A 110,887-nucleotide genomic window follows, 5' to 3' on the forward strand; every position below is an offset into this window, starting at 1 on the left:
GCCGATATGGCGCATAAGGAGATCTTCGGCCCAGTGGCGCCCATCACCCGCTTCGAGAGCGAGGCGCAGGCCATCTTCCACGCCAACAACACCGAATACGGCCTCGCCGCCTATCTCTACACCCGCGATGTGGCGCGCGGCATGCGGGTGGCCGCCGAGATCGAGGCCGGCATGATCGGCCTCAACCGCGGCCTGATGTCGGATCCCGCCGCGCCCTTCGGCGGAGTCAAACAGAGTGGCCTCGGGCGGGAAGGGGGCCAGCATCACGGCATCGCCGAGTTCATGGAGGCCAAATACATCGCTGTGACCTTCTGAGCCGGCTCCATGTCGAAGGACCCTTTTCGCACCCGCGACCACGTTGCCGATTTCGATGACATCGTGGCCGACATCGTCGCCCGCAGCGCCGTCACGCGGGCTTCGCTGCCGATGCTGGCGGACATCGCCTATGGTCCGCAAGAGGCCGAACGCCTCGACCTGTTCTTTCCGGACGGAGCGCGCAGGGATGTCCCGGTGCACATCTTCATCCATGGCGGCTATTGGCGCATGTTCGCCAAAAGCGACTATTCCTACATCGCCGAGACGGTGACGAGCGCCGGGGCAATCGCGGTCGTGATCGACTATGCGCTGATGCCTGCCGTCAGGATGGCGACAATCGTCGACCAGGTCCGGCGCGCGAGGCAATGGGTGCTGGATCATATCGCCAGCCATGGCGGCGATGCCGGTCGGCTAAGCGTCAGCGGTCATTCCGCCGGGGCGCATTTGGCGACCTTTTTGTTCGACGAGGGGTCGGCACATCCCCCGTCGGCGGCACTTCTGCTCGGCGGGCTCTACGATTTGAAGCCCCTCCAGCAATCCTTCCTGGAGCCTTTGATAGGCCTGACCGACACGGAAGTTGAGGCGTATTCGCCGATGAGCAAATCCCACTCGTCGCGGACAAAGGTCACGCTGCTGGTCGGCGAGCGGGAGACGGAACCGTTTCACCTGCAGGCCAAATTGTTTGCCGATCGCCTGACGGAGCAGGGCCTGACGGCTTCGAGCAGCATCGTCGAGGGACGCAATCACATGGACAGCGTCCGGGATTTGGGTGTCGGGCACACAAAAGGGGGCACTTGGCTGTACGACCTGATCCGAGCCGCTTGATCGGTCCTGTCTCAGCCTAACCTTTCCCGTTAAGCCTTGCGCAACTCATGGCGCGTAATCTGTCCGCCAGATTGCGAGGTACCATGAAGCGCCAACCACTAGTGCTTTTCGCCTTTCCTGCCTGTGTCCTGCTGATCCTCGCGACCGAGCGAATGGCGACGCTCCTGCTCGGAACCTACCCCGCAAGCCCCGATATGTGGAAGATCTGGCTCGCCTTGCATCCCTCGTCGGGCATGGTCTGGCAGCAGGTCGATGTCTATCTGGGAGGGTCGATGGTCCTGGATCTCGCCTTGTTGGGCGCGGCCCTGGGGATCTGCTGGATGGCAAGCCGGGCCAGAAGGTCGGCCGCTTTCTTTCTCGCCAACCATGGCATCTTGATCCTGGCGGCGTCGATGATCTTCATCGGCGGCCGCTCGCAGACCGCCAGCACCATCGCCGCGTTCACGGCACCGAGTGGCTTTCGGTTCTCGCTGATGATGGACTTCACCTGGCTGAACTGCCTGCTGGCGGTCATCGGGGTCACCGCCTGCGCCTATTGCCACCTTGCCTATGTCCGTGAACTCGGCATGCGCGTTGAATCGCGGCGCGTCCGGATCATGGCACTGCAGCGGGATTTCTAGCGCAGCTACGCGGCCATGCCCAAGTCCGACCTAGTTTATCCCGACCTAGTTTATCTTGTGATAGGTGACCTTGCCTTCCGGTGACACGCTCCGCTGGTAGTTGGAGCTCGGCGCGGGAGGCGCCGCCGGAGCCGATCGCCGTCGCGTTACCCGCGGCATTTCCTCGATCGCGGGCTCCGCGTCGGCGGCGCTGGCGACCGCCGCCGTATCTTCGGCGGGTGAGGCCAGTTCGACGACGCGCGGCTCGTCGCCACCGTGATTTCCCGACATCTCCGGTGGCTGCCGGGCGATGTTGGCGTTGACCTCGCCGAAGCTCGCCCGCAGCCGGTCGTCCAGCGCCTCGAACCGGCTTTGAAATCCATTGTTGACGGTGTCGAGCCGCGCGCTCATCCGCTGCTCGAACTGGCCGAGGTCCTCCAGCCGCGCCTCGATCGCGCGCAGATCGTTGATGCCGTGGTAGAGATAGACGGCCGCGGTGGCGTTCAGGAGGGCAAACAGCGCCAGGCCGACTGAGACGGCAATGGCGAGCCTGGACCGGCTCTTCTCCCTGTCGATCAACAGTGGTTCGACCGCTATCACAAGGTCGTCGGGATCGCTGATCGTCGTCATTGGACCACCACCTTGGTGCCGACAGGCACGCGCCTGAAAAGATCGATGACATCGGTATTGGTCAGGCGAAAACAGCCCGACGTGCCGTCGAAACCCACGCCCGAAGGGTCGTTGGTGCCATGGATGCGATAGAGCGTGTCGCGGCCATCCCGAAGCAGATAGAGCGCCCTTGCGCCGAGCGGATTGTACGGCCCCGAGGGCACCATGTCGGGCAATTCCGGCTGGCGGGCGCGCATTTCCCTGGGCGGTCGCCACGCCGGCCACTCGGTCTTGGCTCCGACCTGGACCGTACCCGTCCAGCCAAATCCATCGCGTCCGACACTGATCCGGTAGCGCAGGGCCTCGCCATTGCCGGTCACCAGATAGAGCGCTTTTTCCTGCTTGCGGATGATGATGGTTCCAGCCTTCTCGGCGGTGGAAAACGCCACCGTCTTGCGCAGGCTGGGGCCCATGGCCGGCAGAGGCGGGCGGCTGTCCGCCCACGCGGTCTGCCCGGCCGCGGGCGCCAGCGCCAGGCCGAGGAGGCAGGCGGCTGTCAGCCGCAAGCGATGGCCGCTAGCGGCCCGCATCGTTGAGCCGCTCGCGGAACATCTTCTTCAGATCCTTGCTGAAGCGCGCCCGCCCATCCACTTCGGAAGGCAGCATGGCGCGGTTCAGCGCGTCGGCCAGCAGGGCATTGTCGAGCCCGACCGACTTGATGTGCGGCGCCTTGAAGATCTTCTCCAGCTCGCTGCGCGAGAAGTGGTTGCCGAACCATTTGCGCTTGTGCTTGTTGGCGACCAGCGTGATTGAGACGGCATTGCCGCGCAGCTCGCGGATCTTCTTGTAGAGCCGTTTGCCTTGCCGCAGCGATGCCACATTGAGCTCGAAGACGATGAAGATCTCGTCGCTCGTCGACAGCACGGAATTGTGCCAGGGCGTTTCGATGTTGGGCAAATCAATGACGATGTCGTCGAACCGGTAGGCGACGAGGTCGAGCAGCCGGAAGACGAAATCGGCGCCCTGCGGCTCGAACGGCAGCTGCGGCCGCTCGAAGGCGTAGAGCGTCAGGCCGGAAGGCCGCGACAGCTTGATGACATCCATCAGTTCGACATCGAGCCGTTCCGGCTGGCCGATGATGCCGGCAAGGTCGAACTGGTTGAACAGGTTGAGATAGGCGCCGCAATTGGCGCTCTGGAAGTCGAGGTCGACCAGGCAGGTCGAGGCCGCGCGCTCGGTCGATTTCGAGGCCAGGAATTCAGCCGCCGACAGCGCCAGCGTCGTGGCGCCGGCGCCGCCGCTGGCGCTGATGAAGGTGATGATGCGGCTCTTGGCGCCCTGGTTGCCGCTGTCGTGGAAGGTGACGGCGTTGAGCAGTTCCTTGCCGTCGAGCGGCTTGTGCAGCCAGTCCGAGGCATTCATGCGCACCAGGACGCGCGTCTGCTCCGACGTCAACTCGTCGGAAACCGCGATCAGCGGCACACTTGCCCACAGCGCGCGCGCCTCAACGATGCCTGGATTGCCAAGCAATTCGCCATTGCCGAGATCGAGGATGACGATGCCCGGGCGCGTGTCGGCCGGCGGACCTTTGAGGAAGTCGCCGGTCTCGGCAACCCGCACATCATAGATCGCCAGCGCATCGAGCCGCGTCGCCACATCGCGCTTGAAATTCGGATCGGAGGAAAACAGCGCGACCTGCTTCCGCTTGGTGGGGGTAACCTTGGTGCTGATGGCGTTCATGGCGATGTACTCTTCAAATCTTCGCCCGTAACCGTGCTGAGCATGGAGGGCATGGCCATATTGTCTAGCCCGATCAGTCCGCCCAGGAAAAAAAAGTGGTAATTCACGTTCTGCAGGCTGACGGAGATGGTCGGCACCGGGCCTCCCAAACGGGTCTGATATCCAAGGCCGGTGGCGGTGTATCGGATGACGACGTTCGCGGGCAGCAAAAATGGGAAGAAATGGCACATGCCCGGCCGTTGTCCCGCGGCAAGACCAGGACAGGTACCCGCGCCGGTCGCATCACCTCGAAAAATTCGATTGAAATTCGCTGCCGTCCAGACGCCAGCAACACAATTCGCTCCGCTGCAGCTGCAAGTCGAATTAGCGCCGTTGCAGATATAGTCAAACGAATTGGCCACCACAGGAGCCCCTGGCGTCGTGGTTGCACCAGCCGTCGAAATCTGCGGCGCGACCGGGTCGGAAATGGAAGCTAACCGTGCTCCCGCCTGCACTGCCTTGGTCGCGCCGTTCCACTGGTAAAGCGCGAAACCGAAATCGACGAAGCCGAGGGTGAGAGTAAGGAGCAGCGTCATTGCGATGGCCATCTCGACCATCGTCGTGCCGTCCTCTGATATTATGAACCGTCTAAACATCATCAAAATCGGATCAACCGCTCCTGATGACTGCCGCCGATCGTGATTGATCCGACGCCGACGAGCGACAGCATGCCTAAGTCGCTGTAATGGAAGCTTGTGGACGCCGTGACGATGCATACCTGCGACGTAGTGGAAAGATATAGAACAGTGCCGTTGGCGGCGATCGTATTCTGGCACATAGCGGGATCAGCGATGTTTACCGTCACATCGGACTTCCGCCAGCCGTCGACTCGCCCGAGATCAGTTGGTTGCCCGTTTATCTTGCCATATACAGCTATGCTTGCTGCAATATCGGCGCAGTCGATCGCCGCCAGGCCCGCATCGGTATACAACTGACTGTTGCAGCGGGCGGCGAAGCGGGCTGCGTCAGTGAGACCGGCCTCCACGAGAAATTTGTCATGGATGAACCGGCCGAATTCGAACACGCCCGCCGAGAGCAGCACCATTAGCGGGGCGACGAGAGCCATCTCGATCAGCACGGTGCCGCGCTGTTCCAGGCAAAATCGTCTTAGATAGCGGGAAAGCCTTTTCATTGCCATCACCGGTACAGCTGCGCTTCGTCGCGCAGGAAATTGTCCAGCGTGCTTTGCCCGCCACGGCCTGTGATGTCGACGAGCTCTACAAAGACCGATCCTCCGCTTGCCGCGCCCGGAACCGGCTCTGTCATGAAGAAACTTGCAAAGGCTTCGACCGGAAGGTTGGTGCTATTCCCGCTTAGGTTGTTGCCGGCAGCCTGCAGCGCATTGCAGTTGAGGATCGCTCCATAAAGCAACCGGCGATCCACTGAGGTGACCGGCGGCTGGCATGCGTTGGGAGGTGTCCCCACCTCGCCGCCCACGGAAGCTGTTCCGACCAGATTGTTCGCGTTTTCGTATTTATAGACCTGATAGCGGGTCGGCTTGGTGGTGTTCCAGGAAGCTGGATAGCCGGCCGCACCGAAATTGGCACTCCAATAACTAGATAAATTCCAATTTCCGTCACCCATCCGGCCGCCCATATACGGTGTAGTCGCATCGCGGGGCAGGCCCATGTTGGGCGCGCCGAACGTCAGTTGGTTATAGGAAGGGCACTGGTTGCTATTGCCATTGCCGTTGCCGTTGCCCCCTGCGATAGCTCCCTTTCGGACATTCGACGCCGGACCATATTCGGCACTGTTAAAGGCATTCCCGCTGGCCTGGATGCCAAAGCGGACGTTAAATGCGTCCTGTACCGGACCGTTGTTCTGGCCGGTCTTCGTGCTTACGCCCTGCGCCGAGTAGCAGCCGCGAGGGGTCGACGTGGCTATCGTTTGCGCAAGCGCCTGCGCGCCGTTGCCGACATCATCCGGCGGTTGCAGGAAGCCGAAATTGCCAGGCCCGTAGGCGGCATTGTTGCCCACCAGCCGAAGTTCGATTAGCCGGCGATGGATCGCTGGATCCGTCACTGCCTGTTCGAGCGTCACGCCACCCGCCGAATTGGTGCCGTTTACCATCTCGTATGGGTTGCACATGAAGACTGGTGTGTAATTGCAGACGCCGGATGTGAAGCCCGCTACCGAAACAGCTCCGAAAGTGAAGCCATTGGCAGCCGTGTTCCCCGCAATAAAAGAGATCGGGAAGATGGTTGTTAAGGTTTCGGGCTGGGATCCCACCATGATGAAGCGAGTCACGGATGCCGAGGCTGCATAGTTCGCCGAGGTAATCAGGTCGGAATCGTTTGCAGGGATGCTCGCTAGGAAACACCACGATATTTGGCCTCTCGAGCGGCAGGCCGAGTACGTCGCGTCGACAGTGGTCGTTCCGCTGCCAGGCAGGGTGACAATTCCTGCGTCCGAGAATGTGGTGTCGTTCGAAATCAGATTTCCGAGGGCGTTCTCGGCGCGAGTCCATGCATCGGTTCTGCCGTTCAACTCGGCCGCGGCGGCAAGCGCCAACGCGTCAGTGCCCTTTTGTATATCATTGTGCAGGTTGTTGATCCGGCTCATGTCAATCGCCAGCAGGGAAAAGCCGATGATCGCCGGCAGCATGACGCTGAACAAAATCAGCGCTATTCCCCTCTGATCGTGCCAGAACGCGCGAACAATCCGCAACATGGCCCTACCCTTTACTTCCCCTGGCGCCAAGATCCTCGTGTTGCTTAGCGCTGAAGTCGCATCCTTCCATTCAATTCGACGGTGTGCTCACACCCGACCCGCCGACATTGACCGTGATCGCCGGCGGCGGCGGCGGCGGCGGTGGAAATTTGTAGTTATGCGCAACAAGCGCGGCGCGCGTACCGTCGCCTTCGATATGCGTATTCCTCGAGGCCGGATTGAGCGGGTCGACCGTCTGCAGCAGCGAATTGTATTTCTGCGTGTCGCCGGCGGCCAAGGTCACCGTGTCGTAGTGGTTCAAATAGTCTGCGGCACAGCCCGAAAGCGATCCGGCGCACAGAATGAGGAGCAAGGCGCTATTTCTTGACATAGAGCATCTTGTCCTTCGATTTGAAGTCCAGCATGTGGCCATAGGGGCCGGTGACGCCGTCGCCTGTTTCATATTTGCGGATCATGTCCTTGTTCACTTCGAGCTGCCCGAGCACGAAGAACTCCGGGTCGTTCGCGGGCCGCGTCTTATCGAGGGGGGTTGCCAGCTGTTCGCCGGGTTTCACCGGCCGCACGATATGCGGCGTGACGATGACGACGAGTTCGGTTTCTTCCTTCTGGCTGCTCGAATTGCGAAACAGCGTGCCGATGACCGGCACCTGGCCGAGCCACGGCACCTGGTTCTGCAGCTTGGTGGTCTTGCTGGACAGGAGCCCACCGACCGCGAAGCTCTGGCCGTCGCGCAGTTCAACGACGGTTTCCAGCTTGCGGTTGGTGAAGATCGGGTCGCCGGCTGTCGTGAAGCCGGTCAGGTCGCTGACCTCCGGCGCCAGCTGGATGTGGATCTTGTCGTCGGCGAGCACCACCGGCGTGAACAGAAGATTGACGCCGAATTGCTTGTACTCGATCTGGACCAGCCCATTCTTGTCGACGCTGCGGATAGGCACCTGCCCGCCGGCGTTGAAACTGGCGGGTTCGCCGGAAAGCGTGGTGAGGTTGGGCTCGGCAAGCGTGCGCACCACGCCCTTGGCCTCCAGGGCTTCGATGTACAGATCGACCTTGATGTTGCTGTCAATGACGCGAGTGAGGAGTGCGCCGAACGGAGTGGATTTGGACAGGAGGCCACTGAGCACGCCAGCCGCCCCCAGCACCTCGCCGTCTTTGTCGACGGCGGCGATGCCGGTTCCGGTGAGCGTCGTGCCTCTGCTGTTGGTGCTGGCGATCGACACACCGAGGTCGCGCCCCGCGTTGCGCTTGGCTTCCAGCACGCGCACTTCAAGATTGACCTGCTGGCTGTCGTCGACGGTGACGGCATTGATGATGGCATCGGGACCATATTGCTGCGCCACTTCCATGATGGCCGCCAGCGTGGCGCCATCCTTAACATGACCGCCAAGCCGCACCCTGCCATTCACCGAGCCGATCTCGATACGCGACCTTGGCGAAACCTGGCGGATCGCCGCCGCCATGTCGCTGACATCGACGCCGACCTCGATCTGGATGACGCCGAGCGATCGCTTGTCGGGTGAGAACAGATTGACCGTGGTGGTGCCGGCGCCCTTGCCGATGACGTAGAGCGTGCGGTCGGTCATTGGCTGCGCATCGGCGATCTTCTCGTCGCCGACGACGATATCGCCGAGATTGGCATTCACCTGGAGCGTCACCGATTGCGACATCGGCAGGAAAACGCGATGGACGCTGGGGTTCGACACGTCGATGAAGCGGTCGGCGGCATCGGCCGCAACGCTCGACAGCAGCGCCGCCAACGCGGCCGTCGCCATCCCTAACCAAAACCCCCTCATTCCCGTCTCCCCAAATGCTGCCGGTGGCAACCCGAATTCACTCGCGCACTTTTGCTATGGCTGTCGCGGCACGTCATAGGTTTCGAGCTTCACGCCCCGGAAAACTCCGACGGTGGCGCGTGCCGGTGGCTCCGGCTGCACATATTTGATCACTTCCTTGACGACTTCCTTGGCCGCGGGCGCAGGGGCAGCCACAGGAACCGGCTTAGCCTTGCCCAACTCGTCAAGCCGGCTTCCAACGCGCTCCACGGCCTGGGCGAGCCCCGCAATCTTGTCGTCGGCACGCTTGCGCTCAGCTTCCGCCATGGCGTCCGCCGCCGCTTTCTTGTCGAGTTCGGCCTGTCGCTTGGCAACGTCTTCGGGCGTTTCACCAGTCAAATCCGACAGCGTCACCCGTTCGGTCGTCTCGCCTTTGCTGGCGGCGGCTTGGCGAAGCGCCAGCGAGAGCTGGCCGGCGCCGGCGGCGAGCGTGAGCTTCTGGGCATCCTTGGTGCTGGCCTCGAGCGTTACCGCCTTCACCACAGTCGGACTGTCTTTGCTTTCATCGGCGACCTGGTCGACGGCAAGCACCTTCATGCTCTGCAACAGCACATCGACAAAGCTCTTGTCGCCACCATCAGTGTCCCGCACCGTGCGAGTCAGCAAAACATCGACGCGGTCGCCCGGGAAGACGAAGCCGGCGACGCCGAGCACATCGTTGACCCGTATGGAAACAGCTTTCATGCCTTCGCCGATTACCGCCGAAAGCGTGGCGCGCTGACCGGGACCTGTGATCTTGGTGGCGAGTATCGGTTCGTTGACGCCGATTGTTTGGAGGGCCTGTCTTGCACCTTCGCCAGCCAGTGCTTCCTTCGTTGTCTTGAAGGCGCCTGTTGGAATCGCGCCTGCCGGCCATGCGATTTCGCGCAGCTTGTCTGCCGAAAGCGCGTCACCGAATTTCAGCGGCACGGCTGCAACCACCACAGTGTCGCGCTGGGTACCATTTGCTTCCGCCATTGCGCTGCGTTGGCCGGCCAACCATATGTTGGCAAGCACCACCGCCAGCACGCCGAACACGCCGGCGAGGACGATCATAATAAGCGTGTTGGCGCGCATGGACCCAAGCCCCAAATCATAATGCGGGAGTTTACCCGCTAACGCTGATCTCAGGCCCGGTTCGAACGACCCGGGCCTGAGATTCACAAGTTAACCGGCGGCGGCGGCGGCGCAGGCTGTGTTGCCAGCAGCACCGTGGCCATTGAGCGCAGTACAAAGGCCGGTGAACTGACCGGTTACCCATATGCCAATTCCAATGATGATCAGGATCGACGCAGCGGCGATAATGCCGATGAGGATGGAATATTCGACCATAGCAGCGCCGTTTTCGTCGTCGCGGAACTGCCGGGTCATCGTCATGAGCTTCTTCATGTCAATTTCTCCCTTTGGAGGTTGAACCCGACGAGACAGAGCCAAGGATGAACTCCATACCCAAGCATCCCCCGTCATCTCGATCCTAGGTCCCGAGAAATTGCGGAGTCAAACGGGATTAACGGTTCCTTAACTTCCCAATACACCAAATTCGGAGTGGAGTGTGGCTTTAAATTTCAGCAAGAGCTTGATTCGTCTAATTTTTCAAGCGTCCTTAACCATTCGTTCACAATTATGTCCAACGACTAATGAAGTAGAAGCTACTTTAGCGATATGGCATATCCCTTTATATCTAAGGGGTTATAGCCAGATATGGAGCGGAATCCGATGTGGCGGTACACGAGGCGCGCGCAGCGCGTTCTAAAGCTTACTCACTCACCCGTGTTTGGCGACGGGGCCTAAAATAAAAACGATATTTTCAGGCGCGCTCCTTAACTATGTTGAAAGTAATGTCCGTACGTTACGCGCCCCGGCGCTTGTGCGTCGCTTGGTTAACGTTTAGTTTCCACTAATATGCGCTAGAGGGGTATAACCGATTATGCTGGGGCGGTTTATTAAGGGAACAAGCGAGCAGCAGGCCGCGACAAAGGCCGAGGCGCTGACTGTGCTGCCCGTTGTTCCGGCCGTTTCTCCAGCTGCTGATGTTGAACCCCATGGCGAGGACTTCCTCACGCTGAAAGTCGAGCTTCATCGCCATCTCATTGACCGTTTCAACCTGACTGCGCTGGAAACCGCATCCAAGGACGAGATACTGAACGAGATTCGCCCGATCGTTCGGGAATTCGTGCGCAGCCACAATGTGCCCCTGAACGCGCGCGAGCTAGACCAGCTAACCAGCGATACCGCCGACGAGATGCTCGGGCTCGGGCCGATCGAGCCGCTGCTCAAGGACGATTCGATCGCCGACATCTTGATCAACACGCACAAGCGCGTCTTCATCGAGCGCCGCGGTGTGATCGAGGAAACCTCGATACGCTTCCGTGACGAGGCGCACCTGCTGCGTATCATCAACAAAATCGTTTCCGCTATCGGCCGACGTGTCGACGAATCGGCGCCGATGGCCGATGCCCGCCTCGCGGATGGCTCGCGCGTGAATATCGCGGTGCGACCGATCTCCGTGGACGGCCCGCTAGTGTCGATCCGCAAATTCTCCAAGAATCCCTATTCGCTCGAACGGCTGATGGCTTTCAATTCGATCCGCCAGCCGATGGTCGATCTGCTGCGCATCGCGGTGCAGGCGCGCAAATCGATCCTCGTTTCGGGCGGCACCGGCAGCGGCAAGACCACGCTGCTCAACGCGTTGTCGAGCTACATTCCAGCCACCGAGCGCCTGATCACCATCGAGGATGCGGCGGAACTGCAACTGCAGCAGCCTCATGTCGGCCGGCTCGAGACCCGCCCGCCAAATGTCGAGGGCAAGGGAGAGGTTCGTCAGCGCGAACTGCTGAAGAATGCGCTGCGCATGCGGCCCGACCGCATCATCGTCGGCGAGGTTCGCGGCGAGGAAGCCTTTGACATGTTGCAAGCAATGAACACCGGCCATGAAGGCTCGATGACCACCATCCATGCCAACACGCCGCGGGACGCCATATCGCGTCTGGAGCAGATGGTCGGCATGGCGGGGATGCCGATGACCAATGACTCGATCCGAGCGCAGATAGCATCGGCCATCGACATCATTGTACAGACGCAGCGTCTTTCCGACGGCGGCAGGCGGGTTATTTCAATATCGGAATTGACCGGCATGGAAGGCAATGTCGTCCAACTCCAGGAAATTTATCACTTCGTTCGGCGCGAGGTGACGCCGGAAGGCAAGATCGTGGGAGAATTCCGTGCCACCGGCATCCGCCCACGTTTTGCCCAGGAAGTGGCGACGCTTGGCTTCCACTTTTCCAAAGATGCCTTCAATCCTCAGGCGCCACTTTAATGCCCACCGGTCAGACGCTCCTCTACTTCATCTATGTACTGGCAGCGGCATCAGTGATCCTCGCCGCCGAATCGCTCTATATGTCCTACGCTGGGCGGCGGCTCAGAGCGGGCACGATCAATCGGCGGCTCAAACGACTGGGCGAGGAGGCGCCGGCGGAAAAGAGTCTGCAGGGCCTGTTGCGGGAACGTGGATTGACGGACACCGGCGACTTTATTTTTCGCGCGATCGGGTTAAACCGGCTCTATACACAATCGGGTATCACTGGCAGTCCGATAGCGTTTGCCGGCATGTTCGCTCTGGCCGGCCTCGTTTTGGCCTTGGCATCGTCGTTGTTGTTGGATCTCTCCATCGTCATCGCGTTGATCATCTTTTTCGTCATCGCCTTGGTGCTGCCATTGCTCGTTCTCCGGCGTGCCCGTAATAAGCGCATTCAGAAATTCGCCAAGCAACTGCCGGACGCACTCGACATGATCGTGCGTTCATTGCGTGCCGGACACCCGACATCGGTGGCAATTGCCCTTGTCGCCCGGGAAATGCCCGATCCGCTCGGCACAGAATTCGGGATAGTCTCCGACGAAATCACTTTCGGCCTCAGTCTTGAAAATGCAGTTCGGAAACTCTCGCAGCGCGTAGGCTTCGAAGGCCTGCATCTGCTTTCAGTGTCACTCTCGATTCAGGCCAAGACAGGCGGAAACTTGACCGAAATTCTGCACAACTTGTCGTCGGTTTTGCGCGAAAGACAGAAGTTGCGGATGAAGATCCGGGCGCTTTCAGCCGAGGGCCGTGTATCGGCGTGGATCATTTCGCTGTTTCCGGTCGTGATGTTCCTAATTCTTCAGATCCTTGCCCCGGCTTATTACGGCGGCATCTCGAAAGATCCCGCCGTTTTTCCAGCTTTTGTGGGTTTCGGGATATGGGCGCTCTTGGGCGACTTCATCATGTATCGAATGGTCAATTTCGACTTTTGACGGGGGCGAGCCATCAATCTGCTTTCGAACATCCAGGACGTAAGCCTTCTGATCTCGATTGCCGTTTTTCTTGCGGCGGTGGCGCTTTTCCTTTTTGGGGCCCTTATCCTGTTACCGGTATTGCAGACTCGAAGGCTGGTCACCCAGAGCCTGATGGTAGAAGGAATCGCCGACCGTCGTTCGCTTGCCGGTCAGGAACAGCTCGCCCGGATATCGGCACAGCGGCCGGTTGACGCCTATTTCCGAACGGTCGAGAAGGAGCGGGGGGAGCCAAATGCGCTCGAGGCCAAACTCTTTCGTGCCGGTTTCTATCAGTCAAGTGCCCCTCTTATTTACACCTTGTCACGCATCGGCGCTGTCGGAATTGGCTTTTTAGGCCTCTATGCGCTCCTGTCGCGCATACTGCCCCCGTACTTGCCTGGCTTTGTCGCACTTGCCGCAGCTGCCTTGTTCGGGCTAGCGTGCCTAGTCGTGCCGAGCGTCATGCTCGATCGATTCGAGAATGCTCAGAAACATATCTATCGTCGCAGTTTCCCAGATTTCATGGATATGATGATCACTTGCGCTGATGCCGGCATGAGCCTAGAGGCAGCAGTCGAGCGAGTCAGCGCCGAAATGGCTGGTACCCACAAATGGCTCGGTATCCAGCTTGCGATCATGAGTCTCCAATTGCGCGCAGGCAAGCCGCTACGGGAGGCGTTACGCGAACTCGCTGACCGCGTCGGACTTGAGGAGGCGAGGGCCTTGGCGGTGCTATTCCGTCAATCGGAAGAACTTGGCACCAGCCTGACGGAAGCGCTGCGTGTCTATAGCGACGAAATGCGCAGCCAGAGGATCCTGCACGCCGAGGAGCGAGCAAATGCTCTGCCAGTCAAAATGATGGTTCCATTGGGGCTGTGCATCTTTCCCGTTGTGCTCATGGTCATCATGTTGCCAGTGATCATTCGCATGAAAGGCGTTTTCTTCTAAATAGGTATATGCTTTGATCCTAAAATAGAGTCGCAGGACTCCTGGGGGATAAAATGACAGGGCCAATGCGCCTCGCAACCGTCGTCGCTGCCAGTATGCTGATGGCGGCGCTTGCCGGCTGCCAGACAAACGGTGTGGACACCACTGGCGGTGTCGTGCGCACCAACGAATCCTCGAAAGGCGACGTCACGTCCTTTGGCGACGCCTTTGACGGGCTGAAGACCGTCAGCGACGTCGAATATTACGCCTCGGACCAGGCCGTGGCGGAAGCCAAGAATCAGTTCCGCGCGGAAAATTACGGCAACTCCGGCGCCTTGTTCTTCAAGGCGACGCAGTTGGCGCCCAATGACGGCGGCGCCTGGATGGGCTTGGCCGCTTCCTGCGACCGCATCCACCGCTTTGACCTTGCCGACCGCGCCTATGGCCGCGCTTTCAAGCTGATGGGGCCGTCGCCCCAATATTACAACAATGTCGGCTACTCCTATCTGCTGCGGGGCAAGCTGCAGGACGCACGCGGCAATTTTCTCAAGGCCTATGAACTGGCGCCCAACGATCCGACGGTGGCCAATAATCTGAAACTGCTGTCGTCTAGCGTGCAGAACATCGAGCGCTAGCATGCTGCTTGTCGAAGCACTGTTGTTGAAGGCCCTCGCCATCCCTCTACTCGCCAGGATTGCGTGGCTCGATTTTACCACCCAGAAGATAGCCAATCGCGATGTGCTGTTGCTCCTGTGCTTGGGAGGGGGACCGCTGTTGCTGCTGTCGCTCCAGTCCGGATCGTGGTGGGATATGGGGCTGAGCGCTGTGGCGGGGCTTCTGTTGTTTGTCGCTCTATTCCCGTTCTGGACTCTGCGCAAGATCGGCGCCGGCGATGTCAAGCTGATGGCGGTCGTGCCTCTTCTGATCGGCGGGCAGGGCCTCATCCTGTTTTCCGTTCTGCTGCTGGTTTTTGCTGTCGCCACGGCCGCAGTCGTGAAAATTCCATTCATGCTGCCGCAGGGCGCTTTCCGTCTGTATGTTCAATATCTGGATCGCAAGGGGGTTGTGCCGTTTGGGGTGCCCATTTCTTTGGCGACGATATGCACGATAATCTTCGAAATCTACAAAACCGTGGTGATTGCGACCAGTTCGGGAATCCTGAATCAGGTCAATTGAACTGAGGCTGTCCGCTCCGCTGTGTGAGGCGCCGACCATCCAGCCGCATTCACAGGCAACGCCAACCAAAACGCAAACGTTGCGCTGTGTGGATTGAGCGCGATCATCGCTATGGGTCCAATCAGAATTGAGATCGGCGCCAGGAAACGAAGCACGGAAAGAAGGTTTGGCATTTCGTCACGATAAATCGGACAGATTAATCAAAAGTTGAGGACCCATGGCGTTAACTCTTTGGAAACCATCTTCTTGTCGGGGAGCGGAAGTGATGTTTCAATGAATCCTTAGGAGGGAACGAAATGTTCAATGAGGATTTTATTGGCCGTATTGCCATCGTCTTTGCAATGACGGTTTTGGCGACGTCCGGCGCGATACCTCTGTTCCTCTATTTCCGTCAGGATACCTCAGCAAGTTCGCTCGCAGTCGTCACTCAGCTGGCATCGACAGTGTTTCTGTTGTTGCAACTTGTGATGACAGTCGCCCGCCTTCCGCCTAAGGGAACTGCGCAAGGAATTGAGCCGAGAGTAACTTCGGTAGCTGGAACATTCATGATCCTGCTCGCATTGAGCCTGACGCCGGCGTTGCAAAATGAGGCGGCTCAAGTCACGGCTCTCTGCTTGGTCTTGATCGGTACGGCCAGTTCGACCTTGTGTCTTTACTGGCTGGGTCGTTCTTTCTCTCTCATGGCGACAGCTCGTCGCCTTGTTACCACTGGCCCGTACTCAATCGTCCGGCATCCATTGTACATCTGCGAGGCGGTGTTCGTTGCCGGGATGATCCTTTCGCATTTTTCATTGCTGATGGTGGCCCTGGGTGCGCTTCAGTTTCTTCTTCAGTATCGACGTGCACGGAACGAGGAAGGTATCCTTCGACAGACCTTCCCCGAATATGAGGCATATGCCCAACGCGTCCCAATGCTGCTCCCGCGTTTCCGTCGAGCGGCACCTGCGCCCGGCCAGTGATGTTCGGTCCTCCTGAACGGAGCGGAATAGCGCATTAAGGCGCAATCAGGCGCTTGATCCGCGAGGCGATCAAGTGGCTATCGCCGACCCCCGGAAGCAAGCCCAGGCGCGTCGAAAGCGTCCGCATCGGCACCACAATCCCAGCCGGCAAGAATTTCGCTGAAGAGCGTTTCATTCGGAACATATCCGGGAAAGACAGGTTTGGTGAAGGCAGTACACAACCAAAGGAGATGCTCCAATGATCACCAAACTTCTCTCCGCAACCGTGCTTACGGTCGCTCTGGCCACGTCGGCAATGGCACAGTCGAACGGCACCGGATCCAGCAATGGTTCAGGCTCGACCTCCGGCGCCACCAGTGGCGGCAATGGGATTACGACCGGCACCGGCGTCGGCACAGGCTCCGGTGCGACGACCACGCCCGCCGACCCGAGCACGACAAATTCGACAAACTCGACAACCAAGTCGAACGGCATGGCCGACCGCTGCAAGGATGCGGCGGGCAACGACATCGACAACAACACCGCCACCGGCAACACGACGTCGAATGTGCAGAACTGCAACAAATGAGCCAGAGGCTCGGAGCGCCGCCCGAAGTCGCTCTTCTCCCTGGGGCGACTTATCGGGCGGTGTTCTTGCTGCAAGGGGTCGACGAGCCGACATCGCCGACAGAGTATACGCGCGACATCACCGCCTATCTCTATGGGCGCACATGAGCTGAGCGCAGGCGCTTTGCCAGCAAAGTAAGCAGACCAAGCAGCAATACGGCGCCACTGGCCGCCAGCGCCTGTCCCGCCAGGATCATGACCGTCCGCCGTGCCGACGTGCCTGCCCGCATCTGGCGCACGTCGGCCGCCGTAACGCGCGCGTCTGGATTTCCGAAATGCGCGGTCACATGATTTGCAAGTATCGCCACCTGGCCATCGTCCAGCCAGCCGCCGAAAGCCGCCATCGATTTGCGTCCCGCGACGTCACCAGCCTTGACGCCTTCAAGGATCGTCATGACGACATTGTCGGGCATGGCAGCGCCCGGGGAGGTGTTGTGGGTCAGTGATGGAGCGGAGCCGTCCGCTGATCCGCCTCCATTCGCCCCGTGGCATCCCGAACAGAGCGACCGATAGAGATCGCCGCCGGCCGCCGCCCCGCTGCCGTGCGCCGCCCCGTTGCTTCCAGCATTGTCCGCGACCCCCGGCGTATTGCCCCACGAAAAGCGCGGCTGCTTTTCGTCTCCGGATTGGGCAGGAACGTCCCTGAGATAGGCGGCCATGGCATGGATGTCGTCATCCGAAAGATGCTGCAGGCTGTTCATGACCGTTTCCGCCATCGGACCGCTTGCATACGCCTTTCCTGGCACCGCGCCGGTCTTGAGAAAGCGAAACAGCTCTTCATCGCTCCAGCCGCCCACGCCTGCGATCTTGTCGCTGGTGATGTTGAAGGCTTGCCAGATGCCGGCATTGCCGCCGGCAAATTTGCGATTTTCATCCATGCCGAATGTCGCATTTCGCGGCGTGTGGCAGGCACCGCAGTGGCCGAGCACCTCGACGAGATAGGCCCCTCTGGTCCATGCCGCGGTTCGGCTCCGATCCGGTGCGAAGCCGCCGCTGTGCAAGTTCGCGAGCTTCCACAGCACCAGTGTCCAGCGCTGGTTGAACGGAAAAGGCAGGATGTTTGCCGGGCGCGGCTGGAAGATCGGTGGCTGCGCCAGAAGATAGGCCCGAATCGCCAGCACGTCCTCGCGGCTCATGGCGGCGAAGCTGTCATAAGGCATGGCGGGATAAAGATTGGCTCCATCGCGCCTCACCCCTTTCTGCACGGCCCGCACGAACTCGTCCGCGGAATAACGCCCGATGCCGGTGTCGAGATCCGGTGTGATGTTGGTGGAATAGACGTCGCCAAACGGCGTCGGCACGCGATAGCCTCCGGCGAACGGGCGGCTCGGGTTGGATGTGTGGCAGCCGATGCAGTCGGCCGCCCGGGCAAGATATTCACCCTTCCGGATTTCGTCCGCCCGCGGTTGCGTGCAAAGCGCCAACGATGCCAGCAAGGCCGCGATCGACCGGGAGATGACGGCCGGGGCTGGAGCAACCGCCGCAAGCCAGAGCGCACGCCTGCTACGGCGCATAGCCGATCGCAGGCTCCGCAGCATCCTCACAGCTCGCACCCGCTGAACGTCAGCCCGGCCAACGTCTGTGCCAGCAGGACCAGGGTGAACAGCGCGCCAACGCCAACCGAAGTCCTGGCCAGGAACGCGCGCGTGCGCGCCTTCGAGGGCGGGCTCGTGCCATGGCTTCGGTCGCGAACGGCGCGCCACGACAGCACCGCGCCTGCCACGGCGACAGCGGCACCCGTCAGCGAGAACAAGGCAGTGGGAGGAAATTCGGCGTGGCATTGCCAGAATGCAATGGAATAATCGAGCTGCAGCGTTATCGCCCACGCGGCTGGTCCGCTGACCAGGCCTGCCCAGGAAACGCCGGTGCGGGTCGCCTGCATGTCACATCCTCGGAACCCAGTAGATGACGAGATAGAGCACAACCCATGAGACAACCACGAAGTCCCAGTAGAAGGCGTTGTCCGAGACGTCGCTGAAGCGGCGGCCCGCCTTGCCTTTTGGCGTGAACATGAGAACCGCAAGGACGATCGTGTCCCCGACATCGGTGAGAAGATGCGTCGTATGCAGCCCGAGCAGGAACCAGACGATCGACCCGTAAGCGTTCTGATCCCAGGAAATCCGCAGCGCCGGAAATTCCCAAATGCGAACGATCAGCGGAAGAATTCCGACGATCGACATGACGACCATGCCAAGGCGAACCTTCGCGACGTCCTGACGGCGCGCCCAAAGGTCGACCATATGGTTGGGTACGATGCTCGCGAGCAGAATAGCCAATACTGCCGAGCCCGGCAGCAGATCCGGCGCTGGCGCCCCGATCGGCCAGTGCGGGGCCAGCACGGCCAGATAGAAATAAGAGCCGATCGCCAGCACAAAACCTGTCGCCTCGAGGGCGACGAAGGCAAGGGTTCCCCACCACATAGGGCTCGCCACCCCGAAATCATATGTGGGCAGGTGGCTGACATCGGCGACAGAACGATGCCTCATTCCTCGTCCTCCGGTTCGCCTTTCGGCCAGAACCAACAGATGAAGCCGACCGAAGCTGGTATCGTCCCCCAGACCACCGCCCATGGCGTGAAGATCGAGGCCAGAAATGCGCCGCCAACCGCGATGGCCGACAGCAACGGCCAAATCGAATTGTCGGCCGATGGCACCCTCAGCTGCGGCACCGCGTCGGCGACCGTGCTGGCCAGCACCTCGCGGGCATCGACGCGCAAGCCTTCGACGACGGGGAGGGTGTCGGGCTCCGCCCAGAGCGGTTCGCGATGGGTTACCACCGGCAGCCGCGAAAAGTCGTAGGAAGGCGGCGGCGAGGTCGTCGCCCATTCGAGCGTGCTCGCTTGCCAGGGATTGTCTCCGGCAATGCGGCCGTTGCGAAGGCTGAGCAGGATGTTCAGGAAGAAAAGAGCAAAGCCGGCGAACGCCACCAGCGACGAGAGGCTGATGAACAGGTTCATCCCGCCCCAGCCGCTCGCCGGCGGATAGGTGTAGACGCGGCGCGGCATGCCTTGCAGACCCAGAATGTGCATGGGGAAGAAGGTGAGATTGAAGCCGAGGAAGACCAGCCAGAAATTCCAGCGGCCGAGCCTCTCGGACAGCATGCGGCCGGTGATCTTGGGAAACCAGTAATAGACGGCGCCGAGCAGGGGAAAGACGGCGCCGCCGACCAGCACGTAGTGGAAATGGGCAACCACGAAATAGGTATCGTGCACCTGCAGGTCGAGCGGCACCGAGGCGACCATGACCCCGGTCAGGCCGCCGATCACGAAAGTGAAGATGAAGCCGAGCACGAAGAGCATGGGCGTGGCCAAGATTGGCCGGCCGCCCCAGATCGTCGCAATCCAGCAGAAGATCTGAATACCGCTCGGAATGGCGATCATCATCGAGGACGCGGTGAAGAAACTCTCGCCGAGCTGCGGCAGACCGGTGGCGAACATGTGGTGTACCCACAGGCCAAAGGAGAGGAAGCCTATCGCGACCAGCGACAGCACGATCCCAAGATAGCCGAACACCGGGCGCCGGACGAAGGTCGGCAGGATCGCGGAGACAAAACCTGTCGCCGGAATGAAGATGATGTAGACCTCGGGATGGCCGAAGAACCAGAACAGATGCTGCCACAGAAGTGCATCGCCCCCTGCGGCGGGGTCGAAGAACTTCGTGCCGACCAACCGGTCGAGGATCAGCATCGTGCTCGACACCATCACCGCGGGCATGGCGAACAGAATGACGAAAGCGGTGACGAGGACCGACCAGACATAGAGCGGAATGCGGTCCAGCGACATGCCCGGCGCGCGTTGTTTGAACACTGTCGCAATGATCTCGATGGCGATCGCGAGCGCGGATACTTCCGTATAAGCGACCATCTGCGCCCAGAAATCGGGGCGCTTGCCGATGCCGTATTCAGGCCCGGCGAGCGGAACGTAGGAGAACCAGCCGGCGTCGGCGCCGGTTTCGAAGGCAAAAGCGATCCAGATCATCAGCCCGCCGGAAAGATAAACCCAGTAGCTGAAGGCATTGAGGCGCGGGAAGGCGACATTGCGGGTGCCGATCATCAACGGCACCAGATAGATGGCGAACGCCTCCATCACCGGCACGGCGAACAGAAACATCATCGTCGTGCCATGCATGGTGAACAGCTGGTTGTAGAGATCGGGACCGATGTAGCCGGCCTCGGGTTGGGCAAGCTGGAACCGCATCGCAAGGGCGGACAGACCTGCAAGGATGAGGAAGAAGAAAGCCGTCACGATATAGCGTCGGGCAATCAGCTTGTGGTCGACGGTGACCAGCCAGCCGTGGAGGCCTCCCGGCGTTCTCCAGGCATGCGCCAGAAAGGCGCGCAGCCTCGCCTCTTCCAGGCCGGTGTCCCGTACGCCTTTCACGGCCTGCTGTTTATGCTCGGCCGGGTTTCCCGCAATGCCGCTCATTCCAGGGTTCCAAGATAGGTGACGACGGCATTGAGATCATCGGCGCTGAGGGCAATGCGCGGCATCTTGGCCCCCGGCTTCATGGACTGTGGATCGGCTATCCAGGCAGCAAGCGCCCCGGGGGTCATGGCCAGAGTATCCGCGGCCAGAGCGTGTCGGCTTGCAAGATGGGTAAGATCAGGTCCGAGCGTTCCGCTGGCCGGTGTGCCTCTTATCGTGTGACAGAGGGCGCAGCCGGTGGAAAGAAAAGCCCGTTGGCCGCGGTGTTCTTCGTCACCGGCGGGCGCCGGCGCGGCGGCCCCTTGCCCGGATCGCCACGCATCGAACGCTTTGCGGCTTTCGGCGACGACCGTGATGGCCATATGGGCGTGCTGGTAGCCACAGAACTCGGCGCATTGGCCGCGATAGAGTCCGGGTTTATCGGCAATAAGCGTGAGCTCGCTTGGCCGGCCCGGGATGAGATCCCGTTTGCCGGCAAGGCTTGGCACCCAGAAGCTATGAATGACATCGAGCGAATCGAGCTCGACCTTGACCGGCTCTCCAACCGGGATGTGGATTTCGTTTGCCGTGACGATCGCTTGCCACGGTTCATCCTGGGGGTAACGGACCTCCCACCACCATTGATGCCCGGTGACCCGAACGGTAAGCGTTTCCGTTCCGCTGAGCGACGCAATGGATTTGCCCGCGAAAAAGCTCATTGTCGTCAGTATGGCGAGCACCAGAACGGTCAACGCGATGGCGCTTGCGACAACGCCCGTAAACCGACGTTCCTGTCGGGAATCGATCTCAAATGGCAAGCGCGTCGTCTCGACCAGTCGGCGACGCAGAAGCGCTGCCGCCAAGGCCAGCATGACAAGCAGCCATGTGCCCGCCGCAACGGCACTGAAGGACCAGATCAGGTCGAATATCCTTCGGGCATTCGCACCCTGCGGATGGAGCGTGGACTGCCAGTCGCTGCATCCGCCCAGGACCAGCATGGGCGCCGTCCCGGCCAACTGTTTCGGCCGTGGGAAGGGGAGCGGCATCAGCGGTCGTTTCCGCTTACGAAGGCGGGTAAACGGACGCGCGCAACCTGCCATGAAGGATCCACCATCGTTGCCAAGGCCACAACGCGGTTGGTTGCAAAAGGATGCTTGGCAACACTGCTGCACCCGAGAAAGGCGAACTGGAAGATGTGGGACGGCCATTCTTCAGCACACCCACGGGAGCGGGGCCTAGCCGATGGGCAGGTGCGAAGCCCGCCGCCGCCCGCTTGTTCTGATCCAGAACGCGGCCAGGAGCAGTGCGGCTCGGCCATAGATCAGGCCGGCCGGATTCACATCAGCGGGGCTGCAAGTTGAACGCAAGACTGCTTCGCACTTTCACTGGAATTGCTCTAGGCCTCCATCATCGACTTCGCCGGCTCCCGGGCGATATTTTCTTCGATGCGTTCGTGCCCCGGCGTCTGTGGCAAGGCCTGGCGGAAGTTCTTGGCGTAGTCCGACGGCATCTTGGGCGGCATCAGTGGCTCATAGGCATCGACCAGTGCTTCGATCACAACCGGACCTTCGGCCGCGAAGGCCTCGTCGAGAACGGTTTCGATCTGATCGGCCCGCTCGATGCGAAAACCGCTCGCGCCCATCGCTTCCGCGGCCATGGCAAAATCGATCGGCTGCAGTTCGCAACCGAATTGCGGGTTACCCAGAAACATCATCTGCTCCCAGGCGATCTGATTGAGCATGTTGTTCTTGATGACTAGCGTCTTCAGCGGAATTTTGTAGCGCACAGCCGTCGAGAATTCGCCGAGTTGCATGGCAAAACCACCATCGCCCACGATAGCTGCGATCGGTCGACCGGGAAATGCTATGCCGGCGGCGATGGCGTAGGCAAGGCCGCTGGCCATGGATGCCAGCGCTCCGGACACGCCAAACGCCTGGCCGCTCCGCAGATCGACATGGCGGGCGGCAAGCTCCGTGTTCTGACCGGAGTCGGTGGCCAACACCGTGTCGTCGGCCAGTCTTTGTCCGAACGCACGGGCAATGGTTTGCGGCTTCAACGGTTGCGCCTGCGCGTCCTCCGACTGCCTCATCATCTCGCGCCATCTTCTCATGGTTTCCTGGGAGCGCTGCAGGAATTCACCGGAAGGCTTCTGCGTCAGACGTTGATTGAGCGCGCGCAATGTCTCGGCGGCGTCTCCGACAAGACCGGCCTCGACCGGAAAGCGCAGGCCAATCCGCTGCGCGTCGCAGTCGATCTGGACACCACGGGCGTGCCCGGGCTTCGGATAATATTCGATGTAGGGGAAGCTCGAGCCGACGATCAGCACCGCGTCGCAGGTTTCCATCGCCTCCTGCGAAGCCAGGGTTCCCAGGATGCCGATCCCGCCGGTCGTGTGAGGATGGTTGTCCGGAAGGACCGCCTTGCCCAATAAGGCCTTCGCGACAGGCGCCTGCAGCAGATGCGCGGTATGTTCAAGTTCCGCGGCCGCGCCGAGCGCGCCGCGCCCGGCCAGGATCGTCACCCGCGTGGCTTCGTTCAGAATGGCGGCAGCTTTGTCGAGTTCGGCGTCCAGCGGCATGCTGTGGCCGGAAAACATTTGCTGCGGCGTGTGCGCCGGACGATTGCGCTTGCTGCGCTTGGCGGGGTCGGCCTCTTGCTCCTGGATGTCGCTGGCAATTGATAGATGGGCGACGCCTTTGCGCGCCAGCGCGGTTCGGCAGGCGAGGCTAGCAACGTTTTCCATATGCGCGGCATCGGCGACTTGGGCATTATAGACGGAGACATCGTTGAACACGCGCGTCAGATCGACATCCTGCTGGGTGAACGTCTCGATCAGGTCGTGGAACTGCATGCCTGTGATCGCGAGCACCGGAGCCTGATCGAGCTTGGCGTCATAAAGGCCGGTCAGAAGATGCGTTCCGCCCGGCCCTGATGTGGCTAGGCAGACGCCTAGCTTTCCCGTCCATTTGGCATAGGCGCATGCCATGAAGGCGGCCGACTCTTCGTGCCGGACCTGCACGAAGGCTATCTTGTCCTGCCGGGTGCGCAGTGCCTCCATGACGCCGTTTATGCCGTCTCCCGGCAAGCCGAACACCACCTCGACGTTCCAGGCGATGAGTGTATCGACGAGAATTTCTGCTGCATTTGCCATGTCAGGATTGCTCCGGTGGATGAGGTCCGAACCGGTCAATCCCGAGTTGGTTCCTTCATCACAAGAAATCGTGACATGTTGGAAGCGTCGTCGGGCCCCTTGCAGGAGAACCGGCTTCTCATGACCAGTCACGCAGATAATGGACTGCTCCAGAGGGCGGCAAGCTGGTTCCGGTAGGTCGCTGGACATCAAGTATGTTCAGGCGTGGTGGAACATCGGCGATCAACTGTCGTTGACACGCTCGTGAGAGAAAGGACACCGTCCATGTCAAAATTCCAGGCTGCCACTCCGGATCGTCTGCGACAACTCAGGCTTGAAGCGTCGGCTTACTTCACCCCGATGATGCTGCACGAGGCATTGCTGCGCCTTTCCCACGCCTGCGGCGGTGAAAGCCTTGGGCGGTTCGAGAAGGCCATGGTCGACCAGATAGAGGCGACGCAGGACGATCGGTCCGATTTCGAAACGATCAAGGAATTCGCGATCGAGCAGCTTTATGCCTTGATCCGGGAAGCCAATGAGTCGCCAAAGAAGAAACAGTCGCTGGAGAAGATAGATACACGCAGGACGCCCGGCCGCTCCGAAGAACCACAGACGCTCGAGGATCAACTGCAGGCAGGGTTGGAGGATTCTTTTCCGGCAAGCGACCCGCCCGCGGTGGTGTCCACGGCAATTCCAGGCGGAGCAAAGAAGCTGGTCGGGACCGACGAGGTCCTGAAACGGCAGCGAGAACAGGCCGCCAGAGAGGCCCGCCAACCGTAGGGCCTGGGCATGGCTGCATACCGGGCCTTGCAGCCATGCGCCGGTGTGACAACGCATAGCTCTGCGCATCAAAGCTTGACGGCGGTCTCCCGTGCCCACAGCCGCAGTTTGCGGCACGCCTCTATAAACGTCTTCACGGAACCTGCGGTATCAAGGTCGATCAGCCCCTCATCGGCATCGGGAGCTACGCCCGCCTTTGCCAGGAGAGGTTGGGCTGCCGCTGTGAAGCCGATGAATTTGCAATGGGCGAACGCATCTGACACGAAGTCCCTCGCGGCCGCCTCGTCGAGCAGCATCTCGGCACCCTCCTCGGAGAGAAGCAGTACCACGGCGTCGAACAACACGGACGGGCCGCCGTCGATCATGTGCCTAGCCTCGATGTGGCTGCCGTCAGCCGCGTCGACGCCGCCTACCTTGGGCGCGATCACCTCCATCACCGCGCCTTCCGTTTCGATGGCGGAACGGAGCTCTTCGAACAGCCCGGTGTCGGTTCCATTGCTAAGCAAGACGCCGACTTTGCGGCCCTTGAAACTGTCAGGCCCGTTCTCGATGATGCTGAGCGCCGGCGAAGGCGGCAGGTCGTCGCGCGTCGGAACGGCTGCCTCCGCAGGGTCGGGCATATTCCGAATGCCGAGCTTGTCGGCGACGGTGGTCGCCAGGGTTTCGTCAATGTTGAGCAGATGCGAAACCATGCGTTCGCGGATCGCCGGTGCCTGGACCTTGCTCAATTCGAAGGTCAGCGCCATGGCGATGTGGCGCTGCTCCGGCGGTGTCTGGCTGTTGAAGAATTGCCGGGCCTGGCTGTAGTGATCGGCGAAGCTTTCCGCGCGCAGACGCACCTTCTGCCCTTCCTCGGCATCGGCGAAGGAACGAAAGCCGCGTTGCGGATCCTCGCGCGGTCCCAGCCCCCATGAATTCGGTTCATAGTTGGCGCGACCGACCGGATTGCGCATAGCCATGTGTCCGTCCTGTTGGAAATGGACGAACGGGCATTTCGGCGCATTGATCGGGAGATGGGTAAAGTTCGGGCTGCCCAGCCGTTTCAACTGGGTATCGAGATAGGAGAAGTTGCGGCCCTGCAGAAGCGGATCGTTGGAGAAGTCAATTCCGGGCGGCACATTCTGCGTCATGAAGGCAACCTGCTCGGTCTCCGCGAAGAAATTATCCGGCATCCGGTCAAGCACCAGCCGCCCGACCGGGATCGGTTCGAGCACCTCTTCAGGAATAATTTTGGTTGCGTCCAGAATGTCGAAGTCGAAGCTGTCGGCAAACGCCTGATCGAACAATTGCACCGTCAACTCCCATTCCGGGAAATTGCCGGACTGGATGGCCTCCCATAGATCGCGACGGTGAAAGTCTGGATCGGCGCCATTGATCTTGACCGCCTCATTCCAGACCACCGATTGCATGCCGAGCTTTGGCTTCCAGATGAATTTGACGAAGGTGGACTCGTCTTTCGCGTTGAGCAAGCGGAACGTGTGCACGCCAAAGCCCTGCATGAAGCGGAAGGAGCGCGGGATCGCGCGATCCGACATGATCCACATCACCATGTGCATCGATTCCGGCATCAGGCTGATGAAGTCCCAGAAATTATCGTGAGCGGTCTGGGCTTGAGGAAAGGCCCGGTCCGGCTCTTGTTTGGCGGCATGGATCAGATCGGGAAACTTAATCGCGTCCTGGATGAAGAAGACCGGGATATTGTTGCCGACCAGATCCCAATTGCCTTCCCTGGTGTATAGCTTGACCGCGAAGCCGCGGACGTCGCGGGCGAGATCGAACGAGCCTTTGTTGCCGGCAACCGTCGAGAAGCGCACGAAGGCCGGTGTCTTTTCGCCGGCCCTCTGGAAAATATCGGCACGTGTGTATTTGGCCAGAGACTCGTAGGTTTCGAAGTAACCATGCGCGCCGTAGCCGCGAGCATGAACGACCCTTTCGGGAATGCGTTCGTGGTCGAAGTGGAAAATCTTCTCCCGAAAATGAGAGTCCTCGATCAGCGCTGGTCCGCGTTCGCCGATCCGCAATGTGTTTTGATCGTCGCAGACGGGTGTTCCCAGCGCCGTGGTCAGAGTGGGCGTCTCACCCCCGGCGATCTGGTGCAATTCCCCGCCGTTTCCGCGCGCGCTATCCGGTTCCTGTCCACTTGCCGATTGGCGAGCGGAACGACGGGCGGATTTGGCCATGACATACCTCGTTTGATGCCGGAGGGGGTGGAAGTACTCAGGACGTCAAACTGCCGGTGCGCGGCTTTGTTCCCGTGAAGAACCGGTGCGCCTCGCGTGCATCGCCAAGGCGGCATCCTTATCTCGGCGACGGCATAGACCGATTGGGTGAGATGTCGCGCTGCGCCGAATTTCTGAAGAGTTGTCTTCAGCGCGAGGAACGAACCAAACTTCCATGCATTTAGCAGGGGCTGCGTTCATACACTCTTCTTCTGGGAGCTGGACCATTGTCATCCGGAGGCTACATTTTGGCCGACCAAGAAACCAATGAAGTTTCCATCGTTGAGCTCATACCCGCCATGCGGGCTTTCGCGCGAACCTTCTGCCGCGTCCCCGACGATGCCGACGATCTGGTACAGGAGACACTGACCAAGGGTCTCGCCAACATCGACAAGTTCGAACCCGGCACACGCATGAAGTCGTGGCTCTTCACCATCATGCGCAACACCTACTACACCCGGGTCAAGATCGCTGCCCGGGAAGCGCCAGGCCTGCTCGACTGCGCGTCGTCGCGACCGATTTCGGAAGCCACCCAGGAATGGAGCGTTCAGAGCAAGGAAGTCCACGCCGCCATTCAAAGGCTACCGGAACACCAACGCGAGGTCCTGATGCTGATTGGCGTTCTGGGAGTGAGTTATGAAGAAACGGCCGAGATATGCGGCTGCGCGGTGGGGACGGTAAAAAGTCGGCTGAACCGTGCCCGCGCCAATATTCTCGAATTGCTTGGGGAGACTTCGTTGCAGACATTGATTGAGAGACGAAATCATCTATCGGATGGTCAACTCGATATGGAGGGTGACAGCCGCAGATAGTCAGTTCTGCACCTCACGTCGACGTTTCTCGACCAGCGCGTTTTGCAACTCCATGGCCAGCCTGGTCAGACGATCCGGGATTTTTTCCTGCTCTATGGCGTCCAGGAGAGAAGTGATCTCCTGATCCATGGCCAGACCGAATTGCGGGTCCGCGGTATCGTCGCTCGAATGAGACATCCATATTCTCTTGATAACCAGCAGTCCCTGACTTTAGTGTGGTGACAAATGCCGGACATTACAAGGCGATGTCCGCCGCCGGCAGGGTTGCCGGCCATCCTTGCACAGCTTTATTTCCTTGGCCCTCCGTACTGCAGGCCAAGCACATGGAGCGACCGCGTTCAGTCCTTCGGCGCCTGGTCGGTGGCGTGATCCTGATATTGATCGGACTTGATGCGATCGCCGTCCAGCCCGCGGTCATCGCCATGCTGCTTCCCGCGGCCGATGTTTCTTGCCGCCGGGTGCCATGCTTTCCTCCTTCGGGTCGGTGCCGCTCTTCGGCGCCTCTGGTTCGACGTCCGAACTGGCGGCGCGCAGTAATGTTCCGCCGCCTCGAGCAAGTAGGAAAACCTCGCCATCCCATGACCGAAACGGCTTCTCGCCATTGATGACGACCCGCATTTGGTGAGCTTCGCGCCAGGCGGCCGATGTCGGCGCGGTCCCACGAAAGCGATCCGCGATAGGAATAGTTCAGCAAGGCGAGCCAGCCAGGCCGTTTCAGAACGCGTGCGATCTCATCGAAATGCCCCTCAGCCATGCCGGCCAGAACCAGATAAGGAAAGCTGTCAACCGCGAGCACGCAATCGAAACTGCCGTCGTCGAATTCGCTCAAATCGAGACCGGAGGTTTGTCGCAACTCGACATTGCCCAGCGCGGCGCACCGCTCGGAGGCGATGGAGATCATCCGCGAGGATATGTCGATGCCGATCATGCGGTTGAAGGAGTTGGAAAGCGCATGCTCGAAACGGCCGATGCCACAACCAATGTCCAGAATATCCCGGTGGGTTCCGGAGAAGTCCTGCTGCTTGAGCCAGGCGACGACTTCGTCGGTCGTGGCTGAGAGCCTTTCCTCATCCCCTAGGGATGCGAGCTGGACACTTGCTGTCTCCGAAATCGCTGCCGCCGCATCGAAGCTCGAGGCCAGCCGCGTGACGACGGCGGCACCGGTCTCCCCCTCGTCGCGTGTGTGCCGAACAGCAGCTCCCGTCGCTCGCAATGTGGCAAAGACATCTGGCTTGCGGCGAAGCAACCCGGCTATCTCTTGCAGCCGTTCCGCGTCTCGCGCATTCGCCGGGATGATTTCCAGCACGATCTTTGCCAGTTCCGCCGCTCTGATCCCCGTCTGCAGGTGAAGCGCCAGCCTGGCGACGACTGCTTCGGCGCAGACACCATCCGCCATGCAGTCTTCAACAGCCGATCTGATCGTTGTGCGGCGCGGAGCGGATTTTGGCTTGGTCGCAGGCATGGTATCAACTCCGCGTCCAGACCCGGCGCATCGTCCACCTGTCGATGGCGCCCCAGCCATATTTGTAGGCTTCCTGGCCGCGCAGGAAATCGAACTCGCGCGCACCTTCGCGGATCGATTCCGCGATCGCGTGGCCGATCAGGATCGCCCCTGGGCTCTCTTCGGCATAGACGGGGTCGAAGCCCCCGAGATAGGCATAGGCACGACCGCGATGGTGGAAGCCGTAATAGGCCCCGACCGTCCTGCCATCGATTGCCAAAAGCCAGCATCGGACCAGGCCGCGAGCGTCGAGCAAGGGAAGTGAGCGCCTGTGGAATTCCTCTACAGCCGCGTCGGCCAACACGCCACCTCCGTGTCCGGCCCAGCGCGCGTCGTGCAGGCGGATCAACTGATCGAGGAAGGTTTGAGGATCGCCTCGTGCCGACGACAACGCGATCCGGCCGCGTCTGGATGCGGCCTGTTGCGCCCGTCGCAACTGGCGCCGGCGTCGGGAGGGTACGCAGCCTGCAAGGGTATCGTCTCCGGAGATGGCCAGCACGGGGCAAGCACCATGGGTGGCTGGCCGCCCCGCCTTCAGATCGGGATGCGCAATCGCAAGAGCGGCGCTGCCCTCCGGTAAATCCGACAGGATCCACTGCGACCAGCCGACCGAGAGGATCTTTTCGGCAACAATGGCCGCGACCTGGTTCTCGATGCCGGGAACACACAGGATATCCAGATAGTCGCTGAGCGAAATGCCGACCGGAAGAAGTTTCGAGCCGGCGGTTCCGTGCTCTAGATAAAGGGGCGCCAGACCTATCAGGTCGCCTCCGCGCCAGACCGCGACCGTCGCCAGGTCGCCGGGCCCGAATGTGCGCCACCATGGCACCAGCCACGCGGGAGATTGAAACGGCGTCGCCGAGGAACTCTGCTCCCACAATCCCCACCAATCCGGCGCAAGCGTATCGAGTTGCGCCGGATCATCGATGATCTCGCCGCGCAACACAGGCTTGCTCACGGCGTGACGGCGAGGCGCCCGGCATCGGTGCCAAGTCCTGCCAGCGCTTGATAGGCATCCATGTAAGACGAGATCATTCCCTCCAGCGAGAACCGCCGTCGCGCCTCGGCCCGGCATGTCCCGGCGTCCAGGCTTGACGTCGCAACGATGGCTTGTGCCATCTCGTCGACCGTATTGACGAGAAAGCCGGTCTTGCCGTGCTCGATCACGTCCGGAAGCGCACCATTCGGAAAGGCGATCACCGGTGTGCCGCAGGCCAGCGCCTCCATGGCGACGAGGGAGCTGGTCTCGGCGGCGAGGCTCGGTATGACCAGACAGCGAGCTGCGTTGAGAAAGCGCCGCTTGGCGGTGAAACCGAGCGGACCAAGAAAGCGGCGGCGGCCATCGAGGCGAGCTTGGACCTCGTCGCGAAAGTACCGCGTGTGCGTTTCATAGGGATAGACCTTGCCGCCAACAACCAGCGGCACACCTGCTTGCTTGGCCGCGTCCAGCGCCAGGTGGATGCCCTTTTCCGGGCAGATACGGCTCAGAACCAGTGCGAAGTCGCGCTTAGGCTGCAGCAGGCCGAGCGCCTCTATGTCTACTCCATTCGGAATTGGCGGCGCCAGTCTGGCGCCGGGTGGCGCGGTTTTCTGCTGAGCGGCCGAGACTGCATGAAGCCACAGGTCGTCGCGCGTCGGGCGCAGTACCCCGGCCGGATACCAGTCCAGCGGCAGGTGAAGGGTCACTAAGGTCGGGCCATCGTCGGGCAGATAGGCATCGAAATCGATGCCATGCAGATGGACCACATCGATTGGCCACCTGGCGCGGGCAGCGGCGATCGCGGTTCGATGAGCCTGCTGCGCGCGGCTCTTTGCCGCCTCGTCGAGCACGCCGCCTTCCGCCGGAGTTTCCACAAGCGTGCCGCTCGCGCTGGAGCCCCGGCAGCCGACGACGATGGACCGATGACCCGCGCCAACCAGTGCACGATCGAGCATCGTCAGGACCTGTTCGGCACCCCCGACCGCATCCGGTCCGACAGGCGCGAGGGGATAGGCGACATTGAGGACGGTGAGCGTCATGGCCGGCCCGGCCGTTGTGCCGGAGGCAGCGAATTGGCGGCGGAGCAGGCGGCCTCGACTTCGGTCAGGATATGCAACGATCGCGGATCGGGTCGCATGAGCGCCTCACGCAGCCGAGGCCCGCTGCGTCGGGAGCGAGGCGGACGTCATGCCGGGCGCGTAGCGGCGGATCATCGTCGCGCAGAACTCGGCGAATTCCTCAGGTACCAGCGGGGGGCTGGTGTGGTGAGGCATCATTCCGCGATGCTCCGGCGTGAAGCAGAAGGTGACCGTGACGTCGAAAGCGGCGAGTGCTTCCATCTGTCGGTCGAACCAGTCCAACGCATTCGGCCTGAAGCTGTCGGCCCAGGAAAGCCCCGTGCGCATATTGGTCACGCCGAGCCGCTTCATCCAGGCGACGGCATCGTCCAGCCGCGGGTCCTCGAAATGAAACCACTGCACCAGGCCCATTGCGGGTGTGTAGCGCAGGAACTCTTCCAGCGCCGGCTTCGGCGTACCGTCCTGGCGCAGCAGCCCCATGTGGAAATGACGGTAGTAGGAGGATCCCTCCGCTTCGCGATGCCGCGTCGTTGCTTCCCATTCACGCGGAAGGTCATAGAGGCTGTACCACTGGATCCGCGGTGCGTTGCCGAGCAGCAATTCGGCGGTGCGCTTGAGCCCCCAGACCTGTATTTCCTCGGCTCCGAAGGTCGACACGCCGACTTCGCTGACCCAGATAGGGAGGTCGGTGACGGTCGCGATCTCACCGATCTTCTGCGGCCATTCCTGAATTTGCCACAGGTTCCAGTCGAGGGGAAAGCCGTGAACCGCGACGGCGTCGACATGGTCCAGCACGCCGAATTCCTTCATGCGCGTGATAAAGCCGGGGTCTATCGGCGAGATGCCGCCAAGCACTTTTGTCAAAGCAGGGTTCTCGGACGCGATCGCGTCCGCCGACAGGACTGCCATCCTGGCAAAGCGGCTCCAATCGGGGTCGAGCTCGGGGTCCCAATGCGATTTGTTGTTGGGCTCGTTCCAGATCATCGCGGCTTCAATCATGGAGCTTTCCTTTCGACGGATATATCGCGCCGCCGCCGGCCGGTTCGCCGGCAGCGCGGCAGAAATAGACCTCCTGCTCGGGATGCAGAACGATTTCGAAACCGGCGCTGCGCAGCATCGCTTCGGTGCAGGCCCGGTTCGGTATCCACCAGTTGGTCGGATCGTCGGCATAGCGGTGTTCGATGAAATGCAGCTTGGGAAATTGAGGCTGGTCGAACAACTCATGCGTCCAGAAATGATAGTTCTCTTCCAACTCGGGCAGGTCCTTGCTGCCGCGCTGCATGGACTGAAAGATCATCAGGTCGCCGGCGACGTGCTCACGGATCAGGTCGAGCGCGAGCAAGGGGTGGCGCAGATGGTAAAGCACTCCCATGAAGAGCACGACATCGAATGTCTCGCGCAGGGCACCGACGTCGTAGACCGACAGCTTCTGGAATTCGATATCACAGTCCGCGATCTCGGCGGCAAAGCGGGCCTGCGCCAGATAGGCCTCGTCGAAATCGATCCCGAGGACACGGGCGGCGCCTCGCCGTTTCATCTCGATCGAGTAGAAGCCGGCATTGCAGCCAATATCCAGCACGGTCTTGCCGGTCAGATCAGCGGGTATGGCATCGGCGAATTTGCGCCATTTGATCAGCGGGTAGTTGCCGAGAAAGTGGTCGGGCGCGGTTTCGACGCCGGCGAGTTCCATATTGTGGAACCACGGGCCTAGCGCGTCGATGCGCCGGCGAATTTCGGCATGGGAATGCAACATGGTCAGGCTCCTTCGCCCGGAACGACAGGCACATGCGAATGCGCGCCGGGCATGATCGTTGCGGGCTGGTGATGAGCTGACGGGACACCGCTTTCAAGCAACCGCAGAGCTGTGCGATAACCATTGAAGGTACCGACATCGACATAAGCGGACCCTGCCTTGACACCATAGGCCACACCTCCGCCCGCAAGGTAGGCGTTGATCAACGTGCCGATATATTCGTCACGACCATCCCGCTCGCGCCAGAGTGCCGCAAGCCGATGCAGGATATGGCCGGGCATCTTGAACGCGCCCCACACCCAGTTCGTGGCGGCGTCCTGCCGCTTGACCTGGACTTCGATCACCCGCTCGTCATCATCGGTAACGACGGCGTCGAAGAATTCCGGGCTATCCACCGGGAAGAGCAAAAATGAAAGCTGATCGTCAGGCAAGTGACAGAAACCGTCCTCGGGAAACCAGATCGTATCTGGAAGCCCGACGAGGACGACCTCGTCGGGCGCGACGAGGGGCGCTGCCCGGAAAATCGCATCGCAGAGACCAACGGGTTGGGGCTGCACCACGAAGAGCGCTGCCGCCTCACCGTAGCCGGCGGCATAATATTCGAGGATGTCGGATTTGCCCGATCCGATGATGAAGCAAATCTTGTCGACGCCTGCCTGGACCATGCGTCGTACCAGATACTCGCTCACGGCGCAGGGGCGTTCGGTCTGTCCGTCGATCCGGCTGCCGACCGGCAGCAACTCCTTCGAGAAGCCGAGCGGTTGAATGCGGCTGCCGCGTCCGGCAGCGGGCACGATGCCCAACATCAGACTGCTTCCTTCATCGGTTCGCCGACTGGGTTTCGCAAGGCATCGGCCAGGATTTTGTCCAGTTCCGCTGCGCGCTTGGCGGAAGTGTGCTCTCCCAAGACCCGCTCGCGGGCTCGCCTTCGAATGCCGTCGAGTTCGAACTCCGGCAATTGCAGTGCCGCGACAACATCATCCGTGTCGCGCGCCAACAGCACTTCGCGGCCGGGTTCGAAGAATTCCACAAGCCCTGGCCATGCGTCGGTGATGATGGCAGCTCCGCACGCGGCCGCTTCGAAGAGCCGTCCCGACGGGCACCAGCCCTTTTGCGCCATCGCTTCGCGGGTGACGTTCAGTGTCAGTCGCGACGAGGAGAAGAACGCCGGATGGTCGGCGGGCGGCAGATGTCTGACAAAGAAGATGTTGTCGCTCCATGGGAATTCCTGCGGATATTGGGCGCCGCCGATGATGAAGCGCTGGTCGGGCAGGCGCGCGGCCGGGCGGACCAGAAGCATTTCGACGCCGGCCTGGCGATCCGCCGCGTAGGTCCCGAGATAGGACAGATCACCGGCGAATTCGGCCCGCTTCTCTGCCGGCCGGTGCTGGTCCGGATCGACATGCCCGTAGAGCGGCATCACGCGGCGCGCGCCCAGCACCGTCTTCAGCGCCTCGATCGCCGGGCCGCCGGTGTAGCTCAGGACGAGGTCGTAGTCGGCAAGGCCTTCAGGTCCGAAATAGGGCGGACGCTCACCTTGTTCGACGCGGGCAAGCGTGACTGGAGTATCGAGATCGTAAAAGACACGCAGTCCGCGGCTTGCCTGCTGCGCGAGGCGCGAAGCCTCGACGGCGTCGGGACAGTAAGAGGTGACGACCATGACATCCGCTTGCTTCATCGCCCGTTCCGCGACGCGGCGGATGTCCTCCCAGTCCGGATAGATGACGACGTTGCCTCCGTCGAGCTGATCCAGATCGCGGGTCCCGGCATAATAAGGAGTGTCGCGTTCGAAAAAGGTGATCGACCAGCCCAGCCGGGCGAGGGCGCGGATCAGCCCACGCCACAACGTGGCATGGCCGTTTCCCCATGAAGACGTGACGGTGAGACCGAAAATGACCATCCGCATCGGGAATTTCCTCGTCAGGCAGCTTCGTTCAATCGCAGAAGCTTCGAGCCCCAGTCGCCCGATACGATCGTCGTGATCGAGGCGGGATCGATGTCGAAGCGAAAGCAGTCGCCCACCGGCAAGCCAAGCACCTTGCAGACGGCGGCCTTGATCACATCGGCGTGGCTGATCAGGGCGACACATTGGTTCTGATGCAGCTCGCGGACGCCGTTCATCAGCGAGACGATGCGCTGCTGGACATCCAGCATGGTTTCGCCGCTCGGAGTCCTGGCCTCTTGCCGCTGATCGTTCCACGCGCGCCAACTGGCATCGCCGTTCAATTCGTCGAAAGTCTTCCCCGACCAGTCGCCGAAGTCGATCTCATCGAGTTCGGCGCAGATCGCAATTTCGCCGACACCGCAAGCGAGAGCGATCGGCACCGCCGTCTCCTGCGTGCGCTCGCGCGGGCTGCATAGAATGGCTGCAATGGTCTCACGGGCCATGCGGCCGCCAAGCTGCTCGGCTTGAGCCTTGCCGGCCTCGCCGAGACATACGCCGGCCATGCGCCCCGCGAGGTAGGAGCCGACATTGTCGTGCGCCGCATGGCGGATCAAGAAGAAGGTCGTCGTCATTCCGCGGCATCCAGCAATGGCTCGTCCTTGCCAGCGATGAAAGCGAGCGTGCGCTGGCGCGCTTCGGCGTCGGTGAACTGTTCGGGAGGCGATTTCATGAAATAGCTGCAAGGACCCGTCAGCGCCCCGGCAATGCCGCGATCGAGCGCAAGCTTGGCGCAGCGCACCGCATCGATCACCACGCCGGCTGAATTGGGCGAATCCCACACCTCCAGCTTGAGCTCGGCATTCAGCGGCACGCCGCCGAAGGTTGTCCCTTCGACGCGGATGTAGGCCCATTTGCGATCGGTGAGCCAAGGCACATGATCGCTGGGTCCGACATGGATGTTGCCCGGTTCCAGGGGAACATCCAGCTGGCTGGTTACCGATTGCGTCTTGGAGATCTTCTTCGATTCCAGCCGCTCGCGTTCGAGCATGTTGAGAAAATCGGTGTTGCCGCCGAAATTCAGCTGATAGGTGCGATCGATGCGCACGCCGCGCTCGCGAAAGAGATTGGCCAGCAACCGGTGCACGATGGTGGCGCCGACCTGGCTCTTGATGTCGTCGCCGACCAGCGGCAGCCCGCGCTGCTCGAAGCGCCGGCGCCATTCCGGACGCGAGGCGATGAAAACCGGTATGCAATTGACGAAGGCACAGCCGGCCTCGAGCGCGCATTCAGCATAGAAGTGCGTCGCCTCCTCCGAACCCACCGGCAGGTAGGAGACCAGCACATCGGCTCCGCTGTCGCGCAGGATCTCGCTGACATTGGCAACCGGTTCGGACGCTTCTTCGATTTCGTCGCGCAGATATTTGCCGATCCCGTCCAAGCGTCGGCCCGCGTTCGACGCGAACGCCGGTCGTTGGCGCGTCGGCAAAGCGGAACGTGTTGTTGGGGGGAGCGTAGATCGCATCCGCGACGTCACGGCCGACCTTGCTTCTTGCGACATCGAACGCACAGACAATTTCGATGTCGTCGACGTGATAGCCACCGAGATCGGCATGCATCAGCCCCGGGATCGGTTCGTTGCTTTTAGCATGACGATAATAGGAAAGGCCCTGCACCAGGGAGGATGCGCAATTACCCACTCCAACGATACCAACACGAACTTTTTTCGATCCCACGAAACTGCCGCCCTATGCTGTTCAAAGGTAAGTTCCTTGCGCCGAACCGCCACCGTGCCGGAATGTTCCTTGGCTTGGTCAAAAATTGCGCGAAGCAGCATGGATCGAAGCTGCACGCGCCGCGTTGCCCGCACGGCAAGCATCGGAAATCGACCAATGATCGTCTACGGCGACCACAAGCGCCCCAAGAACGCACGACAGCTTCAGGAGGCGGCGATCGAAATGGCGCAAGGCCTCGATCGCTTGCCTTGCGGCATCCGGCGCCATGCCGCATTGGTCGGGCTGTTCGTCAGCGTGTCGGAACTGGTCCAGGGGCTCGCCGATGTCGACTTCAAGGCCCGGGGTGTCGACACCAATTCGCCTTCGCAACAGCAAGGCGCCAGGCTACTGGTCGGGCTTGCGGCGGAGGTGGCGAGGTCGTGGCGAAACGGGTTCGCCGTGGATGGTGGCATCGACCCGCGACTTCTCCAAATGCTGGCCGGGCTCGATTGCAAGGCAGAGGTTTTGACCGGTTCGGCCGAGGGCTACGCGCACTATGCGCTTTATCCAGAGAGTTATCTCGGCGCGGCGCGGATATCAGGTCTCGATGCGAACACATGCGTGATCGGCATCCGCAGCATCGGCCTGGGGCTCGCGGCCGTGGTGGCGGCCGCGATCGGTGCGCCGGCGCCCATTAGCGTGCGCCCGATTGGGCATCCTTTCGATCGGTGCCTCAATGCCGATCCGCGTTTGGTCGCGGCCTGGAGGAACGAGCCGTCGGCTCGCTTCGCCGTCGTCGACGAAGGTCCTGGCCTGTCGGGAAGTTCGGTCCATGCCGTCGTCGCGTGGCTGAGAAGACAGGGCATCGGTACGGACCGCATTCACCTGTTCCCCAGCCATTCGGGCGATCCGGGCGCCGAAGCGTCGCCGGAGGTTCGGGAGACATGGGTGCGCTGCCGCAAGCATGTGGCGATGACGTTCGAACGCACCTTTCCCGAAAGCTCGCAAAGTCCAACACTGCGCGATTGGGTAGCCGAGGCGGTCGGCAGTCCGAAATTGCGCTTGACCGAAATATCCGGCGGCGCGTGGCGACCCCTTCACTATACCGACGAAAAGCGCTGGCCACCGAGCACACGTGGCACCGAACGGCGAAAGTTCCTGGCCTCCGCGGGTCAAGATCGCTGGCTTGTCAAATTTGTCGGCCTCGGCGAAACCGGGCTGCGCAAGACACAAGCCGCCAAGATGTTGCATCAAGCCGGATTCGGGCCGCACGTCATCGGGTTCTGCCACGGTTTTCTGGTCGAACGGTGGGCCGATGGCACGACGATGGATCAGCTACCGCTGTCCAGGCAGGGACTTATCACGGCGTTCACACGCTATCTGGTCTGGCGCGCGACCAATCTGCGAACCTGCGAAGCCGGTGCATCATTGCTCGCCCTCGCGGAAATGGCCGTTCACAATGCTTCCGAAGCTTTGGGCGAAAGCCGGGCGGCGAGACTGCGGACCTGGTTCTCGAAGCACACGCCCACAGAGGTGTTGGAACGGGCCGAGATCGACGGCAGGCTGCATCCCTGGGAGTTTCTGGTCGGTTCCGATGGCACGCTGATCAAGACGGATGCTGTCGACCATTGCCGAGGACACGATCTGATCGGCTGCCAACCGATAGAATGGGATATTGCAGGCGCCTGCGTAGAATATGACTTGTCCGAAGCCGAGGCGGCGACGTTGATCGGCGGCATGGATAGCCGCATCGAGACCGGGCTCATCGATTATTTCAAACCTTGCTATTTGGCGTTTCAGCTCGGGCTGTGGAGCATGGCCGCTCAATCCGAGAATGGCCGGGAAAAAGCAAGGCTCGAGGAGACGGCAAACCGATATGCGGCAGGGCTGACACGGTTCCTGGGCAAGGCCAGGGGGGGATAGCCGCCGTCAGTCCAGCCTTCGCAACATGTCTGCTTCCTGCTCGAGAATACTAGCCACCTCCTCCCGCTGCAGATGCGTCATCATCAGGCTGACACAGCATTCCAGATAGGTGATAGAGGCTCGCCGCAAATACGCGGCCGTCTCTCGTTCCGCCATCTTGTCGATATCGGTCCGAGATCGCTTGGGGTGCATGAGGAGGTCCTCCATATCTGGTCTTCTCGTCAAACCACAAGCTTGCGCCGATGTTCCGCGCGAATCCGTGCGAAGATGTGGCTGCGGTCCGGCATCAGGCAGGGAGGTTCTGCAGCCCACCTGACGTGGGTCTCGCTCTTGTGGAGCGTTCTGCCATTTGATCCCCGATCGAGCCGCCTTCAAGCGCGACGAAATAGCTGATCGTTCGGGCGAGCCCCTCGTTGAGAGGCACTCTTGGCGTCCAGCCGAGCAGCGCTTTTGCGCGCGAGATGTCGGGCTGCCGGCGTCGAGGATCATCCTGCGGCAGCGGCAGGAACGTCATATCCGATTTGGTGCCGGTCATAGCCTTGATCATTGCCGCCAGTCGCACAATGGTGAATTCGCCGGGATTGCCCAAATTGACCGGCTTGCCCGGATTAGGATTGATATCCATAAGACCCATCAACCCGTCGATCAGATCGGAGACGTAGCAGAAAGATCGCGTCTGCATGCCGTCGCCGAAAATCGTCAACGGGCGCTTCTCGAGCGCCTGCATGATCAGGTTCGAGACGATGCGGCCGTCCGCCGGATCCATTCTCGGCCCGTAGGTGTTGAAGATACGCGCGACACGAACATCGGCCTTGCCGGCTCGCAGATAATCGAAGCAAAGTGTCTCGGCCGTGCGCTTACCCTCGTCGTAACAGGCGCGTGGGCCGGTGCAGTTCACATGGCCGACATAATCCTCCCTCTGCGGATGTTGCTCCGGATCGCCATACACTTCACTGGTGGAGGCCTGCAGCAATCGCGCGTCGTTGCGGGCCGCGAGTTCGAGCAGGTTCAACGTTCCGATGACACAGGTTCGCGTGGTGTGGATCGGATCGGCCTGGTAACGCGGCGGTGAGGCGGCGCATGCCAGGTTGAAAATGCGATCCACCGGCTCGCCAAGGTCCAATGGACGGCAGATATCCTGCTCGATCAACCGGAAACCCGGCTGGTCCATGATCGCGTTGATGTTCTCCATGCGACCGGTAAGAAAATTGTCGGCGCAGATCACACGCCAGCCATCGCGTAACAATGCTTCGCAAAGATGCGAACCGAGGAAGCCCGCGCCACCGGCGACGAGCACCGTCTTTGCCCTTTGCGCTTTTTTTGTTTGTCGCATCGCGATTTTCTCCTGTCTGCCAGTCATGCTGCACTTCCGATATCGAGATCGAGGACCACCGCCCCCTTTTGCGTAAGCGCCGTGAGGAATTCGCGAGCCCTGGCCACACCGGTGTGGGAGGCAAGAACGAGTTCGCGTGCCCGGTCGGCCATGGCGAGACGTGTACGAGTCGATTCCCGGGACAGGATCGCGACGATCTCGTCCGCCTTCTTGGCTGTGTGGATCGTCGATGCGGGGAAGAAGCTGTCGAGGCCTGGCCAGCGGTCGCTGATGATCGGCGTGCCGCAAGCAGCGGCTTCGAAAAGCCGCACGCTGGGCGACCATCCCGCGGCAATCATGGAACTGCGTGTGACGTTCAGCGTGTAGCGCTGACGGCTGTAGAATGCGGCATGATCGGCCGGCGGCAAGTGTTCGATGCGCTCGACGTTGTCGGGCCAGTCGATATCGGACGGATATTGCGAGCCGGCCACGACGAAACGCCGATCCGGCATGCGCCGTGCAGGCTCCAGCAGAAGCGCATTGAGCGTGGCTTGCCGGTCGGCGCTGTAGGTGCCGAGATAACCGAGGTCCCAGCCGATCGGATCGGCGGTGCGGTGATGTCGTTCCGGGTCGACCGAACAGTAGAGCGGCTCGGCGCGGCGTGCGCCGAAGGTCTGTGTCAGATCGGCAAGCATCGGCCCGCCGGCAAAAGAGAAATAGATGTCGAAGTAGGGGATCTGGCGCCAGCTCAGATAGTCGCAATCGTCCGCCGACAGCTTCGCCAGGGTCACCGGAGTGTCGATGTCGTAAAAGCAGAGTTGTCCTTTGCTAAGAGAAGCGACGGTGTCGATCACCGCGCGCCCTTCCGGCACGAAGGAGCCGATCACCACGACATCGGCCTGGTGCAGACACCGTGCGTAGTCGCTTTGCAGTTCGGGGACGGTTTCATAGTAGCGCAAGGCGCAGAAATCCGGATCGCGCAAATCGCGGTGATTGGCGTACCACGGCACATCGCGCTCCAGAAAAGTCACGCGATGGCCGAGTTGGTGGAGGCCTTTCAGCAGACCTCGAAAAGTGGTGGCATGGCCGTTTCCCCAGGACGAGGAAAGCGACAGGCCGAGAAAGACGATGTCCAACTGCCTGGTCATTCGGCCGCCTCCACGGTCCCCTGAGTCAAATGCCGTTTGAAGACCGCATCAGCCACGGCCGCCCGCAATGCGTAGGTATGATCGGCGAGAACGCGCCGAAGTGCGGCCTGGCCGATCGCCTTTGCCCGGGCGGGGGTCAGCGCCTCCATGATTTCGGCGACATCGCCGCCGTCGCGCGCCACAAGGATCTCCTCGTCGGGTTTCAGGAACAGCTCGACGCCGAGCCAAGCATCGGTGATCAGGCAAGCGCCGGCGCCAGCCGCCTCGAAGACACGCGTGGCGGGTGAAAAACCGTTCGCGGCCATGCTGTCGCGGCTGATGTTCAGCACCGCCTTTGGCGTGACATTGAAGGCGTTGTGATCGCGGGTCCCGACATGGCCGAGCCAGCCGACATTGGCGGGGAGCGGCTTGTCGCCCCACCCAGATCCGCCGAGCAGAAACCGTTGTTGCGGCAGCTGGCCTGCAGGATCGAGGAAGAACGATCCCACACGCGCTTCACGGTCCGGCAGCCTGTTTCCGAGGAACGCCAGATCGCAGGCAAAACGCGCATTGCTGGCGACCGGGTGGTGCGTTTCGGGATCGAGCGCATTGTAGATGGGCACGCACTCATTCGCGCCCATGGCACGGTAGGCCCAGACCACGGGATCGCCACCGCCATAGGTCAACACAAGGTCGATTTCTTGCAGCGCACGATGCAGCGGGTGGTCCGGCTCGTCGCGCAGCTGGGCGAGCGTCGCCGGCGCGTCGACGTCCCAGAATACGATGAGCGCGTCGCTGCGGGCGTGGTCGAGCACGGCGCGCAGCAGCGCCTCGTCCTCGAAGCCGACGCCACTCGCCTTGACGACGATATCGGCCTCGGCGGCACGCGCCGCCACCTGCATCAGGGCATGGTGGGTTGCCTCGTAGACGACGACCGAGCACCAGTCAGGCGCCTCGATGTCGCGGTTCTTTTGCCGGTCATATACGTCAGGCTCATAGAAGGTGATTTCGTAGCCCAGTTGCGAAAGCGCCTTCAGCAAACCTCGGTAATAGGTCGCGGCGCCGTTCCAGTAGGACGACAAAAGGCTCGATCCATAGAATGCGATCTTCATGCTGCGGCTTCCTTTGCGGAGGTCAGCTCGGCGGTGTGCAGGGTCGTGCATTGCCTGAGCACGTCGACCAACTCGTCGACGCGGTGGCGGCAGGTGTGCCGTGAGCGGATGGTCTCAAGACCCGAGGTCACCAGGGAGGCCGCAAAATCCGGATCGGCCAACACCGCCTGGAGGTGTTGCCGCATTTGCGATCCATCCTCGGCAAACAGGAAGTCGACGCCGGGCCTGAAAAGCTGCTCGACATCGGACCAAGGCGCTGAAATCAGCGGGATGCCGCAGGCAAGTGCCTCGAACATGCGGATTGTCGGAATTCCAGGCAAGCCTTCACGATAAGGACGCCGCGGGATGTGCACGGTGACACGATGCGCGGCGAACGCCTTCGGCACGTCGGCATTGGCGATCCACCCTTCGTAACGCAGACCGGCGGCGGCCAGATCGGCAAGTGCCGGCTCGGGATAGCGGACACCGTGAACAGTGGCCCGAAGACCGAGATCGCGCACTGGTTCGATCAGGAACTCCTGGATCTCGGCCGTCCGCTCGTCGTCGCCCCAGTTTCCGATCCAGACCAGGTCGGACGTCGCGTGGATTTCGGGGTGCGGCTTGAATAGGCGATCGTCCGCCGCTTCATGCCAGGTGAAGACACGCTTGCCCCAGCCGGCGCGCAGATAGCTCTCCCGCAGCGCTTCGCCAAACGCGAGAACGCCATCATAATGTTCCAGGCGGAGCGCCGAGATTGCCTCGGTGGCCGACACGGCGCGGTGATGGGTGTCGTGAAACAGCAAGGTGAATTCGCCGCCATCGGCCCGGGCACGGCCGATGCGAGCGACAAGCTTCGGGTCGGTCCATTCGTGGACGATCACCACGTCGGCCTCGGCGATCCAGGCTTCATGGTCGAACCCGGCATCATAGGTCACCGGCATCAGTTCGGGGAAATCCTTGCGAAAACGTTCGATCGCGAAGGATCCCTTCTCGGCCAGCAGGTTCGATCGGCTCCAGCCGTCCGCCGGCTCCAGAGCGATGGCCTGATGCCGGCGCGCCACCAGTTCGCGCATGACGCCTCGAAGGAAATGGGCATTGCCGTGGTTCCAGTCGGAGACGAGCGAGTGGGTGTAGAACAAGAAGCGCATGATCAGCGCTCCGCAACGGCCAGCGCCGCCTTTTCGTAGACATCGCGCATGGCCGCTGCCTGCCTCGCCAGCGTGTACCCGCGGCTTCGGCGGAGGGCGGCGTGGCCGAGCTCTCGCCTATGCCCGGCATCGCTGGAAAGACGATTGATGCAGGCAGCGAGATCATGCGGGTCGCGCCCGTCAAAGAACATCGCGGCCCCATCCCATAACTCGCGATAGGTCTGGATGTCCGAGAGCACCAGGGGCGTTGCCGACATGGCCGCTTCCAGCGCCGCCAGACCGAACGGTTCGTAGAGCGACGGAGACACGAAAATACCGGCGCGGGCCATCAAGGAGCGCACCTCGTCATGCGGCAGTGCTCCGAGAGGAACGGCATGCTTGACGATGGCGCGCTCGCCGTTCGGGCCGTGAAGCGAACCGGCTGTAAAGAGTGGCCATTGCGTCAACGAGGCGGCCTGGTCGACCACCGCCACATTCTTTCCCTCGTCCCACCAGCGGGCGGCGGCGAAGACGAGCGGCTGGCGGGCTTCTGCTGTCGGGACCGGGTGTGCGGCATTTCCGACGACGTGAAGGCGTGCGATCGGGCCATAGCAGGTCTCGAGCAGCTCGGCATGGCTGCGGCTTGGGGCGATGACTGCGTCTGCCCTGTCGAAGCCGTGCCTGTTGCGCTCTTTCTGCCAGCTCCATGCGCCATCCAACGCCTGGCCCTTGACGGAATGGAACCATGTCGTCACGCATGAATGCGAGACCGCTATAACTGGGCAAGGCGCGTCCAACCCCACGGCCTGCGTCGGTCCGTTGAGATGGACAAGGTCTATGGCGTAGTCGCGTATGGGCGCACGCAATTCCAGCGGCAGACCGTCGAGGTCGCCGGCGCTGCGGGTCATCCAGTCCAGAGGCGTATTCAGCCAGATGAGCGTCGCGAAAGACCGTGCCTCTTCGGCCTGTTGCTTGGATGGTTGCGGCCCCAGACCGGCGAACACAACGCTGTCGCCGCCATTGACCAGTTCCCGGCCGAGATCAAGCGCGTAGCGCCATACTCCGCCCATGGCGTCGACGGTCATCAGGATGCGGCGCTTGCGTGGCGTCAGTGTCCGCAACATGCCGCCTCCAGTTCCGCCAGCGGGCGCGGGCGCTTTTCCTGGATGTCGCTGAACTTCTGGAACGATGCGAGGTAATGGTCATGGGCGCGCTCCCAGGCAAGGTCGTCGGGTTCGCCCCAAAGCTCGCGATAGCTGGGCGAACTCGGATATGGATAAAGCGGTACGGGTTCATTGGCCCACACGCCATTGTCGATCAGGTGGGCGCGCCAGTGATCGACAAGGGCAGGATCGTCCTCGACGACGCCGATCAGATTGGCCTGGACGAAGGGAACGTGGCGTCTGGCCTTGACCAGTAGCGCGGCAAGCTCCTCGGTGCCCAGCCGGCAACGCTTCGCCAGCATGGCCCGCCCTTCCACCGTCAGGCTTTCGAGGCCGGCTTCGATGGACACGCAGCCTGCCGCGCCCAGCAGTTCCAGCAGCTCGGGTTTCCACAGATCGATGCGGGTCTGGACGCCGAATTTCACATCGCGGCCGACCAACGCCTCCAGCAACGCTTTTTGCGGAAGGAAGATTTCGTCGATGAAGTAGATGTAGCCGACACCTTGGGCGATCAGCCGATCGATTTCAGTTACCACCGCTTCGTGGTTGCGGCGGCGATAGGCATCGCGGAAATCGATCTTGGCGCAGAAGCTGCAATTGTAGGGACAGCCGCGCGAGGCCTCGACCTCGGCGCCGAATCCAAGCTGTTGGTTATCGAACCGGTGATGGTGGTGTGAATGGGCCGCAATCCAGTCGGATGGCCATTCCAGCGGCGGGTGATCGACAAAAGAACTGGCATGGACGCCGCCGTTGGACACCAGCTTGGCGTCCCGCAGATAGGCGGTCGAGGGTACCGCGCTCCAATCGTCGCGTCGTGCAAGTTCCGCGACGACTTCCTCGCATTCGCCCCGCACGACAATGTCGACGCCCAGCTTGCGCAAGGTCGGCGCCGGCGTCGCCGAACCATGTGGGCCGACCGCGACCGTGCGTCCGCCACGCCCGGCCAAACGATTGAGGAAGTCGGCCGGCACCCGCAATTCGGGCGGTGCGCAGCGCCAGAACAGATAGGTCGGCGCGGTGCTGACGACCGTCATTGCCGGTGCGAAATCAACCACGCGTTCGCAGAGCCCGGAATTATCGAGCTTCTGCAATTGCCCATCCAGCATCAGCACCTCATGGCCGGCCGCTTCGAGCAGGGCTTTCGAATAGCCGAGTTCCAGCGGCAGATGCGGTTGGCGGCAGCCGAAATAGATGCTGTCGTCATATGTCCAGGACGGGTTGACCAGGGCTATTCTCATGCGACGTACCTCACGGCTTCGGGGCGGGGCTCGAGCCGGTGGCGCTGCAGCCAGTCGGCGAGATCGCGAATGCCCTCGCGCCACGCAACCTGGGCCTTCCATCCAAGCGCGGTCTCGATCTTGCGGGTATCGGCGACGAAGAAGGGCTGGTCGCCGGTCCGTTCCCCATCGTGGCGGACCGAGAGTTCGCGGCCGGTCAGGCTGCCGATCTCGCTCAACAGCATACGCAGGCTGAGCGCATTTTCTGGTCCGCCGCCAAGATTGAATGCCTGGCCCGTGGTGATCTCGATCCGGTCCAGCACGGCCTTGTAGGCGGCGACCGCATCGGAAACGTGCAGGATGTCGCGCACCTGCCTGCCATCGCCATAGATGGTGATTTCCCGTCCCGTCAGGGCGCTGAGCAGAAAGTGCGCTACCCAACCCTGGTCCTCGGTTCCAAACTGGCGCGGTCCGTAGATGCAGCTCATCCGCAGCACCGCCGTGGGCATGCCGTAGGATTTGGCGTAGTCGAGCACATACTGGTCCGCCGCGCCCTTGGAGCAGCCATAGGGTGTGCAGAAATCCAGACCGCGGGCCTCATTGATCCCGCCGGCCTGGATCGCGCTATCGCAAGGTATGTAGCGGTCGTCGTCCGCGCGAACCGCGATGTCGGGGAGGCTGCCGTAAACCTTGTTGGTGCTGGCGAAAATCACCGGGATGCGCTCGCCGCTCAGCCGCGCCGCTTCCAGCACGTTGAACGTGCCGCGAAGGTTGATGTCGAAATCCTCGTCCGGCCGGACCAGGCTCGTGGTGACGGCTGTCTGCGCGGCCAGATGGAAAATCGCCTTGGATCTCATCAGAACTGGCGCCAGGGCATTGGCGTCCCGCACATCGGTGGTCTCGACTGTTAAACGGCCACCGTGTTTCTGGGCAAGCCATTGCAGGTTCTGTTCGACGCCGGGACGGCTGAGATTATCGACCACCAGCACCGGCTCGCCATCCGACAACAGGCTGTCGGCCAGGTTTGATCCAATGAAGCCGCTGCCGCCGATGATGGCGACCGGCGCTTCGCGTCGGTTGCGTGCGCCCGGGCTCATGACACCAACCCGCGCTCTTCGAGTTCGCGCTTCATTTCGGCGCCGCGGTCGACGGCGGCCGTGTTGCGCACCCAGGAAACGAAATCCCCGAGAGAGTTCTCCAATCGCAGGCCGGGTTCGAAACCGAGCAACTCACGTGCCTTGGAGATATCGGCGAAGCAGTTGCGAATGTCGCCGGAGCGCGCCTTGCCGAGCAGGTCGGGCGAACGGTTCGGGGCTCCCATGGCTTCCGCCAGTAATCGCGCGACTTCGCTGATCGCATAGGCGCGGCCGCTGCCGATGTTGATGACGTGGCCCTTTGCCTGACGTTGCTGCAGGGCAAGGCGAAAGGCGCGGGCGACGTCATGCACATGCACGAAATCGCGCTTCTGTTCGCCATCCTCGAAGATCATCGGCCGTTGGCCATTGGCGAGACGTGAAGCGAAATTGGCCAGCACGCCGGTATAGGGATTTGATAGCGCCTGGCCGGCACCGAAGACATTGAACAGGCGCAACGCGACCGCATCGATGCCGTAGGCTTCGCCGAAGATCAGCACGGCGCGTTCCTGGGCGTATTTCGTCAGCGCGTAGATCGAGGCGAGATCGACCGGTTTTTCTTCATCCGTAGGCAGCGGCGAAAGGGGTTCGCCTTCCGGCGACAGCGGATTCCACTGTCCGCTTTTGATGTCGCTCGTCTTGCGCCTTGCGTTGTCGATGCGCTGGCCCTCGGGCGTGGCATAGAGGCCCTCGCCATAGACGCTCATCGAGGAGGCGACGACAATCCTTTCGACCGGATGCTTGATCAGCGCTTCAAGCAGTGTCGCCGTGCCCAAATCGTTGGTGCCGACATAGCGCGCGATCTCGTACATTGATTGTCCGACGCCGACTTCCGACGCCAGATGAATGACAGCGTCAACGCCTTCCAGCGCCTCGGCAACGGCCTCGCGGTCGCGAATGTCGCCCTTGATCAGTTCGGCACCGGCGGGAAGCGCGACTGCTTCGCCTGCATGCACCTGCTCCAGCAGGGCGTCGAGAATACGAACTGAATAATCCTGAGCGATGAGTTCTTGTGTGACGTGGCGGCCGATGAAGCCGCAGCCTCCTGTAACCAATATGCGTTTCACGACGACTCCTCGGACAAGTGACCTCGGCGCCCCGAACTTTTCGGCAAAAGGTTTGTTCCCTGTGCTTCAACAAAGTTCCCTTCGCGGGCTTCGTCTGAAAGCAAGCGCAACGCCATCGGGCCGCAATGCGGGAACATTGCCGCCGGTATGCTGTTAGGGCGCTCGACAGCCGCCGTGACGCCGAAAGGCGAAGCCGATGATCAAGGGAGATTTCAATGTCGCAGTCCCAGACGACCACCAATCACGACGAAATTCGCAAATGGGCCGAGGAGCGACAAGGTCGTCCGGCGGTGGTCCGCACCAAGGGGGAGGGCGGCATCTTGCGGATCGACTTTGGCGAGCCCGAGGAAGCATTCGACCCTATCGATTGGGACGAGTTCTTCCGGATATTCGACGAGAATGATCTGGCCTTCCTCTATCAGGCCAAGACCAGCGACGGAAAATCCAGCCGTTTCAACAAATTCGTCGAGCGTGATCGCAAGAGTTGAGAAAGGCTGCCCTACGGCCGGTGCCGCGGGCCCCAGAAAATCTCGAAATTCGCTGGAACAATCGACGGCCCCATTGCTTCGGGCCCTGAGCCAGAAAAGCGATCCAGCAATCCCCCAGGGAAGCGCCTTGGCTTCGGCCCAGGAGAATTCAATGCATCAGCTTTGCGCCGCGGGCTTTTGCCACTTCTCGCATGACGTCGTTGAGCCAGTTTTCGGTGGACTGGCCAAGCTGCCGGTGGTCCACGTCCCGGATCGCTTGCTCGAGTGTCCTCTCGACCAGCCGGTCCGATGCGTTGACGTCCCCCAGCAGAAGACGCGCCGCGAGGCGCAGTTTGGGCAAAAGAGTGAAAACGTCGTCTGGCGGGGAGGGCACGGAAATGTCCGCTTGTTCGGACCCCTGCGGCGGAAAAAGGGCATTGAACACAGCCTTGCTGCCCGAGGATTTCCGCAAATTGCTGGCGTAACGGAGATGCTCGGGGATGGCGATGTCGTTGTCGCCGCTGAAGAATACGAACGGGATACCGCGGCGCATCAACTTGTCGGCGATCGGAAACACGCGTCGGCCGTTAAGATTGACGTCCAGGATCGCAGCTTCGGCTTGATCGGTATGTTCAGACGCCTGCTCGACGGTAGCCGCGGGCCCGAGGATGATAGCACCCATGTTGCTGAAAAACCTCGCAAGATCTCCCGCCATCGACCATTCGTCTTCAACAATCAGAATATGCAACCCCCGCAGATCGCGCACGTCGTCATCCTTTCTTCGAACGGAGTTTAGGATGCAAAGAAGCCACTTCCGCTTTCCTGTCATCCAGCGCCGCCTGCAATCGTTTCGCAAGCGCCAGCATGCGATCCGGGACGGGCCCATCGAGACCTTCGATTAATTCAGGCGCCCCCGGCACCATTGGCGCCAGGAGTTTCAGGCCAGCAGAGCGTTTTGTCATTGAACCACCATGGATATCGGGTTCAACGTCATGCATGCTGACTTGTTCCATCCTCCCTGCGCGCTATATGGTTGTGTCCTGTCCGATCCGACCTTGAGAGACTTCATGTCGGTCGGGCGAAAGGGGGGACATGCCGTGACAACCCGATCAATCAAGTTCCCCATCGTCGGCATTGGTGCGTCCGCGGGTGGCATTCCCGCAATGGAAGGGTTTTTCAAGGGCATCACCGATCGGCCCGGCATGGCGTTCGTGATCATCACGCATCTCAGTCCCAAGCGCAACAGCCTGCTGCACGAGGTCATCGACCGCTACACCGAGATGCCTGTCGTGGTGGTCGAGGACGGCGTGGCTGTTGAACCCGACCATGTCTATGTGATGCCGGAAAACGTCACTCTGGTCATCGAGAATGGCGTGCTGCACCTGCGGCGGCCCAATGGGCTTACCCAGGAGCGCAAACCCATCGACATCTTCTTCAGCGCACTCGCCGAAGACCAGGGTGAATACGCGGTCGGCGTCGTACTGTCGGGAGGTGATTCCGATGGAACCTTGGGTGCAAAGGCCATCAAGGAGCGGGGCGGGCTCACCGTGGCGCAAGCGCCGGACGGCTACGGTCCGCGCAATCCCGACATGCCGCAGAGCGCTATTGCCAGCGGGCTCATCGATGTTGCCGTGCCCGCCGAGGAGATTGGGGCGAAGCTCGAGGCTTACGCCCGCGGCTTCGACACGCTGGACGGCCTGACGAACGAAGAAGACGACCATACGGCCGACATAGATAAAGTCCGCGAACAGATATACGGCATTCTACGCAGCCACTCCGGCCACGACTTTTCAGGCTATAAAACCAAGACGTTCCTACGCCGGATCAAGCGGCGCATGCAGATCGCCCAGATTCAGTCCATCAGCGCCTATATCGACTGGCTGAAGAAGGACCCTCGCGAGGTGATGAACCTGTTTCGCGATCTGCTGATCAATGTCACTAACTTCTTTCGCGATCCCGATGCCTTCGAATTGCTGGAACGAAAGATTATCCCGAGGCTGTTCGAGGGCAAGACCGCGACCGACACGGTTAGGGTCTGGGTTCCCGGCTGCGCCACCGGCGAGGAGGTGTTCTCCATCGGCATCCTGCTGCGTGAACACATGGAAACGCTTTCTGCCGTTCCGCGCGTCCAGATATTCGCCACCGACATAGACGAGCCGGCCCTGGCGGTGGCGCGCGCGGCACGCTATCCCGAAGCCTTGATGCAGGGTCTTTCCCCGGAGCGCAAACAGCGGTTTTTCAACGGCGATGGCGAGAGCTACGTCATCAGCAACGAGATCCGGGAACTGTGCATCTTCTCGCCGCATAGCGTCATCCGCGATCCGCCCTTTTCGCGCATGGATCTGGTTTCGTGCCGCAACCTGCTGATCTATTTCGGCCCGGCCATTCAAAGCCGCGTTCTTCCTGTCTTCCACTATTCGCTGAAGCCGGGTGGCTATCTTTTCCTCGGCACGTCCGAAAGCGTCGGGCAGCACGAAAATCTGTTTGCCACCGTCGACAAGAAACATCGCCTCTTCCAGGCACGGGAGCATGCCTCGCCACATATCAGGCTGCCGGCCCTTATTGGGGATGTCCCTTCCGGCGTCTTTCCCGCCGAAACCGCTGGCTTGAAGAAGGGCACGATCGGATATCCGCTGCGCCAAGCTGTCGAGGCGCAGGTGCTGGAGCGGTTCGCGCCGCCGCATGTCCTCGTCAACGCCGAAGGCGACGTCGTCTACTATTCGGCGAGGACCGGCAGATACCTCGAAGCGCCGCAAGGCATCCCCAGCCGGCAGTTGCTGACGATGGCGCGCCGCGGGCTTCGGTTGGACCTGCGCGCCGCATTGAGGGAGGCGACGACGACACGCCGCACTGTTGTGCGGGACAACCTCGCCGTCGAGGAAGACGACGAACGCGTCCAACCGATCAGGCTGACGATCGAACCGCTCGCCGAGAGGGGCAATGGTGAGCCGCTTTACCTTGTCCTCTTCGAGCCGTCTGGCCCGACCATGGCCCGGTCCGATGAGGACGATGGCAGCCGTGACAGCGACAGCACCGCCGATCTCGAGCGGGAACTGCGAGACACAAGAGAGCGTCTTCAATCCACCATAGAGGAATACGAGACGGCCCTCGAAGAGGTGAAATCGTCGAACGAGGAACTCGTCTCCGTCAACGAAGAGGCGCAATCCACCAACGAGGAGCTTGAAGCGTCCAAGGAAGAGATGCAGTCGCTGAACGAAGAACTCAACACGATCAACGCGGAGTTGACCAGCAAGATAGAAGAGCTCGATCACGCCAACAGCGATCTGCGCAATCTGTTCGAAAGCACCGACATCGCGACCATTTTTCTCGATCGCAGTCTTGTGGTGCGGACCTTCACGCCGGCGGCCTCATCCTTCTTCAGTCTGCGCCCCTCCGACGTCGGCCGGCCGCTGACGGATCTGTCGAGCCAACTCGACTATCCTGAGTTGAAGCAGCACATCGACAAGGTTTTCGAGACAGGCGAGATCCTGAACCACCATCTTGCGCGCGATTCCAGGGGTCTGTTTCACATGGTCCGAATCAATCCCTATCGGGACAAGGGCAACAGGATACAGGGCGTCGTGGTGACACTTGTCGACGTTACCACCCTGGCGCGGGCGGAAGAGCATCAGCAGGTGCTCATCTCGGAGCTCAACCATCGCGTCAAGAACATGCTGGCGGTGATCGCCAGCATCGCCAACCGGACGCGGGACAGTTCGGATACAAAGGAAGAGTTCGCGGAGGCCTTGATCGGCCGGCTGCATGCCATGTCCCGGGCCTACGGACTGCTGACCCGCGAGAGGTGGAAAGAAGCTTCGGTCAAGGAACTGCTCCACCAGGAACTCGAGCCGTTCGGCATCGAACGGATCGAACTCGATGGCGACGACGTAAGACTCGGCCCGCAACAGGGACTTTCCCTCAGCATGGCCATCCATGAACTGGCAACCAATGCGGCCAAGTATGGCGCCCTGTCCAAGCCTCGAGGCAGGATCGGCGTCAGATGGGCGATGGATGGCGATAATTTCACGCTTGGCTGGCGCGAAAAGGACGGCCCTCCAGTCAAGGAGCCGTTGAACAACGGCTTCGGCCTGAACCTGTTGAAGGGGGAAATCGGCTACAGGCTCGGCGGCCAGGTCGACACCTCCTTCCGCAAGGACGGCCTCGATGTCCAGATCGCTTTTTCGGCAAACCACAAGGACGCGCCGTGAGCGACAGACCTCGCGTTCTTGTGGTGGAGGACGAGTGGCTGATCGCGGAGGACGTCGCGTCTGACTTGCGTGCAGCGGGCTATCCTGTGGTCGGGCCTGTTTCGTCCGTTGCCGCCGCACTTCGGCTGGTCGAGGCCGACAAGGTCGACATGGCATTGCTGGACGTTCAACTTAACGCCGAAACGAGCCTGCCGATCGCGGAGATATTGCTGGCTCGCGGCACTCCTTTCGCGTTCGTAACGGGATATGGGCAGGGCGATCTTCCCGCCCGGTTCCGAAACTGCAAATTCGTGGCAAAACCCGCAAGCGAAGCGGCTATCCTCACTGCCGTGGCCGACCTGGCGTCGCTTCGCGCCAAGAAGTCGTCATGATCTAAAGAGCCAGCCCGTCGCGATCAATCCAGCGGCTTGTCGGTGGGCCGGGGCGTGGTGCTCGCCTGGCGCGGCCGACCGGCATTTCGGTTGGCGACCGGATTGTCCAATGGAACGCTCGACGGACGCGACGCGCCCGAGGTCTTTGGCGTCAGCGGTTTTGCACCGGCATCCGTGTCGCTGGCATCCCTCCTTGGGTGCGGCAGGCCCTCGGCGTTCGGTGACCGGACGGCGGGTTTCGAGGCAGAATCTTCCTTGGCCATGATGGTTCCTTTCCTTGCACGAAACGATCTCAATCATCGGCAAGATTGAAAGTTCCGCGACCGCGACGGCACCGACGCCGTCAACGGGAGGGCACGAGCGAAGACGAAACGGTTCTCGTGCCGATGAACGGCTCACCCATGCGGCCGCATGACCACCTTGATGCAGCCGTCCTGCTTGTCGCGAAACGTCTTGTAGAGATCAGGCCCGGCTTCGAGGCCGGCCCTGTGCGTGATCACGAAGGACGGGTCGATCTCGCCGGTCTGGACCTTGGCCAAAAGCGGTTCGAGATACCGTTGCGTATGGGTCTGGCCCATACGGAACGTCAGGCCTTTGTTCATCGCGGCGCCAAAGGGGATATGATCGACGAGGCCGATATACACGCCGGGGATCGAAATGGTGCCGCCCTTGCGGCAACAGTAGATTGCTTCGCGCAGCACATGTGGCCTGTCGGTGCCGAGGAAGGCAGCCGCCTTGACCTTGTCGAGCATGGAGTCGGCACTGGCGCCGGCGTCGGCTTCGGTGCCCACGCAATCGATACAGCGATCCGGCCCGCGGCCATCGGTCATCGCCATCAGGGCGTCGTAGATATTTGAATTGCTGAAATCGAGTGTCTCGGCCTTGCCATGCTCGCGAGCCATGGCCAATCGTTCCGGAACCTTGTCGATCGCGATTACGCGACCGGCGCCGAGCATCCATGCGCTCTGGATGGCGAACTGGCCGACCGGACCGCAGCCCCAGATCGCGACCGTGTCGCCGGGCTCGATGCCGGCGTTCTCCGCTGCCATGTAGCCGGTCGGAAAGATGTCGGAAAGAAACAGCACCTGCTCGTCATCCATGCCTTCCGGCACCTTGATCGGGCCGACATCGGCGAATGGAACGCGCAGATATTCGGCCTGGCCGCCCCAATAGCCGCCGACCAGATGCGAATAGCCGAACAGGCCGGCCGGCGATTGTCCCATCACCTCCGCCGCTTGCTTGGCATTGGGATTGGACCGATCGCAAAGCGAGAACAGCCCCTTCTGGCAAAACCAGCACTCGCCGCACGAAATGTTGAACGGCACCACGATGCGGTCGCCCTTCTTGAACTTGGAATGGCCACGGCCGACCTCCACGACCTCTCCCATGGTCTCGTGTCCAAGCACGTCGCCCGATTCCATGGTCGGCATGTAGCCGTCCATCAGATGCAGGTCCGAGCCGCAAATGGCGCAGCAGGTGACCTTGATGATGACGTCACGGTCATCCTCGATGGACGGATCCTGCACCTGATCGCAGCGTATATCGCCTTTGCCGTGCCATGTGAGGGCTTTCATCGTGTTGCTCCTGCGTTGACTATTTTGAGGTGTCGGCAAATTCATCGTTCAGCCGAAGTGGGCTGCCACCGACGATTATCTTGCGATACTCACAAAGGGCCTGCGTTCGCGGACAGGAAGAGATCAGTCTCTGGACGCCGAACCCGGCTCGGCCATTTTGCGGTGCTGTTCGGCCAGCGTGCCTGCCGGGGTGATATGCGCGGCGGCGACCTGCAACTTGTTCTTCCAGCCGCTGATCACTTGTTCCTCTCCCGCCATCATCGCCTCATAGCCGGTTTTGGCGACGTCGGCCGGATTGTCCTTCTCATCGGTGCCGACCTTTGTATCCATCATTTCGGCGCGTTCGAAGAACCGCGTCTGCGTCGCCCCGGGCATCAGCACCGTGACTGTGACGCCGGTGTCCTGCATCTCATGGCGCAGTGCGATCGAGAAGGAATCGATGAACGCCTTGGTGCCGTTGTAGACCGCCTGGAAAGTGCCGGGCATGAAGCCGGCAATCGATCCGGTGAACAGAATTCGGCCACGGCCGCGGCGAGCCATCCTGGCGCCGAGTTCATGCGCGAGGTAGACCGTGCCGGTAATGTTGGTGTCGATGACCCGGCGAACTTTCTGCCAATCCTGGTCGAGAAAGCCGTCGCCGAGTCCGCGTCCGGCGTTCAGGAACAGAAGGTCGACGTCGCGATCGCCGATCTGCATGATGAGTTGATCGACGCCCTCGACGGATGCCAGATCTGCCTCGATGGCTTCAACAGTCACATTATGCGAAGCCAGAGCCTCGGCCGCCTGTTGGACCGCGGGCTCGTCGGCGGCTATGATAAGGTTATAGCCGTCCTTGGCGCATAGTTTGGCAAGTTCCTTGCCGATGCCGCTCGATGCGCCCGTCACCACGGCCAGCTTTGCATTGGTCATCATGTCCTCCGAAAACCGTTCTGGCCGAACCAGCGGGGTCCCTGATTGTTCCGCGTGGACCAGATCGAAATGCTGGCTGCCGGAGGACCATGCCAGTCGACTCCCTTGGCGCGTTCAGGCGCGAACGACTCGGGGACGGCGAAGTGGAACAACTGAGGTCGATCCATGTTCGGTGTCGTGCGGCGTCGTCGCTCCCCTTGTTTGACGCCGCGCGATCGGGTTCCCCTCAGCCTGATCAGCCCGCGCGCTCCCCTGCCGGGAGGCGCGGGCTTTCTCACGAGCTTGGCGGTCATGTCTTGAGTTCATCTGGGAACAACCCACACACTCGGCAGTTCGGCCGCAGGAGAAACGAAATGCGATATGCCGATGAAATCGCGCTCAGGCGCGTGAAGATGCTGGTCGAACAATATGTATCCGCCAGAAGCAGGAGATATGATTTCGTCTCGACCGAGCTGGCGTGCAAGGCCATTCGTCAGGTGGTTCGCAGCCCCATCGACGATAGCGAGCTGGATCATTTGCTGGCTAAAAGTGCCGTCAAACAAGGGCTTTCCATCCGGTTCGACCGGATAGGATCCTTGCAGGCTGCTTCACCCGAACTCATCCAGGAAAAGTCAGTATGAAAGCGATGTGGTTGATTTGGTCGGCGTCGGCGTCGCTCGTTTTGGCGGCGTGCAACAACAATGCCGACCCCGTCAAATCCAAGACGGATACGATGAACAGCCAGCCGGTCGACAAGAATCCAACCACGGATACCAATCCGACACCGCAGTCCAGTACCGGCGGGGACCAGCAAGGCACGCAGCCGAGGCAACCGGCATTACCGAAGCCGTCTGGTGGTTAGGGGCAGCGTTGTTGCTTGTCGGGTTGTAACGCCGGCGAGAGTCGTAAGTCGCGCATGAGCCGACAGCAAAGCGACGCCGCGTCTGGTTTCGACAGATCGGCAACGGCAGATTTCATGACGCTCTTGCGAATGCGAATTTCAAACCTCGCGCCTCCTTGACCTTCCGGAGCTCGCGAAGCGCGCGGCGCTGGCGCGACCCGGCCGCGCTCGATCCCTTAAGTTGCCACGCTGCTGGGGCGACGGCCGGTGCCCGGCCTCGGTGCCACCTGGCTGTGGAACTATTTTCGTCATTGGCTGTTCGGCAGGCTAAGGGAGCCGCAGGATGGAACGACGCAACGCACTACTCTCGCTGGTGATAGCCGGGGTCATAATTGTCGGTTTCCTGATCGGCTTTCTCTACGTCGATATGGGGTGGCGCACCTCGCCCCTGAAACGAGCGCCTGAACAGAACCAGGGCGGCAACGCTCCGGCCGACACCTCACCGGCCGCGGGAGTCAAGAAAGACCCCAAGGAAAATACCGAGATGCCGGGGCAGCAGTGATTCACCGCTCGCCAACAGCCGCAACTTGGTCAACAGTCCCGCCGTCCTTCATATCACAGCCGAGGGCGTTGTCTGTCATCCACCGTGTTGTGCCTGACGCTTCTTCTGCTCCCGGTCTGGTTGGCCGCTGGTTTTTCCCACTGGCTCTGGCTCGCGCTTCGCATATCGGACCGACGACAGGAGATTGCGTGCTTCTCGGAACATCTCCGCTGGACTGACCTTTATCAGGATGGAGAGCAAAAGCTATGGAGCTTGGTGATGGGTATACTTTCCGATCTGGACAAGAAGCTGACGGACAACATGTATGAACATGGCAGCGAGCTCACCGACGCAGTTGCGGACCTGCCGCGGCCCGTCGTTGAAACCGTCGACCAGCTGATGGTTTTCATTCAGCCCGAAGCGCGCGAGACAGTGAGAAAACAGGTTCTTGGCCTGGTCCACGAATACAGGATCGAGAACCCTACAGACCCAACAGAGCAGGATTGAACTAGCCGTTCTGGTCGATCGCGTGGGGCGCGGGCTGGCTGCCGCCATCGTTGCTCGGTCTATGGCTGCCGAACCACAACCAAGCCGCAATGACGACGACTGCCACGATGGCTATCCAGACTATCAGACGAGGCATTGCGGAATCCTCTGTGCCAGCAGCCCATCACGTCGACGATCAGGACGGGTCGCCACTTTCCCCCTGTTCCAATCCCACAATCGATGCTTTGTTCCGCTTGAATTGGTTCTGTCGTGGCCTGCGGGCCACTGTCGCTGGTCCTCATGTCCCGCGGTCGGCGCCTGTCCGAGCGGTGGCGTTTGATTGACGGGCAAACCGGGCGCTCTAGATCAATTCACGCCGACCGCGACTTCCATCGGCTCGGGGAGACCAGTCTCGTGGCGCATCAAACGCGGGCTTTGACCTTTAGTGGCCCTTATCCCAGGCTGAGTTGTTTGTGCGTGCTGTTGCTCACGGGCGTCTTGGCGGGATGCTCGTCTTCCGACCAGATCAAGCAGCAATCACAAACGGTGGCCTCCGCGGCACAGACCGTATCGATGGTGCTCGATGCCTGGATGGATGGGGCGGCGCCGTTCGCATACACATCCGGCACGCTGCGGTCGACCGGCAAGACCCTGGCCGACGCCGAGGCACAAATCCGATCGGCCGGGACGGCCGAACCCGCCGAGCAATCTGCTTTGGCGGCAGCGGTCAAGGATCTGTCGGCCGCGGTGGCTCGCGCCGAGGCGGGATTGCAGGCGGACAGTCGAGCGGAGGTCCAAAACGCAAGGCAGGATCTTCTGCAGGGCTCGCGCACGCTTGCCACCGCCTATGCCAGATATTTCGCGCCGAAGCCATGAAGAAGCTCGTGGAAATATCGCTCGGCGTGGTTACCAGCGTTGGCGGCTTCCTCGAAGTCGGATCGATGGCGACGGCGGCCCAAGCGGGCGCAACCTTCGGTTTCCAGTTGATCTGGGCCGTGGTCCTCGGCACCATCTGCATCATCTTTCTGGTGGAAATGGCCGGCCGGTTCGCCGCGGTGAGCCATCACACGATCTGCGACGGCATTCGCGAGAGATTTGGTTTCAACGTCTTTGTGTGGCCGTTGCTTGCCACCTTGCTGCTCAGTCTCATGGTGCTCTCCGCCGAGATCGGCGGCGTTGCCATCGCACTCGAACTTGCCTCGGGCATAGGCTTCCAGTGGTGGGCTCTGCCGGTGGCTTTTCTGGCATGGCTGCTGCTCTGGAAAGGCACGTTCGGTTTCATCGAGAAAGGCGTGTCGATGCTGGGCCTGGTGACGTTGTGTTTCGTGGTCGCGGCCGTGATGCTGAAACCCGATTGGACGGCGGTCGCGGCTGGCGCGGTGCCTTCGCTGCCAGCCCACGATACCGCCAATTACTGGTTCATGGCGGTCAGCATTCTCGGCGCCTCGATATCGCCCTACCTGTTCATGTTCTATTCCTCGGGGGCTATCGAGGACCAGTGGGACAAGAGCTATCTCGGCGCCAATCGGGCCATAGCGGGACTGGGGATGACCTTCGGCGGCACCATTTCGATCGGCGTGTTGATCGTGGCCGCTCTCGTGCTGGCGACGCACGGCATCAACCAAGTCGACGACTATCACCAAATGCCGTTGATGCTGATCCCGGTATTCGGCTTCTGGGGTTTCATCCTGTTCGTAGCCTCTCTCGCCATTGCCTGCTTTGGCGCTGCACTCGAAGTCGCGCTGCAACAGGGTTACCTCGTGGCGCAAGGTTTCGGCTGGACCTGGGGCGAGGACCGCAAGCCGCGCGACGATCCAGGCTTCAGCGCCGTGTATACGGTATCGCTGTTGCTTGCGGCCCTCCCGATCATGCTTGGTGTCGATCCGTTGAGGCTCACCATATTTTCCATGGCGCTGACGGCTGCCAGCCTGCCGTTGACGGTGGTTCCATTCCTGTTTCTGCTGAACGACGAACGCTACGTCGGCGAGCATCGCAACGGCATTCTCTCGAATGCCGCGGTCATCTTCATCATCGCGCTCGGCTTTGTGCTGGCCGTGGTGACGATCCCGCTGCAGATATTCGGAGGCACCTGATGGAGTTGCTGCGTGATCTCCTGGACAAGCAGGTGGTCGACCGCCGCCAGGTCAAAATCGGCAAGGTCGACGGGTTGGTGGCCGAATTGCGCCAGGGCAAGCCCCCAAGAATCGTCGCGATCGAACTCGGCTCCATCACTTTGGCGCGTCGCCTTGGCACATGGCCGGGACGATGGATGGCGCAACTCGCGGCAAAGCTGGGTGGTAAGCGCCATGGCGAGCCGCATCGGATCGCCTGGCACAAGGTGAAGGATATCGGCGTCGACATCGAGTTCGATATCGATGTGCGTCGGACGACGATCTTCGCCTGGCAGGACTGGTTGCGCGATCATGTCATCGGACGCATTCCGGGAGCTTGATGATGACCATCGTCAATCTCGAACATCTGGCTGGGCGACGCGTGCTTTCGCAGCGGGGCAAGAGCATCGGCTATATCGAGGAAATCCGCGCCGAACCGGATGGCGACGATTTCGTCGTTACCGAATTCCATGTCGGCGTCTACGCTGCTTTCGAGCGTCTTTCGGCCTCGGCCATAGGCGTGGCCGTGCTCGATCTTTTTAGGCTCCGCCGTCGCGGTGGCCTATACCGCATCCCCTGGGACAAGCTCGACATCTCTAACCCTGCGCGGCCGCGCCTGCTGTGCCCGATGACCGAACTTCCCGGTATGAAGAGCGCACCCGATCTTCCCGAATAGGCCGTCGCCGCGCTTCCTCGCAGACCTTGTCACCGTCACCGTAGCATGCTCGCCGCCAGGAAAACCGCGGCCGCTACCAAAACGACGGCTGCAACGACCAACAGCGGCCAGTTGCTGCGAGGCCGCGGTTCCGGCTCGCCTTCGACCGGCCGCATCGCGTTGGCGAAGCTGGCTTCATTTTCGAATTTCGGCCGGCGGGAACGTGGCGGCTCTGTTGGGGGCGGATTTTGTGTGTCCGCCGCCTCGGCATCGGTCTCCATCGGAGCAACGGCAGGATCGAAGCCGGGCGTTTTGTCCTGCGTCTCTCCCGACTGGATCTCGCCTCTGGCAGAGACCGGTGTAGGAATTGACATCTTGGCACTGACCTCTCGTTCGAACCAGGCTCTACCAAATCAGCGGCTGCGGTGCACATGGGCCCAAGGGCTAAATTTGATCGCCGAGCAGAATCCTGGCGTCCTTGGCCGCGACGATGAACGCCTGCCGTGCAACCCTTGGAGGCTTTTCGCCACGCATGACCGCAAGGCAGGCCTTGATGGCCGCAAGACGCCTTTCCGAGGTCGGCTTCGGCCAGTCCCGCAGCAGCACTTCGGCGGCATCGGACACAGAGACCACAACCCTGTCGCGGTCTATGCGGCCAGGCTGAATGACGATCGGCTTTCTGAAATGGCCTGTGCGCACCCGCCCCTCCAAGACCTTCCCCTGTTGCTCCACGAAGCCCTTCCGCGGACGGCCTCTAACGCCGCGACGGTCGATTTGTTCCTGTGCACCTGGCGTTGGAATTTGGAATAACGACGCCTGAGCCACTCGTCTCCACCATGGTTTTCTGGCTCTGCCGGGGTCTGGTGCATGGGGCTTGGAGAGCGGAACAAAGCGCATCTTGGCTTGTTAGGACGCAGCGCAAATTCGCTCACTGACAAGGACAAAGCCAATGAAAACACGACACCTTCTCGCATCCCTCGCGGTTGCTTCCACGGTTCTCGCAATGCCTGCCTTCGCGGCCGACAGCGCCCAGGATTTTGTCGACAAGGCTGCCGTCGGCGGCAAGTTTGAAGTGGACTCGAGTCAGATTGCCTTGGGCAAGGCCCAGGACCAGCGCGTCAAGGATTTTGCCCAGATGATGATCCGGGACCACGGCGCCGCCAACGCCAAGCTGCAAGCGGTCGCCGGTGAACAAAAACTGAAGGTGCCCTCAGCGCTCGATGCTCAGCATCAGGGCGATCTGGATAAGCTCAAGAACGGGCAGGGGCCGATTGATCCGGCCTATGTCGACGCGCAGCGCAAGGCGCATGACGAAGCCGTCAAGCTGTTCGAGGATTATGCAAGCGGGGGTGACAACGCCGCGCTCAAGACTTTTGCCCAGCAAACGGTCGGCACGCTGAAGATGCACCAGCAGGCGATCGAAAAGATCGCCGCCGGGCAAGATTCCATTACGGGAGCGACAACGCCGGCGGTGAAGACCGACAACACTGCCAACGCCGCCGCTCTTGTCCCCGGCGCAAACAGCTTCACCGAATCCCAGGCCAAGAGCCGGATCGAGAATGCGGGATATTCGAACGTATCGAAGCTGACCAAGGACGATCAGGGCATCTGGCGTGGCCAAGCGGCCAAGGGAGGCGAGAACCTAAACGTCGGGCTCGACTACCAGGGCAACATCGTTGCCGCAAGCAAGTGAGCGTGGATCAGGAGAAATCACATGAAGACGGTAACTGGACTGTTCGACAATTATGACGACGCGGCCGATGCGGTCGGCGAGCTTGAGGCGACGGGAGTCCCACATTCCAATATCAGCATCGTCGCCAACAACTCGGATGACTGGTACGACACAAATCGTTCGGAGGCCGCTGAAGACGCTGGCAGCGGTGCCGGAATCGGAGCCGTGATCGGCGGCGCCGGGGGCTTGCTCACGGGATTGGGCGTCATGGCCATTCCGGGTGTTGGCCCGGTGGTCGCGGCCGGATGGCTCGCCGCCACCGCCGCCGGCGCGGTTGCCGGTGCCGTGGCTGGTGGAGCGGCCGGCGGCATCATCGGCGGTCTGACGGAGTCGGGTGTGCCCGAGCGCGATGCACACGTCTATGCGGAAGGTGTACGCCGCGGCGGTACCTTGGTGACGGCTAGGGTTGAGGACCAACTTGTGCCGAATGCCGAGGAGATTTTGGGGCAATCCCGATCGGTGGACCTGGCCGAACGCCGCAGATCGTACGAGGCCGATGGCTGGACCGGCTTCGATGCCAATGCTGGCGAATACGTGCCGGGCGAGATCGATCGCGACGGCGGACGCGCAATCAATCGACCCTGAAAGCGCTCACGTTCCTCTGACTGGCACGCAGCGACGAGATCGCGGAAATCGATCTTGCCGCGCTATGCCGGGGCGCTTTGCGGCGTTTAAGCACCATCGAACCCATCTCGAGGGTATCGGGTTGGGTTCGATCGCATTTGAGGCCATATTCCCTGCGGAATCTCCGCCGCTCAGAACGGATCGCTCCGTGACCAACCGGACACCCCGCCCGCAAGGCGGAACCATGGAGGGGTCGACGTTGTTGTCCCAGCGGCCGACTTGTCGGTTGGCGGGCTAGGAGCAATCATTGATGACCACGGATCGATCACGCGAAAACGTTCTGGTTTCGCTCCCGTTGATCAATGCAAAGGCGGCGCCGACCCTTAAGCACGCCGGGGCGGAAGTTTTCTACATGGAAGCGATCCGCGAACTCACCGCCACGGACATTCCCTTTCTGGTTGCTGGAACCTATGCGGTAAGCGCCTATACCGGCGTCACTCGCCAGACCAAGGATCTCGATATCTTCTGCAAGGCCGGTGACTACGCGCGGATCCTCGCCCATTTCAAGGAGCTTGGATATGCCGTCGAAATCGAGGACGACCGGTGGCTTGGCAAGGTGTTCAAGGGCAGGCATTTCTTCGACGTCATCTTCGGATCGGCCAACGGCATGATGCCTGTCGGCGATCGATGGCTGGAACATGCCCGACAGATCGAGTTGCTGGGCAGCCGTGTGCGGATCATCGGACCGACCGAACTCATCTGGTCCAAATGCTTCATTCAAGACAGGGGCCGGCACGACGGCGCCGATATCGCCCACACGATCCTCAAGGCACACGACCAGATAGATTGGCACCGGCTGCTTTCCTATCTGGAGGTTCATTGGGAGGTCCTGCTGATGCAGCTCATCAACTTCAGATGGATTTACCCAAGCGAGCGCGATCACATCCCGGCATGGCTCCTCGATGAACTGCTCGACCGCCTCGCAAAGCAACGGCAATTGCCGTCCCCCAGGATGAAGATCTGCCGCGGGCGGCTGCTGTCGCAATCCGACTACGAGATTGATGTCAAGGAATGGGGCTTCGCCGGCGTCGGAGGTGTGGGGGATTTTCGTGATGCCTGAGCGCCTGGAGAACGTCGCGCCGAAGGATAGCGCACGGACACTTAAAGTTGCCGCCATGGGGGATCTGCATGTCAGGGAAGATCCCCGAACCTCGTATCGCGATCTCTTCGGCGAGATATCCAGGGAAGCCGAGATTCTCGTCCTGACGGGAGATCTCACCAATCTCGGCAAGCCTCGTGAGGCGGAGATGCTCGCCGAGGACCTGCGTAACTGCTCGATCCCGGTAGTGGCGGTGCTCGGCAATCACGACTACGAATCCGGCGCGGTGGACGACGTCGCAAACATCCTGCGCCAGGCGCATGTTCACCTTCTCGACGGCCATGCGGTCGAAATCGAGGAGGTCGGCTTCGTCGGCGTGAAAGGGTTCGTCGGCGGCTTCGGATCGCGCATGCTCGGCTCCTTCGGCGAACCCACGATCAAGGCGATGGTCTCGGAAAGTGTCAACGAGGCGATGCGGCTCGAAAACGCGATGCGCCAGGTGCGGGCGAAGCGGACGCTCGTGGTCCTCCACTACGCGCCGATCGCTGAGACCGTCGAGGGTGAACCGCTGGAGATATTTCCGTTTCTTGGCTCATCACGCCTTGCCGAGACGATCGATCGGTTCAAGGTCAGCGCGGTCGTGCACGGTCACGCGCATCGCGGCTCCTACGAAGGCCAAACGCCTGGGGGCGCCAAGGTCTACAACGTCGCCATGCACGTGGCCAAACCGAACGGCCGCCCCTATGCCTTGCTGGAACTCTGACGCCACGGCATCGTGCGAGCATTCAGTTTGAAGGCTCCGCCAGGAAGTGGCGGCGCAGTAGTGCGAGCTGACCACGGTTGTTTCCCGGTGATATCATTTTGGAGTTCGTCGCCAGTGGCGAATTCGTCAAACCTCCGTCTTGTCGAAGCCCCGCCGGGCGATAATTCTTCAGAAGGCGTGGGTGCTTCTCCCTCTCAGACAGGAGCCGACCATGAAACATCAGACACTCGACCAGCTCCAAACCGTCGCCAGGATTGAGCCGCTGGCGCCGTTTTCGGTAATGACACGTAATGAACGCATCGCGCGTTGGGCTGAACTTCTCGAGGAAAATCCCGAACGATGCCTCGGTGCGCTAACCGGCACGGAACATTTGCGTCCTGAAGCACGCGCCATCGCACGTGGGGAAGGATCGGCACTCGCGGTTGCCTTCGAAGACCCGATCTTGCGTGCATCGGGTCTGGGTGACGACACATATGGCGAGGCAAAGCGCTTCTTCGAATTGAGCGACTGGCAACTCCACGACATTGTCTGTGATTGCCACGTCGGTGCCACCATGAAAGCACGATGGGCCGCGGCTCGGGTCCGTGCAACGATCAGCGGGAACAGGCTCTTTGCATTCTTGAGGCGGTGCTTGATGCGGTGAGACCAGCGGGAGGTCGTTGCATGTCCGCGACGACCTCCTACACCGCCCAATGCGCAAGCTATCGCCGATCGTCCTCGCGGTAGAGCTGGTCGGTAGCGCGGTCGCTTTCCCTGCGTTCAACCGGACCACGGTTACGGCGGGTTACCAGGACATAGGCGATCAGTATGATCAGCAGCGCTGGCCCGCCGGCGACGACGATTAGCCACATGATACCGTCAGACATTGGAAATCTCCTTTCCTCCACAACCGGCAAGGAGACGATCCGTTCCGCTTGGATCGCGGCGCTGACCGGCGATCGGTTCCCGTCACCCAGGGGGTCCAGACGCCCCGCTATTGCCACAGGCCGATCGCCACCACCGCCATGATCAGGTATCTTGGCTGGACGATGCGACATCGGGGTAGGGAAGATATTGGATCTGGCAAGCCAGCGAGCCGAGGGAAATTCCATCGGCTTCGGCAAGGAAGGTCGCCAGTTCGTTGTTTCGGCGGCCCGATTTTATGAAATCCGCGGTCACCGCCTCGGCGTCGCCTTTGATATTGGCCGCATCGACACCATGGCTTTCCCAGAGTGCTCTATAGTGGCGGATCAGGGTCGAGCCATCGGCTGGAGAGCCCGCGCGAATAGTCTAGATCATGGCCTTGCAACGCCCACGGATCTGGGCCGTTCCCATGCCGACACAACGGGCCAATATTTGAGGCTCGACTGAGCGGGAGAGCCTTGGCGCTCGTGCGGGTGGCGATGGCGCAATCTACCTGAAAGTTCCGTCAGTCCGCAGTCTTGCCCAAAGTGTCGGCGACGACCGCGCCGCGCTCACCCATGGGAACCGCAGGGCCTGTGGTCGAGTCACAGGCTGTCTGATGTTCCATTTCCGCGTTGATGGCGGCGCCGGCGATCAGGATGATGACTGAAATCCATGTCCACATCATCAGGCCGACCACGGCACCGAGCGAGCCGTATGTCGCGTTATAGTTGGCAAAATGCTGGAGATAGAACGAGAACAGCCACGACGCGATGATCCATGCCGCGGTTGCCGCAAGCGCTCCCCAGCTCAACCATCGCCATTTCGCATGTTCCCGACTTGGCCCGAAACGGTAGAGCAAGGAAATGCCGGTCAGGATCGACACCACCAGGATGGGCCATCGGGATACCGCAACCACGGTTTCTGTCCAGGCATCAAGGTAGAAAAAGCGCAACAGCGACGGAACAACACCCACCGTAAGCAGCAGCACGATGCCGATGAGCAGGGCTCCGGCCGTGAACAGGATCGACATCAGATTGAGGACAAGGAACGAGCGTTTCTCACGCTCTTCGTAGGCGATGTTCATCGCGTCGAAGAGTGCCTTCATGCCGCTGTTGGCGCTCCAGAGGGCGATTGTCAGCCCGATGAAAAAGCCTGTGCCGAGAGCGCCTGCTTTCTGGCGGGCCAAGGCCTGCAGCTGATCGCGGATGAGATCGAGCCCACCCTGCGGTAACAATCCCTGGAGGTAAGCGACATCGTCGGCGACCGTGACCGGGTCCGCGACGAAGCCATAGATCGAGATGAAGGCCGCCAGGGCGGGAAACAAGGCGAGCAGGAGATAGAAGGTCGCGCCGGCAGCCACCAGCAGAACCCGGTCCTTGTTGAACTCTTCCCAAAGTCGCCAGAAGATGTCCTTCCACCCCAGCCCAGTGATTTGAGATGGCCATGTGGCGTCGCGCCCCCGGCTTCCTGGCTCCCGCCCTGCTGGGGCATTGCCGTCCTTGGTTGTCGAGGCCGCGCGGCTGGCTGCTTCCTCATCGATCAGCGAGGGCTGCTTGTCGTTCGGCGGAGAACCTCGTTGTGGTTTCAAAGCCATTACCGGGTTCGAGGATGTCCAAAGCGTGGCTGACAACGCGGGACAAAGACACCCGTTCCCGCCGTGCGGCCGATCACGATTTTCCTCCTTACCTGCATCTTTTGCGGCCGAGCGGCGTTTGAAATCGGTCAAGTGAACGGGTGTGTCCGATGAGAACGACAACCAGGGATAAGCTCAGGCGCGAAGCGGCGTTGTCCGAGGACGCCGACCTGATCGTCAATCGAACAGCCCACTTCATTGGGGATTGGATCGAAGAACATGTGGTTGACAAGTCTATCCCTATGTCCGGCATCGATGTCGCGGAGGAACTCGCAAGTCAGTGCGTGGCGGATGCGCAAGACGAGGGGATCGCGGCGCAGGACATCCAGGATGAGGTGGGCGATCTTACTGAATACATCGCGGAAACGATCGATGAAGGGAACGGCTCCCCCTTGGAAGGCGTGGCCACGGTGGCAACCAGAATCGCGGAACCTCGTTTGTCGAGTGTCAGCCCGAGGAGATGGCGATGACGAGGTTCCTGTCCTTTCTGGTCCTGGCAACGGGTCTTGCGCTCACCGCATGTGACAACAGCACCGAGCCGACGAAGGCCAACACCGACACCGTCACCAAGAACCCGCCGGTCGACCAGGACGCCAGACCGCAGTCGACGACCGGTGGCGATCAGCCAACTGCCCCGGCGACCAAATGAACCCGATTTCCTATTGCGATACGCCGCTGCTACGTGCGTGGCTGGCCTGAACGATGAGGCTCCGGTCATTTCCCCGGCGCGGCTAGGCTGATGACTGCACAAGCCAGGATTTACGGAGGGACCGGAACCTCAATCCACTGCTGCGCATTTCGACTTCACGCTTGGAAGACAAATGTCATCCAACCATCAAGACGCTGGCCAAGGAGAATTCAGATGCAAGGTTCAGAAGCGATTTCCAGGCGCCCTATCGGCGGCATGAGCATAGAACCATTCCTCGGCACGGTGACGGTCCGTTTCTCCGACGCGATAGTCGCCGCAAGCGACCGTGCGAAAATTCTTCGGGAGGAGGGCCATGAGCCGGTATTCTATATCCCGTTCGAGGATATCTATTTCGACCTCTTCGAGAAGACCAACACCACCAGCGAATGCCCGTTGAAGGGAACAGCGAGCTATTGGCGCGTTCATGCTGTCGGCGGCTCGGCCGATGACTTCATGTGGGCATATGAGACGCCGGACACCGCAGCCCTGGCCATCGCGCGTCATGGCGCCTTCGATCCGAAAAAGGCACGTATTGACGTCGATCCCAAGGAGGACAAGCGGCACACTCCACATGTCATGGAGTAGGATGCCGCCTCGACCTTCGTTCTTCTTGCTTGTCGCCATGCCGGCAAGTCGCCGCCGCCGGGATCAGCGGCAGCGGTGCGAGTCCGAGCCTTCCCCACATCGATCCACTCTCTAGAAGCCTCGTTGCGGCCGCTTCGATCGGTTTTAGCCGCGCCTCACCGACCTGCGGGAGCAAATCACCCTTTCGCGATCAGGCAGGGTTTTGTCGCGCTGCATTCGGAACAATGCCCGGAGTAAAAGGTTAGCGGCGAAACCAGTCAGGAGCGGAGCCATGTCCGAAACCCTCGTCTCAAAGCCAATTGGCCTCAGCCGGAGACGTTTCATGACGGGCACGGTTTCGGCCGCTGCGGTCGCACCGCTCCTGCCTCCTAAGGCCAAGGCGGATGAAGTGGCCGCGCCCCGTTCCAAGCTCCGGGAGCCGGTCGTCACCTCGCTTCGTATCAACAGGCAGGCTTACGAGCTTTCGCTCGACACTAGGACCAGCCTGCTCGACGCCTTGCGTGACCACGTTGGGCTGACCGGGACGAAAAAAGGCTGCGACCATGGGCAATGCGGCGCATGCACCGTGCTCGTCGACGGAAAACGGGTCCTCTCCTGCCTGAGCTTCGCGGTGATGATGCAGGGCAAGGATGTGACGACCGTGGAGGGGCTCGCCTCGCGCGACGGCGCCCTGCATCCGATGCAGCAGGCCTTTATCGACCATGACGCCTTCCAGTGCGGCTATTGCACGCCGGGCCAGATTCTGTCGGCCATAGGCTGCGTCAACGAAGGCCACGCCGGTTCCGAGGCCGATATCCGGGAATATATGAGCGGCAACATCTGCCGGTGCGCCGCATACCCCAACATCGTGGCGGCGATCGTGCAGGCTCGCGACGAAACCGGGAGAGCCTGACATGCGTCCTTTCGTTCTCGAGCAACCGGCCAACATCCCGGCGGCTGTCGCCCTCGCTTCGAATTTTGCCGCGCCGGATCGGCCGCCGACCCAGTCAGACATGCAATTCATCGCTGGCGGCACCAATCTAGCCGACTACATGAAGCTCGACGTTGCCCAACCGAGCCGCCTCCTCGATCTCAATCGTCTCTCCGAGCCGGCGCTTCGGCAAATCCGCGTCACCGCCGAAGGGGTTCGTTTCGGGGCGCTGGTGCGGATGGGCGAGGCGGCTGACGATAAAGACGTCAGGCTTCATTATCCGGTCATTGCCGACAGCCTCAGGCTGGCAGCCAGCGGTCAACTCCGCAACATGGCCAGCCTTGCCGGCAACGTGCTGCAACGGACGCGGTGCGAGTATTTCAGGGAGATCTCATGGGCCTGCAACAAGCGCCAGCCGGGTTCGGGCTGCGCGGCAATGGACGGTTTCAATAGGCAACACGCGGTGCTGGGCGTCAGTGACGCCTGCATCGCCACCTATCATGGTGATTTCGCCCAGGCACTGATTGCCCTTGACGCCAACCTCCATGTCGAGGGTTCGCGTGGCGCGCGCGAAATCCGGTTCGCCGACCTGCATCGCTTGCCCGGCGATACCCCTCATGTCGAGACCGGTCTCGCTGCTGACGAGATCATCACTGCCATCGACGTGCCCGCGGGTCCTTGGACCCGGCGTTCCCGCTACCTTAAGGTCCGTGACCGCGAATCCTATGCCTTCGCTCTGGCTTCCGCGGCGGTCGCTCTCGACCTCGACGGCAACAACGTTCGCGAGGCACGCATAGCACTTGGCGGCGTCGCCACGGTGCCGTGGCGGGCGAGGGAAGCGGAAGCGGTCCTGCACGGCAAGATACTGGATGAGGCAACGGCGCGGGCGGCCGCGGAGACGGCTTTCGCCGATGCCAGGCCGCGCGACCACAACGCGTTCAAGATCGAGCTTGGCAAAAGGACGCTGGTGCGGGCGCTCCTCGAAACCCGTGAGATGAAGGTGTGATCATGAAGGCAGCCGCTCCGCAGCCCAAGGAGAACATGGGTGCCCCGCTGCCGCGCATCGAGGGGCGGCTGAAGGTGACCGGTCAGGCGACTTATCCGGCGGACCTCCCGGCGGCCAACGTCGCCTATGGCGCGCTGGCCACCAGCAGTATCGCCAGGGGCAAGGTGACGGCACTTCACCTGGACAATGCCCGAGCGGTGCCGGGCGTGCTCGACATCGTGACCTATGGCGACATGGACGCGGTGGACAAGCCGAAATTCGGCAACATCGCCGCCGCCTCGATCGCGCCCCTGCATGACCGGAAGGTCTTTCACGACGGGCAGATCATTGCCTTGGTGGTCGCCGAGACCTTCGAGGCGGCGGAGGAAGCTGCGCTGCTGATCCGCGCCGACTACGCCGAGGAGAAACCGAGTGCGGGCTTCGACAGCCCTGGAGCAACGACCGTTGCCGCCGCGGGCAAAAGCCCGATGTTCAAGGAAGACGTCAAGTCTGGCGATTTCGACGCCGCCTATGCCGCTGCTCCGGTCAGGATCGATGCACGCTATTCGACACCGACGCAGCACCACAACCCGATCGAACTGTTTTCGACGACGGCAATGTGGCAGGGCGATCAACTCACCATCCATGAGCCTTCCCAGAACGTCACCGGCTGGAAGGCCGAACTTGCCAGGCAGTTGAAGATCGATCCGGCAAAGGTGCGCATCGTCAGCCCATACATCGGCGGCGCATTCGGCTCGAAGGGGCCGATGACGGCCCGCACGGCGATCGTCGCGGTCGCTGCAAGGCGTCTCGGCCGGCCGGTGCGTTGCGTGGTCAGCCGCATGCAGGCGTTTGGTACCCAGACCTATCGCGCCGAGACCAGACACCGGATCCGAATGGGCGCCGACAAGGACGGCCGCATAACAGCTTTCGCGCATGAGGGCTGGGAGGTGACATCGCGACCCGATCCCTACGTGGTCGGGGGAACGTCGGCGACCGGCCGTATGTATGATTACGGCGCGGTGCTTACGCAGGTGTCGCTGGTCCAGGCGGACCGCAACACGCCCGGCTACATGCGTTCGCCTCCCGAAACGCCTTACGTCTATGCGCTGGAGAATGCCATGGACGAAATGGCGGTGGCGCTGGCCATGGACCCGGTGGAGTTCCGAAGGGTGAACGAGCCAAAAGCCGAACCGATCGGGAGAAAGCCGTTCTCGAGCCGCTCGCTGATGCAATGCTACGACCAGGCGGCGGACGCATTCGGCTGGGCGAAGCGGGACGCCAAGGTCGGATCGATGCACGACGGCGACTGGTTGATCGGCATGGGTTGCGCGACGGCGATCTATCCGACCTCATCGGCTCCCTGCGCTGCGCGCGTGTGGCTGACCGTCGACGGCGATGTACGTGTCCAGAGCGGCTCGCATGAAATCGGCACCGGGGTGCGCACGGTCGCCGGCCAGATGGCAGCAGAGCGCCTCGGTGTCGCCATGGACAGGGTCAGCGTCGAGATGGGCGACAGCACCTTGCCTCCGGCGCCCGTGTCGGGAGGGTCTATCTCCACCGCAAGCGTCTGTTCGGCGGTACTCAAGGCCTGCGACGCGATCAGGACGAAGCTGTTTGCCGCGGCGATCGGCGAAGGTGGTCCGCTTGCCGGCGCCCACAGTGAGGAACTGGATATCCTCGATGGCAAAATCATTGCCAAGGGCGGCGCTTCGGCAAAGGTCGAGGACGTCTTGAAAACCATGCGGGTGGGGGCGATCGAGGAGTATGCCGAGTATGCGCCCAAGGGGGCGAGCCCCGAAGCGCTCAAGAAGCTCTATGCCGGCCAGCCGGAGTTTCACGGCGGCGAGCAGGACGAGGATTCGGTGAAATATGCATTCGGCGCGGAATTCGTCGAAGTTCGCATCAATCGCCTTACCAGGGAAATCCGCGTGCCGCGCATTGTCGGGGCCTTTGCCGCCGGCCGCATCATGAACACGCGCACGGCGCGCAGCCAACTGATGGGCGGAATGATCTGGGGCATCGGCCAGGCGCTGCATGAGGCGACCGAGGTAGACAGCCGCTATGCGCGATACGTCAATCGAGATCTGCAGGACTACCTCGTGCCGGTCAACGCCGACATCAAGGATCTCCAAGTGATCCTGGTTCCGGAGATTGACCGAGAGGTCAATCCGGCAGGCGTGAAGGGCCTCGGAGAACTGGGCAATGTCGGCACGGCGGCCGCCGTTGCGAGCGCGGTATACCATGCGACTGGCAAACGAATCCGCGATCTTCCCATCAGGATCGAGCAGCTTATCGCCTGATCGGGCTTACCCATGGGCGGTCTGATCCACGAATTATTACGTGAGGGAACGTCCGGGCCGCCAGCGTCTTTCGTCCCGTAGGCGGTGGTCGTCTCGCACAACTCAAAGGAGATGAAGATGCCCAATCAAGGCGGTAGCCACGAACAACACGTGAAAGCAGGCCAGCAAAGCCATAAGAACATGGACGATAAGAACCGACGTCAGCGGCAGGAAGCCGGTGACAATCAGCGCCAACAAGGCGACGACAGCGTCCAGCGCCAACAAGGCGGCGACAGCGTCGGCACGACGCGTGGCGGAACCCATGAACAGCATGTGAGAGCTGGCGAGCAAAGCCAGAGAATCGCTAGCAAACCTGTGTGGCTCCGTGCCCGTCGCGAGCGCTGGGGACGGGCTCCGGAGTGATAGTGCTGCGCCAGAGTCGACGCCGCATGCTTAAGCCGAAAGAGAGACAGATTTGATGCCCGATCCGAGAGAACCCGACCCTAACCGCGACGTACCCATGCCGGCTCCCAATTGGAAGCCCAAGCCGATGGGCGAACCGGAGCCGGAAGGATTGCCCGATGAGGCGCCGTTGCCCAATCCTGACGAGAACGAAGAGCCCCCGATGCATGCGGTCGGCTGAGCGGAATCCGCCCTCTGTTTGGTCACTCCTCGTCGAAGCGGCCGCCTTCCCTTGAAGGATCGCGTGACAGCACCGCTTCCTCGACATCGTCGGGCAATGCCTCGTCGCTTTCCTGGTAGGGGTTGTCGTCATCTTCCTCGGGCAATTCGCCGTCGGCCTCGTCTTCCACCTCGACGTCATCCGGAAGGATTCTCGCGCCTGCGAGCGCGTCCCAATCCTGCTGCTCTACCGTGGGACCTTCAGTCTCCGTCGGGTCTTCGTTCTGAACTGTGGGTTGCTCACTTTTGCGGGGGTCCATCGTCGTTCTCCGAAATCCGGGGAGTTTGCCCCGGATCGCCTGAAGCGCCCGGGGCAACAGCTCGCCAGCTAGGCGGCCTGTTCCAGGGCACGTTCGTTGACACCGCCCTCGCCAAGGCTGGAAAGTGCCTCGTCGGTCGCCGTCTCCTCCTCGAGGGTCTCGTTAAGGAGTTTGACCACGTCGCTCTTGCCGAGCTGTTCGGCCCAGGCGATCAGCGTCCCGTAGCGCGCGATCTCGTAGTGTTCGACGGCCTGCGCCGCCCCGACCAGCCCAGCATCCAGCGCCGGGTCGCCCTTATATTCCTGGAGGATTTCCGAACCCTCCTCGATGATGCCGTCGATGGCCGGACAGGTTTTGCCCCGGGCCGGCTTGTCGAGGAGTTCGAAGATTTGTTCGAGGCGGTCGACCTGGCCCTCGGTTTCCTGCAGGTGTTTCTCGAATGCTGCCGAAACATCTTCGGATTCGGCGCCTTTTGCCATTTTCGGCAGTGCCTTCAGGATTTTCTTCTCGGCGTAGTAGATGTCCTTCAGCCCGTCGAGGAACAGGGCTTCAAGGCCTTTCGTTGCCGCTTTCTTCGCAGTCGCCATGATTTTTATCTCCAATTGTCGTGAAGCCCACCAGCGGTGTAGCTGGAGCACAACTTGCTGTGAGGACGGTTGTTCCAGCCATCTCGCAATGACGCGCAAGCGTGTCCGCGGCGCGAACTCCGTCACTGGATCTGTTGCATGGTGCATTGACGCGGCGCCTTGTCCGGCCGCCAGCGCAACAGTTTGGTGCCATGCCGGAACCTGTCGCCGGTGACATGGTCGAAGCGGACCTCCACCACCAGTTCCGGCCGCAGGGGCTCCCATTCGCCGCTGCGCTGCGTGCTCCAGCGGCTAGGCCCACCCGGCGCCTTGCCGGTGAAGCCGGGCCCGCCACGCAGCTTTTCCAGCTTTCGGGTGACGCCAGCCCGGTCATCCCTGCCAATGGTCGAGGTAAAACCGACATGGTCGAGTTTGCCGCTCTCATCATAAAGGCCGAGCAGGAGCGAGCCGACCTCCTTGCCGCCGGTCAGATAGCGGAATCCTCCAACCACGCAGTCGGCCGTACGCAGCCGTTTGACCTTGACCATCGCGCGTTCCCCCGGCCGGTAGGGGTCGGCCAGCAATTTGGCGACCACGCCGTCGGTGGAACCATGGCCGGCTTCCTCAAGCCAGCGTCTGGCGATCGCCGGATCGGTCGTGCTGGGCGAGAGCCGCAACCCAGGCTCGGCGCAGTCCTGAACAAAGCCCTCGACTGCCAGGCGTCGTTGCGTCAACGGCTCGCCGAGCAGGATCGTGTCGCCTGGCGCGACCGGCATGTCGAACAGGATCAGCCGGGCAGGCGTTTGCGCGCTCAGCTTGCGGATGCGGCTTTCGGCTGGGTGAAGCCGCATCTGTAGCGCGTCGAAAGAAAGCTGGCCTTCGAGCTCGATGACGATCTCGCCATCGACGACGAAATTGCGGGCCTCGACCTGCCGCAGCATGGCGACGAGCTCCGGGAAGTAACGGCCGAGAGGTTTGCCGGATTTGGCGCGCAAGTAGACATCCGTGTCGCCTTTGAAGGCGAGGCAGCGAAACCCGTCCCATTTGGGCTCGTATTGCCAAAGGCCTTCCCCATCCGGCAGGATGTCGGCTGCCTTGGCCTCCATGGGGGGCGTGTCCAGGGGTAGGGCAAACCTGTCCGTCATTGCCTTTACTTTCTGGGGCACGGCGCCAGCGGCGAAGCCCGCCAGCCGCAGGAGCTTCAGGCACCGAGATCGATCAAAGCCACACCGAATTCAGCTCGCTTGCGGCGGCGCAGGTGACCCGGCGCTTCCACCACGGTGATTTCCAATGTCGGCCGAACGGTGCCTTCGAGCAGATGGCCGCCTTTGGTCGTGCCGTCGCTCAAACCAAGCACCGCGTGGACATGAAGGCTTGGCTTGCCATCATCGCCCGTCGCGACATCACCGATCGCGCTCAGGACCTCGCATTGTTCGTCGACCGGGATTTTTCGATAGGTCTTCGCCTCCAGGTCGAACCAACCGACGGTGGCCCGTTGAAACGCGCCGATCGCCGTCAGGGAGGCGCTACCGATCTTCTGCTCGACCGCGAAGCTGGTCAGCGCCGCGAACGCTTCCTCGCCGGGGTCGAGCACCACGACAAATGTCCGTTGGCCATTGGCCTCGTTGACGAGTCGCGATTTCATGCCGGCGTTCCAATCCTCGCGGTCGGTCAGTGGGCGTGGTGTTCGGCGTTCCTCTTGCGGGTCGCCGCCGCCTTCTTTGCCGATTCGGACCGGTTGGCGGCCGATCGGGAAGCGGACGCCTTTCCGCCGCTTTTGCCGCCCTTGTGCGCCGCTGGGTGCCCCGTGTGCTTGCCCCGCCCGGAGCCGCCTTCCTTCTTGCCGCCACCATCGTCCTTGTTGACCGTCGCCCATGCGCGTCGCTCGGCTTCCTTGTCGGAGACGCCACGCTTCTCGTAGCCTTCGGCAATATGATCGGCCTTGCGTTCCTGCTTGTCGGTGTATTTGGATTTCTCGCCTCGGGGCATGATCGTTTCTCCTTCTCGATGGAGGTTGAACGCCAAGCCGGCGCCCGGGTTCCAAGCGCGGTCAGCCTTGCCCGATACGCCCTATCGCGGCGGCTGTTGCAGCCAGGTAGGTTCAACCGATCGCGAACCTGACCACCGCCGCCAGGGTCAGGATGCCGACCAGTCCTGCCACGAAGATGATCCGGCGCGTGCGGGTTCGCAGGATGATCTCGCCTTGGCGCGCTGGGAAGACAGTCCATTTTCGCCGCGTCCGTCTTTATCGTCTTTGCCATGCCGGTCATCGCTCATGACCGCCTCCTGTCGGGCTGTTACGCCTCGGGCGCAGTCGCGGGTGCCGTGTAGCGCCGCCGAACGGCATCGAGCACCCATTTGCGGCTCTCGTCCGCCGAAAGCTTGCTGTCCTTTTCCGCCTCGGCGGTTTCGCGGGCGAGGTCCTTGTCCCTGATCTGGTGGCGGAACCATTTCGAATAGTCGCCCGCGCGCAATTGGAACTCCCAGGTCTTGTCGTCTATGCCTTCGGCCATCTGAGCAAAGATCATCAGATTATGGGCCCTGAGGTTCATCGCATCGTCGGGACCGCGGAAATAGAAGCTGCCGGTCTCATCGAGTTGACCCTCGGCGTATTTGCGGCTGTGGCGCTTGAGAGACTGGCGAGGTTCTATGACCTTGATCGTCGTGATTTTTTTGCGCGCCCCCGGCCGCCAGAACAGAACCCGATCGCCCTTGGGCGTGGGAATGTCCTTCGGCGGCTCGATGCCGGTCTCATGGCAGAAGGTCTTCACCACGTCCTTAGCCTTCGGGCCAAGGGCGATGACGGCCGTCATCAGACGCAGGGCGTCGGTCGAAATCGCCTCGGGATGGACGGTGATCAGGATCGTGCCCGGCAATTCCAGGGAGAGCACGGCGCGGGTGTCGTCGCGCCGCTTCGGAAGAAGATGGTGCGCTTCGTCGATGACCAGCCAATGCGGCCTTGCGGTGCGGCGACGGAAACTGCTAAGGCCAGGCAGCAGGTCGGCAAAGAAGTCAGGCCGTTCGTTGACACGCAGCGCCAGCCCGTTGACGACGACATTGCTGTCGGCCTTGGCGATCAGGTCGAGCACCTGTGCCTTTGTCGGCGCGCTCGATGCATCCCCCAGCCGAACGGCGCCCTCGAGGCCGTCATAGTCACCCTCCGGGTCGAAGACGCAAAACTGAAATCGGCTGTCGACGAAGCGTTCTGTCAGCGCGGTGGCCAAAGTGGATTTGCCGATGCCCGAACTGCCGGCGATGAGCACGCTTTCGGTCGGCGACAGATAGATGTCGTCGCCACCGGACGATCCCAGGACAATCCCGTCGTGACGTTTCGGCACGATCCCGTGGTCGCTTTGATCAGCTTGACGATCAGTTCCTCGACGCCTTTGCCGCGTGCACCGCGCGTGACCAGGTCCGCGGTGCTTTTGACCGCGGGAATGGCATTGTCTACCGCAACGCTGCAGCCGCAGGCTTTCAGGAAGGCGTGATCGTTCTCGGCGTCGCCGATACCCACAACATTGTGCGGCGACAGGCGAAGGTCCTCGAGTGCTGCCGCCAGCCCGGTGGCCTTGTTGACGCCGCTCGGCAGGATCATTACCGCGCCCTTGTTGAAGATGATCTCGAGTTCGAGCCCCATCTGCTTGATGACCTCGAGCACGGTCGCCTGATGCGGTTCCCAGGTGGCGACGATTGACCGTCCCACCGAAAGCGGCTTCACCCCCTGCTTTTTCAGCCTGGCGACGAATTCGGGCTCCGGCGATGGTGAGATCGCCCGCTCTTCCTCGCTGGCCGGTGTGTAGATCAGGGCGCCGTTTTCGGCGACGACCTTGTCGAACAGGCCGACATCGGGAAACACGCGCTTAAGGTCGGGCAACTCGCGGCCGGTGACCAGAAGCAGTTTGCGGCCACTTTTCTTGAACCGCTCCAGCGCGGCGAGCGTCTTGTTGGAGACCGTCCCGTCATGTGCGAGGGTCCCATCATAGTCGGTCGCCAAGGCAATGAAATACATTGCGATGACCTCAGTAGCCGCCGACGATCGGCAGGATCTCGCCGGTGATGTAACTTGAGCAGTGCGGGGAGGCGAGGAACACATAGGCTGGAGCCAGTTCCTCCGGTTGGGCCGGCCGTTTCATCGGCGTGTCGGCGCCAAATTTCGAGACGTCGTCGGCTTCCTTGTCGGACGGATTGAGCGGCGTCCACACCGGGCCAGGCGCGACCGCGTTCACCCTGATGCCCTTGGCGATGAGGTTGCCCGAAAGCGCTCGCGTGAAGGCATGGATGCCGCCCTTGGTCATCGAATAGTCGACCAGCTGCTTCGAGCCTTCTATGCCGGTTACCGAACCAGTGTTGACGATCGCCGAGCCCGGCTTCATATGCGGCACGGCTTCCTGCGCCATATGGAAATAGCCGTAGAGATTGGTCTTCAGCGTCGTGTCGAAATGTTCTTCGGTCAGGTCGCTGAAGTCGCTGGAATGGATCTGGAAGGCGGCGTTGTTGACCAGCACGTCGATGCGGCCGAATGCTTCGACCGTGGTCGCCACGGCATCGTGGCAGTCCTGGCGTTCACTGACGTCGGCCTTCAACAGGATGCAGCGCCGGCCTTCTTTTTCAACAGCGGATTTTGTGTCTTCGGCGTCTCTGTCCTCGGCCAGGTAGACGACCGCGATGTCGGCGCCTTCGCGGGCGAACAACACCGCCACCGCGCGTCCGATGCCCGAGTCGCCACCAGTGATGAGAGCCACCTTCCCTTCGAGTTTCTTTGATCCGACATAGTAGGGTGCATCGTAGAGCGGAGCGGGCTCGATCGCCGCTTCATGCCCGGGTTTCGCCTGATGTTGCTTGGGGAAGGGCGGCTCGGGATAGGTCCGGGCGCCTGCCTGCATGGCGTGCTCCGCCTTTCCGTTGCGCTTCGATTTGTCCTTGGCATCGATGCCGCGCTGGATATGGCGCTGCTTGGCGGCTTCACCGGCCGTTTGTGACTTCGTCTGCATGATCGTCTCCTCGGCTGAAGAAAGTTCAACGCGCGGCAGACCGGCGGGTCTGCGCGACGCATAGGCTTGTCAGAAGGTATCGTCGCCCGTCCGTGTCAGTCCTTGACGTAGGCGCCGGGTTGGCGGCCCGACCTTGGAGCCTTCGCGTCCTTCGAGTGCTCGGAGATCGCCGGACCCGCGCCGGATGTCTTCTGTGTCGCGGGGCTGGGCGTCGCCTTGCGAGGCGGGTTCTGTCCTTCTGACTGATGTGTCTCTTCATTTGTCTGATCCGCCGGTCGCGTAAGCCCCATACCACCCGCCGGTGGCTTGTTGCCCGCTGCGTCAGACGAGAAATCATCGTTCGGATCCGGGCCGGTCCTAGCGGGATACTTCCGTGCGCCGGTTTCATATTCGGTTCTGTCGCGTGCCATGGCGTCCTCCATGTTTGACTGAACGGAAAACAGCCGCCGGGCGATCAGGTTCCGAACAAACGGTGATGGTCACCCCTTTTCGCCAACGGTCGCATCGCCCTTCGCGTGCGACAGTTGCCAAGTACATTTGGATCGGGTGACGTCATCATCCGGCATGCAGGGGGGCGATCGCGAACGACGTTTGCGCGCTGCCAATCTCGCGGCTATTTCAAAGGCGGCTCCGCGGGAGAAAAATCTTTCCCGATTTCGGCACACGGCGACCGTGAATTCCTTTTGTTCGGCAGCAATGTCTATAAAAACTATGGACATTGGCGAACTGGTTCGAAAAGATCACAGGGCATCCATCATGACCAATCCGGCCATTGTCGGCTTCTCCGGCAACTTCACGCGGCCCTCCAAGACCCGCGGCTTCGTGGACCATATCGTAACGGAGATCGCCCGACGATACGGCCTCGCCGCCAGTACCCACGACATCGTCGATCTCGGTCCCAGCCTTGGCAATGCCAAAGCCACGCGGGACTTGGACGTACAGGCTCGCGCCATCCTCGAGCGGATCCTGGCCGCCGACGTCCTGGTGGTCGGCTCGCCTACCTACAAGGGCAGCTATACCGGTCTGTTCAAGCATTTCTTCGATCTCGTCGATCCGGCGGCCCTCAGGGGCAAGCCGGTGCTGTTGGCGGCGACCGGCGGCGGCGATCGCCATGCATTGATCGTCGAGCATCAGCTGCGGCCGCTGTTCGGCTTTTTCGAAGCCTTTGCGCTGCCGACGGCCGTATACGCCTCGGAGAAGGATTTCGCTGATGGCGTGCTGGCATCCGAAGCGATCCGGGCCCGCATTGGCCTCGCCGTGGACGATGTCGGTGTAGCGCTGTTTGGCCGGCAGCACGCCAGGATAGCCGCCGAGTAGCGTGCTCGGAACATATCCCGCTCCGACCCTGGCGCGCGCTGGAGCGCTTGTCTGAAGCCCCGCCGTTGAACGCGCCTGTGCGCCGCAGGGTGACTTCCATTGCACCGCCTGGCCGCCCGGTCGCAATCAGCGGACGCTGATGCTCCGCATGCACGGACGACCACGCCCGAAGATTATCCGCTGCTAAGACCGGAGCATAGCGGCGTGCTCTTCCGTCAGAGGCCGAACCGGTCCTTCACCCGGCCCGAAATGATCGCCGCCCTTACGCCAAGCGGCCAGAAGCGGTGGAGCCGGATTGGCTTCAGTCCCGATATCGGCATCGGGAAGGGAGTGGTCTCGTCGCCGCGCAGGCGGTTTGCCAGCGCATTGCCCATCGCCGAGGCCATGGCAACACCGCGGCCATTGTAGCCAAGGCAGATCAGCACGCCGTCTTCCGGCTCGTGAACGTGCAGAAGATGGTCTTTAGTGATCGCAACCCGGCCGTTCCAGCCATGTGTCCACCCCGTTCCAGCAAGCGCCGGCCAGAGCCGTAGCGCATAATCGGTGAGATAGCGGATGGCGGAAGCATCGCCGATGGGCCTCATCGGTCCCCGTCCGCCCATGAGGAGCCGGTTCTGGGCGTTGATGCGGTAGTAGACGGTGATGTTGCCGGCTTCGTAGACGACCGGTCTTTCGGGAAGAATTGCATCCGCGACCGTGGGCGACAGCGGTTCGGTCGCCGCGATGGCGCTGAACACTGGAACCAGCGACTGCTCTAGGCCCGGCCACAAGTTTCCCGTATAGCCGTTTGTCGCGACAAGGACCTTCTCGGCGCTGACGGATCCGTTTGCGGTCTCGAGCACCCAGCGCCCGGCCTGCCTGCTCAGCGAGAGAACCTCGCTGCCGCCAAATATCCGCGCGCCGGCCTTCCGCGTGGCGGCCGCCAGGCCAAGCGCGTATTTCAAGGGATGGAGGTCGCCGCCCCGAGCATCGAACATGCCGAACATGTATCTGTCCGTGCCGGTTCGCGCCGCCATCGCCTTTGCGTCAAGCAAGCCGACCGGCATCCCCCGCCGCTCGCATTGATTGGCCGTGGCCCGCACCGCGGCTGCCGGCTTCGGCCGGATGGCCGCGCGTATGGTGCCGTTCTGCCGGACCTCGCAATCGATCGACAGGCGCTTGATTAGGTTGAAGGTGAAATCCGGAGCACCGTAGGAGAAGTCGATCATCCGCGCCCCGAGCTCGGGGCCGAACATCGCTTCAATCGTGTCGGGATCGTATTTGAGGCCCGGATTGACCTGACCGCCATTCCGGCCCGACGCTCCCCATCCCGGCTGATAGGCATCGAGCACGCAGACGTCGTCGCCGGCTTCCGCCAGATGCAGGGCGGTCGACAGGCCGGTGAAGCCAGCACCGACGATGGCGACCCTCGCCCGCCGCGCGCCGGCAAGGGAGGGGTAATTGCCGATGCTGCCAGCCGTATCGCGATAGAGGCTCCGGGGGCGGGCTGCTTTCGTTCATGGACGGAGGCTTTCACGACAAGGCGGCCGGCTTGAGGGCACGATAGCTCTCAATGGCCGATATCCTGCATGCGCGGCAGACCCAGACTCTCGTGTTGGATACGCCAGCAATCCTGCATGTTTTCGGGAGGTCACGACATTTACGACAGGCCTGCCGCCCGTGGCATGTCGTATGAGGAGCCAATTATGTGATCGCGCGTGCGACGGATGACGTCCTGCTATCGCAATCAAGTTGTTTGTACATGCTTGTACATGTAAATCGATCTGATAGTCTCTGCGCCAAGGAGCGGCCAAGGAGGATCACATGCGCAACGCTTCTCTTTTCGACCTCTCCGGCAGGAAGGCGCTTATCACCGGCGCCAGCCGTGGCATTGGCCGCAGCATCGCCGAGGCGCTGAGCGCGGCCGGCGCCGACGTCGCGGTCACGGCCCGTAGCCTGGACTCGCTTGACGAGACGACGGCGGCCATCCGCGCGGCCGGCGGGGTTGCGCACGCCATTGCGCTTGACGTAACCGATGTCGGCCAGTGCCGAACGGCTGCTGCCGAGGCAGATCGCCTGCTTGGCGGCCTCGACATTCTCGTCAACAATGCCGGACTGGAAGAGGTCCGGCCCTCGCTCGACGTTGACGAGCCGCTGTGGGACCGGATCGTCGACACCAATCTCAAAGGCGCGTTCTTCTGCGCTCAGGCGGCGGCACGGCAGATGCGGGACGCCGGGCGGCCCGGCGCCATCATCAATCTCTGCTCGTTGACTTCAGAAGTCGGCATTCCGACGGCGGTGCCATACGGCTCGTCCAAGTCGGGCCTGCTCGGCATGACCCGGGCGCTGGCAGCGGAATGGGCGCAGCTTGGCATCAGGGTCAACGCCATCGCCCCAGGTTATTTCAGGACAGCGATGACAGAGGTGTTCTACGCCAACGAGGCGTGGCGGCAATCCATGCTCGGCAAGATCCCGCAGCATCGTTTCGGCGATCTGCGCGACTTGCACGGCGTCGCCGTGTTCCTTGCTTCGGACGCCTCAGCCTACATTACCGGCCAGTCCATTCCGGTGGATGGCGGTTTCCTCGCATCGATCTGAGGCGGCTCGCCCAGTTCGGGAACAAAGTCTTCCGCAATGTGACCGGCCGGCGCATTGCTCTGAACAGAAGGAGCACCCCATGTCCGACATCAGCTTCCACGATCTGTCATCCCTAGATACCGCGCAACGGGCCGGTCTGCTGAAACGCGCCGAGGGCGATCTGTCGGCCTTCGTCGAAAAGGTCCGCCCGATCATCCAGGCCGTCAGGGAAGAGGGTGACGCCGCCCTGATCCGCTTCGCCAGGGAGTTCGACAAGGCCAATGTGGCGGAAGGCGGACTGAAAGTGTCGGAAGCGGAGTTCGACGCGGCCTTCGACAAGGTCGAGAAGGATGTCGTGGAGAGCATCAGGTTCGGCATCGAGAATATCAGGCATTTTCATGAGGAGCAGAAGCCGGAAACCATGTGGCTCAAGGAGATCCGGCCAGGCGCCTATGCCGGCGACAGGTACACGCCGATCGCATCGGTCGCGCTCTACGTGCCGCGCGGCAAGGGCGCCTTTCCGTCGGTGACGATGATGACGTCGGTTCCGGCTGTGATTGCCGGCGTGCCGCGGATCGCGATCGTGACGCCGCCAACCCCGGATGGGTCGGTGGACGCGGCCACACTGGTCGCCGCTCGCCTTGCCGGCGTCGGGACCGTCTACAAGTGCGGCGGCGCTCAAGCCGTTGCCGCCGTCGCCTACGGCACCGAGACGGTCAAGCCGGCACTCAAGATCGTCGGCCCGGGCAGCCCCTGGGTGGTGGCGGCCAAGAGCGTGCTGTCCTCGATCATCAATACGGGCCTGCCTGCCGGACCGTCGGAAGCCATCATCTTTGCCGACGACAGTGTCGACGGAGGCCTTGCCGCGCTCGATCTGCTGATCGAAGCCGAGCACGGGCCGGATTCTTCAGCCTATCTGGTGACGCACAGCCGCAAGGTCGCCGAGGCAGCACTTGCTGCACTTCCCGACCACTGGTCGCGGATGACCGAACAGCGTGTGGAATTCTCGCGGGCGGTGCTGACCGGAAAGCGCGGCGGCATCGTGCTGACGGCGTCGCTGCAGGAAAGCTATCGCTTCATCAACGACTACGCGCCCGAACATCTGGAAATCCTGTCGAAGGAGCCGTTCGCGCATCTCGGCCCCATCACCGAGGCGGCCGAAATCCTCATGGGCCCGCATACGCCGGTCACTCTTGCCAACTTCGTCCTGGGGCCGAATGCGGTGCTGCCGACCAGCCGCTGGGCGCGAACCTATGGGCCGCTTTCGGTGACGGATTTCGTCAAGCGCTCCTCGGTCGGCTATGTCACCTCGGCCGCCTATCCGGAACTGGCGCAGCATGCTCGCCGGCTCGCCCGCTACGAGGGGTTCAGCTCGCACGAAAACGCGGTCTCGGAGATCCGCGACCGCTATCTCGCCGGTTGAGCGGAGACGATCGCGATGAAGGCGGCACGACTTTATGGACAGGGCGATCTGCGCGTCGAGGACATCGCCGCGCCAGGCATTCCCGATGGCGGCTGGGTAAAGCTCAGGGTCGATGCCGCCGGCATCTGCGGTTCGGACCTGCACAATTTCCGCACCGGTCAATGGATAAGCCGGTCGCCCTCGACGGCCGGCCATGAGTTGACCGGCACGGTGATCGCCCTGGGCGAGGGGGTCGATACCATCGCCGTCGGCGACAGGGTCGTCGCCGATTCCCGTTTCTGGTGCGGAGACTGCGCGCAATGCCGTGCCGGCAAGCGGCAACTCTGCGTCACGCTGGGCTTCGTTGGTGAAATCTGCGACGGGGGTTTTGCCGAACAGGCGGTATTGCCCGCACGTCTGCTGCATGTAATCGACGCCAGCCTTGACGAGCGTGTCGCGGCGATGGCCGAGCCGCTTGCCGTCGCGCTGCACGCGGTGCGGCGTCTGCCGAAGACGGCAGGTTCGGTTCTGGTCGTCGGCTGCGGGCCGATCGGCGGTCTTGCCGCGCTGTTGCTTTCGCGAACCTTCGCCGGCACGGTGCTTGTCGCCGACCGCAACCAGGCGCGCTGCGCCCGCGTGGCGCGGGTGACGGGCGCCACGATTGTCGGTCTCGACCGCGATGCCGTTGCAGCCGCTACCGCCAGCGTCCCGCTGCTGGCGGCCGTCGAGGCGACCGGCAGCGTCGCGGCGTTCGGCCAGCTACTCGGCGTTCTCGATCCTGGTGGCGCGATAGCGATGGTCGGCATCTTCCATGGCCGCCTCGACATCGACCCCAATGTTCTTGTCGAACGCGAGATCGCGTTGCTCGGCTGCCATGCTTTCGCGGACGAATTGCCCGACGCTGTGCGGATGCTGGGTGAACTGAGTGAACCGCTGCTGGCCCTTGTCGATTGCGAGATCGGTCTGGACGACATTCCAGCCGCCTATGAGCGGCTGTTGGCGGGAAGCAGCGATGGCTTGAAAACAATCATCCGCATGCGGCAACCTGCCGGAAAGGGTTTTTGAAATGATCGATTTGCCCGACACGGCAAGCCCCCTCTACGAGAAGGTGAAGGACTACATCCTGACCAACATCGGGACGGGCCGGTGGGGCAAGGACCGCAAGCTGCCGTCCGAGAATGAGCTGGTGGCCTCACTGGGCGTGTCACGGATGACGGTTCACCGGGCCCTGCGGGAGCTGACCTCGGCGGGATTCCTGATCCGGCTGCAAGGTGTGGGAACATTCATCGCGCCGCCCCGGCCGCAGTCGACGCTGATCGAGATCAACAATATCGCGGCGGAGATCGTCGAGCGCGGCAACAGCCATCGTTCCGAAGTTCTCGTTCTCGAAGCGATGATGCCGACCAAGGAACTGGCACTGTCGTTCGAGTTTGCGAAGCGGGTTTCGATCTATCACTCCGTCGTTGTCAATTTCGAGAACGACTTGCCGGTGCAACTGGAAGAGCGTTTCGTCAATCCGGACCTGATCCCCGACTACGACAAGCAGGACTTCACCAAGACGGCGACCTATGACTACCTGATGCAGAAGACGCCGGTGACCGAGGTCGAGCATATCATCTCCGCGATCCCGGCTGACAAGGAGACGGCACAGCATCTCGGCATCGATGTCGGCAGTTGCTGCCTTCTCCTGCATCGCAGGACATGGACGGGGGCAGTCGTGGCCACGATCAGCAAGCTGACCTATGCCGGCAGCCGCTACTCGCTCGGCAGCCGCTACTCGCCTTCCAAAGCGAGCTGAAGGCGACGAGCCAATGCAAGCCGCCGAGCTGGATCAACCTGAATTTGAGTCCCTCCAACTTGTATATGCATGTATGTATTTCAGCCTTGACATCCGCTGCCGCTGCCGCTGAAATATGTTAGCGCTTCAACCATGAAGTGGCGGGCAAGACGCCGAGGCACAGTGCCGCAAGAGCAGAACCCCGCAGTCTCACCAGACCGGATGCCTGGGTAAAAAGCGGTCTGATCATCAAGGGGAACGAAAGATGACGCTTAACCTAGCAGGACAATTTCGCGCGCTCGTGATGGCCGCCGCGATCGGGCTCGCCACCGCCCCGGTGGCCCACGCAGCCGATGCTGCCATCCCGACGACACCTGAAGCTGGATCGTTCAAGATAGGCATCGAGCCGTGGCTTGGATATGGCCAGTGGCACGTCGCCGAGGCCAAGGGACTGTTCAAGACAAACGGTCTGTCGGACGTCCAGATCGTCAATTTTGCCGAGGACAAGGATATCAACGCGGCGCTCGCAAGCGGCCAGCTCGACGCAGCCAACATCGCCACCCACACGGCGATGGGCATGGTTGCGGCCGGTCTGCCGGTGAAGATCGTGCTGCTGCTCGATGTCTCCATGACCGCCGACGCCATCGTCGCTGGCAAGGATGTCACCTCCATCGCCGATCTCAAGGGCAAGCAGGTCGCTTTCGAGGAAGGCACGACGAGCGACATCCTGCTCAAATACGCGCTGGCCAGGAACGGCATGTCGGTCGCCGATATCCAGCCGGTTCCGATGCCGGCCGCCGACGCCGGCGGCGCCCTGATCGCGGGCCAGGTGCCGGTCGCGGTCACCTACGAGCCGTACCTCACTGTCGCCATGGCGCAGAACAAGGACGTCAAGCTGCTGTTCACCGCCGGCGAGGATCCCGGCCTGATCAGCGACGTGCTGGTGGTGCGCGATGAGGTGATTAAATCGCGACCCGGCCAGGTGCTGGCCATGATCAAGAGCTGGGACGCCGCGCTCAAGGACTATAACGCCGACACCCCCGGCAGCCGCGCCATCATCGCCAAGGCGGTCGGTTCCGACGTCAAGGACCTCAACACCGCTTTCGACGGGGTGCGCTACTATTCGCTCGCCGAAAACAAGACGGCGCTCACCGGAGAGTTTACCACCAAGACATTCGCCGATGTCGAAGCGGCCGCCAAGAACGCCAAGCTTCTGCAGGCCGATGTGACGCCGGAGCAGATGATCGATCCGTCCTTCGTCAAGGCGGCGCGGTGACGAGATCCGGATCGCGGTGGTAACGCGGATGTCCGGAGAGCCTCCCGCGAAAACCGGCTTGGCCCGCCCGGCACGAGCGCCCGCCGCAAAACAGGCAAGGCGACGCCGGTCCTCCGGGATCGGCGTGCCCATCGCCCGGTCGCGTTTCCTGGCGATAGCGGTGGCCGTCTTTGTCGGCCTTGGCCTCGCCTGGTGGGCGGCGACCGGGCTGGGATGGGTGAAACCCATCTTCCTGCCGTCGCCGGGCAGCGTTGCGACCCAGATCGCCAAGCTCGCCGCCGACGGCACCTTGTGGCTCGACCTCAGGGCCTCGATGTACCGCATTTCCATCGGCTTCCTCCTCGCCTCGGCACTGTCCATACCGATCGGCGTGCTGATCGGCAGTTTCCGCTCCTGGGAGGCGGCCATCGAGCCGCTGGTGGATTTCATCCGCTACATGCCGGTTGTCGCCTTCGTGCCGCTCTCCATCCTGTGGGCTGGTACCGGCGATACCCAGAAATTCCTGATCATCTTCATCGGCACTTTTTTCCAGCAGGTGCTGATGATCATGGACAATGTGAAACGGGTTCCCACCGACTTCATCGGCCTTGGGCGCACGCTCGGGCTGCCGGACCGCAAGATCCTGACGCGCATCGTCGTTCCCAGCGCCTTGCCGGGCATCTGGGACACGCTGCGCATCAGCCTCGGCTGGGCATGGACCTGGCTGGTGCTGGCCGAACTCGTCGCGGCGACATCCGGCCTTGGCTATCGCATTACCGTGTCGCAGCGCTATTTCCAGACAAACACCATCATCGGTTACATCCTGCTGCTTGGCGTGCTCGGCCTCATCACCGACCAAGCCATGAAGGCCCTGGAGAAGGTGCTGTTCCGACAGGAAGGCCACCCGCAATGAGGAACCGCCGGTGACTGTTCCCAAATTGCGCATCGCCGGTCTCAACAAGAGCTTCGGCACCGGAGAGCGGCGCACGCAAGTGCTGCGGGACATCAATCTCGACCTCGCCGACAACGAGTTCGTCTCCCTCGTCGGCACGTCGGGCTGCGGCAAGAGCACGCTGCTGTCGATCGTCGCGGGACTGCAGGATTTCGACGCCGGCGATCTCAGCATCGATGGCGCGCCGATCCTGCAGCCGGGCCTCGACCGTGGTGTTGTCTTCCAGTCCTATACGTTGCTCCCCTGGCTGACGGCGCGGCAGAATATCGAGTTTGCCCTGAAGGCCGCCGGCTATGATCGCGCCGCCTGCCGCGAGATCGCGCTCGAGCATCTCGACCTCGTCAAGCTCACGCAAAGCGCCGATCGCTTCCCGTCCGAACTGTCGGGCGGCATGAAGCAGCGCGTCGCTATCGCCCGCGCTCTCTCCTATCGCCCCAAAATGCTGCTGATGGACGAGCCCTTCGGCGCGCTCGATGCCTTGACCCGACACCAGATGCAGGAACTGCTGACCCAGATCTGGGAGGAGCACCGGCTCACGGTGCTGTTCGTCACGCATGACGTGGAGGAGGCCGTTTATCTGTCGGACCGCATCGTCGTCATGGGGATCGGCCCGGGACGCATCATGCAGACCTTCAACGTCGACATCGAACGCCCGCGCCGGGAAGAGGTCATGGAGGCCCCGGCCTTCATGGATTTGCAACGCGGCGTGCACAAGGCGATCCGCGAGGCGTCGAGACGTCCCGAAATGGCGTGACGCCAGCAACCTTCGTCGGCCCCGCGCCAGCCTTGGCGGCGTGCTGCAACAGCGCAGCGGGTCGCTCGGCGTGTTGATCGCCGCGATGCTGCTGGGCCTGATAGCGGCAAAGCCACGTCCTGACGCAGGAACTCGTTGGCGGCCACGTCCTGGGATCTCGCAAATAGGTCTTGTCGGAGGCATCAGGCAATCCGTCGGCTCGCACCCTGCCGGCACCGGTCACGTCGCTTTGCCGACCGAAGCGTCCGTTCCCATTTCTTCCTCGGAAATGTCGTCGAAGGAAGCGTAGTTCATGTTGTAGAGGCGGGCGTAAAGACCTTTTCTCTTCATCAACTGTTCATGGTTGCCGCTTTCGACGATCTCGCCATTCTGCAGCACGATGATGCGGTCGGCGCCCCGTATGGTCGCCAGCCGGTGCGCGATGACCAACCCTGTGCGCCCTTCGAGCAGCTTGATCAATGCCTTCTGGATCAGCATCTCGGTGTAGGAATCGATGCTGGCGGTGGCTTCGTCGAGCACCAGGATCTTGGCGTCGGCCACCAGCGCCCGTGCGAAGCTGATCAGTTGGCGCTGGCCGAGCGAGAGATTGCCGCCGCGCTGCTCGAGTTCGGTGTCGTAGCCGTCAGGCAGTTGCTCGATGAAGTCATGCGCGCCGACGGCCTGTGCGGCGCGCACCACCTCTTCGCGGCTGGCGCCGGTCTTGTGATAGCGGATGTTCTCCAGCACCGTGCCGGAGAACAGGAACGGCTCCTGCAGCACCATGGCAACCTGATCGCCGAGCGAATCCTGCGTCAGGTCGCGCACGTCATGGCCGCCGACCAGGACCTCACCCGACCAGACATCGTAGAAGCGGTGCACCAGCGCCATCGAACTCGACTTGCCTGATCCGGTCGGTCCGACAAGCGCGACCGTCTCGCCTGGACTGACGCGGAAGGAGATGTTCTTCAGCACCGGCTGGTTAGGCCGGTAGCCGAAGGTGACATTCCGGAACTCGACCGAACCGTCCATGTCGCGCGACAGCGCCACCGCATCTTCCTTGTCGCTGACATCCACGGGCACGTCGAGCACTTCTGAGATGCGCTGGCCCGACGCCATGGCGCGCTGCATGACGCTGTATTGCATGGTGAGCGAGCGGATCGGGTCGAAGAAGCGCTGGATGTAGAACAGGAACGCCACCATCACGCCGATGTCGAGACTGTGCGACAGCACCATCGACCCGCCGACGACGATCACGGTCGCCATGGCGATGCCGGTCAGTGTGTCTACGATCGGCACCATCACCTGCGCGTATCGCGCCGACCGCAGATGGGCGTTGAGATTGGCCAGCACCTTCTCGTCATAGAGATCGAAATTGACGTGCTGGCGCTCCAGGCTCTGCACCGTACGCACGCCGTGGATGCCTTCGGCCAGCGCCCCGTTGGCGATGGAGTTGGTCTCGTGCGCGGCCATGAAGGCGACCTTGGCGCGCGGCAGCCAGAACAGGCGCACGATGAACAGCGCCGGCATGGTCGACAGCGTCAGCAGCCCGAGCCGGAAGTCGAGCCACAACAGGACGGTGACGATGCCGAAAAGAAGCACGATGTCGCCAACCGACATCACGGACGTCTCGAGGAATTCCTGCATCGAATTGACGTCGCCCTGCAGGCGCGACATCAGCCGGCCGACCTCGGTCTTGTCCATGAAGCCCAGAGAGACCCGCTGCAGGTGGCTGAACATGGCGCGGCGCAGGTCGGACAGCACGTTCTCCGCCACCTTGCCGACGACGCTCTCCTGGACATGGCTGGCGGCATAGTTGATGAGGATGATCGCGGCAAAAACGGCGATCGCGGTGATCATCACTGAACGGTCGAGCCTGCCTGGCGCCATGCCGTGATCGATGGCGTAGCGGATGACCAGCGGAATCGCCAACTGCGTCAGCGTGAACACCAGCACCGCCGCGACCGAGATGAAGATCCGGCCCCCATATGGTCTGACGAAGCTCCAGATGCGCCTGACGATGCGCGGATCGTAGGCCTTGCCGAAGACCTCTTCCTCATCGCGGTGCGAGCCGACGACGGCCTTGGTCGGGCGTCGGCTTGTGTCTTCCTTCTCGTCGTCCTGTGTCGACATCAGGCGGCTCCCTCGAGCCGATCGTCGTCCGGCCGCAACTGCAGGTCGTAAAGCGCGCGGTAACGACCGTCGAGCGCCAGCAATTGCTCATGCGTGCCGCGTTCCGCGATCCGGCCGCCCTCGACGAACAGGATCTGGTCGGCATGCATCAGCGAACTCAGCCGATGCGAAATGATGAGCGTCACGCGATCCCTGGCGAAGCGCTTCATCGCCACCCGGATCCGCTGCTCGGTGCCGGCGTCGACCGCGGCCGTGGAATCGTCGAAGACCAGCACCGATGGTCTTAGCATCAGGCTGCGCGCGATGGTCAGGCGCTGCCGCTGGCCGCCGGAAAGCGAGGCGCCGCGTTCGCCTACGACCGTGGTGTAGCCGGCCGGAAGCCCGATGATGTAATTGTGCAGCTGGGCATATTCGGCGGCCTGGCCGATGCGGGTCTCGCGCGCCCAGGGATTGCCGTAGGCGATGTTGTTCTCGATCGAGGTGGTAAACAGGAACGCATCCTGCTGCACAACGCCGACCGCCTTGCGCAGCGATTGCAGCGTGACCTTGCGGATGTCTTGTCCGTCGATGGTGATCGCGCCTGAGGTCACGTCGTAGAAGCGCGGGATCAGATGCGCGATGGTCGATTTGCCGCTGCCTGGCGGCCCGACGATGCCGACGGTTTCGCCGGGCCTGGCTTCGAAGGAAACGCCGGAAAGCGTCGGACGCTCGCCCGCGCCCTCATAGCGGAAACCGACATTGTCGAAGCGCAGCACGCCCTCGGTGATGACGAGCTCCCTTGCGTCGGGCGCGTCCTCGATGTCGAGCTCCGCGTCGAGCAGTTCGAACAGCCGCGTGCCGCAGGTCGAGGCGCGCGCGAAGGAGTTGACCATCAGGCCGAGCTGGCGCACCGGCATCTGCAATATCGTCATGAAGGTGAGGAACTGGGCCAGCGTGCCGACGCTGATCTGACCCGCGATCACCTTCTGGCCGCCGAACCACAGCAACAGGCCCATGGCGGCAAGGAAGGAAAAATTCATGGCGCTGGTGTTCGAGACGCGGATCTCGACGCGCTCATTGGCGAGGTCCAGTGCGTCCCGTTTGGCACGGTCGAACTTTGCCAGTTCATGCCTTTGAGCCGCGAAGGCGCGCACGACACGGATGCCGCCGAGATTCTCGTCCATCACTCGGCTCAGCACCGACAGCCGCTCCTGCAGCGTCAGCCAGGTGCTGCGCAGTCGGAGCTGCGTCACCGATGAGCGCCAGGCAACAAACGGCACGAAGCTGAGGCTCAACAACCCGAGCACGAGATCGGTGCTGATCAACAGATAGGCGCCGACACCGATCAGCACGCCAAGCAGCACCACGCGCAGGATACCGGTCGAAAAGAACATGCGCACGCCGTCGAGGTCGAGCAGCCCGAGGGTGATGAGATCGCCGGTATGGACCTTGTCGTGGAAGGAAAAGCTCAGCCGCTGGATCTTCTCGTAGAAAGCGAGCCGCAGCTCATAGCCTGTCCGGTGGCCGACGGCCTCGCCATAGTAATTCTGCGCCATGGTGAAGAGGCCGCGCAGGATGCTGACGACCAACAGCGTCAGCGCCGTATTCCACAGCGCCTGCTCGGCCGCGGTGCCGGCACCGGCCGCCATCACTCCTTGCGCCTGGTCTATGGCGCGCCCCAGGAGACGCGGAATGAAGAGCTGCAGCGTCGCCGCGATAAAGGTCGAGATGAGGGTGATGGCAACCTGCCAGGGATGGCGCAGCGTCATGCGCACGATGCGCAGCAAGGTGCTGAGGCCCTTGCCCCAGGAGGCTTCCGCCACATGGGCAAATGATTTGCCGCGCCTGGCCGCGCTGGTCGCATCCGTGTGCAAGGAAATACCCAGACCGATCCGGGCATTAGCCCGAACGAATGTAGCAGACTCAATCAGATAGCGCGATTTTACGCGCGTCCGACCTGCCCGTTCAAGGGCCAATGGCGGCATCGCACTGTACCTGAACGGCGAGATCGTGTCGCAACTCGCCGCTGGTCTGCCGCCGGTGATCGATCTCGCGCCGTTCCGGGCGGATAGGTTCTGATTGTTCAAAGCCTGCCGGACCAGCAGGACTCCGTTCTCGCATGAGGGAAACCGACGTGATCGCAAATACCGACACCCGCGCCGTTGAACCGGTCGATCCCCAACGCGCCTACGCCGTGCTGGTCTGCGATCTGATCGGGCTGCGTTTCGATGCCGACGGAAAGCCCGACCCTTCGGAGGTGCGTGCGCATATCGAAGCCAAGGGCGGCCGCTTTCATGCGGCTGTGCTTGGCGACAAAGCAGGGCTTGAGCGTGGCCGCGTGCATTTCTTCTATCAGCCGGACCTCAGTACCCGCGAAGAGCTGATCGAAGTCGCCGGCGATGGACGCTATGATGCCGTCATCGCCGCCGCGACCTTCCTGCCCGCCGAAACCGTCTTTCCGCTCGCCGGCGTGCGCATCGGCGCCGGCACCGGCAATATGGGCTCGCATTCCTGGGGCGGCGGCAGCGGCGAGGGCGGTACGGCCGTGCTGATGAATACGCCCGGCATCAACAGCCGCGCCACGGCGCAGATGGTGATGAAGGCGATCCTGAAAGTGCTGCCGGATCTCCCGGTGGACTTGCTTCACAACCGGGTGGCGCACGGCGCCTTCGACACCGGCAGGGAGCTGCGCGATTTCCCGACTGAAAAGCTCGAAGGCAAGACGATCGCGATCGTCGGCTACGGCAATATCGGCCGCGAGGTCGCCAAACTGGCCCGGGCCTTCGGTATGCGCGTGGTGATCCACGCACGGCCCCGGCATCGGGACTGGATTGAGGCCGAAGGCTTTGTCTATGTGGCGGACCTCGTCGATGCGGCTGATGGTGCCGATGTGTTGAGTGTTCATGTCGGCCTGGGTAAGCAGGATGCACAGACCGGCCGCTACGCCAATGCCGGGCTCATCGGCGCGGATGTCCTGTCGCGCATGAACAGAGGCGCGGTGCTGATCAACTACGATCGCGGCGAGCTTGTCGACGTTGCGGCCCTCGGCGAAGCCTTGTCCTCGGGCAGGGTGCGTCATGCCGCCATCGATGCCGACCTGTTCAAGGATGCCGCGACCGGACGCCTTTCCGGGCCGATGCTGCCCTATCTCGGCCTCGTCGAGAAGCATGGCGCCAGGCTTGAGCTCCTCCCGCATGCGGCAGCCGATACGGATCATCCCTCGCGCGTCGCCGGCGCCAAGCAGGCCGTCGACCAGATCTTCGATGTCATCAGCCGAAAGTCAGTGACGAACGCAAAAGGCAGCGTGCCGCCGGCCTACCTTTCCCTTGGAGTAACCACGCCTCCAGGCATTGGACCGGTGACCTCCGGCCAGCTCTTGAAACTGACCGCTAGCGAATGTTCCGAGCTGGCGGATCTCTGCGATCGCCAAGGCCGGTTGTGGAAGGCTCTCTCCGATACCTCGCCTGCCGAGCGAGGCGCCGTTGTCGCCGAGCAGGGCGAAGACCTTGTCCGGTTGATCGACCGCTCCTGTCTTCTGGCCGAGAACCTCAACCTCAGAGGACCTTTCCAGCGATAAGCCGGAACTCAGTCTCGGGGACCCGCCACCATCCGGGCGACCCGCGTCATGTCCGCGCTCATGTCGCGGTCGTCGTCGAGCGGGCTGACGAGCGCACGCACGGCGGCATAGGTGCGCCGTGGTCCTTCGCCCATGCTGGCGACGACGCCGCGCAACTCCACGCCCGTCGCCGCGAAGATCAGCTCCATCGCCACGAGATAGCGCAGGCGTTCGACAATCTCGGCTGTCTTGGCCACCACCCGTGGTGCCATCGACGACTGATCCTCGATCCCATCCGATACGGCAAGCGGGCTGAGCGAAATCGGATTGGCCAGATGCCGGATCTCGGCTTCCAGCGCGGCAAGCGGTTTCTGTAATTCGGCGTAGCCCTGGCGGCTGCCGCCCCTGGCCGACAGGAAGCGCGGCAGTTCCGCCACGGTCGGCGACATCAGCTTCATGCAGCGATTGGCCGTGCCCACGGCGCAATGCGCAAGCGCCTGGCCGAGTTGCTCCCAGGCCAGCGTCATCGCGGTGAGGTCGAAATTGCCGTTCGAGACGACGCGTCCGTCCTCAGGTAGGATCACCGGGTTGTCGCCGGAATGGGTCAGTTCGATCTCCGTTGCCAGCTTTGCCTGTTCGAACGCATGCAACAGGCCGCCCCATACCTGCGGCACGCAGCGATAGCTGAGCGGATCCTGAAGCCGCCGCGCGGCGTTCTCCTTCCACAGCCCGCTTCCTGCGAGTTCCGCCCGCAGCCGTGCCCCGATCTCCCGCTGGCCGAACGCTGGTCGCGCCGACAGCGCAGCTTCATCGATGGCGGTGAGTGACGAGCGGAACGCTTCGTGGTTGAGCGCCACCGCGGCCAGCGACCAGTCGATGAGGTGGGCGACATCCTCCAGGCAGAGGCACGCCGTGCCGGTCGACAGGCTGTTGGCAACGATGATGGCATGGCCGTCCTTCTCGCGCAGGTCGAGCGGTTCGAGCCCGGCCAGCGCGAGCGCCTGGGCCGACGGCATGATCCTGCCCTGGAACTCCGTCTCGCCGTCGCCGCGCAGCGCTCGCGCCATGTGGCCGAGATGGGCGAGGTCCGCAGCTCCGATCGATCCCCAGGTCGGGATCACCGGATGAACGCCGGCGTTGAGTGCCGCCACAAGGCCTATCACCACGCGTTCGGAAGTGCCGGTGCCGCCGGCGGCCATGCCCGAAATGCGCGCGGCCATCAGCGCGCGGACCGCCTCGGTCGGAAGGGCCGGGCCGATGCCCATGCTGTGGCTGAGCGGCACGCTGTGCTGGAAGGCGATCAGATCGGCCTGCGCGAGCGGGGTGTCGACACAGGCGCCAAGGCCCGTGGTGACGCCGTACATCGGCTTGCCGAGTTGCGTCAGCTGCTCGATGAGCGCGCGGCTCGCCCGGATGCGGCGCATCGCCTGCTCGCCCAACATCAGCCGCGCATTGCGCCGCGCGATCTCGGCGACATCCTCGACGCCAAGCGGCTTGGCGTCGAGCAGTATCATTCGGGCTGTCATGTCTCGCCTGTATCCCGTGACCGTATGCCCGGGCCGACGGCGCGACGGGCGTCACCGTTTGTGGCGGCTTACCGGCTGGTCCGCAAGCCATTGCGGTTGTGACAGCAGCAGGCGAGGGGTGCTTCAGGCGAAATGCTGGTTTCGGCAGGTCACCTCGCGACGGCGTCGGGCACCACCACCAGCTTGCCGACGAAATCCTTGGCGATGAAATCGGCTTGCGCGCGGTGGAAATCGGAGAGTTTGTAGACGCCGCCGACAAGCGGCCGGATCTTGCCCTCTTCGATGTAGCGAACGATACGGCGGAAATCGGCGCGCGTGCCCTGGCTCGAGCCGTGCAGCTGCAACTGTTTCAGATACATGGTCCTGAGATCGAGCTGGACGACCGGACCTGCGATCGCGCCGGCCGTGGTGTAGCGGCCCTCGGGCCTCAGGATGCGCAGCAGATCGTTGAAGATGGTGCCGCCAACGAGGTCGGCGACCACATCGATCGGCTGGCCGCCGGTCGCCTCGGTCACGGCTTGCGGCAGGTCAGCGACACCACGGGTGATGACCGCCTCTGCGCCGATGTCGCGCACCGCCCTTTCCTTGCCTTTGCCCACGACAGCAAAAGGAATGGCTCCACGCGCCCGCGCCAGTTGCACGATGCCGGAGCCGACGCCGCCCGACGCGCCGGTGACCAGCACGCGCTCGCCCGCCTTGAGGTTGGCCCGCTCCAGCATCTGTTCGCCGGTGAGATAGGCGCAGCAGAAGGTGGCGAGTTCGACGTCGCTCAAAATGGTGTCGACAACATGGGCGTTGTCGGCCGGCACGGTCTGATACTCGGCATAACCACCGTCGCGGCCATGGCCCATATAGTCGATGTCGGCCAGTGAATCGTCGTCGCGGTTGTAGATGGAGAAATCGACCATCACCCGTTCCCCGATTCGATCGGGCGAAACGCCTTCGCCGACGGCAACGATGGTGCCGACAGTGTCGGTGCCCTGGATGCGCGGGAAGGTCAGCGTGTTGCCCTGGCGGCGCCATGTCGAAACGGCGGCCGCGTCCTCTTCCGTGCCATAGGCGCCCTGGCGCACCCAGACATCGGTATTATTCATGCCGCAAGCGGTGACTTTCACCAGCACTTCACCTGGCGCGGGCGCAGGCACTTTCACGTCGGTTCGGTAGACGAGCTTTTCCGGTCCGCCGTGCCCGGTGAGCAGCACGGCGGCCATGGTGGCGGGGAGGGTTTTGGTCATGGCATTCATGGGTCGGTCTCAGAGATTGGCAAATACGCTGTTCACGGCATCGGCGGTCTTGGCCACCACGATGTCGGCTTCGTCGCGGGTCAGGCACAGCGGCGGCGCAAAGCCGAGGATGTCGCCCTGCGGCATGGCGCGGCCGATGACGCCGCTCGCGGCAAGGGCCGTGGCAATTTGCGGTCCGATCTTCAGCGAAGCATCGAAGAAGACGCGGTCGTCGCGGTCTTTGACGAATTCCACCGCCGCCAGCATGCCGTCGCCACGCACCTCGCCGACATGTTTGTGACCTCCAACGGCCTTGGCCAGTTCGGCACGGAAATAAGCGCCGGTCTCGCCGGCATTCCGCACCAGGTCCATCTCATCGATCAGTTCAAGATTGGCGACGCCGGCGGCAACGCAGATCGGATGCGCCGAATAGGTCCAGCCATGGCCGAGCGAGCCGAGCTTGTCGGAGCCTTGCACCAGCACCTGCCACATCTTGTCGGCGACGATGACGCCCGACAGCGGCGCATAGGCCGAGGTCAGGCCCTTGGCGATGGTGATCAGGTCGGGCTTGATGCCATAATGGTCGGAGCCGAACATGGTGCCCAGTCGGCCGAAGCCGGTCACCACCTCGTCGGCGACCAGGAGCACGTCGTACTTCTTCAGCACCGCCTGGATCTTTTCCCAGTAGCCTGCGGGGGGCGGCACGATGCCGCCGGTGCCGAGGATCGGCTCGCCGATGAAGGCGGCCACGGTTTCAGCTCCTTCGGCGAGGATCATCTCCTCGAGCTTGTCGGCGCAATGCCGCGAGAACTGCTCCTCGCTCATCGAGCGGTCGGCGCGACGGAAATAGTAGGGCGCCTCGGTGTGCAGGATCGGCGCGCGCGGCAGGTCGAAGGCATTGTGAAACAGGTCCAGCCCGGTCAGCGAGCCCGTCATCACACCCGAGCCGTGATAGCCGCGCCAGCGTGAGATGATCTTCTTCTTCTCCGGCCGCCCCAGCACATTGTTATAGTACCAGATCAGCTTGATGTTGGTTTCGTTGGCATCCGAACCGGAGAGGCCGAAATAGACCCTCGACATGCCCTTCGGCGCGCGGTCGATGATCATCTTGGCGAGCGTGATCGAGGCCTCGGTGCCGTGCCCGACATAGGCGTGGTAATAGGCGAGGTTCTTCGCCTGGGTCGCGATGGCATCTGATATCTTCTGGCGGCCATAGCCAACATTGACGCAATAGAGGCCGGCGAACGCATCGATGCTCTTCCTGCCATTGTTGTCCCAGACGGTGACGCCTTCACCGCCGGCCATGATCCGCGTCGGCGATTCTCCGCGTGCGTGGGTGCCCATATGCGTTGAGGGATGAAAGAAATGGTCGCGATCCCATGCGGCGAGTTCGTTGGATTGGTCGAGCATTTTTTAACTCCTTGAAAGAGATCCGGGTGCGAGCCTACGCCACATCGAGGCAGAGGTATTTGAGGTCGGTGAAAGCTTCCAGCCCGTGGCGCGAACCTTCGCGGCCGATGCCGGACTGCTTGACGCCACCGAATGGGATCGGCGCGCCGGTGATCTTCACACGGTTGATGGCGACCATGCCGTAGTCGAGCGCGCGGCCCATGCGCTGCTGGCGCGCGCCGTTCTCGGTCACCAGATAGGCGACCAGGCCATATTCGGTCGCATTGGCGCGTGCGATCACTTCGTCCTCGCTGTCGAAAGGCGTGACGGCGGCGACCGGACCAAAGGTCTCTTCGCGCATGATCAGCGCGTCCTCGGCGACATCGGCCAGCAGCGTCGGCTGGTAGAAGAGCGGTCCGGCCTGATGGCGCTTGCCGCCGGCGAGGCAACGCGCGCCGAGGGCCACGGCGTCGGCGACCTGTTCCTCGACCTTCTTGACGGCGCGCTCATGCATCAGCGGCCCGATGTCGACGTCATCGAGGCCATTGCCGGCCCGCAGCGCCTCGATGCGCTTGGCGAAAGCGGCGCAGAAGCGGTCATAGAGCGGACGCTGGACATAAATGCGGTTGGCCGCAAGGCAGTCCTGGCCTGATGTGGCGAATTTGGCGTCGATGGCGATGGTCACCGCTTTGTCGAGATCTGCATCGGCAAAGACGATCAGCGGCGCGTGACCACCAAGCTCCATCACCAGCCGCTTCATCGTCGGCGCACTTTGGGCGGCGATCAGCCGGCCGATCTCGGTGGAGCCGGTAAAACTCAGGGCGCGCACGCGCGCATCTTCGCAAATGCGTCCAACGATCGTCGCGGCCTTGCCGGTGACGATGTTGAAAACGCCTGCCGGCAGTCCGGCGCGTTCGCCGAGTTCGGCCAGCGCCAGCGCCGAAAGTGGCGTCTCAGAAGACGGATGCGCAACGATGGTGCAGCCGGCGGCAAGCGCGGCGGCTGCCTTGCGGGTCAGCATCGCCGAAGGAAAATTCCACGGCGTGACCACGCCGAGGACGCCGATTGGTTCGCGCCGCACCATCATTTCCGCGTTCGGCAGATGGCTGGTGACGTTCTCAGCGTTCAGGCGTTTTGCTTCCTCGGCATACCACTCCACGAAAGAGGCGGCATAGTCGATTTCGCCGAGCGACTCCTTGAGCGGCTTGCCCTGCTCGAGCGTCATCAGCAGAGCGAGGTCGTTTTTCGCTGCGATGATCAGCTCGAACCATTTTCGCAGGATTTTCGAGCGCTCCTGCGGCAGCAGCGCCCGCCAGCCCGGAAAGGCGCGCGTCGCGGCGTCGATGGCTTTTGCCGTCTGGCCGGCATCGAGCGCTGCGACGAAGGCCACCGTGGTGCCGGTCGCCGGATCGGTGACCTCGAAACTCTCGGCTGCCTCGCTTGCCGTCCAATGGCCGTCGACATAGGCAAGCTCGCGCAGCAGCCGGCGGTCGGCCAGCCGGTCGAGCGCTTCGTGGCGATGCGAGCGGGCGAAATGCGCGGACATGGTCGAAGCCTCCCGGTTCGGTTTGATGCGGGGAGACTACCTATTACCGGCAGACAGAGAGGCTGTTTGGACGCTTGGCCGTAGAGAGAGTCTCTCTATTGCGACGAGGGGGCAGTCGATCTCTCCGGCCTACGTCGACGCCGGCAGCAGGTCCGCTATCGGCAGCGCGATATCATCCTTCACCGTCTTGATGACGATGTAGGTGAAGTAGCGGTCGATGCCGATCTCGCGATCGAGCAAGCCGTCGACCAGCCGCTGATAGGCGTCGATGTCGCGCGCCATCACCTTCAGCACATAGTCGACGCCGCCGCCCACCGACCAGCACGCGACGATTTCGGGAACATCGCGGACGACGCGCTCGAAGCGGTCGAAATCGGCCTGGCGGTGACTGGCCAGCGTCACCTCCATCAGCACGGTGGCGACTGGCGCCACAACGCGCATGGCGATCCGGGCATGATAGCCCGAGACAATGCCGGCCTTTTCCAGCTTGCGCAGCCGCATCCAGCACGGCGTTGGCGACAGCCCGACCTGCTCGGCCAACGCCAACTTGGTGATGCGTCCATCACGCTGAATCGCGTCGAGGATTTTGAGGTCGATCGTGTCGAGTTTCGCGGCAGTCATCGGTATCCACTTTTTCGTACAGACTACCATGATTACCCATTATTTCGATTGTCAATTGCACTGATTTCGATCTCTAATAAGTCATGACATTGTGGCAACCCGATCCCGCGCTCATCCGGCGGCCGGCCTATCAATCGTTGGCCGACCAGTTCGCGCGCGCTATCCACGACGGCCGCCTCGCCAACGGCGCGCGGCTGCCAACCCATCGCCGCTTGGCCGACGACCTCAAGCTTTCAGTGCAGACGGTAAGCCGTGCCTATGAGGAACTGATCCGGCGCGGCTTGATTTCGGGCGAGATCGGCCGCGGCAGCTTTGTGCAGACGCAGCGCCGCGAACCGGAGCCGCCTTATCTGCCGGAGCGCCTGGGCGAAGTCATCGACCTGTCGATCCTGAAGCCGGTCTGCGAGCCGATGCACCTGGAACGGATGAAGCAGGCGCTGGGCTGGCTCGCCGAAAACCTGCCGTCGAGTTCGGCACTGTCGTTCCGGCCAAACATGGTGTTCCCGCGCCACCGTGCCGTGGCTGTCGAATGGCTGAAGCTGTGCGGGCTGGACGCCTCCGCGCAGAACATCAGCCTCACCAATGGCGCCACCGCCGGCATGACGGTGGCGCTGATGAGCGTGGCGCCGCCCGGCTCCACCGTTGCCACCGAGGCGATCGGCCATCACACGCTGGTGCCGCTGGCGCGCTATCTCGGTTTCAACCTTCAAGGCCTGCCGATCGACGGCAATGGCCTGATCCCGGAGGCTCTGGACGAAGCCTGCCGGCTGTCCGACATCCGCGCCGTCTTCGTGCAGCCTTCGGTAATCAATCCCACGGCAACGCTCATGGATGCGGCGCGCCGCGAGCAGATCGCGGCGGTGGCGCGCAAGCACGACATCGCCATCATCGAGAACGACGTGCTGGGTCCGTTGGTCGAGGATCGGCCGCCGCCGGTCGCCGCTTTCGCGCCGGAACGGACGCTTTACGTCACCTCCTTCACCAAGATCACCGTGCCCGGCCTGCGCATCGGCTATCTCGCCGCGCCCGATCGCTACGTTGCCGCCGTCGCCAACCGGCATCTCGTCTCGAACTGGATGGCGACACCGCTGGTGGCCGAGATCGCCACCAAATGGGTGACCGACGGCACCGCGATGGAGCTGGTGCGCTGGCAGCGCGCGGCGTTGCGGCGGCGGCAGGACATCGCTGGCGAGGTGCTGGCCGGCGTCGACTACCGTGCCCGTCGCGACGGGTTGCATATCTGGCTGCAACTGCCGGCCGACCGTTCCGAGGAAAGCTTTGTCGCCCAGGCCCGGCTGCAGGGCGTGGCCATTGCACCGGGCACCTCCTTCCGTATTTCGGACACGCCCTGGCATCCGGCGGTGCGCATCTCGCTGGGTTCGACCACCGAGGGGGAACTGCGCGCAGGTCTCGGCGTTGTCACCAAGCTCTTGCTTGGCGATCCGGAGCATCTGCTGCTTGCAATCTGAGCATGCCGCTCAACTACACCAAGGCATCCTAAGACAAAGGCATGTCTAATAAGCGGGCTGTGATTGACCGGAAATGTGCGCAATCAGAATAATTGTCATGATATTATTTTCTCAATTGACATGATTTGACGCGTTCCGCATCGTTAGGGGCACCAGGCTTCTCCAGCACGGGGAAATTCATTTGTCCGCAACCGCGCCCATCATCAAAGTCGACAGCATCTCGAAGAGCTTTGGCAGCTTCAAGGTTTTGGACGGCCTGTCGATGCAGGTCATGCCGCGTGAGAAGCTGGCGCTGATCGGCCCCTCCGGCTCGGGCAAGACGACGATCCTGCGCATCCTGATGACGCTGGAGCGCATCGACGGCGGTCACATCCAGATCGACGGCGAGCAACTCTACCACATGGAGCGCAACGGTCAGCTGCTGCCGGCCGACGAGCGCCATCTGGCGCGGATGCGCCAGAAGACCGGCATGGTCTTCCAGCTGTTCAACCTGTTTCCGCACAAGAGCGTCATCGACAATGTGACCCTGGCGCCGATGCTGACCAAGGGCACCCCGCGCGCCGCCGCGCAGAAGCGGGCGATGGAACTGCTCGAGATGGTCGGCATGGCCGACAAGGCGAAGGCGATGCCGGCGCAACTGTCAGGCGGTCAGAAGCAGCGCGTGGCGATCGCCCGTGCGCTCGCTTTGCAGCCGAAGATCATGCTGTTCGACGAGGTGACGTCCGCGCTCGACCCGGAACTGGTCGAGGAGGTGCTCAACGTTTTGTGGCGGCTCTGCGCCGAGACCGACATGACCATGCTGCTCGTCACCCATGAGATGGGTTTCGCCCACGACTTCGCCGACCGGGTGCTGTTCTTCGATCGCGGCAGAATAGTCGAGGAAGGCAAACCCGACGAGATTTTCCGCAATCCCAAGCAGGAGCGCACGCAAGGGTTCCTGAAGAAGATCATCGCGGCCGGACACCGTGTCTGACCGCATGCTAAAGGCCGCAATGCCGTCCCCATGGGCGGTTGAGCCGTCCTAAGATCACGCAAACCAAGACAAGAACAAGGAGTTGGGAACAATGAAGAAACTTGGCACTCTGGCGGGCGTTGCCGGTCTCGCGCTTTCGGCGGTTCTGGCCGCCTCGATCCCGGGTTCGGCCGACGACAGCAAGCTCGAACAGCTGAAGTCGCAAGGCTTCGCACGCTTGGCGATCGCCAATGAGCCGCCCTATACGGCTGTCGCCGCCGACGGCAAGGTTTCGGGTGCCGCGCCCGACGTCGCGCGCGAGATATTCAAGCGGCTGGGCGTTGCCGATGTCGCTGCCTCGATCTCGGAATATGGCGCCATGATTCCCGGCCTGCAGGCCGGCCGCTTCGACGTCGTCACCGCGGGCCTGTTCATGAAGCCGGAGCGTTGCGCTGCGGTTGCCTATTCCGAGCCGGTTCTGTGCGACGCCGAGGCGATGCTGGTGAAGAAGGGCAATCCGAAAGGCTTCAAGAGCTACGAGGATGTCGCCAAGGACACGTCCGCCACCATCGGCGCGCCGGGCGGCGGCACCGAGGAGAAGCTTGCGCTCAATGCCGGCGTGCCACGCGAACGCGTCATCGTCGTGCCGGACGGCCAGAGCGGCCTGAAGATGGTGCAGGACGGCCGCATCGACGCCTATTCGCTGCCTGTGCTTTCGATCAACGACCTGATGAAGAAGGCCGCCGATCCAAACCTCGAAGTCATCGCCCCGGTGCAGGGCGCGCCGGTCTATTGTGACGGCGCCGCCTTCAAGAAGGGCGACGAGGCGCTGCGTGACGCCTTCGACGTCGAACTCGCCAAGATGAAGAAGTCGGGTGAGTTCGCAAAGATCATCGAGCCCTACGGCTTCTCGGCGGCGGCGGCTATGTCGACCACGCGCGACAAGCTCTGCGCTGCGAAATAGGGGCTCTCTTTTCCTCCTCCCCGTTCACGAGGGTGAGGCGTGGTCCGCTCAGCGGACGAAAAGCCAATTGCTTGGCTTTTTCGAATAACGAACGCCCGAAGCGACAGCGAAGGGCTGTCGTCATGGCACTAGGAGGGGCTGCGCCGAGAATTGGCTCCGCCCCTCGTCCGCCTGGCGATCAATGCAGGGAAACTTCTAATCCATGACCCAGTGGTCCGGCTATTTCGGCCTGATATTGCAGGGAGCGCTTGTCACCATCGAGCTGACGCTGATGGGGTCGGTGCTCGCCCTGATCATGGCCTTTCTCGCCGGCATGGGGCGCCTGTCGCGCTTCTTCGTGCTACGGGCCCTGGCCACGGCCTATATCGAGTTTTTCCGCGGCACCTCGATCTTCGTGCAGCTGTTCTTCGCCTATTTCGTGTTGCCGCTGGTGGGCTTCGAACTGACCCCACTGCAGGCCGGCGTGTTGGCGCTGGGCTTGAATGTGGGCGCCTATGCAGCCGAGGTGGTGCGCGGCGCCGTGCAGTCGATCGGCCGCGAACAGCATGAGGCCTGCATCGCGCTCAATCTCGGCCGTTGGCAAGGCATGCGCCACGTCATCCTGCCGCAGGCGTTTCTGGTGATGCTGCCGACCTTCGGCAACAATGCCATCGAGCTGCTCAAGGCGACATCGGTGGTCTCGCTGATCTCGCTCGCCGACCTGACGTTCCAGGCGCAGGTGGTGCGTGCCCAGACCGGCAACACCATGGTGCCGTTCACCACGATTCTCATCCTCTATTTCATCCTGGCGCTGCTCATCTCATGGGGTGTCCGCTCGCTGGAACGCCGCATGGCCCGCGGCCTCGACGGAGTGCGCGTCTGATGGCCAGAGCATTCCTGATGAATTGGGTCCGCTGATGGATTGGGACTGGGACTTTGTCCGGCAGATCCTGCCGACGCTGATCCAGGGGGTGAAGATCACCATCCTGGCGACGCTGCTCGGCTCGGTGCTGGCCGCGATCGTCGGTCTGGGCATCGCGCTGGCGCGCCGCTCGCCCAACAAGGCGCTGTCCCGCACCGTCGGTTGGGTGGCCGAATTCATCCGCGGCACACCGCTCCTGGTGCAGCTCTATTTCATCTTCTACGTCTTGCCCGACATCGGCATTCTATTGCCGCCCCTGGTCGCTGGCGTCATCGGACTTGGCCTGCACTACGGCACCTACACCGCGGAGGTCTACCGCGCCGGCATCGACAATGTGCCGCGTGGTCAGTGGGAGGCCGCCAAGGCGTGCAACCTCAGCGCGCGGCAGACCTGGTCCCACATCATCATCCCGCAGGCTATTCCGCCGATGATCCCGGCGCTGGCCAACTACTTCATCGCCATGTTCAAGGAGACGCCGCTGCTCTCGGCGATCACAGTGCTGGAACTGATGAACCAGGCGAAAAGCGTCGCCAACACCTACTATCGCTACCTTGAGCCGATCACGCTGGTCGGCGCCTTCTTCCTCGCCATCAGCCTGATTTCGGTCGTGCTGCTGCGCTGGCTGGAACGCCGCTACGGCAAGATCGAAAGATAAAAGATGAAGCCCTTGTCCGAGATCAAGCTTGTGCCCGGCCGGCCAGCGCTCGATGAGCGTCCGCTGGAGCGGCGTGTCGGGCTGATCATCCTGGCCACCGACCACACGACCGAGCCGGATTTTCGCCGCATGGTGGCGAGCGAACGCATCGGCGTCTATGTCGCGCGCATTCCCTACGCCAACCCGACGACGCCTGAGAACCTGCGCAAGATGCAGCCGGCGCTGACGGCGGGCGCTGCCTTGATCCTGCCAGACGAGCCGCTCGACGCCATCTGCTACTCCTGCACGTCGGCCTCGGTGGTGATTGGCGATGCCGAGATCGAGACGGCGATCCAGGCCGCCAAACCCGGTATACCCGTTGTCACTCCTCCGATGGCTGGCATGCGCGGGCTGAACGCCTTCGGCGTGCGCCGGATCAGCATCCTCACGCCCTATACCGTCGAAACCTCCAGGCCGATGGCGACCTATTTCGCCGAACGTGGCTTCGAAGTCCTAAGCTTCACCTGTCTCGGCTTCGAGGACGACCGCGAAATGGCGCGCATTTCCCCGGCAGCCCTCGTCGATCTCGCGCGTCAGGCGACGCATCCGCAAGCCGACGCGCTGTTCGTGTCGTGCACGGCGCTGCGCGGCGCGCTCGCGGTCACCGGCATGGAACAGGCGATCGGCCGCCCGGTGGTAACTAGCAACCAGGCGACCGCCTGGAACTGTCTGCGCCTTTCCGGTGATGAGACAGCCCATCCCGAATTCGGCCGTCTGATGACGCTGCCCTTGCCGCGCGGTTGACGACCATGGCGACCGTGACCCTTGGCGATATCCGTGCCGCGCGCGAGCGAATTGCCGGCAAGATCGAGCGCACCTCGATCGTGCTTTCTGCAAGTCTCTCCGAAGGGCTGGGCGTTCCGGTTCAGCTCAAGCTCGAGCACCGCCAGACCACCGGCAGCTTCAAGCTGCGCGGCGCTTCCAACGCCGTCGCTTCGCTTGATGCCGAGGAGAAGGCGCGCGGCGTCGTCGCGGCATCGACCGGCAATCATGGCCGTGCGCTTGCGCATGCGGCAAAGCTCGAGGGCATGCGTGCTGTGATCTGCATGTCTCGACTGGTACCCAAGAATAAGCTGGACGAAATCCGTCGCCTCGGCGCGGAAATCCGTATCGTCGGCAACAGCCAGGACGATGCCCAGCAGGAGGTCGAGCGGCTGGTGACGGAGGAGGGGCTTGTCATGCTGCCACCCTTCGATCATCCGGCCATCATTGCCGGTCAAGGCACGCTCGGGCTGGAGGTGATGGAGCAGGTCCTGGATGCCGCTCTGGTGCTGGTGCAACTGTCCGGAGGTGGGTTGGCCTCGGGTGTGGCGGCCGCCGTCAAGGGCATCCGTCCCGGAACAAGAGTCGTCGGCGTGTCGATGGCGCGCGGGGCGGCAATGAAGGCCAGCCTCGATGCGGGCCGCCCCGTGCTGGTCGAGGAACTGCCGACGCTGGCGGATTCGCTCGGCGGCGGCATCGGCCTCGACAACCGGCTGACTTTCGCCATGTGCCGTAACCTGCTCGACGATGTCGTCCTGCTCAGCGAGGACGAAATCGCTGCCGGCATTCGCCACGCCTATGAACAGGAACGCGAGATCGTCGAGGGGGCCGGTGCGGTAGGCATCGCGGCGCTGCTCGCCGGCAAGGTCAAGGCGGAGGGGCCGGTAGTGGTTGTGCTTTCCGGCCGCAACATCGACATGCAACTGCACAGGAAAATCGTCTGCGGGGAAATGCCAGCGATTTCGGAGCGCGCCGCATGAGCAGGATGACCATCCTCACCGAAGCTCAACTGCGCACAATCGTGACGCTCGATCTCGACGCCGTCGCCTGCATCGAGAACGCTTTTCGCGCGCTCGCCACGCTGCCGGTGGCGATGCCGCCGATCCTGCGGCTCGATATCCCGCAGCATCGCGGCGAGGTTGATGTCAAGACCGCCTATGTGCCTGGTATCGATGGCTTCGCCATCAAGATCAGCCCCGGCTTCTTCGACAATCCCAAACTTGGCCTGCCCAGCGTCAACGGGATGATGGTGCTGCTGTCGTCGAAGACAGGGTTGGTCGAGGCCTTGCTGCTCGACAACGGCTATCTCACCGATGTTCGCACCGCTGCTGCGGGAGCCGTCGCGGCCAAGCATCTGTCGCGGCCGGACTCGTCGGTCGCCTCGATCTTCGGCGCCGGCGTCCAGGCCGGGCTGCAACTGCAAGCGCTGATGCTGGTGCGGCCGATCACGCAGGCCCGCATCTGGGCGCGCGATGGCGCCAAGGCCGAAGTGACCGCGGTCGCCTTACGCGAAAGGCTTGGCATCGACGTACGCGCCGAGACTGACGCAGCCGACGCTGTTGCCGGTGCCGACATCATCGTCACGACCACCCCGTCGACCGAACCGCTGATCAAGGCAGGGTTTGTCTCGGCCGGCCAGCACATCACCGCCATGGGTTCGGACGCCGAGCACAAGAACGAGATAGCGCCGGCGATACTACGCATGGCCGATCTCTATGTCGCCGATAGCGCGAGACAGACGCGGCGCCTGGGCGAATTGCACCATGCCATCGCGGCGGGCGTGATGGCTGGAGACGTGGAGGTGACCGAGCTCGGCCAGATCATCGCCGGCGCGAGGCACGGCCGGCGCTCGGCCGGCGACATTACCATTGCCGATCTGACCGGCACGGGCGTGCAGGATACAGCGATCGCCACGCTCGCCCGCGACCGTGCACTGGCCGCGAAAGCCGGAACGATCTTCGAAAGCTGACGCCGGCCGCAGGAGCATGATCCGGAAAATGGCAACCGGTTTTCCCCCGCAGATCATGCTCAATCAACAAAATTCCTTGGAGCCAGATTCAACGGAGTTGAAACGGGCTCCAGCCCCAACAAACGAGGACCAACAAAATGCAGCCGAACCTGAAATTCTCGCGAAGCGAATATGCGGAACGCCTCGCCAAGACGCGGAAAGCCATGGAGGCAAAAGGCGTCGATCTTTTGATCGTCAGCGATCCCTCCAACATGGCCTGGCTGACCGGCTATGACGGCTGGTCCTTCTACGTCCACCAGGCGGTCATCGTGCCGCCATCGGGCGAGCCGGTCTGGTATGGCCGTGGACAGGACGCCAACGGCGCCAAGCGCACCGCCTACCTCGCCGATGGCAACATCGTCGGCTATGCCGACCACTATGTGCAGTCGACCGAGCGCCACCCGATGGATTTCCTGTCGAGTGTGCTGACCGATCGCGGCTGGGGCAAGCTCACCGTCGGCGTCGAGATGGACAATTACTGGTTCTCCGCCGCCGCCTTCGCCTCGCTGCAGAAGCATCTGCCCAACGCCCGCTTTGTCGATGCCACCGCGCTGGTCAACTGGCAGCGCGCGGTGAAGAGCCCAACCGAGATCGACTACATGCGCAAGGCCGCTCGCATCGTCGAGGCGATGCACCAGCGCATCGTCGACAAGATCGAAGTTGGCATGCGCAAGAACGATCTCGTCGCCGAGATCTACGATGCCGGTACGCGCGGCGTCGACGGCATTGGCGGTGACTACCCCGCGATCGTGCCCCTGCTGCCCTCGGGCGCCGACGCCTCCGCGCCGCACCTGACCTGGGACGATAAACCGATGAAGTCGGGCGAGGGCACTTTCTTCGAGATCGCCGGCTGCTACAACAGGTACCATTGCCCATTGTCGCGCACCGTCTTCCTCGGCAAGCCGACGCAGGAATTCCTCGATGCCGAGAACGCAACGCTGGAAGGCATGGAAGCCGGCCTTGCCGCCGCAAAGCCGGGTAACGCCTGCGAGGACATCGCCAATGCCTTCTTCGCCGTGTTGAAGAAATACGGGATCGTCAAGGACAACCGCACCGGCTATTCGATCGGGCTTTCCTATCCGCCGGACTGGGGCGAGCGCACGATGAGCCTGCGCCCCGGCGATCGCACCGAACTCAAGCCCGGCATGACCTTCCATTTCATGACCGGCCTTTGGCTGGAGACGATGGGGCTGGAGATCACCGAATCCATCCTGATCACCGAAACCGGTGTGGAGTGCCTGGCCAATGTGCCGCGCAAGCTGGTGGTGAAGGATTGAGCCCGATGTCAAGTCTTCGCCCGTCGCCGGTCGCGCCGACCGTCGATTTCGATCGTGACGGCGTCCAGCATGGTTTCCTGCGCTTGCCCTACAGCCGCGACGATTCGGCCTGGGGCTCGGTGATGATCCCAATCTGTGTCATCCGCAACGGCACAGGGCCGGCGGCGCTGCTGACCGGCGGCAATCATGGCGACGAGTATGAAGGGCCGCTGGCGCTCTACGAACTCGCCCGCACGCTCGATCCCAGCCAGGTCAGCGGCACCGTGATCATCGTGCCGGCGATGAACTATCCCGCTTTTCGAGCCGGCACGCGCACCTCGCCGATCGACAAGGGCAACATGAACCGCAGCTTTCCTGGCTTGCCCGACGGCACGGTGACGCAGAAGATCGCCGATTATTTCCAGCGCGAACTGCTCCCCCGCGCCGACATCGTCTTCGACTTCCATTCCGGTGGCAGGACGCTCGACTTCGTGCCGTTCTGCGCCGCACACACCTTGCTCGACAAGGCGCTGGAACAGAAAGCCTTCGATGCGGTGGCGGCATTCTCGGCACCATTCTCGATGCGCATGATCGAGATCGACTCGGTCGGCATGTACGACACGGCGGCCGAGGAAATGGGCAAGGTCTTCGTCAGCACGGAACTGGGCGGCGGCGGCACCTCGCGGGCGCAAACCGTGCGGATCGCACGGCGCGGCATCCTCAATGTCCTGCGTCATGCCGGCATTGTCGATGGTGCGGTCGAGACGGGCAGAACACAGTGGCTCGACATGCCGTCGGGCGATTGCTTCTCCTTCGCCGAGGACGACGGCATGATCGAAACCATGGTCGATCTCGGCGAACCTGTCGAAGAAGGCGCGGTGCTGGCCCGCATCCATTCCACCGGCCGCACCGGCGTTGCGCCGCGGGAAATCCGGGCCAAAATGTCGGGGATGCTGGCGGCGCGGCATTTTCCAGGCTTGGTCAAGGCTGGCGACTGCGCCGCTGTGGTCGCCGTGAAGGTCGATTGACTAATATGATTTCCTGCCCGGGACCATGCCGGGCGGGGCCCACTCTTCTGCTCGAGATCAAACCGTTCTCGCACACGGGATACTTATATCCTCGATGGTTTTCCATTAGGCCGAGGCTCACCGATACAGGAG

117 protein-coding genes and 2 pseudogenes (1 of these 119 only partly in view) are annotated in these 110,887 nt (G+C 62.2%); 57 read left to right on the forward strand and 62 right to left on the reverse strand.

Annotated features, from left to right (window positions below):
* The 3 genes from ACVWWD_RS14025 to ACVWWD_RS14035 form a co-directional block, all read left to right on the forward strand.
* A protein-coding gene (locus ACVWWD_RS14025) for an NAD-dependent succinate-semialdehyde dehydrogenase (RefSeq protein ID WP_457103132.1) crosses the window boundary here: on the forward strand, positions 1-315 show its 3' end. It extends 1,173 nt beyond the left edge of the window; the window shows 315 of its 1,488 coding nt (coding positions 1,174-1,488); the start codon falls outside the window, past its left edge; the stop codon is at positions 313-315.
* A gap of 9 nt (positions 316-324) precedes the next feature.
* On the forward strand, positions 325-1,140 hold the full coding sequence (locus tag ACVWWD_RS14030) for an alpha/beta hydrolase (RefSeq protein WP_457103133.1): 816 nt from the start codon (positions 325-327) through the stop codon (positions 1,138-1,140).
* 152 nt (positions 1,141-1,292) lie between these two features.
* Entirely contained in the window at positions 1,293-1,760 is a 468-nt protein-coding gene (locus ACVWWD_RS14035; RefSeq protein WP_457103134.1) for a hypothetical protein, read from the forward strand.
* A 45-nt stretch (positions 1,761-1,805) separates the two neighbouring features.
* On the opposite strand, the gene ACVWWD_RS14040 is transcribed toward ACVWWD_RS14035, so the two are convergent.
* From ACVWWD_RS14040 to ACVWWD_RS14085, 10 genes are all read right to left on the reverse strand, one after another.
* Complete coding sequence (locus tag ACVWWD_RS14040) at positions 1,806-2,369, reverse strand: hypothetical protein (RefSeq protein WP_352668262.1); 564 nt, start codon at positions 2,367-2,369, stop codon at positions 1,806-1,808.
* On the reverse strand, positions 2,366-2,938 hold the full coding sequence (locus ACVWWD_RS14045) for a L,D-transpeptidase (RefSeq protein WP_457103135.1): 573 nt from the start codon (positions 2,936-2,938) through the stop codon (positions 2,366-2,368). The genes ACVWWD_RS14040 and ACVWWD_RS14045 overlap by 4 nt, the downstream gene beginning before the upstream one ends.
* Positions 2,925-4,088: an AAA family ATPase gene (locus ACVWWD_RS14050; RefSeq protein ID WP_457103136.1), complete on the reverse strand. Its 1,164-nt coding sequence runs from the start codon at positions 4,086-4,088 to the stop codon at positions 2,925-2,927. Before ACVWWD_RS14050 ends, ACVWWD_RS14045 begins: the two co-directional genes overlap by 14 nt.
* Positions 4,085-4,723 (reverse strand): TadE/TadG family type IV pilus assembly protein, encoded by a 639-nt coding sequence (locus tag ACVWWD_RS14055; RefSeq protein WP_457103627.1) that lies wholly within the window; start codon positions 4,721-4,723, stop codon positions 4,085-4,087. Before ACVWWD_RS14055 ends, ACVWWD_RS14050 begins: the two co-directional genes overlap by 4 nt.
* A 2-nt stretch (positions 4,724-4,725) precedes the next feature.
* The gene (locus ACVWWD_RS14060; RefSeq protein WP_457103137.1) at positions 4,726-5,259 is read right to left on the reverse strand and encodes a TadE/TadG family type IV pilus assembly protein; all 534 of its coding nucleotides are present in this window, start codon (positions 5,257-5,259) and stop codon (positions 4,726-4,728) included.
* 5 nt (positions 5,260-5,264) lie between these two features.
* Positions 5,265-6,797 (reverse strand): TadE/TadG family type IV pilus assembly protein, encoded by a 1,533-nt coding sequence (locus ACVWWD_RS14065; protein WP_352668295.1) that lies wholly within the window; start codon positions 6,795-6,797, stop codon positions 5,265-5,267.
* A 70-nt stretch (positions 6,798-6,867) separates the two neighbouring features.
* Positions 6,868-7,149: a hypothetical protein gene (locus ACVWWD_RS14070; protein ID WP_352668302.1), complete on the reverse strand. Its 282-nt coding sequence runs from the start codon at positions 7,147-7,149 to the stop codon at positions 6,868-6,870.
* A 4-nt stretch (positions 7,150-7,153) separates the two neighbouring features.
* Positions 7,154-8,587: a type II and III secretion system protein family protein gene (locus ACVWWD_RS14075; protein WP_457103138.1), complete on the reverse strand. Its 1,434-nt coding sequence runs from the start codon at positions 8,585-8,587 to the stop codon at positions 7,154-7,156.
* 54 nt (positions 8,588-8,641) lie between these two features.
* Positions 8,642-9,682 (reverse strand): Flp pilus assembly protein CpaB, encoded by a 1,041-nt coding sequence (gene cpaB / locus ACVWWD_RS14080; RefSeq protein WP_352668313.1) that lies wholly within the window; start codon positions 9,680-9,682, stop codon positions 8,642-8,644.
* Positions 9,683-9,772: 90 nt separating this feature from the next.
* Positions 9,773-9,994 carry a Flp family type IVb pilin gene (locus tag ACVWWD_RS14085; RefSeq protein ID WP_457103139.1) on the reverse strand — a complete coding sequence of 74 codons (222 nt, stop codon included), beginning with the start codon at positions 9,992-9,994 and terminating at the stop codon, positions 9,773-9,775.
* Positions 9,995-10,532: 538 nt separating this feature from the next.
* On the opposite strand from ACVWWD_RS14085, the gene ACVWWD_RS14090 reads away from it, so the two are divergent.
* The 8 genes from ACVWWD_RS14090 (at position 10,533) to ACVWWD_RS14125 (ending at position 16,689) form a co-directional block, all read left to right on the forward strand.
* Positions 10,533-11,921 (forward strand): CpaF family protein, encoded by a 1,389-nt coding sequence (locus ACVWWD_RS14090; RefSeq protein WP_352668324.1) that lies wholly within the window; start codon positions 10,533-10,535, stop codon positions 11,919-11,921.
* Positions 11,921-12,892 carry a type II secretion system F family protein gene (locus ACVWWD_RS14095; protein ID WP_352668332.1) on the forward strand — a complete coding sequence of 324 codons (972 nt, stop codon included), beginning with the start codon at positions 11,921-11,923 and terminating at the stop codon, positions 12,890-12,892. Before ACVWWD_RS14090 ends, ACVWWD_RS14095 begins: the two co-directional genes overlap by 1 nt.
* 18 nt (positions 12,893-12,910) lie before the next feature.
* Positions 12,911-13,861, forward strand: a complete 951-nt coding sequence (locus ACVWWD_RS14100; protein ID WP_352669210.1) for a type II secretion system F family protein — start codon at positions 12,911-12,913, stop codon at positions 13,859-13,861.
* Positions 13,862-13,914: 53 nt separating this feature from the next.
* Positions 13,915-14,475, forward strand: a complete 561-nt coding sequence (locus ACVWWD_RS14105; RefSeq protein WP_352668339.1) for a tetratricopeptide repeat protein — start codon at positions 13,915-13,917, stop codon at positions 14,473-14,475.
* Between the two features lies 1 nt (position 14,476).
* Entirely contained in the window at positions 14,477-15,016 is a 540-nt protein-coding gene (locus tag ACVWWD_RS14110; protein WP_457103140.1) for a prepilin peptidase, read from the forward strand.
* 296 nt (positions 15,017-15,312) lie between these two features.
* Positions 15,313-15,975, forward strand: a complete 663-nt coding sequence (locus ACVWWD_RS14115) for a methyltransferase family protein (RefSeq protein ID WP_457103141.1) — start codon at positions 15,313-15,315, stop codon at positions 15,973-15,975.
* A gap of 238 nt (positions 15,976-16,213) precedes the next feature.
* The gene (locus ACVWWD_RS14120; RefSeq protein WP_352668362.1) at positions 16,214-16,543 is read left to right on the forward strand and encodes a hypothetical protein; all 330 of its coding nucleotides are present in this window, start codon (positions 16,214-16,216) and stop codon (positions 16,541-16,543) included.
* Positions 16,540-16,689: a hypothetical protein gene (locus ACVWWD_RS14125; RefSeq protein ID WP_352668368.1), complete on the forward strand. Its 150-nt coding sequence runs from the start codon at positions 16,540-16,542 to the stop codon at positions 16,687-16,689. The genes ACVWWD_RS14120 and ACVWWD_RS14125 overlap by 4 nt, the downstream gene beginning before the upstream one ends.
* Here ACVWWD_RS14125 and ACVWWD_RS14130 read toward each other — a convergent pair.
* From ACVWWD_RS14130 to ACVWWD_RS14155, 6 genes are all read right to left on the reverse strand, one after another.
* Entirely contained in the window at positions 16,674-18,095 is a 1,422-nt protein-coding gene (locus tag ACVWWD_RS14130) for a c-type cytochrome (RefSeq protein WP_457103142.1), read from the reverse strand. The genes ACVWWD_RS14125 and ACVWWD_RS14130 overlap by 16 nt on opposite strands.
* 26 nt (positions 18,096-18,121) lie before the next feature.
* Positions 18,122-18,463, reverse strand: coding sequence for a hypothetical protein (locus tag ACVWWD_RS14135; protein WP_457103143.1), 342 nt, complete (start codon positions 18,461-18,463; stop codon positions 18,122-18,124).
* A 1-nt stretch (position 18,464) separates the two neighbouring features.
* Positions 18,465-19,067, reverse strand: a complete 603-nt coding sequence (locus tag ACVWWD_RS14140; protein WP_457103144.1) for a cytochrome c oxidase subunit 3 — start codon at positions 19,065-19,067, stop codon at positions 18,465-18,467.
* Positions 19,064-21,004 (reverse strand): cytochrome c oxidase subunit I, encoded by a 1,941-nt coding sequence (gene ctaD, locus ACVWWD_RS14145; RefSeq protein ID WP_457103145.1) that lies wholly within the window; start codon positions 21,002-21,004, stop codon positions 19,064-19,066. The genes ACVWWD_RS14140 and ctaD overlap by 4 nt, the downstream gene beginning before the upstream one ends.
* Positions 21,001-21,981: a cytochrome c oxidase subunit II gene (gene coxB / locus ACVWWD_RS14150; RefSeq protein WP_031240540.1), complete on the reverse strand. Its 981-nt coding sequence runs from the start codon at positions 21,979-21,981 to the stop codon at positions 21,001-21,003. Before coxB ends, ctaD begins: the two co-directional genes overlap by 4 nt.
* 398 nt (positions 21,982-22,379) lie before the next feature.
* Positions 22,380-24,134 carry a thiamine pyrophosphate-dependent enzyme gene (locus tag ACVWWD_RS14155; protein ID WP_457103146.1) on the reverse strand — a complete coding sequence of 585 codons (1,755 nt, stop codon included), beginning with the start codon at positions 24,132-24,134 and terminating at the stop codon, positions 22,380-22,382.
* 204 nt (positions 24,135-24,338) lie between these two features.
* Between ACVWWD_RS14155 and ACVWWD_RS14160 the strand changes: the two genes are divergently transcribed.
* Positions 24,339-24,893, forward strand: a complete 555-nt coding sequence (locus ACVWWD_RS14160; RefSeq protein WP_245273848.1) for a hypothetical protein — start codon at positions 24,339-24,341, stop codon at positions 24,891-24,893.
* Between the two features lie 68 nt (positions 24,894-24,961).
* Here the strand turns inward: ACVWWD_RS14160 and katE are convergent, their stop codons facing one another.
* Positions 24,962-27,073 carry a catalase gene (gene katE, locus ACVWWD_RS14165; RefSeq protein ID WP_457103147.1) on the reverse strand — a complete coding sequence of 704 codons (2,112 nt, stop codon included), beginning with the start codon at positions 27,071-27,073 and terminating at the stop codon, positions 24,962-24,964.
* A 287-nt stretch (positions 27,074-27,360) separates the two neighbouring features.
* On the opposite strand from katE, the gene ACVWWD_RS14170 reads away from it, so the two are divergent.
* The gene (locus ACVWWD_RS14170) at positions 27,361-27,924 is read left to right on the forward strand and encodes a sigma-70 family RNA polymerase sigma factor (RefSeq protein WP_457103148.1); all 564 of its coding nucleotides are present in this window, start codon (positions 27,361-27,363) and stop codon (positions 27,922-27,924) included.
* On the opposite strand, the gene ACVWWD_RS14175 is transcribed toward ACVWWD_RS14170, so the two are convergent.
* From ACVWWD_RS14175 to ACVWWD_RS14220, 10 genes and pseudogenes are all read right to left on the reverse strand, one after another.
* Positions 27,925-28,101: a hypothetical protein gene (locus tag ACVWWD_RS14175; RefSeq protein ID WP_023782381.1), complete on the reverse strand. Its 177-nt coding sequence runs from the start codon at positions 28,099-28,101 to the stop codon at positions 27,925-27,927.
* A gap of 58 nt (positions 28,102-28,159) precedes the next feature.
* A complete protein-coding gene (locus ACVWWD_RS14180; protein ID WP_457103149.1) occupies positions 28,160-29,320 on the reverse strand; it encodes a class I SAM-dependent methyltransferase in 1,161 nt (386 codons plus the stop codon).
* A gap of 70 nt (positions 29,321-29,390) precedes the next feature.
* Positions 29,391-30,383 (reverse strand): GNAT family N-acetyltransferase, encoded by a 993-nt coding sequence (locus tag ACVWWD_RS14185; protein ID WP_457103150.1) that lies wholly within the window; start codon positions 30,381-30,383, stop codon positions 29,391-29,393.
* Complete coding sequence (locus ACVWWD_RS14190) at positions 30,380-31,444, reverse strand: glycosyltransferase (protein WP_457103151.1); 1,065 nt, start codon at positions 31,442-31,444, stop codon at positions 30,380-30,382. The genes ACVWWD_RS14185 and ACVWWD_RS14190 overlap by 4 nt, the downstream gene beginning before the upstream one ends.
* Positions 31,445-31,549: 105 nt before the next feature.
* A complete protein-coding gene (locus ACVWWD_RS14195) occupies positions 31,550-32,482 on the reverse strand; it encodes a glycoside hydrolase 5 family protein (protein ID WP_140724257.1) in 933 nt (310 codons plus the stop codon).
* Positions 32,475-33,236, reverse strand: coding sequence for a TIGR04290 family methyltransferase (locus ACVWWD_RS14200; protein WP_457103152.1), 762 nt, complete (start codon positions 33,234-33,236; stop codon positions 32,475-32,477). Before ACVWWD_RS14200 ends, ACVWWD_RS14195 begins: the two co-directional genes overlap by 8 nt.
* Positions 33,237-33,238: 2 nt before the next feature.
* A complete protein-coding gene (locus tag ACVWWD_RS14205; RefSeq protein ID WP_023771279.1) occupies positions 33,239-34,042 on the reverse strand; it encodes a sugar phosphate nucleotidyltransferase in 804 nt (267 codons plus the stop codon).
* Positions 34,042-35,142: a CgeB family protein gene (locus ACVWWD_RS14210; protein WP_457103153.1), complete on the reverse strand. Its 1,101-nt coding sequence runs from the start codon at positions 35,140-35,142 to the stop codon at positions 34,042-34,044. Before ACVWWD_RS14210 ends, ACVWWD_RS14205 begins: the two co-directional genes overlap by 1 nt.
* A 14-nt stretch (positions 35,143-35,156) precedes the next feature.
* Positions 35,157-35,753, reverse strand: coding sequence for a histidine phosphatase family protein (locus ACVWWD_RS14215; protein WP_023782376.1), 597 nt, complete (start codon positions 35,751-35,753; stop codon positions 35,157-35,159).
* Positions 35,750-36,854, reverse strand: a pseudogene (locus ACVWWD_RS14220) (inositol-3-phosphate synthase). Before ACVWWD_RS14220 ends, ACVWWD_RS14215 begins: the two are co-directional and overlap by 4 nt.
* Positions 36,855-37,010: 156 nt before the next feature.
* Between ACVWWD_RS14220 and ACVWWD_RS14225 the strand changes: the two are divergent.
* Complete coding sequence (locus ACVWWD_RS14225) at positions 37,011-38,756, forward strand: hypothetical protein (RefSeq protein ID WP_457103154.1); 1,746 nt, start codon at positions 37,011-37,013, stop codon at positions 38,754-38,756.
* A 6-nt stretch (positions 38,757-38,762) separates the two neighbouring features.
* On the opposite strand, the gene ACVWWD_RS14230 is transcribed toward ACVWWD_RS14225, so the two are convergent.
* The 9 genes from ACVWWD_RS14230 to ACVWWD_RS14270 form a co-directional block, all read right to left on the reverse strand.
* Positions 38,763-38,963 carry a hypothetical protein gene (locus ACVWWD_RS14230; RefSeq protein WP_015319152.1) on the reverse strand — a complete coding sequence of 67 codons (201 nt, stop codon included), beginning with the start codon at positions 38,961-38,963 and terminating at the stop codon, positions 38,763-38,765.
* Between the two features lie 79 nt (positions 38,964-39,042).
* A complete protein-coding gene (locus ACVWWD_RS14235) occupies positions 39,043-40,089 on the reverse strand; it encodes a UDP-glucuronic acid decarboxylase family protein (protein WP_023771274.1) in 1,047 nt (348 codons plus the stop codon).
* A 23-nt stretch (positions 40,090-40,112) separates the two neighbouring features.
* The gene (locus ACVWWD_RS14240; RefSeq protein WP_457103155.1) at positions 40,113-41,216 is read right to left on the reverse strand and encodes a CgeB family protein; all 1,104 of its coding nucleotides are present in this window, start codon (positions 41,214-41,216) and stop codon (positions 40,113-40,115) included.
* Positions 41,213-42,307 carry a CgeB family protein gene (locus tag ACVWWD_RS14245; RefSeq protein ID WP_352546847.1) on the reverse strand — a complete coding sequence of 365 codons (1,095 nt, stop codon included), beginning with the start codon at positions 42,305-42,307 and terminating at the stop codon, positions 41,213-41,215. The genes ACVWWD_RS14240 and ACVWWD_RS14245 overlap by 4 nt, the downstream gene beginning before the upstream one ends.
* Complete coding sequence (locus ACVWWD_RS14250; RefSeq protein ID WP_023771271.1) at positions 42,304-43,434, reverse strand: CgeB family protein; 1,131 nt, start codon at positions 43,432-43,434, stop codon at positions 42,304-42,306. The genes ACVWWD_RS14245 and ACVWWD_RS14250 overlap by 4 nt, the downstream gene beginning before the upstream one ends.
* Positions 43,435-43,436: 2 nt before the next feature.
* The gene (locus ACVWWD_RS14255; protein WP_352546849.1) at positions 43,437-44,537 is read right to left on the reverse strand and encodes a glycosyltransferase family 4 protein; all 1,101 of its coding nucleotides are present in this window, start codon (positions 44,535-44,537) and stop codon (positions 43,437-43,439) included.
* On the reverse strand, positions 44,522-45,814 hold the full coding sequence (locus ACVWWD_RS14260) for a TIGR04295 family B12-binding domain-containing radical SAM protein (protein ID WP_023782370.1): 1,293 nt from the start codon (positions 45,812-45,814) through the stop codon (positions 44,522-44,524). The genes ACVWWD_RS14255 and ACVWWD_RS14260 overlap by 16 nt, the downstream gene beginning before the upstream one ends.
* Entirely contained in the window at positions 45,811-46,890 is a 1,080-nt protein-coding gene (locus tag ACVWWD_RS14265) for a GDP-mannose 4,6-dehydratase (protein WP_352546851.1), read from the reverse strand. The genes ACVWWD_RS14260 and ACVWWD_RS14265 overlap by 4 nt, the downstream gene beginning before the upstream one ends.
* Positions 46,887-47,993, reverse strand: coding sequence for an NAD-dependent epimerase/dehydratase family protein (locus tag ACVWWD_RS14270; RefSeq protein ID WP_023782368.1), 1,107 nt, complete (start codon positions 47,991-47,993; stop codon positions 46,887-46,889). The genes ACVWWD_RS14265 and ACVWWD_RS14270 overlap by 4 nt, the downstream gene beginning before the upstream one ends.
* 215 nt (positions 47,994-48,208) lie before the next feature.
* Between ACVWWD_RS14270 and ACVWWD_RS14275 the strand changes: the two genes are divergently transcribed.
* Positions 48,209-48,481 carry a hypothetical protein gene (locus ACVWWD_RS14275; RefSeq protein ID WP_023771266.1) on the forward strand — a complete coding sequence of 91 codons (273 nt, stop codon included), beginning with the start codon at positions 48,209-48,211 and terminating at the stop codon, positions 48,479-48,481.
* A gap of 148 nt (positions 48,482-48,629) precedes the next feature.
* Here the strand turns inward: ACVWWD_RS14275 and ACVWWD_RS14280 are convergent, their stop codons facing one another.
* Both ACVWWD_RS14280 and ACVWWD_RS14285 read right to left on the reverse strand, forming a co-directional pair.
* On the reverse strand, positions 48,630-49,226 hold the full coding sequence (locus tag ACVWWD_RS14280; RefSeq protein ID WP_023782367.1) for a response regulator: 597 nt from the start codon (positions 49,224-49,226) through the stop codon (positions 48,630-48,632).
* A gap of 4 nt (positions 49,227-49,230) precedes the next feature.
* On the reverse strand, positions 49,231-49,458 hold the full coding sequence (locus tag ACVWWD_RS14285; protein ID WP_156939358.1) for a hypothetical protein: 228 nt from the start codon (positions 49,456-49,458) through the stop codon (positions 49,231-49,233).
* 69 nt (positions 49,459-49,527) lie between these two features.
* Between ACVWWD_RS14285 and ACVWWD_RS14290 the strand changes: the two genes are divergently transcribed.
* Entirely contained in the window at positions 49,528-52,668 is a 3,141-nt protein-coding gene (locus ACVWWD_RS14290; protein WP_051410196.1) for a CheR family methyltransferase, read from the forward strand.
* Complete coding sequence (locus ACVWWD_RS14295; protein ID WP_023782365.1) at positions 52,665-53,039, forward strand: response regulator; 375 nt, start codon at positions 52,665-52,667, stop codon at positions 53,037-53,039. The genes ACVWWD_RS14290 and ACVWWD_RS14295 overlap by 4 nt, the downstream gene beginning before the upstream one ends.
* Positions 53,040-53,062: 23 nt before the next feature.
* Here the strand turns inward: ACVWWD_RS14295 and ACVWWD_RS14300 are convergent, their stop codons facing one another.
* The 3 genes from ACVWWD_RS14300 to ACVWWD_RS14310 all read right to left on the reverse strand — a co-directional run bounded on the left by ACVWWD_RS14300 (position 53,063) and on the right by ACVWWD_RS14310 (position 55,522).
* Positions 53,063-53,302, reverse strand: coding sequence for a hypothetical protein (locus ACVWWD_RS14300; RefSeq protein WP_352546853.1), 240 nt, complete (start codon positions 53,300-53,302; stop codon positions 53,063-53,065).
* Between the two features lie 132 nt (positions 53,303-53,434).
* Positions 53,435-54,613 carry a zinc-dependent alcohol dehydrogenase gene (locus tag ACVWWD_RS14305; RefSeq protein WP_352546854.1) on the reverse strand — a complete coding sequence of 393 codons (1,179 nt, stop codon included), beginning with the start codon at positions 54,611-54,613 and terminating at the stop codon, positions 53,435-53,437.
* Positions 54,614-54,736: 123 nt separating this feature from the next.
* Entirely contained in the window at positions 54,737-55,522 is a 786-nt protein-coding gene (locus ACVWWD_RS14310) for an SDR family NAD(P)-dependent oxidoreductase (RefSeq protein ID WP_031240530.1), read from the reverse strand.
* A gap of 353 nt (positions 55,523-55,875) precedes the next feature.
* Between ACVWWD_RS14310 and ACVWWD_RS14315 the strand changes: the two genes are divergently transcribed.
* The 4 genes from ACVWWD_RS14315 (at position 55,876) to ACVWWD_RS14330 (ending at position 57,390) form a co-directional block, all read left to right on the forward strand.
* Positions 55,876-56,142: a hypothetical protein gene (locus ACVWWD_RS14315; RefSeq protein WP_023771258.1), complete on the forward strand. Its 267-nt coding sequence runs from the start codon at positions 55,876-55,878 to the stop codon at positions 56,140-56,142.
* Positions 56,139-56,363 (forward strand): hypothetical protein, encoded by a 225-nt coding sequence (locus ACVWWD_RS14320; RefSeq protein ID WP_352546855.1) that lies wholly within the window; start codon positions 56,139-56,141, stop codon positions 56,361-56,363. Before ACVWWD_RS14315 ends, ACVWWD_RS14320 begins: the two co-directional genes overlap by 4 nt.
* Before the next feature lie 322 nt (positions 56,364-56,685).
* The gene (locus ACVWWD_RS14325; RefSeq protein ID WP_023794700.1) at positions 56,686-56,904 is read left to right on the forward strand and encodes a hypothetical protein; all 219 of its coding nucleotides are present in this window, start codon (positions 56,686-56,688) and stop codon (positions 56,902-56,904) included.
* Between the two features lie 258 nt (positions 56,905-57,162).
* Complete coding sequence (locus ACVWWD_RS14330; protein ID WP_023771255.1) at positions 57,163-57,390, forward strand: hypothetical protein; 228 nt, start codon at positions 57,163-57,165, stop codon at positions 57,388-57,390.
* A gap of 1 nt (position 57,391) precedes the next feature.
* On the opposite strand, the gene ACVWWD_RS14335 is transcribed toward ACVWWD_RS14330, so the two are convergent.
* Positions 57,392-57,526 (reverse strand): hypothetical protein, encoded by a 135-nt coding sequence (locus tag ACVWWD_RS14335; protein ID WP_023771254.1) that lies wholly within the window; start codon positions 57,524-57,526, stop codon positions 57,392-57,394.
* A gap of 320 nt (positions 57,527-57,846) precedes the next feature.
* Here ACVWWD_RS14335 and ACVWWD_RS14340 point away from each other — a divergent pair, with 320 nt between their 5' ends.
* Genes ACVWWD_RS14340 through ACVWWD_RS14355 form a run of 4 tightly spaced genes read left to right on the forward strand, consistent with a single transcriptional unit; the run spans position 57,847 to position 60,156 of the window.
* Complete coding sequence (locus ACVWWD_RS14340; RefSeq protein ID WP_352546857.1) at positions 57,847-58,245, forward strand: hypothetical protein; 399 nt, start codon at positions 57,847-57,849, stop codon at positions 58,243-58,245.
* Positions 58,242-59,462, forward strand: coding sequence for an NRAMP family divalent metal transporter (locus ACVWWD_RS14345; protein WP_352546859.1), 1,221 nt, complete (start codon positions 58,242-58,244; stop codon positions 59,460-59,462). Before ACVWWD_RS14340 ends, ACVWWD_RS14345 begins: the two co-directional genes overlap by 4 nt.
* Positions 59,462-59,821 carry a hypothetical protein gene (locus ACVWWD_RS14350; protein ID WP_015319130.1) on the forward strand — a complete coding sequence of 120 codons (360 nt, stop codon included), beginning with the start codon at positions 59,462-59,464 and terminating at the stop codon, positions 59,819-59,821. The genes ACVWWD_RS14345 and ACVWWD_RS14350 overlap by 1 nt, the downstream gene beginning before the upstream one ends.
* A complete protein-coding gene (locus tag ACVWWD_RS14355) occupies positions 59,821-60,156 on the forward strand; it encodes a hypothetical protein (protein WP_352546860.1) in 336 nt (111 codons plus the stop codon). Before ACVWWD_RS14350 ends, ACVWWD_RS14355 begins: the two co-directional genes overlap by 1 nt.
* Positions 60,157-60,191: 35 nt before the next feature.
* Here ACVWWD_RS14355 and ACVWWD_RS14360 read toward each other — a convergent pair whose 3' ends face one another.
* Both ACVWWD_RS14360 and ACVWWD_RS14365 read right to left on the reverse strand, forming a co-directional pair.
* A complete protein-coding gene (locus tag ACVWWD_RS14360) occupies positions 60,192-60,509 on the reverse strand; it encodes a hypothetical protein (protein WP_023771250.1) in 318 nt (105 codons plus the stop codon).
* A gap of 70 nt (positions 60,510-60,579) precedes the next feature.
* Entirely contained in the window at positions 60,580-60,834 is a 255-nt protein-coding gene (locus tag ACVWWD_RS14365) for a DUF982 domain-containing protein (RefSeq protein WP_023771249.1), read from the reverse strand.
* A gap of 250 nt (positions 60,835-61,084) precedes the next feature.
* Here ACVWWD_RS14365 and ACVWWD_RS14370 point away from each other — a divergent pair, with 250 nt between their 5' ends.
* The 5 genes from ACVWWD_RS14370 (at position 61,085) to ACVWWD_RS14390 (ending at position 64,936) form a co-directional block, all read left to right on the forward strand.
* Complete coding sequence (locus ACVWWD_RS14370; protein ID WP_023794697.1) at positions 61,085-61,828, forward strand: DUF4142 domain-containing protein; 744 nt, start codon at positions 61,085-61,087, stop codon at positions 61,826-61,828.
* A 21-nt stretch (positions 61,829-61,849) separates the two neighbouring features.
* Positions 61,850-62,452 carry a general stress protein gene (locus ACVWWD_RS14375; protein ID WP_023771247.1) on the forward strand — a complete coding sequence of 201 codons (603 nt, stop codon included), beginning with the start codon at positions 61,850-61,852 and terminating at the stop codon, positions 62,450-62,452.
* 289 nt (positions 62,453-62,741) lie between these two features.
* Positions 62,742-63,551, forward strand: a complete 810-nt coding sequence (locus ACVWWD_RS14380; RefSeq protein WP_023771246.1) for a nucleotidyltransferase family protein — start codon at positions 62,742-62,744, stop codon at positions 63,549-63,551.
* Positions 63,544-64,293 (forward strand): metallophosphoesterase family protein, encoded by a 750-nt coding sequence (locus ACVWWD_RS14385; RefSeq protein WP_352546864.1) that lies wholly within the window; start codon positions 63,544-63,546, stop codon positions 64,291-64,293. Before ACVWWD_RS14380 ends, ACVWWD_RS14385 begins: the two co-directional genes overlap by 8 nt.
* A 211-nt stretch (positions 64,294-64,504) precedes the next feature.
* Entirely contained in the window at positions 64,505-64,936 is a 432-nt protein-coding gene (locus tag ACVWWD_RS14390; protein ID WP_352546866.1) for a hypothetical protein, read from the forward strand.
* Between the two features lie 58 nt (positions 64,937-64,994).
* On the opposite strand, the gene ACVWWD_RS14395 is transcribed toward ACVWWD_RS14390, so the two are convergent.
* Positions 64,995-65,159, reverse strand: a complete 165-nt coding sequence (locus ACVWWD_RS14395) for a hypothetical protein (RefSeq protein ID WP_023771243.1) — start codon at positions 65,157-65,159, stop codon at positions 64,995-64,997.
* A 187-nt stretch (positions 65,160-65,346) separates the two neighbouring features.
* Between ACVWWD_RS14395 and ACVWWD_RS14400 the strand changes: the two genes are divergently transcribed.
* Positions 65,347-65,643 carry a hypothetical protein gene (locus ACVWWD_RS14400; protein ID WP_352546869.1) on the forward strand — a complete coding sequence of 99 codons (297 nt, stop codon included), beginning with the start codon at positions 65,347-65,349 and terminating at the stop codon, positions 65,641-65,643.
* A 58-nt stretch (positions 65,644-65,701) separates the two neighbouring features.
* On the opposite strand, the gene ACVWWD_RS14405 is transcribed toward ACVWWD_RS14400, so the two are convergent.
* Positions 65,702-66,772: a YihY/virulence factor BrkB family protein gene (locus ACVWWD_RS14405; protein ID WP_352546897.1), complete on the reverse strand. Its 1,071-nt coding sequence runs from the start codon at positions 66,770-66,772 to the stop codon at positions 65,702-65,704.
* A gap of 149 nt (positions 66,773-66,921) precedes the next feature.
* Here ACVWWD_RS14405 and ACVWWD_RS14410 point away from each other — a divergent pair, with 149 nt between their 5' ends.
* From ACVWWD_RS14410 to ACVWWD_RS14435, 6 genes are all read left to right on the forward strand, one after another.
* Entirely contained in the window at positions 66,922-67,281 is a 360-nt protein-coding gene (locus tag ACVWWD_RS14410) for a DUF768 domain-containing protein (protein ID WP_023771240.1), read from the forward strand.
* Positions 67,278-67,460 carry an immunogenic protein (bcsp31-1) gene (locus ACVWWD_RS14415; RefSeq protein ID WP_023771239.1) on the forward strand — a complete coding sequence of 61 codons (183 nt, stop codon included), beginning with the start codon at positions 67,278-67,280 and terminating at the stop codon, positions 67,458-67,460. The genes ACVWWD_RS14410 and ACVWWD_RS14415 overlap by 4 nt, the downstream gene beginning before the upstream one ends.
* A 213-nt stretch (positions 67,461-67,673) precedes the next feature.
* Entirely contained in the window at positions 67,674-68,084 is a 411-nt protein-coding gene (locus tag ACVWWD_RS14420; RefSeq protein ID WP_023771238.1) for a DUF427 domain-containing protein, read from the forward strand.
* A gap of 271 nt (positions 68,085-68,355) precedes the next feature.
* Positions 68,356-68,976 carry a (2Fe-2S)-binding protein gene (locus ACVWWD_RS14425; protein ID WP_023782360.1) on the forward strand — a complete coding sequence of 207 codons (621 nt, stop codon included), beginning with the start codon at positions 68,356-68,358 and terminating at the stop codon, positions 68,974-68,976.
* Between the two features lies 1 nt (position 68,977).
* Positions 68,978-70,000 (forward strand): FAD binding domain-containing protein, encoded by a 1,023-nt coding sequence (locus tag ACVWWD_RS14430; protein WP_352546873.1) that lies wholly within the window; start codon positions 68,978-68,980, stop codon positions 69,998-70,000.
* Between the two features lie 2 nt (positions 70,001-70,002).
* On the forward strand, positions 70,003-72,282 hold the full coding sequence (locus tag ACVWWD_RS14435) for a xanthine dehydrogenase family protein molybdopterin-binding subunit (RefSeq protein WP_352546875.1): 2,280 nt from the start codon (positions 70,003-70,005) through the stop codon (positions 72,280-72,282).
* A gap of 102 nt (positions 72,283-72,384) precedes the next feature.
* Here ACVWWD_RS14435 and ACVWWD_RS14440 read toward each other — a convergent pair whose 3' ends face one another.
* Positions 72,385-72,594 (reverse strand): hypothetical protein, encoded by a 210-nt coding sequence (locus ACVWWD_RS14440; protein WP_352546877.1) that lies wholly within the window; start codon positions 72,592-72,594, stop codon positions 72,385-72,387.
* A 145-nt stretch (positions 72,595-72,739) separates the two neighbouring features.
* Between ACVWWD_RS14440 and ACVWWD_RS14445 the strand changes: the two genes are divergently transcribed.
* Positions 72,740-72,904, forward strand: coding sequence for a hypothetical protein (locus ACVWWD_RS14445; protein WP_023771234.1), 165 nt, complete (start codon positions 72,740-72,742; stop codon positions 72,902-72,904).
* A gap of 22 nt (positions 72,905-72,926) precedes the next feature.
* Here the strand turns inward: ACVWWD_RS14445 and ACVWWD_RS14450 are convergent, their stop codons facing one another.
* The 7 genes and pseudogenes from ACVWWD_RS14450 to ACVWWD_RS14480 form a co-directional block, all read right to left on the reverse strand.
* Positions 72,927-73,202, reverse strand: coding sequence for a hypothetical protein (locus ACVWWD_RS14450; RefSeq protein WP_023771233.1), 276 nt, complete (start codon positions 73,200-73,202; stop codon positions 72,927-72,929).
* A gap of 68 nt (positions 73,203-73,270) precedes the next feature.
* Complete coding sequence (locus tag ACVWWD_RS14455) at positions 73,271-73,789, reverse strand: YciE/YciF ferroxidase family protein (protein WP_015319108.1); 519 nt, start codon at positions 73,787-73,789, stop codon at positions 73,271-73,273.
* A 122-nt stretch (positions 73,790-73,911) separates the two neighbouring features.
* Positions 73,912-74,913 (reverse strand): ATP-dependent DNA ligase, encoded by a 1,002-nt coding sequence (locus ACVWWD_RS14460; RefSeq protein ID WP_352546881.1) that lies wholly within the window; start codon positions 74,911-74,913, stop codon positions 73,912-73,914.
* Positions 74,914-74,969: 56 nt separating this feature from the next.
* Positions 74,970-75,413: a PPC domain-containing DNA-binding protein gene (locus ACVWWD_RS14465; protein WP_023782355.1), complete on the reverse strand. Its 444-nt coding sequence runs from the start codon at positions 75,411-75,413 to the stop codon at positions 74,970-74,972.
* Between the two features lie 26 nt (positions 75,414-75,439).
* Positions 75,440-75,757 carry a plasmid stabilization protein gene (locus ACVWWD_RS14470; protein WP_352546884.1) on the reverse strand — a complete coding sequence of 106 codons (318 nt, stop codon included), beginning with the start codon at positions 75,755-75,757 and terminating at the stop codon, positions 75,440-75,442.
* Between the two features lie 308 nt (positions 75,758-76,065).
* Positions 76,066-77,777 (reverse strand): annotated as a pseudogene (locus ACVWWD_RS14475) (HAD-IIB family hydrolase).
* A gap of 10 nt (positions 77,778-77,787) precedes the next feature.
* Positions 77,788-78,759: an SDR family oxidoreductase gene (locus tag ACVWWD_RS14480; protein ID WP_352546886.1), complete on the reverse strand. Its 972-nt coding sequence runs from the start codon at positions 78,757-78,759 to the stop codon at positions 77,788-77,790.
* Between the two features lie 756 nt (positions 78,760-79,515).
* Here ACVWWD_RS14480 and msuE point away from each other — a divergent pair.
* Positions 79,516-80,076, forward strand: a complete 561-nt coding sequence (gene msuE, locus ACVWWD_RS14485) for an FMN reductase (protein WP_352546888.1) — start codon at positions 79,516-79,518, stop codon at positions 80,074-80,076.
* A 215-nt stretch (positions 80,077-80,291) separates the two neighbouring features.
* Here the strand turns inward: msuE and ACVWWD_RS14490 are convergent, their stop codons facing one another.
* Complete coding sequence (locus ACVWWD_RS14490) at positions 80,292-81,524, reverse strand: NAD(P)/FAD-dependent oxidoreductase (RefSeq protein WP_457103628.1); 1,233 nt, start codon at positions 81,522-81,524, stop codon at positions 80,292-80,294.
* Positions 81,525-81,879: 355 nt separating this feature from the next.
* On the opposite strand from ACVWWD_RS14490, the gene ACVWWD_RS14495 reads away from it, so the two are divergent.
* From ACVWWD_RS14495 to ACVWWD_RS14525, 7 genes are all read left to right on the forward strand, one after another.
* Positions 81,880-82,653, forward strand: a complete 774-nt coding sequence (locus tag ACVWWD_RS14495; protein ID WP_352546890.1) for an SDR family NAD(P)-dependent oxidoreductase — start codon at positions 81,880-81,882, stop codon at positions 82,651-82,653.
* Between the two features lie 79 nt (positions 82,654-82,732).
* The gene (gene hisD, locus ACVWWD_RS14500) at positions 82,733-84,055 is read left to right on the forward strand and encodes a histidinol dehydrogenase (RefSeq protein ID WP_023771223.1); all 1,323 of its coding nucleotides are present in this window, start codon (positions 82,733-82,735) and stop codon (positions 84,053-84,055) included.
* A 15-nt stretch (positions 84,056-84,070) separates the two neighbouring features.
* The gene (locus ACVWWD_RS14505) at positions 84,071-85,099 is read left to right on the forward strand and encodes a zinc-dependent alcohol dehydrogenase (protein WP_352685706.1); all 1,029 of its coding nucleotides are present in this window, start codon (positions 84,071-84,073) and stop codon (positions 85,097-85,099) included.
* Between the two features lies 1 nt (position 85,100).
* Positions 85,101-85,832 carry a histidine utilization repressor gene (hutC, locus tag ACVWWD_RS14510; protein WP_023771221.1) on the forward strand — a complete coding sequence of 244 codons (732 nt, stop codon included), beginning with the start codon at positions 85,101-85,103 and terminating at the stop codon, positions 85,830-85,832.
* A 244-nt stretch (positions 85,833-86,076) separates the two neighbouring features.
* Complete coding sequence (locus ACVWWD_RS14515) at positions 86,077-87,087, forward strand: ABC transporter substrate-binding protein (RefSeq protein ID WP_352550286.1); 1,011 nt, start codon at positions 86,077-86,079, stop codon at positions 87,085-87,087.
* Positions 87,088-87,115: 28 nt separating this feature from the next.
* Entirely contained in the window at positions 87,116-87,979 is an 864-nt protein-coding gene (locus tag ACVWWD_RS14520) for an ABC transporter permease (protein WP_023771219.1), read from the forward strand.
* A 10-nt stretch (positions 87,980-87,989) separates the two neighbouring features.
* Complete coding sequence (locus ACVWWD_RS14525) at positions 87,990-88,772, forward strand: ABC transporter ATP-binding protein (RefSeq protein WP_352550285.1); 783 nt, start codon at positions 87,990-87,992, stop codon at positions 88,770-88,772.
* 219 nt (positions 88,773-88,991) lie between these two features.
* Here the strand turns inward: ACVWWD_RS14525 and ACVWWD_RS14530 are convergent, their stop codons facing one another.
* Both ACVWWD_RS14530 and ACVWWD_RS14535 read right to left on the reverse strand, forming a co-directional pair.
* Positions 88,992-90,881: an ABC transporter ATP-binding protein gene (locus tag ACVWWD_RS14530; RefSeq protein ID WP_352731036.1), complete on the reverse strand. Its 1,890-nt coding sequence runs from the start codon at positions 90,879-90,881 to the stop codon at positions 88,992-88,994.
* Positions 90,881-92,734, reverse strand: a complete 1,854-nt coding sequence (locus ACVWWD_RS14535; RefSeq protein ID WP_352550283.1) for an ABC transporter ATP-binding protein — start codon at positions 92,732-92,734, stop codon at positions 90,881-90,883. Before ACVWWD_RS14535 ends, ACVWWD_RS14530 begins: the two co-directional genes overlap by 1 nt.
* Positions 92,735-92,994: 260 nt before the next feature.
* Here ACVWWD_RS14535 and ACVWWD_RS14540 point away from each other — a divergent pair, with 260 nt between their 5' ends.
* A complete protein-coding gene (locus ACVWWD_RS14540) occupies positions 92,995-94,437 on the forward strand; it encodes a 2-hydroxyacid dehydrogenase (RefSeq protein WP_352731033.1) in 1,443 nt (480 codons plus the stop codon).
* Between the two features lie 8 nt (positions 94,438-94,445).
* Here ACVWWD_RS14540 and ACVWWD_RS14545 read toward each other — a convergent pair whose 3' ends face one another.
* The 5 genes from ACVWWD_RS14545 to ACVWWD_RS14565 all read right to left on the reverse strand — a co-directional run bounded on the left by ACVWWD_RS14545 (position 94,446) and on the right by ACVWWD_RS14565 (position 100,721).
* Complete coding sequence (locus ACVWWD_RS14545) at positions 94,446-95,942, reverse strand: HAL/PAL/TAL family ammonia-lyase (RefSeq protein ID WP_352550281.1); 1,497 nt, start codon at positions 95,940-95,942, stop codon at positions 94,446-94,448.
* 149 nt (positions 95,943-96,091) lie between these two features.
* A complete protein-coding gene (locus tag ACVWWD_RS14550) occupies positions 96,092-97,186 on the reverse strand; it encodes an alcohol dehydrogenase family protein (RefSeq protein WP_352550280.1) in 1,095 nt (364 codons plus the stop codon).
* A 9-nt stretch (positions 97,187-97,195) separates the two neighbouring features.
* A complete protein-coding gene (locus tag ACVWWD_RS14555; protein ID WP_352550279.1) occupies positions 97,196-98,575 on the reverse strand; it encodes an aspartate aminotransferase family protein in 1,380 nt (459 codons plus the stop codon).
* Positions 98,576-98,609: 34 nt separating this feature from the next.
* Positions 98,610-100,100, reverse strand: coding sequence for an NAD-dependent succinate-semialdehyde dehydrogenase (locus ACVWWD_RS14560; RefSeq protein ID WP_352550278.1), 1,491 nt, complete (start codon positions 100,098-100,100; stop codon positions 98,610-98,612).
* A 129-nt stretch (positions 100,101-100,229) separates the two neighbouring features.
* Positions 100,230-100,721: an Lrp/AsnC family transcriptional regulator gene (locus ACVWWD_RS14565; RefSeq protein ID WP_352550277.1), complete on the reverse strand. Its 492-nt coding sequence runs from the start codon at positions 100,719-100,721 to the stop codon at positions 100,230-100,232.
* Between the two features lie 83 nt (positions 100,722-100,804).
* On the opposite strand from ACVWWD_RS14565, the gene ehuR reads away from it, so the two are divergent.
* The 10 genes from ehuR (at position 100,805) to doeB (ending at position 110,755) form a co-directional block, all read left to right on the forward strand.
* A complete protein-coding gene (gene ehuR, locus ACVWWD_RS14570) occupies positions 100,805-102,190 on the forward strand; it encodes a MocR-like ectoine utilization transcription factor EhuR (RefSeq protein WP_352550276.1) in 1,386 nt (461 codons plus the stop codon).
* A gap of 181 nt (positions 102,191-102,371) precedes the next feature.
* Complete coding sequence (ehuA, locus tag ACVWWD_RS14575; RefSeq protein WP_023782341.1) at positions 102,372-103,163, forward strand: ectoine/hydroxyectoine ABC transporter ATP-binding protein EhuA; 792 nt, start codon at positions 102,372-102,374, stop codon at positions 103,161-103,163.
* A 91-nt stretch (positions 103,164-103,254) separates the two neighbouring features.
* Positions 103,255-104,106, forward strand: coding sequence for an ectoine/hydroxyectoine ABC transporter substrate-binding protein EhuB (gene ehuB, locus ACVWWD_RS14580; RefSeq protein WP_023782340.1), 852 nt, complete (start codon positions 103,255-103,257; stop codon positions 104,104-104,106).
* Between the two features lie 202 nt (positions 104,107-104,308).
* On the forward strand, positions 104,309-104,968 hold the full coding sequence (gene ehuC, locus ACVWWD_RS14585; protein ID WP_352550275.1) for an ectoine/hydroxyectoine ABC transporter permease subunit EhuC: 660 nt from the start codon (positions 104,309-104,311) through the stop codon (positions 104,966-104,968).
* A gap of 34 nt (positions 104,969-105,002) precedes the next feature.
* Positions 105,003-105,662, forward strand: a complete 660-nt coding sequence (gene ehuD / locus ACVWWD_RS14590) for an ectoine/hydroxyectoine ABC transporter permease subunit EhuD (protein ID WP_015319077.1) — start codon at positions 105,003-105,005, stop codon at positions 105,660-105,662.
* Between the two features lie 3 nt (positions 105,663-105,665).
* Positions 105,666-106,445, forward strand: a complete 780-nt coding sequence (eutA, locus tag ACVWWD_RS14595) for an ectoine utilization protein EutA (RefSeq protein ID WP_023771206.1) — start codon at positions 105,666-105,668, stop codon at positions 106,443-106,445.
* A gap of 5 nt (positions 106,446-106,450) precedes the next feature.
* Positions 106,451-107,443: a hydroxyectoine utilization dehydratase EutB gene (eutB, locus tag ACVWWD_RS14600; protein ID WP_352550274.1), complete on the forward strand. Its 993-nt coding sequence runs from the start codon at positions 106,451-106,453 to the stop codon at positions 107,441-107,443.
* Positions 107,440-108,432 (forward strand): ectoine utilization protein EutC, encoded by a 993-nt coding sequence (gene eutC / locus ACVWWD_RS14605; protein WP_352550273.1) that lies wholly within the window; start codon positions 107,440-107,442, stop codon positions 108,430-108,432. Before eutB ends, eutC begins: the two co-directional genes overlap by 4 nt.
* Positions 108,433-108,569: 137 nt before the next feature.
* Positions 108,570-109,748 carry an ectoine hydrolase DoeA gene (gene doeA, locus ACVWWD_RS14610; RefSeq protein WP_352550272.1) on the forward strand — a complete coding sequence of 393 codons (1,179 nt, stop codon included), beginning with the start codon at positions 108,570-108,572 and terminating at the stop codon, positions 109,746-109,748.
* Positions 109,749-109,753: 5 nt separating this feature from the next.
* Positions 109,754-110,755 (forward strand): N(2)-acetyl-L-2,4-diaminobutanoate deacetylase DoeB, encoded by a 1,002-nt coding sequence (doeB, locus tag ACVWWD_RS14615; RefSeq protein ID WP_352572510.1) that lies wholly within the window; start codon positions 109,754-109,756, stop codon positions 110,753-110,755.
* Positions 110,756-110,887 lie beyond the last annotated feature (132 nt).

This window comes from Mesorhizobium sp. URHB0026 (assembly GCF_054059755.1).

Bases quoted from the DNA above. Each gene is read 5' to 3' on its own strand.
- ACVWWD_RS14030 (WP_457103133.1), top strand. From the start codon at position 325: ATGTCGAAGGACCCTTTTCGCACCCGCGACCACGTTGCCGATTTCGAT.
- ACVWWD_RS14035 (WP_457103134.1), top strand. From the start codon at position 1,293: ATGGCGACGCTCCTGCTCGGAACCTACCCCGCAAGCCCCGATATGTGG.
- ACVWWD_RS14040 (WP_352668262.1), bottom strand. From the start codon at position 2,369: ATGACGACGATCAGCGATCCCGACGACCTTGTGATAGCGGTCGAACCA.
- ACVWWD_RS14045 (WP_457103135.1), bottom strand. From the start codon at position 2,938: ATGCGGGCCGCTAGCGGCCATCGCTTGCGGCTGACAGCCGCCTGCCTC.
- ACVWWD_RS14050 (WP_457103136.1), bottom strand. From the start codon at position 4,088: ATGAACGCCATCAGCACCAAGGTTACCCCCACCAAGCGGAAGCAGGTC.
- ACVWWD_RS14055 (WP_457103627.1), bottom strand. From the start codon at position 4,723: ATGTTTAGACGGTTCATAATATCAGAGGACGGCACGACGATGGTCGAG.
- ACVWWD_RS14060 (WP_457103137.1), bottom strand. From the start codon at position 5,259: ATGAAAAGGCTTTCCCGCTATCTAAGACGATTTTGCCTGGAACAGCGC.
- ACVWWD_RS14065 (WP_352668295.1), bottom strand. From the start codon at position 6,797: ATGTTGCGGATTGTTCGCGCGTTCTGGCACGATCAGAGGGGAATAGCG.
- ACVWWD_RS14075 (WP_457103138.1), bottom strand. From the start codon at position 8,587: ATGAGGGGGTTTTGGTTAGGGATGGCGACGGCCGCGTTGGCGGCGCTG.
- cpaB (WP_352668313.1), bottom strand. From the start codon at position 9,682: ATGCGCGCCAACACGCTTATTATGATCGTCCTCGCCGGCGTGTTCGGC.
- ACVWWD_RS14085 (WP_457103139.1), bottom strand. From the start codon at position 9,994: ATGAAGAAGCTCATGACGATGACCCGGCAGTTCCGCGACGACGAAAAC.
- ACVWWD_RS14090 (WP_352668324.1), top strand. From the start codon at position 10,533: ATGCTGGGGCGGTTTATTAAGGGAACAAGCGAGCAGCAGGCCGCGACA.
- ACVWWD_RS14095 (WP_352668332.1), top strand. From the start codon at position 11,921: ATGCCCACCGGTCAGACGCTCCTCTACTTCATCTATGTACTGGCAGCG.
- ACVWWD_RS14105 (WP_352668339.1), top strand. From the start codon at position 13,915: ATGACAGGGCCAATGCGCCTCGCAACCGTCGTCGCTGCCAGTATGCTG.
- ACVWWD_RS14110 (WP_457103140.1), top strand. From the start codon at position 14,477: ATGCTGCTTGTCGAAGCACTGTTGTTGAAGGCCCTCGCCATCCCTCTA.
- ACVWWD_RS14115 (WP_457103141.1), top strand. From the start codon at position 15,313: ATGTTCAATGAGGATTTTATTGGCCGTATTGCCATCGTCTTTGCAATG.
- ACVWWD_RS14120 (WP_352668362.1), top strand. From the start codon at position 16,214: ATGATCACCAAACTTCTCTCCGCAACCGTGCTTACGGTCGCTCTGGCC.
- ACVWWD_RS14125 (WP_352668368.1), top strand. From the start codon at position 16,540: ATGAGCCAGAGGCTCGGAGCGCCGCCCGAAGTCGCTCTTCTCCCTGGG.
- ACVWWD_RS14130 (WP_457103142.1), bottom strand. From the start codon at position 18,095: ATGCGCCGTAGCAGGCGTGCGCTCTGGCTTGCGGCGGTTGCTCCAGCC.
- ACVWWD_RS14135 (WP_457103143.1), bottom strand. From the start codon at position 18,463: ATGCAGGCGACCCGCACCGGCGTTTCCTGGGCAGGCCTGGTCAGCGGA.
- ACVWWD_RS14140 (WP_457103144.1), bottom strand. From the start codon at position 19,067: ATGAGGCATCGTTCTGTCGCCGATGTCAGCCACCTGCCCACATATGAT.
- ctaD (WP_457103145.1), bottom strand. From the start codon at position 21,004: ATGAGCGGCATTGCGGGAAACCCGGCCGAGCATAAACAGCAGGCCGTG.
- coxB (WP_031240540.1), bottom strand. From the start codon at position 21,981: ATGCTGGTCCTGGGCGGATGCAGCGACTGGCAGTCCACGCTCCATCCG.
- ACVWWD_RS14155 (WP_457103146.1), bottom strand. From the start codon at position 24,134: ATGGCAAATGCAGCAGAAATTCTCGTCGATACACTCATCGCCTGGAAC.
- katE (WP_457103147.1), bottom strand. From the start codon at position 27,073: ATGGCCAAATCCGCCCGTCGTTCCGCTCGCCAATCGGCAAGTGGACAG.
- ACVWWD_RS14175 (WP_023782381.1), bottom strand. From the start codon at position 28,101: ATGTCTCATTCGAGCGACGATACCGCGGACCCGCAATTCGGTCTGGCC.
- ACVWWD_RS14180 (WP_457103149.1), bottom strand. From the start codon at position 29,320: ATGGCGGATGGTGTCTGCGCCGAAGCAGTCGTCGCCAGGCTGGCGCTT.
- ACVWWD_RS14190 (WP_457103151.1), bottom strand. From the start codon at position 31,444: ATGACGCTCACCGTCCTCAATGTCGCCTATCCCCTCGCGCCTGTCGGA.
- ACVWWD_RS14195 (WP_140724257.1), bottom strand. From the start codon at position 32,482: ATGATTGAAGCCGCGATGATCTGGAACGAGCCCAACAACAAATCGCAT.
- ACVWWD_RS14200 (WP_457103152.1), bottom strand. From the start codon at position 33,236: ATGTTGCATTCCCATGCCGAAATTCGCCGGCGCATCGACGCGCTAGGC.
- ACVWWD_RS14205 (WP_023771279.1), bottom strand. From the start codon at position 34,042: ATGTTGGGCATCGTGCCCGCTGCCGGACGCGGCAGCCGCATTCAACCG.
- ACVWWD_RS14210 (WP_457103153.1), bottom strand. From the start codon at position 35,142: ATGCGGATGGTCATTTTCGGTCTCACCGTCACGTCTTCATGGGGAAAC.
- ACVWWD_RS14215 (WP_023782376.1), bottom strand. From the start codon at position 35,753: ATGACGACGACCTTCTTCTTGATCCGCCATGCGGCGCACGACAATGTC.
- ACVWWD_RS14225 (WP_457103154.1), top strand. From the start codon at position 37,011: ATGATCGTCTACGGCGACCACAAGCGCCCCAAGAACGCACGACAGCTT.
- ACVWWD_RS14230 (WP_015319152.1), bottom strand. From the start codon at position 38,963: ATGGAGGACCTCCTCATGCACCCCAAGCGATCTCGGACCGATATCGAC.
- ACVWWD_RS14235 (WP_023771274.1), bottom strand. From the start codon at position 40,089: ATGCGACAAACAAAAAAAGCGCAAAGGGCAAAGACGGTGCTCGTCGCC.
- ACVWWD_RS14240 (WP_457103155.1), bottom strand. From the start codon at position 41,216: ATGACCAGGCAGTTGGACATCGTCTTTCTCGGCCTGTCGCTTTCCTCG.
- ACVWWD_RS14245 (WP_352546847.1), bottom strand. From the start codon at position 42,307: ATGAAGATCGCATTCTATGGATCGAGCCTTTTGTCGTCCTACTGGAAC.
- ACVWWD_RS14250 (WP_023771271.1), bottom strand. From the start codon at position 43,434: ATGCGCTTCTTGTTCTACACCCACTCGCTCGTCTCCGACTGGAACCAC.
- ACVWWD_RS14255 (WP_352546849.1), bottom strand. From the start codon at position 44,537: ATGTTGCGGACACTGACGCCACGCAAGCGCCGCATCCTGATGACCGTC.
- ACVWWD_RS14260 (WP_023782370.1), bottom strand. From the start codon at position 45,814: ATGAGAATAGCCCTGGTCAACCCGTCCTGGACATATGACGACAGCATC.
- ACVWWD_RS14265 (WP_352546851.1), bottom strand. From the start codon at position 46,890: ATGAGCCCGGGCGCACGCAACCGACGCGAAGCGCCGGTCGCCATCATC.
- ACVWWD_RS14275 (WP_023771266.1), top strand. From the start codon at position 48,209: ATGTCGCAGTCCCAGACGACCACCAATCACGACGAAATTCGCAAATGG.
- ACVWWD_RS14285 (WP_156939358.1), bottom strand. From the start codon at position 49,458: ATGCATGACGTTGAACCCGATATCCATGGTGGTTCAATGACAAAACGC.
- ACVWWD_RS14290 (WP_051410196.1), top strand. From the start codon at position 49,528: ATGTCGGTCGGGCGAAAGGGGGGACATGCCGTGACAACCCGATCAATC.
- ACVWWD_RS14300 (WP_352546853.1), bottom strand. From the start codon at position 53,302: ATGGCCAAGGAAGATTCTGCCTCGAAACCCGCCGTCCGGTCACCGAAC.
- ACVWWD_RS14305 (WP_352546854.1), bottom strand. From the start codon at position 54,613: ATGAAAGCCCTCACATGGCACGGCAAAGGCGATATACGCTGCGATCAG.
- ACVWWD_RS14310 (WP_031240530.1), bottom strand. From the start codon at position 55,522: ATGACCAATGCAAAGCTGGCCGTGGTGACGGGCGCATCGAGCGGCATC.
- ACVWWD_RS14315 (WP_023771258.1), top strand. From the start codon at position 55,876: ATGCGATATGCCGATGAAATCGCGCTCAGGCGCGTGAAGATGCTGGTC.
- ACVWWD_RS14320 (WP_352546855.1), top strand. From the start codon at position 56,139: ATGAAAGCGATGTGGTTGATTTGGTCGGCGTCGGCGTCGCTCGTTTTG.
- ACVWWD_RS14325 (WP_023794700.1), top strand. From the start codon at position 56,686: ATGGAACGACGCAACGCACTACTCTCGCTGGTGATAGCCGGGGTCATA.
- ACVWWD_RS14330 (WP_023771255.1), top strand. From the start codon at position 57,163: ATGGGTATACTTTCCGATCTGGACAAGAAGCTGACGGACAACATGTAT.
- ACVWWD_RS14335 (WP_023771254.1), bottom strand. From the start codon at position 57,526: ATGCCTCGTCTGATAGTCTGGATAGCCATCGTGGCAGTCGTCGTCATT.
- ACVWWD_RS14345 (WP_352546859.1), top strand. From the start codon at position 58,242: ATGAAGAAGCTCGTGGAAATATCGCTCGGCGTGGTTACCAGCGTTGGC.
- ACVWWD_RS14350 (WP_015319130.1), top strand. From the start codon at position 59,462: ATGGAGTTGCTGCGTGATCTCCTGGACAAGCAGGTGGTCGACCGCCGC.
- ACVWWD_RS14355 (WP_352546860.1), top strand. From the start codon at position 59,821: ATGATGACCATCGTCAATCTCGAACATCTGGCTGGGCGACGCGTGCTT.
- ACVWWD_RS14360 (WP_023771250.1), bottom strand. From the start codon at position 60,509: ATGTCAATTCCTACACCGGTCTCTGCCAGAGGCGAGATCCAGTCGGGA.
- ACVWWD_RS14370 (WP_023794697.1), top strand. From the start codon at position 61,085: ATGAAAACACGACACCTTCTCGCATCCCTCGCGGTTGCTTCCACGGTT.
- ACVWWD_RS14375 (WP_023771247.1), top strand. From the start codon at position 61,850: ATGAAGACGGTAACTGGACTGTTCGACAATTATGACGACGCGGCCGAT.
- ACVWWD_RS14380 (WP_023771246.1), top strand. From the start codon at position 62,742: ATGACCACGGATCGATCACGCGAAAACGTTCTGGTTTCGCTCCCGTTG.
- ACVWWD_RS14385 (WP_352546864.1), top strand. From the start codon at position 63,544: ATGCCTGAGCGCCTGGAGAACGTCGCGCCGAAGGATAGCGCACGGACA.
- ACVWWD_RS14390 (WP_352546866.1), top strand. From the start codon at position 64,505: ATGAAACATCAGACACTCGACCAGCTCCAAACCGTCGCCAGGATTGAG.
- ACVWWD_RS14395 (WP_023771243.1), bottom strand. From the start codon at position 65,159: ATGTCTGACGGTATCATGTGGCTAATCGTCGTCGCCGGCGGGCCAGCG.
- ACVWWD_RS14405 (WP_352546897.1), bottom strand. From the start codon at position 66,772: ATGGCTTTGAAACCACAACGAGGTTCTCCGCCGAACGACAAGCAGCCC.
- ACVWWD_RS14410 (WP_023771240.1), top strand. From the start codon at position 66,922: ATGAGAACGACAACCAGGGATAAGCTCAGGCGCGAAGCGGCGTTGTCC.
- ACVWWD_RS14415 (WP_023771239.1), top strand. From the start codon at position 67,278: ATGACGAGGTTCCTGTCCTTTCTGGTCCTGGCAACGGGTCTTGCGCTC.
- ACVWWD_RS14420 (WP_023771238.1), top strand. From the start codon at position 67,674: ATGCAAGGTTCAGAAGCGATTTCCAGGCGCCCTATCGGCGGCATGAGC.
- ACVWWD_RS14425 (WP_023782360.1), top strand. From the start codon at position 68,356: ATGTCCGAAACCCTCGTCTCAAAGCCAATTGGCCTCAGCCGGAGACGT.
- ACVWWD_RS14430 (WP_352546873.1), top strand. From the start codon at position 68,978: ATGCGTCCTTTCGTTCTCGAGCAACCGGCCAACATCCCGGCGGCTGTC.
- ACVWWD_RS14435 (WP_352546875.1), top strand. From the start codon at position 70,003: ATGAAGGCAGCCGCTCCGCAGCCCAAGGAGAACATGGGTGCCCCGCTG.
- ACVWWD_RS14440 (WP_352546877.1), bottom strand. From the start codon at position 72,594: ATGCTGTTCATGGGTTCCGCCACGCGTCGTGCCGACGCTGTCGCCGCC.
- ACVWWD_RS14445 (WP_023771234.1), top strand. From the start codon at position 72,740: ATGCCCGATCCGAGAGAACCCGACCCTAACCGCGACGTACCCATGCCG.
- ACVWWD_RS14450 (WP_023771233.1), bottom strand. From the start codon at position 73,202: ATGGACCCCCGCAAAAGTGAGCAACCCACAGTTCAGAACGAAGACCCG.
- ACVWWD_RS14455 (WP_015319108.1), bottom strand. From the start codon at position 73,789: ATGGCGACTGCGAAGAAAGCGGCAACGAAAGGCCTTGAAGCCCTGTTC.
- ACVWWD_RS14460 (WP_352546881.1), bottom strand. From the start codon at position 74,913: ATGACGGACAGGTTTGCCCTACCCCTGGACACGCCCCCCATGGAGGCC.
- ACVWWD_RS14465 (WP_023782355.1), bottom strand. From the start codon at position 75,413: ATGAAATCGCGACTCGTCAACGAGGCCAATGGCCAACGGACATTTGTC.
- ACVWWD_RS14470 (WP_352546884.1), bottom strand. From the start codon at position 75,757: ATGCCCCGAGGCGAGAAATCCAAATACACCGACAAGCAGGAACGCAAG.
- ACVWWD_RS14480 (WP_352546886.1), bottom strand. From the start codon at position 78,759: ATGCAGACGAAGTCACAAACGGCCGGTGAAGCCGCCAAGCAGCGCCAT.
- msuE (WP_352546888.1), top strand. From the start codon at position 79,516: ATGACCAATCCGGCCATTGTCGGCTTCTCCGGCAACTTCACGCGGCCC.
- ACVWWD_RS14495 (WP_352546890.1), top strand. From the start codon at position 81,880: ATGCGCAACGCTTCTCTTTTCGACCTCTCCGGCAGGAAGGCGCTTATC.
- hisD (WP_023771223.1), top strand. From the start codon at position 82,733: ATGTCCGACATCAGCTTCCACGATCTGTCATCCCTAGATACCGCGCAA.
- ACVWWD_RS14505 (WP_352685706.1), top strand. From the start codon at position 84,071: ATGAAGGCGGCACGACTTTATGGACAGGGCGATCTGCGCGTCGAGGAC.
- hutC (WP_023771221.1), top strand. From the start codon at position 85,101: ATGATCGATTTGCCCGACACGGCAAGCCCCCTCTACGAGAAGGTGAAG.
- ACVWWD_RS14515 (WP_352550286.1), top strand. From the start codon at position 86,077: ATGACGCTTAACCTAGCAGGACAATTTCGCGCGCTCGTGATGGCCGCC.
- ACVWWD_RS14520 (WP_023771219.1), top strand. From the start codon at position 87,116: ATGTCCGGAGAGCCTCCCGCGAAAACCGGCTTGGCCCGCCCGGCACGA.
- ACVWWD_RS14530 (WP_352731036.1), bottom strand. From the start codon at position 90,881: ATGTCGACACAGGACGACGAGAAGGAAGACACAAGCCGACGCCCGACC.
- ACVWWD_RS14545 (WP_352550281.1), bottom strand. From the start codon at position 95,942: ATGACAGCCCGAATGATACTGCTCGACGCCAAGCCGCTTGGCGTCGAG.
- ACVWWD_RS14550 (WP_352550280.1), bottom strand. From the start codon at position 97,186: ATGAATGCCATGACCAAAACCCTCCCCGCCACCATGGCCGCCGTGCTG.
- ACVWWD_RS14555 (WP_352550279.1), bottom strand. From the start codon at position 98,575: ATGCTCGACCAATCCAACGAACTCGCCGCATGGGATCGCGACCATTTC.
- ACVWWD_RS14560 (WP_352550278.1), bottom strand. From the start codon at position 100,100: ATGTCCGCGCATTTCGCCCGCTCGCATCGCCACGAAGCGCTCGACCGG.
- ACVWWD_RS14565 (WP_352550277.1), bottom strand. From the start codon at position 100,721: ATGACTGCCGCGAAACTCGACACGATCGACCTCAAAATCCTCGACGCG.
- ehuR (WP_352550276.1), top strand. From the start codon at position 100,805: ATGACATTGTGGCAACCCGATCCCGCGCTCATCCGGCGGCCGGCCTAT.
- ehuB (WP_023782340.1), top strand. From the start codon at position 103,255: ATGAAGAAACTTGGCACTCTGGCGGGCGTTGCCGGTCTCGCGCTTTCG.
- ehuC (WP_352550275.1), top strand. From the start codon at position 104,309: ATGACCCAGTGGTCCGGCTATTTCGGCCTGATATTGCAGGGAGCGCTT.
- ehuD (WP_015319077.1), top strand. From the start codon at position 105,003: ATGGATTGGGACTGGGACTTTGTCCGGCAGATCCTGCCGACGCTGATC.
- eutA (WP_023771206.1), top strand. From the start codon at position 105,666: ATGAAGCCCTTGTCCGAGATCAAGCTTGTGCCCGGCCGGCCAGCGCTC.
- eutB (WP_352550274.1), top strand. From the start codon at position 106,451: ATGGCGACCGTGACCCTTGGCGATATCCGTGCCGCGCGCGAGCGAATT.
- eutC (WP_352550273.1), top strand. From the start codon at position 107,440: ATGAGCAGGATGACCATCCTCACCGAAGCTCAACTGCGCACAATCGTG.
- doeA (WP_352550272.1), top strand. From the start codon at position 108,570: ATGCAGCCGAACCTGAAATTCTCGCGAAGCGAATATGCGGAACGCCTC.
- doeB (WP_352572510.1), top strand. From the start codon at position 109,754: ATGTCAAGTCTTCGCCCGTCGCCGGTCGCGCCGACCGTCGATTTCGAT.